The organism is Hephaestia sp. MAHUQ-44 (assembly GCF_023806085.1).
GTDB lineage: Bacteria > Pseudomonadota > Alphaproteobacteria > Sphingomonadales > Sphingomonadaceae > Sphingomonas.
Map to the genome: position 1 here is coordinate 1 of NZ_JAMSLX010000009.1, position 111,968 is coordinate 111,968.

The window sequence follows — 111,968 nt, forward strand, 5'->3', positions numbered from 1 at the left end:
GCCGAACGATCCCACGAAACAACATGGCGACGCATCGGCACCTTGCTCGACGCCTTCCCGCCAGCAGAATGCCGCAACTATCTGCTCAACGCAGGATACGGGTCAGCATGAGGTCATCTGACTCTAATCGAACCGGATCGACGCTAGATTATCCTTTGTTTGCCGTTATTTCCGAGTCGCCAGATGATTTCATCCGGCTCGAAATCACTCCAGGGCGCATGTGGGGGGACGATGACCGCCGGGACTCAGGATCGCGTGTTTTTCGGCCATCCGCGCGGGCTTGCCTATCTCGCCTTCACCGAGGCGTGGGAGCGTTTCTCTTATTACGGCATGACCTCGCTGGTCGTGCTCTACATGGTCCAGCAATTGTTGCTGCCGGGGCATGTCGAGCATGTCATGGGGCTGGCGGCGGTGCGCGGATTGCTCGGGCTCGGGCCGGGCACCTCCGATCAGGCGCTCGCGTCGATCATCTTCGGCTGGTATTCGGGGCTGGTCTATTTCACGCCCATCGTCGGCGGATTCGTCGCCGATCGCTGGCTGGGCACGCGCAATACCGTGATCCTGGGCGCGGCGCTGATGAGCGCGGGGCATATCGCGATGGCGTTCGACAGCAGCTTCTTTGTCGCGCTGCTGCTGCTGATCCTCGGGTCGGGCGCGCTCAAGGGCAATATCTCGGCGCAGGTCGGGCGGCTTTACCCGGCGGCCGAGGAATCGCGGCGGACGCAAGGGTACACGATCTTTTCCGCCGGCATCAACGCCGGCGCGGTCGCCGGGCCGCTGGTCTGCGGGCTGCTCGCGGCGCGGTTCGGCTGGCATATCGGCTTCGGCACCGCGGGCGCGTTCATGCTGATCGCGATGCTGACCTATCTCGCCGGGGTGCGGCATCTGCCCGCCGATCGCGGCCCGGCGACGCGCAGCGTCCACCCGCCGATGACCGCGGCCGAGGTGCGGCGTACCTGGGTGTTGATCGCGGTGATCGCGCTGACGGTGCTGCCCAATATCGCCTATCCGATGATCTGGAACGTCGGCATCCTGTGGGCCGCCGAGCACGCTTCGTTGGCGACCCCGATCGGGGCGATCCCGGCATCGTGGTTCAATTCGATCGATGCGCTGGTCAGCATCGTCGCGGTGCCGCCGCTGGTCGCGTACTGGCGCTGGCAGGCGCAGCGCGGGCGCGAGCCGGGCGATCTCGGCAAGATCGCGATCGGCTCGGCGCTCGCGGGGGTATCGGCGGCGCTGTTCGCGCTCGGTTCGGCGGTGTATCTGCCGGGGAAGGTGCCCGCCTGGTTCGCGGTGTTGCCGTTTGCGGGGATGGGGGTGGCGTTCCTCTATTTCTGGCCGACGCTGCTCGCGCTGATTTCGCAGGCGGCGCCCGCCAGGGTGAACGCGACGCTGATGGGCGGCGCCTTCCTGTCGCTGTTCGTCGGCTCGGTCGCGATGGGGTGGGTCGGGAGCTATTACGAAGTGCTGGGGCCGACCGCTTTCTGGCTGCTCGATGCCGCGATCGGCGTTGCCGGCGCGCTGATCATCGCGCTCGTCCACCGGCCGCTGGCGCGGGCGCTCGCGCCGGGCCAGTGAACCACCGCAGGCCCGCTGAATCGGCCCATTTTGCTTTCGTTCGGGCGCGTTAATCCCTATATGACCGGCATGACGGACACCCCTGAGCATAAAGATTACGACGCCGAATCCATCAAGGTGCTGAAGGGCCTCGACGCCGTTCGCAAACGGCCGGGCATGTATATCGGCGATACCGACGATGGATCGGGCCTCCACCACATGGTGTTCGAGGTTTCCGACAATGCGATCGACGAGGCGCTGGCCGGGCATTGCGACCGGATTCTGATCACGCTCAACCCCGATGGATCGGTCTCGGTCGAGGATAACGGCCGCGGGATTCCGACCGGAATCCACAAGGAAGAAGGCGTCTCGGCGGCCGAGGTCATCATGACCCAGCTCCATGCCGGCGGCAAATTCGACAATGCGGGCAACGACAATGCCTATAAGGTCTCGGGCGGGTTGCACGGCGTCGGTGTGTCGGTGGTCAACGCGCTGAGTGATTTTCTCGACCTGACGATCTGGCGCCATGACCAGGAGCATTTCATGCGCTTCCGGCACGGCGAGCCGGAGGCGCCGCTTGAGGTCGTGGGGCCTGCCAACGGCAAGAAGGGCACGCGCGTCACCTTTCTGCCGAGCCACGAGACCTTCAAGATCACCGAATTCGATTTCGACAAACTCGAGCACCGCTTTCGCGAACTGGCGTTCCTCAATTCGGGGGTGCGCATCGTGCTTGCCGACGAACGGCGCGAGGAGCGCCGGGAAGTCGAACTGCATTACGAGGGCGGCATCGCCGCGTTCGTGAAATGGCTCGATCGCACCAAGGCGCCGCTGTTCCCCGATCCGATCGCGATCACCGGCCAGCGCGACGATATCGGCATCGAGATCGCGCTCGAATGGAACGACAGCTATTACGAGAACGTCCTCGCCTTCACCAACAACATCCCGCAGCGCGACGGCGGCACGCACATGGCCGCATTCCGCGCCGCGCTGACGCGGACGATCAACAATTACGCCGATAAATCAGGGCTGCTGAAAAAGGAAAAGGTCACGCTGACCGGCGACGACATGCGCGAGGGGTTGTCGGCGATCGTCTCGGTCAAGCTGCCCGATCCCAAGTTCAGCTCGCAGACCAAGGACAAGCTCGTCTCGTCCGAGGTCCGCCAGCCGATGGAAAGCCTGATGGCGGACAAGCTCGCCGAATGGCTCGAGGAGAATCCGGCGCTGGCCAAGGCGGTGGTGGGCAAGGTGATCGATGCCGCCGCCGCGCGCGAGGCCGCCCGCAAGGCGCGCGATCTTACCCGGCGCAAGGGGGTGATGGATATCGCCTCGCTGCCCGGCAAGCTCGCCGACTGCCAGGAGCGCGATCCCGCCAAGTCCGAACTGTTCCTCGTCGAGGGCGATTCGGCCGGGGGCTCGGCCAAGCAGGGCCGCGACCGCCATTTTCAGGCGATCCTTCCGCTGCGCGGCAAGATCCTCAACGTCGAGCGCGCGCGCTTCGATCGGATGCTGTCGTCGCGCGAGATCGGCACGCTGATCCAGGCGATGGGCACCGGGATCGGCCGCGACGATTTCAACATCGAGAAGCTGCGCTATCACAAGGTCGTGATCATGACCGACGCCGATGTCGACGGCGCGCATATCCGCACCCTGCTGCTGACCTTCTTCTATCGCCAGATGCCCGAGATCATCGAGCGCGGGCACCTCTATATCGCCCAGCCGCCGCTCTATAAGGCGACGCGCGGGCGCAGCGAAGTCTATCTCAAGGACGATGCCGCGCTCGACGATTATCTGGTCGAGAACGGCGTTGCGGGATCGATGCTCGAGACGACGGGCGGCGCGCGCTCGGGTGCCGATCTGCACGATCTGGTCAACCATGCGCGGCGGATGCGCACGCTGATGCATTATGTGCCGCGGCGCTACGATCCCGTCATCGTCGAGGCGCTGGCGCTGACCGGGGCGCTCGATCCGCTGGCGTCGCGCGAGGACCGGCTGGAGCGTGCCGCGGCGGTCACCCGGCGGCTCGACCGCGGCGACGAGGGTGCGCGCTGGACGGTGTCGGCGACCGAATTGGGCGGCTATCATTTCGAGCGTTTCTGGCGCGGCGTGACCGACCATCACATCGTCGAGGCAAGCTTCATCGCCTCGGCCGAGGCGCGCAAGCTGCACGCGCTCGCCGCTGAACAGGCCGACAGCTACACCGCCGTGGCCAAGCTGGTCCGCGCCGGCGCCGCGACCGACGCGACCGAGGATGAGGACGAGGTAGAGGCGGTTACCGTCGGCAAGGGCGAGAGCCTGGTGGCGCGACCGAGCCAGTTGCTCGACGCGATCCTCGCGGCCGGGCGCAAGGGGCTGTCGATCCAGCGCTACAAGGGGCTGGGCGAGATGAACGCCGAACAATTGTGGGAAACCACGCTCGATCCCTCCAACCGCTCGATGCTGCGGGTCGAAATCGAGCAAGCCGATATCGCCGACGAGATTTTCACTCGGCTGATGGGCGATGTCGTCGAGCCGCGCCGCGACTTCATCCAGGAGAACGCGCTCAGCGTCGCCAATCTGGACGTGTAACCACGACAAACAGGAGAGGCCCCATGAAGCTGCCGACCATCGTTGCCGCCACCGCTTGCGCGATCTTCGCGCTCGGCGCGTGTACCGGACAGGCCGTCGACGTCGCGAACGCGCAGACCAGCGATCAGGGGGAGAGTGCGGCGACCGAGGCCATCGCTGCGGCGCTCGCCGATCCTGCCCGCGCCGATCAGGCGGGCGACGATGCGCGCCGGCAGGCCGCCGCGGCGCTCGCTTTTTCGGGCGTCAAGGCCGGCGACACGGTGATCGATTACATCCCCGGCGCCGGTTATTGGTCGCGGATTTTCACGGGCATCGTGGGGCCTGAGGGCAAGGTCTATGCGATCTGGCCCGGTGCCGGCGACAAGATCCCGCAGGGGTTGGCCGACCTCAAGGCGAAGAACCTCGCCAACGTCACCGCCGAAACGCTGGCGCCCGATCAGCCGCTGCCGGGCAATGCCGATCTGTTCTGGACCGTCCAGAACTACCACGACATCGCCAACAAGGGCGGCGCCGACGCGCTGATGGCGTTCGACAAGCGCGTGTTCGCGGCGCTCAAGCCCGGTGGCATCTATGTCGTGATCGATCACGCCGCCGAGGCCGGATCGGGGCTGCGCGACACCGATACGCTGCACCGGATCGATCCCGCGATCGTCAAGACTCAGGTGGTGGCCGCCGGGTTCGAGTTCGTCGGCGACAGCGCGGTGCTGGCGCATCCGGCGGACGATCACACGCTCAAGGTGTTCGATCCCAAGGTGCGCGGTGTGACCGACGAGTTCATCTACAAATTCCGCAAGCCGGCGCCGTAGGGCAGCGCCGCTGTCGCCGTCATGCCGGACTGGTTCCGGCATCCAACTCTCCGCGAGCGGCAGCGCTTGCGGTCCGTTGGCCCCCGGAGCAAGTCCGGGGCGACGCGGTGAGATGAGGTGCGGTGGCGGGTACCCGCGCTCGGTTAAAGCAGCGCGCCCTGCAAGGCCTGGCGGCCGACCGGGCCGCCGCCGTGGCGCCGCGCGAGTTCCTGTTCGGCGGTGTAGCGCACGTCCACGTCGCGGTCATAGGTGAAGCCCACCACCACCTCCTCGTCGATCTCACGCCAATCCTTGCCGCGATCGGGGCCGGTGCGCACGCGCGGCAAGAGCCCCGGCAGGCGCGACCATTCGAGCAATTGCGCGAGGCTCGCCTCGCCCAGCATGTCGCGCAGATGGTGCGCGGTCACATAAGCGTCGGGGAAGGCGCGGTGTATGGGCAGGCCGCGTTCGTGCACCAGCCCCTCGGGCTTGCGCCAGTAGCGCAGCACCTGGTTCGAGAAGCTCGGTGAATCGGGCCACAGCCGCATCGCGCATTTCCACGTGCAGATCCAATCGGCGCCGTGGGTGAGCGGCGGGGTGCAGAATTGCTGCTCGAAATCGGCGCGATGCGCGGCGAGCGCGATCCGGCGCGGCCACGGATCGAGCACCTGGCGGGCGACATCGTGCCACCAAGGGGCGTCGGCGACCTGTTCTTCGAGGATATGGTGGATCGCCTGGGTGATCGGCGGAATCGGGCAGCCGGGATTGACGAGGATCGATCCGCCGTCGCCTTCGAGCGCCCAGCGCCCGTCCTCGCCCAGCGCGACATCCTGCCAGCCGATCTCGCACACGCCGTGCGCCGGGGGCGCCGCACCGGTGGTTTCAAGGTCGATAACGCGGATGATCTGACGCGAGGACATGCCCCTAAATGGGCGCCTCGGCGGGCGATTGCCACCCCATTCGCGGCAGGGGCGTTTTTAATGCCCGGCTTGCGGCCCGCGTTCGACGCCCGAGCGTGCGAGTTGATCGTCGATCTGCGCCACCAGCCGGTCGAGCCCTTCCTGGCTGTGCGATTCGGCGCGCGCGACCAGCACGTCCTGCGTGTTCGACGCGCGCAGCAGCCACCAGCCGTCGGGGGTGTTGACGCGGGCGCCGTCGGTGCGGTTGACCTCGGCCCCCGCAGCCTCGAGCCGATCGAGCACGTCGTCGACGATCGCGAACTTGCGCGATTCGTCGACCTGAAAGCGCAGCTCGGGGGTGTTGACCAGTTCGGGCATCTCGCCGCGGATCTGCGTCAGCGGCTTGCCGATCATATGCACCGCGCGGATCAGCCGGACGGCGGCATATTGCGCATCGTCGAAGCCGTAATAATCGTGCGCGAAAAAGATGTGGCCGCTCATCTCGCCCGCCAGCGGCGCGTGCGTCTCGCGCATCTTGGTCTTGATCAGGCTGTGGCCGGTTTTCCACATCAGCGGCTTGCCGCCGAGCTGGGCGATGCGATCGTAGAGCATCTGCGATGCCTTCACATCGGCGATGATCGTCGCGCCGGGCATTTCGCGCAGCACGGGTTCCGCCAGAATGGAGAGAAGCTGATCGCCCCAGATCACGCGGCCTTCGCCGTCGATCGCGCCGATCCGGTCGCCGTCACCATCGAAAGCCAGTCCGAAATCGAGCTTTTTGTCCGCGACGAGCCGCTTCAGATCGGCCAGATTCTTCTCGTCGGTAGGATCGGGATGATGATTGGGGAAATGACCGTCCACCTGGGTGAAGAGCGTATGGTGCTCACCCGGGAGCAATTTTACGAGCTTCTCGATCACCGGGCCGGCGGCGCCGTTGCCCGTGTCCCAGCCGATCCGATAGCTGCCGCCGGCATAGCCGACCATCAGCCGATCGACATAGGCGTCGATGATATCGACGCTCGATACCGTGCCTTCGCCTTCGTCCCAATCGCCCTCGGCGGCCATCCGGCCGAGCTTCTGGATATCCTCGCCGAAAAAGGGCTTGTGCTGAAGCACCATCTTGAAGCCGTTATACTCGGCGGGATTATGGCTGCCGGTTATCTGGATGCCGCCATCCACCTCTAGCGTCGCTTCGGCGTAATAGAGCATCGGCGTGGGGCCCATGCCGATACGGATGACGTCCACGCCCGAGGCCGTCAGCCCGTCGATCAGCGCCCGTTCGAGCTCGGGCGACGAGATGCGCCCGTCATAGCCCACCGCGACACGGCGTCCACCGGCGCGGCGTATGCAGGTGCCGAAGCCGCGCCCGATCGCGGTCGCGTCGGCGGCGCCGAGCGTGGTGCCGACGATGCCGCGAATGTCATATTCGCGCAGGCTGGTGGGATCGAAACGGTGCGTCATGACAACTCCTTGATCAGTCCCCTCGCCAAATCGGCCAGCGCCGGAAAAGTTCAATCGCGGCGTGCCAGCAAGGTATCACGCGCCACATTGATGCGGCGCGCAAGCTCGGTCGACCCGCCGCGATCGGGATGCACCGCAACCATCAGCCGGCGGTGCGCGGCGCGGATCGCCTCCTCATCGGCATCGGCATCGACCCCCAATATCGCGCGTGCCTCGGCCTCGTCGAGGGTGATGGCGAACGTCTGTTGCGCGGGCTTGCGGGGGCGCAGGCCCTTCCACCAGCGCCAGCCGAGATAGCCGATGGCGAGCGCGATGAGGAGCTTGACGATCATTCCCACGCGGCTCAGGCGGTCGCGAACATCGGGATGGTCGGCTCGGGCAGTGCGAGCCCCGCCATCATCTCGCGCAATTCCTGCCGGGCGGCGACGTGGCTCAGCCCCATGTCGCCGAAATCCTTGGCATCGAGCATCGTCAGCCCCTTGGGGAACAATTCGCGATAGATCACGCGCTCGCCGAGCCCGGGAATGATGCGGAAGCCGACCCGTTTGGCGAGCTGGCCCAGCGCCTCTGATACGCGGCGCATGTTGCGCGCCTCGATATGCTGGAGACGGTTCCTGAGCACGACCCAGTCGATCGTCGAGCCGTCCGATTTCGCGCGGACCTTGCGCGCATCCCAGATCAGCTCCGAATAGAAGCTCGGGCGCGTCACCTTGTAGGTATCGGGGTCGACCTGCCCGATCAGATCGAAATCGACGAAACTGTCGTTCATCGGGGTGACCAGCGTGTCGGCGCGCGTGGCGGCGACGCGCGCGAAGCGATCGTCGCGCCCCGGCGTGTCGATCACCAGATAATCGGCATCGGCGGCAAGCCGGGCATAGGCCTCCTCGAACCGTTCCTCGCTCACGCCGTCGTGCGTTTCGTGGATCGGCATCGGCAGCGCGCGGCCGGTGCGGGCCATCGTCGCCGCGCGATTATCCAGATAGCGCCCGGTGGTGCGCTGGCGATGATCGAGATCGAACGCCGCGACGCGCGCGCCCTTGGCCGCCAGCGCGATCGCGACATGGACCGCGGTGGTCGATTTTCCCGTGCCGCCTTTTTCGTTTGCGAACACGATGATGTGCGTTTTTTCCCGCCCCTCAGACAAAACCTGTCGTCGCTCCATGTTGCTCGAACCGCTCGCTCCCCATAGATGGCGCGCTCGACCTTGTCGAAGGATAGTGACGCTTGCTGACGATCCGTGACCTCCCCGCGCTGCGCGAAACGCTCGCCGCCTATGTTTCGGCGGGTGAGCGGATCGCGCTCGTCCCGACGATGGGCGCGCTCCACGCCGGGCATATGGCGCTGATCGAGGCGGCCAAGCCGCTGGCGAACCGGATCGTGGTGTCGATCTTCGTTAACCCCAAGCAATTCGGCGCGGGCGAGGATCTCGATCGCTATCCACGCCGCGAAGGCGCCGACGTGCGGATGCTCAAGGCGGCGGGGGTCGATCTGTTGTGGATGCCCGAGGCCGAGACGATGTACCCGGCGGGGTTCGCCAGCAATATCAGCGTCTCGGGGGTGAGCGAGGTGCTCGACGGCGCCGCGCGGCCGGGCCATTTCGACGGCGTTGCCACCGTCGTCGCCAAATTGTTCAATCAGGTGCGCCCGCAGGTCGCGCTGTTCGGCGAGAAGGATTTCCAGCAGCTCGCGGTGGTGCGCCGGATGGCGAGCGATCTCGACATGGCGGTCGAGATCGTCGGCGTGCCGACCCAGCGCGACGATGACGGTTTGGCGCTGTCCTCACGCAACGTCTATCTCGACGATGAGGATCGGGTGCGCGCGGTGGCGTTGCCGCGCGCGCTCGGGGTTGCGGCGCGCGCGATCGGGCGCGGGGTCGATCCCGTAGACGCGCTCACCGCCGCGCGCGAGATGATGCTTGCGGCGGGTTACGAGGCGATCGATTATGTGACCGTGGTCGATGCCGAGACGTTGCAGCCGTCGGCCGATCTCACACGCCCGCTGCGCGTGCTCGCCGCCGCGCGGATCGGCGGTACGCGGCTGATCGATAATGTGCCCGTCGAGCCGCCCGAACAGGGTTAACCGCGTTAACCATTTGTTGAAACCATCCCGCCAGATTGACGATCAATGTCAATTTTTTGGGGGAGGTTTCTTATGGCCAACCGCCTGAAGACCGCACAATTGCCGATCGAAACCCGGCTGCACAAGGCCGCACATGGCGACAGCAACGCCTGTTTCGATCTCGGCATTTTCTATTCGACTGGCTCGGGCGGCGAGGTGATCGATCTCGTCGAGGCGCACAAATGGTTCAACCTCGCCGCGGTTCACGGCAGCGAGGAAGCGCAGATGTGCCGCGCCGAAATCGCCGAGGACATGAGCGCGCGCGAGATCGCCGAAGCCCAGCGCCAGGCCCGCGCCTGGCTGAGCGCGACCGAGTGCCGCGCGGCCTGAGAAACTTTTTGAGAAATCGCGGAAAGGGCGATTTCCGAGGCGGCACCGGCCCGCTCCCCCACCCGGCCACCCATAGGATAATCGCATTGGGTGGCCGGGTGGGGGAGCGGGCCGGTGCCGCCATGCGCCGAAGGCCGCATTCTCAAACGGGCTCCCAGCCCAACACCAATCGTCATGCCGGACTCGTTCCGGCATCCGACGTGCCGCAGAACATAACCGTCGCGGTGCGCGGCACCTTGGACCCCGGAACAAGTCCGGGGTGACGGATATGGCGCTGATGTCTCTCTTTATTCCGCCGCGACCTTTTTGGGGGCGGCCTTCTTCTTCGCCGGGGCCTTTTTGGCCGCGGGTTTCTTGGCCGCGGGCTTCTTCGCCGCCTTACGGCCCTTCTTTGCCGGCGCCGCGGCCGCGCGCGCATCGATCAGTTGCGCCGCTTCCTCGAGCGTCAGCGCGTCCTTTTCGATCGATTTGGGCAAGGTCGCGTTGGTCGTGCCGTCGGTGACATAGGCGCCGTAGCGGCCCTCCATCAGCTTGATCTCAAGCTCGGTGCGCGGATGGTTGCCGAGCACCTTGAGCGGCTCGCGACCGCCGCGTGCGCGCGGCCCCTTTTCGGCGGCTTCGGCGAGCTTGACGACCGCGGCGTTCATGCCGGTTTCGAACACCTCGGCGGTGCTGCCGAGCCGGGCATATTTGCCGTCATGCTTCAGATACGGCCCATAACGCCCGATCGCCGCTTCGATCGGCAGCCCGGTTTCGGGATGATTGCCGATCACGCGCGGCAGGCTGAGCAGCTTGAGCGCGCTCTCGAGATCGAGCTCGCCGAGATCCTTGGGGATCGAGGCGCGCTTGGCCTCCTTGCCCTCACCGATCTGGAGATAGGGCCCGAACCGGCCGACCTTGCGTTCGACGGGCAGCCCGGTCTCGGGATCGGTGCCGAGCGCCTCGGGGGTGCTGTCTTCCCCCGTCGCGCCGCCGGGCTGGGCGAAAGCGCGGGTGAATTTGCACTCGGGGTAGTTCGAGCAGGCGACGAACGCGCCGTAGCGGCCGCCGCGCAGCGCGAGGCGTCCCTCGCCGCAATTGGGGCACAGCCGCGGATCGCTGCCGTCGGCATTGGCCGGGAACAGATAGTTTTCGAGGAATGTGTCGAGCTCGGCGGTCACTTCGGACGGCTTGAACTCCATGACCTCGGCGGTGCGCGGCTTGAAATCGCGCCAGAACGATTCGAGCACCGCCTGCCACGCCGCGCGCCCGCCCGACACATCGTCGAGCTCGTCCTCGAGATCGGCGGTGAAATCGTATGCGACATATTTCTCGAAGAAGCGTTCGAGAAACGCGGTCAGCAGCCGGCCCGATTCCTCGGCGAAGAAGCGGTTCTTCTCGATCCGCACATAGCTACGGTCCTTGAGCACCTGGATGATCGAGGCATAGGTCGACGGGCGACCGATCCCCAGTTCCTCGAGCCGCTTGACGAGGCTCGCCTCGGAGAAACGCGGCGGCGGCTGGGTGAAATGCTGCTCGGCATCGACGCCCTTTTTGGCCGGTTTGTCGCCCTCGCGCAGCCGCGGCAGGCGCTTGCTGTCTTCGTCCTGACTGTCGTCGCTGCCTTCTTCGTAGAGCGCGAGATAGCCGGGGAAGAGCACAACCTGCCCGGTCGCGCGCAACGCGGTGCGCCCGGTGCCGTCGGTGAGTTCGACACTGGTGCGCTCCATCCGTGCCGAGGCCATCTGGCTCGCCAGCGCGCGCTTCCAGATCAGATCATAGAGTCGCGCGTGATCGCCCGAACCAGCGCGATCCTTGCCGAAATCGGTGGGACGGATCGCCTCGTGCGCTTCCTGCGCATTCTTGGCCTTGGTCTGATATTGGCGTGGCTTGTCGGGCACATAGCTCGCGTCATAGCGATTGGTGACCGCGACGCGCGCTGCCGAGATCGCGCTGCCGTCCATCTGGACGCCGTCGGTGCGCATATAGGTGATCGCGCCGTCCTCGTAGAGGCCTTGCGCGATCCGCATCGTGTGGCTGGCGGAGAAACCGAGCTTGCGCGCGGCTTCCTGCTGGAGCGTCGAGGTGGTGAAGGGCGGCGGCGGGTTGCGCGTCGCGGGCTTGGTCTCGACGCTCTGAACCGTGAAATTGCCGTCCTCGACCGCCTTTTTGGCGGCCATGGCCTGCGCTTCGGCGCCGATCGTCAGCCGATCGATCTTGTCGCCGTTCCAGCGCACCAGTCGCGCGTCGAAGCCCTGCCCGTCGGCCTCGAGATGCGCGGTGATCGACCAATATTCCTGGGGCTTGAAGCCCTCGATCTCGCGTTCGCGCTCGACGATCAGCCGGAGCGCGACCGACTGGACGCGCCCCGCCGATTTGGCGCCCGGCAGCTTGCGCCACAACACTGGCGAGAGCGTGAAGCCGACCAGATAATCGAGCGCGCGGCGCGCGCGATAGGCGTCGATCAGATCGGTATCGAGCGCGCGCGGTGCCTTCATCGCCTCGGTCACCGCCTGTTTGGTGATCGCGTTGAAAGTGACGCGATCGACCGTCTTGGGCAGCGCCCTGCGCTTGGCGAGCACTTCCTGGACGTGCCACGAAATCGCCTCGCCCTCGCGATCGGGGTCGGTCGCGAGGATCAGGCGATCGGCCTTTTTGGCCTCATCGGTGATCGCCTTCAATTGCTTCGCCTTGTCGGCGTAATTTTCCCAATCCATCGCGAACCCGTCGTCGGGGTTCACCGAGCCGTCCTTGGCAGGAAGGTCGCGGACATGGCCGTAGGAGGCGAGGACGCGATAATCGCCGCCCAGGTATTTTTCGATCGTTTTGGCCTTGGCGGGCGATTCGACGATGACAAGCTGCATACAGGCTGGTTTTTCTCTCTCGTGTGTACGCGTGAAGATGGGGGCTGGCGCGACTCGTCGTCAAGCCGTGCCGGTCAGGCGAGGCTGACGCGGCCGCCGGCATGGCGTTCGAGCCGCCCGGCAAGTTCGAGTTCGAGCAGCACCGTCTGCACCGCCGCGGGCGCGAGCCCGGCCTGGCGGATGATCTCGTCGACCGCCACCGGCACCGGCCCGAGCAGCTTTTCCACGCCTCGGCGCGCGGCATCGTCGGCATCGACCGGTGGCGCGGGGGCGTAATCGCTGCCGGGCGCGCGGACCATGCGCGCGTCGATCGGCCGGATCGTCTCGAGCACGTCGGCGGCCGATTGCACCAATGTCGCGCCGTCGCGGATCAGCGTGTTGCAGCCTTGCGCGCGCGGATCGAGCGGGCTGCCGGGCACCGCCATCACCTCGCGCCCGGCCTCGCCCGCCAATCGTGCGGTGATGAGCGAGCCCGAGCGCGGCGCCGCCTCGACCACGACGGTGCCGAGCGCGAGCCCGGCGATGATCCGGTTGCGATAGGGAAAGTGGCGCGCGCGCGGCTCGATGCCGGGCGGCTGTTCGGCGATCAGCAGCCCTTCCTGCGCGATGCGTTCCTGCAAGGCGGCGTTTTCGGGCGGATAGGCGACGTCGATCCCGCCCGCGACGATCGCGATCGTGCCGCCAGCGAGCGCGCCGACATGCGCGGCGGTGTCGATCCCGCGCGCCAGCCCCGAGACCACCGCCACCTCCTCGCGCCCCAATTCGCTGGCGAGCTGCCGTGCGAACCGGCACGCCGCGGCCGAGGCGTTGCGCGCACCGACCATCGCCACCGTGGTGCGCGCCGCCAGCGCCAGATCGCCGCGCCACGTAAGCGCCGCGGGGGCATCGTCGAGCGTGGCGAGCAGCGGTGGATAGGCGGGATCGTCGATAAAGAGATACGCCGCGCCCGCCTTGTCGGTGCGCGCCATCTCGCGTTCGATCGTGCGCGCGTCGGGGATCGCGGGGCCGGCGCCGCCGCCGCGCCGAGCGAGGTCGGGAAGCGCGGCGAGCGCCGATGCCGCGTCGCCGAATCGTGCGATCAACTGGCGATAGGAGACCGGGCCGATCCGGGGCGTGCGGAGAAGGCGGAGCCGCGCGACGTGCGCGGCGTCAGCCACGCGCCCGGCCGAGGCGCGGTTCGGTGCCGTCGAGCAGGCGCCCGATATTGGCGCGGTGCTTCCACACCACGAGCAGCGCGAGCGCGAGCAGCAGCAGCACGAGGTCGAACCGCCCGAGCAGCGCCGCGCTGACCGGCGCGCTGATCGCCGCGACGATCCCGGCGACCGAGGAAATGCGCAGCAGCGCGAGCAATCCCAGCCACACCAGCGCGTAGACAAGCGCGCACGGCCAGTGCAGCGCGAGTACGATCCCCATCAGCGTCGCGACGCCCTTGCCACCGCGAAAGCCGAGCCAGATCGGATAGCAATGGCCGAGGAATGCGGCGGCGGCGGCGAGCAGGCTGTCGCCCGGAAACAGCGCGGCGGCGATCGCGACCGCGGCCCAACCCTTGGCGAGATCGAGCAGCAAGGTCGCGGCTGCCAGCCCCTTGCGGCCGGTGCGCAGCACGTTGGTGGCGCCGATATTGCCCGATCCGATCGCGCGAAGGTCCCCCGCTCCGGCCAGCCGCGTCAGCAGCAGCCCGAACGGAATCGACCCCAGCACATAGCCGAGCAACAGCGCACAAGCGGGTGCGACCCAGAGCATGTCGGTTGCCAAAAGGCCCCCCTTCCTGATCGGGATCATAACCGAAGGTTGGCGTGGCGCAACAATCCACGGGAGACGGTGGGTAAAAGTCGCTATTGCGCGCCGGTCGCTTTGGCTGGCGCCGCCACCATGGCTGCGGTAGGAGCGCGAAGATGGGCGATGAGCGGCCGATACTGGTGTTCGACTCAGGGGTCGGCGGACTTTCGGTGCTCGATTCCGCGCGCGCGCTGCTGCCGCAGGCGTCCTTTGTCTACGCCGCCGACTCGGCGGGTTTTCCTTATGGCACGCGCAGCGAGCGCGAGATCGAGGCGCGCGTGCCCGCGTTGCTGGGGCGGCTCGCCGAACGCTACCAGCCGCGGCTGATCGTGATCGCGTGCAACACCGCCTCGACGATCGCGCTGGCAAGCGTGCGCGCCGCGCTCGACGTGCCGATCGTCGGCACGGTGCCCGCGATCAAGCCCGCCGCCGCGCTCAGCAAGACGCGCACGATCGGCGTGCTCGGCACCAATGCGACGGTGCGTCAGCCCTATGTCGATGATCTTGCGGCGCGATTCGCGGGCGATTGCACGGTGCTGCGCCACGGATCGGCCGCGCTGGTCGAACTGGCCGAGGCCAAATTGCACGGGGTGGCGCTCGATCCGGCGGCGGTGCGCGCCGCGCTGGACGGCTTGTTCGGCCAGCCTGGGGGTGAGGCGATCGACGTGGTCGTCAATGCGTGCACCCATTTTCCGCTGCTCGAACCGGAGCTTGTCGCGGCGGTGCCGCATCGGGTGCGCTTCATCGACGGCAGCGACGGGATCGCGCGACGCATCGCCGCGCTCACCGAGGGTCAGGAATGGCCCGAGTCGCGCGGCGGGATCGCGGTGTTCACGCGGCGCGATCCGTCGCTCCAGGCATTGGCGCCCGCGCTGGAAAGCCGCGGGCTCGACAGAATCGTGTCGCTTTGAAGCGGCCGGTCGAGGTTGGGCGTCGCCAGTGCGAGATCGGCATAGCGGCGCGCCATCACGCGGTGCGCGTGGCGCGCGGTGCAATCGGCCGCGGCGTCGGCAAGCCGCCGTTCCTGCGCCGCGCGGCGCGAGAAATAGGCGTGCTGGTCGATCATTTCAGGGGCGCTCCTCCACAAACGGTGCGCCGCGACTCGGAACCTTGGAGCCGTGGCAACCATCTATACCAGATCGCGCACCGGCCGTCAGCGACGGCATGGGGCAAGATGTCCACTGGAATTCCGCCGTCCGTGGCGGTAGGGGAAGCCGCATGAGCCAGGAGTCGAGCCCGCCCGCCGTCGATTATTCCCGCGTGTTCACGCAGGCCATCGATCGCTTGCACACCGAGGGGCGCTATCGCGTCTTTATCGAGATTCTGCGCAACAAGGGTTCCTATCCCAACGCGCGCTGCTTTGCCGGGCATAACGGGCCCAAGCCGATCACGGTCTGGTGCTCGAACGATTATCTGTCGATGGGCCAGCATCCCGATGTGATCGCGGCGATGGAAGAGGCGCTGCACGATGTCGGCGCCGGGTCGGGCGGCACGCGCAACATCGGCGGCAACACACATTATCACGTCGGGCTTGAACGCGAACTGGCCGATCTCCACGGCAAGGAAGCCGCGCTGCTGTTTACCTCGGGCTATGTCTCGAACGAGGCGACGCTGTCGACGCTGGCACGGTTGTTCCCCGGCATGATCGTCTTCTCGGACGAGATGAATCACGCCTCGATGATCGCCGGGATGCGCCACGCGGGGTGCGAGAAGCGTATTTTCCGCCACAACGATCTCGCGCATCTCGAAGAATTGCTCAGCCAGGCCGATCCCACCGCGCCCAAGATGATCGCGTTCGAGAGCGTCTATTCGATGGATGCCGATATCGCGCCGATCGCGGCGATCTGCGATCTGGCCGACAAATATAACGCGCTCACCTATCTCGACGAAGTCCATGCCGTCGGCATGTACGGCCCGCGCGGTGGCGGCGTTTCGGAGCGTGAGGGGCAGGCACACCGGCTGACCGTGATCGAGGGGACGCTCGGCAAGGCGTTCGGCGTGATGGGCGGCTATATTGCCGCCGACCGCACCGTGATCGACGTGATCCGCAGCTATGCGCCGGGCTTCATCTTCACGACCTCGCTGTCGCCGGTGCTGGTCGCGGGCGCGCTGGCGAGCGTCAAGCACCTCAAGGCCTCGTCGGTCGAGCGCGAGGGCCAGCACGCTGCCGCCGCGATGCTCAAGGCGATGATGCGCGATGCCGGGCTGCCGGTGATGGGATCGACCACGCACATCGTGCCGCTGATGGTCGGCGATCCGGTCAAGGCCAAGAAGATCAGCGACATCCTGCTCGCCGAATACGGCGTCTATGTGCAGCCGATCAATTATCCCACGGTGCCCCGCGGCACCGAGCGGCTGCGCTTCACGCCCGGGCCGACGCATGACGAGACAATGATGCGCGATCTGGTGCACGCGCTCTGTGAGATCTGGAGCCGGCTGGAGCTGCGCGTCGCGGCCTGATTGCGCGGCCGTGCCGGCCGGTTGCTCCCGGCTCGCGCGCCGATGGAGGAGATTGCCGCACCGATAGCGCTTCTGGTGTGGCGTTTGCCGGCGGGCTCTTCTAAAGAGCCGCCATCTCTGTTTTCGTCCTCGAAAGGGCCGCCATGCGCCTTGCCATCGCGTCCGATCACGGCGCCGTCGCGCTCAAGGAAATGCTCGTGCCGTGGCTGCGCGAGAATCACGAGGTCGTCGACCTCGGCACCCATGGCCCCGCGAGCGTCGACTATCCCGATTACGGCTATCGGCTGGCCCGCGCGATCGCCGCGGGGGAGGCCGATCGCGGGATCGTCCTGTGCGGTTCGGGCATCGGCATTTCGATCGCGGTCAACCGCAACCCCGCGTGCCGGTGCGCGCTCGTCAGCGAACCGCTGTCGGCGGCGCTGGCGCGCGAGCATAATGACGCCAATGTGATCGCGCTCGGCGCGCGGCTCATCGGCGAGGAAATGGCGCGCGCGTGCATTACACGCTTCCTCACCACCGATTTCGCCGGCGGCCGCCATCAGGCCCGTGTCGCCAAGCTCGCTTCCCCCGATACCGCCAAGGAATCCGCATGAGCACCAACCCGACCTCGTTCGCCGACGTTCAGCCCGACGGCTTCTTCACCCGCACGCTCGCCGAGGCGGACCCTGCGGTGTTCGCGGGCGTCGAGCATGAACTGCGGCGCGAACGCCACCAGATCGAGCTGATCGCGAGCGAGAATATCGTCTCCAGGGCGGTGCTTGAGGCGCAGGGCTCGGTGTTCACCAACAAATATGCCGAAGGTTATCCCGGCAAGCGTTACTATCAGGGCTGTGCGCCCTCGGACGAGGTCGAGCAGCTCGCGATCGATCGCGCCAAGGCGCTGTTCGGTTGCGGCTTCGCCAACGTCCAGCCGCATTCGGGCGCGCAGGCCAATGGTGCGGTGATGCTCGCGCTCACCAAGCCCGGCGACACGATCATGGGGCTGAGCCTCGATTCGGGCGGTCATCTGACGCACGGCGCGCGCGCGGCGATGTCGGGCAAATGGTTCAACGCGATTTCCTATGGCGTCACCCCCGACACGCACCGGATCGATTTCGATCAGGTCGAGCAACTGGCGAAGGAGCAGCGCCCCAAGCTGATCATCGCCGGCGGGTCGGCCTATCCGCGCCATATCGATTTCGCCCGTTTCCGTGAGATCGCCGACGCGGTGGGCGCCTATTTCATGGTCGATATGGCGCATTTCGCGGGGCTGGTTGCGGGCGGCGTCCATCCCACGCCGTTCGGCCACGCGCACATCGTCACCACGACCACGCACAAGACGCTGCGCGGCCCGCGCGGCGGCGCGATCTTCACCGATGACGAGGGCATCGCGAAGAAGATCAATTCGGCGGTGTTTCCGGGGCTTCAGGGCGGCCCGCTGATGCACGTCATCGCCGCCAAGGCGGTCGCGTTCGGCGAAGCGCTGCGCCCCGAATTCAAGGGCTATGCCGCCGCCGTGGTCGAGAATGCCAAGGTGCTGGCATCGACGCTCAAGGAGCGCGGCGCCAACCTCGTCTCGGGCGGCACTGATACGCATCTCGCGTTGGTCGATCTGACCCCGCTCGGCGTTACCGGCCGCGATGCCGACGAGGCGCTCGAGCGTTCGGCGATCACCTGCAACAAGAACGGCATCCCCAACGATCCGCTGCCTCCGGTCAAGACCAGCGGCATCCGGGTCGGCAGCCCGGCGGGCACGACGCGCGGCTTCGGCGTCGCCGAATTCCGCGAGATCGGCAACATGGTGGCCGATGTGCTCGAAGGCCTGCGTACCAAGGGTGAGGCCGGTGACCCGCAGGTCGAGGCCGAGGTTCGCGCGCGCGTGCACGCGCTGTGCGAACGCTTCCCGATCTATGTGTGAAGCCGGGCGTTCACGCGCCGGCGGCACCGGCCCGCTCCCCCACCCGGCCTCCCAACGGCAGTATATCCTATGGGAGGCCGGGTGGGGGAGCGGGCCGGTGCCGCTCGTCCGGCAGGACGCATAAATGCGCTGTCCGTTTTGCGGCCATGAGGCGAGCCAGGTGAAGGACAGCCGCCCCACCGAGGATGGGGCGGCGATCCGGCGCCGGCGACAGTGCGAGGCGTGTGCGGCGCGCTTCACCACGTTCGAGCGTATCCAGTTGCGCGATCTCATCGTCTTCAAAAGCGACGATCGCCGCGAGCCGTTCGAGCGCGACAAGCTGGTCCGCTCGGTTTCGACGGCGTGCCGCAAGCGCCCGATCGGCGCGGTCCAGATCGAGAAGCTCGTGTCGGGGATTCAGCGCCAGCTCGAAACCTCGGGCGAATCGGAAGTCACCGCGCGGCGCATCGGCGAATTGGTGATGGAAGGGCTCAAGCACCTCGATTCGGTTGCCTATATCCGCTTCGCCAGCGTCTATAAGGATTTCCGCGAAGCCAGGGATTTCGAGGAATTCGCCGGCAGCGTGACCGAGGTCGGCAAGGGTTAGGGCTAGGGGCAGGGCACGGGTGCTCCTACGCAGGCCTCTCCAGGAATTTCGTCACCCCGGCCTTGTTCCGGGGGCCAACCCACAACAAGGCGCTATCGCTGGCGGCTCGTTGGATGCCGGAACAAGTCCGGCATGACGGGCGTGTCTTAGAGCGAAGAGCGTTAAACCTGGCCCGTTCGTCCTGAGCGTGTCGAAGGGCCGCTCTTTCTCTCGACGACACCGCAAGCAGGATGGTACTTCGACAAGCTCAGCACGAACGGACCGTGGTGATACTGATCTACGGCACAATGCCTAAATCCGCCGATCCCCCGGATAAGCGAACAGCACGTCGCCACCCTCGGCGATCTCGATCGCGGCGCTGCCGGTTACTGTCACGCATTCGCCTGCGCTGAACGCGATGCCCTCGGCGACGCCCGTGCCGGTTACCGGCACCAGCCAGCCGGTGAGCCCGTCGGGCAGCGTTATGATGCGCTTGCCCGCGGGCCAGCGTTCGAGCACGAATTTGGGCCCTTCGGCGAGGATCGTGCGGTCGTGCGCGATCCGGCCAGGCGCGGCCTGCGCGATGAAGGGGGTGCCCTCGCTCACCGCGACCCCGGCATCGAGGTGCAATTCGCGCGGGCGACCGTAATCATAGAGCCGATAGGTCAGATCGACATTCTGCTGGATCTCGATCAGCGTGATCCCCGCGCCGATCGCGTGGACGGTGCCCGCGGGCGAATAATAGAAATCGCCCTGCTTGACCGGTTTCCAGTCGAGCAATTGCTCGATCGAGCCGTCGAGCGCGGCCTCGCGTAATTCCTCGCGACCCACCGGGCGCCGGGTGCCCAGCGCGATCGTCGAATCGGGTTCGGCCGCGAGCACCAGCCAGGCCTCGTCCTTGCCGCGCGGATAGCCCGCCTTGCGCGCCGCCTGATCGTCGGGATGGACCTGCACCGACAATTTCTCGCTGGTGAACAGATATTTGACGAGCAGATCGGGATTGGCGTCGCCCGGGGTCTGGAACCATATTTCGCCTACCGGTTCGCCGTCGCGCGCGGGATCGGCGAAACCCGGCCACAACGTGTGGCGGCCCCACGGCTTTTCGACGCGGCGGGTGGCGAGCAGGGTGGCGGGCATCGGCGACTCCTCGAACTGGCAAGGCGTGGCAGGCGATACTGCCATATGCCTTGTCCCGCCAACATTGGGCGGGTGCCGGCGTCCATCAAGCGAAAAACCGTTGTTCGCCCGGCTAAGGCTCGGCTAAGACCGCAACCATGCGTATCCCCCCGTATCGCCGGGCGCTTGCCCGCCCGCTCGCGTTGACGCTGATTGTGGCGCTGGCCCTGCCCATCGCGGGCTGCGCACGCAACCGCACCAAGGCCGACATTCCCTATGTCGCGCGCGACGTGGGCACGCTTTACACCACCGCCCGCGAACGGCTCGATCGCGATCAGTACAAGCAGGCGGCGCAATTGTTCGCCGAGGTCGAGCGCCAGCATCCCTATTCGGTCTGGGCGCGGCGCGCGCAGTTGATGAGCGCGTTCAGTTATTATCTCGATCGCGATTACACCAATTCGCTGCAGGCGGCGCAGCGCTTCCTCTCGATCCATCCCGGCAGCCCCGATGCGCCTTATGCTTATTATCTGATCGCGCTCGATTATTATGAGCAGATCTCGGATGTGACGCGCGATCAGAAGATCACCCAGCAGGCGCTCGACGCGCTGGGCGAGCTCACGCGCCGCTATCCCAATACGCGCTATGCCGCTGACGCGCGGCTCAAGATCGATCTCGTGCGCGATCACCTCGCGGGCAAGGAAATGGAGATCGGCCGTTTCTACCAGACGCGCGGTCAGTGGCTGGCGGCGACGCTTCGCTTCCGCCGCGTGGTCGACGACTATCAGCAGACGACGCACGTCCCCGAGGCGCTGATGCGGCTGACCGAATCGTACCTGGCGCTCGGGATGCCGACCGAGGCCGAGCGTGCCGCCGCGGTGCTCGGCGCCAATTATGTCGGCACGCCGTGGTACGAACACGCTTACGATCTGATGCAGAAGCACCCGCCCAGGGCGATTGCCGCGGCGACGCCGGGGCAGGTGCTCGCGCCCGGCGCGCCCGGTACCTCGCCGACGGCGGAGGAAGCGTTGTTGCCCGATGCGCGCAAAACCGCGCCGGCTGCCGACACGCCCGATCCGGCAGGCATTTCCGATACCACCGGCTGATCCGATGGCCGATCGTCGGCGCGCGCGATGCTGAGTGCGCTTTCGATCCGCGACGTCGTGCTGATCGAGGCGCTCGATCTCGATTTCGAGAACGGTCTGGGCGTGCTCACCGGCGAGACCGGGGCGGGCAAATCGATCCTGCTCGACGCGCTTGGGCTTGCGCTGGGCGCACGCGCCGATTCGGGGCTGGTGCGCGCGGGAGCTGCGCAGGCGGTCGTCACCGCGAGCTTCAATGCGCCCGCGGGCATCGGCGCGACGCTCGCCAATAACGGGATCGCGATCGAACCGGGCGAGCCGCTGCTGATCCGTCGCATCGTCAAGGCCGACGGCGGCAGCCGGGGTTTCGTCAACGACCAGCCCGCCTCGGCGGGGCTGCTGCGCGAACTGGGCGCGCAACTGGTCGAAATCCATGGCCAGCATGACGAGCGCGGATTGCTCAATCCGCGCGGGCATCGCGCGCTGCTCGATGCGTTCGGCCGGCTCGATACCGCGCCGGTCGCCGATGCCTGGCGTGGCTGGCGCGCGGCCGAGGAAGCGCTGGCCGCGGCGCGCGCCGATCAGGAGGCGGCGACGCGCGACCACGATTTCCTCAGCCACGCGGTCGCCGAACTGCGCGCGCTTGCCCCCGAACCGGGTGAGGAGGAAACGCTCGCTGCACGCCGCGCAACGATGCAGCGCGGCGAGAAGATCGCGGGCGACTTGCAGGCGGTGGCCGATCTGCTCGACGGCGCCGAGGGCGGACTGGCCCGGTTGCGGCAGGCGGCGCGCATCCTTGAGCGCGTCGCGGACGATCACGACGCGCTCGCCGACGCGCTGGCGGCGGTGGATCGCGCGATCATCGAAGGCGCGGCCACGCAAGACAAGGTCGATGAGGCGGCGAACGCGCTGGCGTTCGATCCCGCCCGGCTCGACGCCGACGAGACGCGGCTGTTCGAGCTGCGGGCGGTCGCGCGCAAGCACCGCGTCCAGCCCGACGATCTGGCGGCACTGGCCGAGGAGATGGCCGCGCGACTCGAACGGATCGAAAGCGGTGATGAGAGCGTCGCCGGGCTCGAACGGGCCGCTGCCGCGGCGGCGCGGGATTATGAAGCGGCGGCCGAGGCGCTGTCGGCGGTGCGGCTCGACGCGGCGCGGCGGCTCGACGCGGCGGTGACCGCCGAACTCGCGCCGCTCAAGCTCGATGCCGCGCGCTTTCGTACCGCGGTCGCGCCGCTGCCGCGCGAGCAATGGGCGGCGGCCGGGCGCGACCGCGTCGAATTCGAGGTGTCGACCAACCCCGGCGCGCCGTTCGGGGCACTGATCCGGATCGCATCAGGGGGCGAGTTGTCGCGCTTCATCCTTGCGCTCAAGGTCGCGCTCGCCGAGCAGGGCGCGGCCGCGACGATGGTGTTCGACGAGATCGACCGCGGCGTCGGCGGCGCGGTGGCGAGCGCGATCGGCGAGCGGCTGGCGCGGCTGGCCGATGGCGCGCAGGTGCTCGTCGTCACCCACAGCCCGCAGGTTGCCGCGCGCGGGCGCCAGCATCTGCTGATCGCCAAAAGCCATGACGGCTTCGTCACGCGCACCGATGTGCGCACGCTCGACGATGGCGCCCGCCGCGAGGAGATCGCGCGGATGCTCTCGGGTGCAGATATCACCCCCGAAGCACGCGCGCAGGCCGAGCGGCTGATCGCGCCGGCGATGTCCTAGTATCTCGTGGGCGGGCGATGATAGCGATGGCGCGATGAACCACGATCACGCGCACGATCACGTCCATGGGCATCACCCGCCGGCGAGCTTCGACCGCGCGTTCGCGATCGGCATCGCGCTCAATATCGGCTTTGTCGCGATCGAGGCGGGTTATGGCTTCGCGGTCGATTCGGTCGCGCTGCTTGCCGATGCCGGGCACAATCTGTCCGACGTGCTCGGGCTCGCGCTGGCGTGGGGCGGGGCGACGCTCGCCAAGACGCCGCCCTCGAAGCGTTTCACTTATGGGTTGCGCGGGTCGTCGATCCTTGCCGCGCTCGGCAACGCGGTGCTGCTGCTCGTCGCGCTGGGCGCGATCGTGCTCGAAGCGGTGCAGCGGATCGGCGACCCGCCCGTTATCGCGGGCCTGACCGTCTCGATCGTCGCGGGCGTCGGCATCGTGGTCAACGGCGCCACCGCGTGGCTGTTCGCGCGCGGGCGCAAGGGCGACATCAACATTCGCGGCGCGTTCCTCCACATGGTCGCCGATGCCGCGATTTCGGCGGGGGTGGTGATCGCCGGGCTGGTCATCTGGCACACCGGGATCGGCTGGATCGATCCTGTCGTCAGTCTCGCGATCGCGGCGGTGATCTTCTGGCAGACCTGGGGGCTGTTGCGCGAATCGGTCGAGATGTCGCTGGCAGCGGTGCCGCGCGGGGTCGATTATGATGCGGTGGGCGCGGCGCTGGGGGCGTTGCCCGGGGTGGCGGCGACGCACGATCTCCATATCTGGTCGATGAGCACCACCGAGACCGTGCTGACCGCGCATCTCGTGATGCCGGGCGGCCATCCCGGCGACGCTTTTCTCGCGCATGCGCAGGCGATGCTCCACGAGCGGTTCGGGATTGCGCGGACGACCTTCCAGATCGAGGTCGATCCAGCCCCCGATCGCGATCGTTATTGTGCGCACGCTGCCGAGCCGGCGGTTTAGGGTTCATTGAACCGGACCGACTCAGGATGATCTTTTGTTGGCCGTGATTGCCGAGTCGCCAGATGATCTCATCCGGCGCGAAATCACCCTAAGGCGCGGCGGGCGGCGTGTCGGGTTCGGCGACCGGCAAGGCGGAAGGCGTTGGGGGGGGCGCCTCGACGGTGGGCATCGCGGGGCCGCCCTGGCCGAGGATCGCGGCGGTCTCGATCACGTCGAGCGCGCGGCGCGCATCGACATAACGCTGCGCGGCGGCGATCCAGCGGTCGGCGCGCGGGGCGCCCGGCAGCCGGTTGACTTCGGCCAGCGCCGATTCGACCTGTCCGGCCTCGATCAGATAGCGCGCGCGCGCCAGCCGATCCGACGGCCGCGACGACAGCGTGCCTTCCTTGTGGATCACGATGAGGCTCGACAGTTCGTCGCGCACGCGATCGAACCATCCCGTGGCGTCGCCGCCGCTGACCAGATCGTTGCCGATCGACGCCAGCCCGAGGCGCAGATCGTCGGCGGTCACCGGGTTGCGCGATGCCTGGATGATCGTTGCGACCGCGCGCGGCTGGGTCGCGCCGAAGCGCTGGCGAAGCTGGCCCTCGACATAGCCGAGCCCGAGCCCGCGATCGAGCGCGCGGCGCGCGGCGAAGGCGACGAGCATCCCCTCGGCGCGCGTGGCGTTGCCGCCCGCCTGTTCGGCCTTGGTATCGATCGTCGCGGTGCGTGCCTCCAGATCGGCGAGCCGCGCGGCGAGCGCGGCCTCGCGCGCACTCAGCGAATCGAGATCGGTGCTGGTCGGGGCGATCGGTGTGCGTGCGCCGTCATCGGCGGGCGGCGCGGACTGCAGCGGTACCGGGCGGGTCTTGACGGGGGCCGGCTGCCCCTCGAACCAATGGCCGTAATTCTTGATCGCATAGCCGATCGCGATCGCGCCGATCAGAAAGGCGACGACGCCCACGATTCCCAGCGTGCGCAGCCCGATCCGGCGCTCGGGTTTCCCGTCGAGAGGCACATAGTCTCGGCTCATGGCGTGCCTTATCCCCGTGGTTGTCGGCGCGGTCAATCGGCGAGCGTGCGGGCGAGGGCCAGCAGTTCGGCATCGATCGGGATCGCGACCGCCTCGATTCGCCCCCAGCCGGTGCCGAGTGCATCCGCCACCGCCGGGCTCAGCGCCGCGATTCGCACCGATTCGCGGTCGATGTGCCCGGTCAGCCGATCGAGCCGTCGCGCGGCATTGGGCGAATGGACCAGCGTCACCGTGCCTTCGAGTCGCGTCAGGGCCTCGGCCGCGATCGCCAGCGGATCGCTGGCATAGACGGTGATCGCGGTCGCGATCGGCCCGCCCGCCTGCAGCTTGCGCTCGCGCCCGCCGAGATGGAGCGCGCGTGCCACCCCGGCGCGCGCGGCATCGGCGATCAGCGTCACGCCGTCGCTATCGCCCACGGCGACGACCGAAAAACCCGCCTGCGCGGCGGCGGCAGCGGTCGCGGCGCCGACGGCGTGCACCGGCAGCGCCTTGAAGCGGTCGAGATCGGTGCCGCCCAGCCGCACGGCATTGGCGCTGGTCAGTACCAGCGCGTCGAACGCGTGCGGGTCGGGCGCGGTCCAGCCGATCGCGCGGACCTCGAACAAGGGCAATCGAAGCGCCGCCAGCCCCAGCGCCTCGATCGCGGCGGCGGTCGTCGCATTGGCCGGCTCGGGCCGCAGCACGGCAATCTTCCGCGTCATCCGGTGAACAGCGCGCAGATGGCGGGGGGCGCGCGATCGAGCAGGTCGCGCGCCAGCCGAGCGCCGATCGTGACGTCGTCGGCTGCGCCCTCGATATGGCCCGTCACGCAATCGCGACCATCGTTCGAGAACAGCGCCGCCTCGATTCGCAGCCCGGTGCCCAAGGTCGCCAGCGCCGCGACCGGCGAGTGGCAGTCTGCCTCCAGCGCCGCGAGCAGGGCACGTTCGGCCATCACGCAGGTCGATGTCGCCGCATCGTCGATCGCCGCGATCAGCCGCCGCGTCGTTTCCTCCGCGGTCAGCACTTCGATCCCGATCGCGCCCTGCGCCGGCGCGGGCAGCATCGTCTCGATCTCGATCGGGGTGCCGAGATCGTGCCGGCCGAGCCGCTCGAGCCCTGCCGCCGCGAGCAGCGTCGCATCGGCCTCGCCCGCTGCCAGCCGGCCCAGCCGCGTGTCGACATTGCCGCGAAACAGCGTGATTTTGAGATCGGGCCGCAGGTTGCGCAGTTGCGCGGCGCGGCGCGGCGAGCTGGTGCCGATGGTGGCGCCGTCGGGCAGCGCGGCCACGCTGTCGGCGCCGATCAGCCGATCGCGGACATCGGCGCGCGGCAGCATCGCGGCGATCGCGATGCTCGCCGGGCGGATCGTCTCGACATCCTTCATCGAATGGACCGCGCAATCGATCTCGCGATCGAGCAGCGCGCGATCGAGCTCCTTGGTCCACAGCGCCTTGCCGCCGATCTCGGCGAGCGGGCGATCCTGCACCCGGTCACCCGTGGTCTTGACGGGCACGATCGCGACCTGATCCGCCGCCCAGCCGTGCGCGGCCAACAGCGCGTCGCGCACCATATGCGCCTGTGCGAGCGCCAGCGGTGAGCCGCGCGTGCCGATGCGGAACAGTCCGCCCAATTCGTTTCTCCGTTCGTACCGCGCCATCGACGCCCGGCCCTTGTTGCGCCCGCCATGCAGAAACGCCAGCCCTGCGACAAGCCCAGCCCTTCGACAAGTTCCGTGCGGCACGATAAGGACGGCCGATGTTGATCCTCGGCCTCGAATCCTCGTGTGACGAAACCGCGGCGGCGCTGGTTCGGGGCGATCGCACGATCGTCGCGCACCGCCTGGCCGGGCAGGAAAGCGCGCATCGGCCCTATGGCGGCGTGGTGCCCGAAATCGCGGCGCGTGCGCATGTCGAGATCCTCGCACCGTTGATCGAGCAGGCCTTGGCCGAGGCGCAGGTTTCGCTCGATGACGTCGATGCAATCGCGGCCACCGCCGGGCCGGGGCTGATCGGCGGGGTGATGGTGGGGCTCGTCACGGGCAAGGCGCTGGCGCATGCGGCGGGCAAACCACTGATCGCGGTCAACCATCTCGAAGGCCATGCGCTGTCGCCGCGGCTCGCCGATCCCGGCCTCGCGTTTCCCTATCTGCTGGTGCTGGTTTCGGGCGGGCATTGCCAATTGCTGTTCGTCGAGGGCGTCGGCCGGTATCGCCGACTCGCGACGACGATCGACGACGCCGCGGGCGAGGCGTTCGACAAGACCGCCAAGATCCTCGGGCTCGGTTTTCCCGGCGGCCCCGCGGTCGAGCGTGCCGCCGTCGAAGGCGATGCGACGGCGGTGCCGCTGCCGCGGCCGCTGAAAGGATCGGCCGAGCCGCATTTCTCGTTCGCCGGGCTCAAGAGCGCGGTGGTGCGCGCGCATGCGGCAGGGCGCTGGTCGGCCGAGGATATTGCCGCATCGTTTCAGGCGGCGGTGGTCGATTGCCTGATCGACCGCACCCGGCGCGCGCTGGGGGCGATCGACGGCGCGACCGCCTTGGTGGTGGCGGGCGGGGTCGCCGCGAATACAGCAGTGCGCGGTGCGCTCGAAGCCCTCGCGGCCGACCATGGGCTGCGTTTTGTCGCGCCGCCGGGCTGGCTGTGCACCGATAATGCGGCGATGATCGCCTGGGCGGGGGCCGAACGCTTCGCGGCCGGGCTCACCGACCCGCTCGATACGCCGGCGCGCGCGCGCTGGCCGCTCGATCCGAATGCGGAAAAAGCGCGCGGAGCAGGAGTGAAGGCATGAAGATCGGGGTGATCGGCGCGGGCGCCTGGGGCACCGCGCTCGCGCAGGTCGCGGCGCAGGGCGACCGCGAGGTGATCTTGTGGGCGCGCGAGCCCGAGGTGGTGACGGCGGTCGACGCGCATCATGAGAATCGCGTGTTCCTCCCCGGCGTGCCGCTGTCGCCCGCGATCCGCGCCACCAACGCGCTCGCCGATCTGGCGGCGGCGGACGCGCTGCTGGTCGTGGTGCCCGCGCAGCATGTGCGGGCGGTGCTGGCCGAGGCGCCGGTCGGCGCGACCCCACTGGTGCTGTGCGCCAAGGGAATCGAGGCGGGCACACGGCTGCTGATCAGCGAAGTGGCGCGCACGGTGGCGCCCAAGGCGCCGATCGCGGTGATTTCCGGCCCCACCTTCGCGCATGAGGTCGCTGCGGGGCTGCCCGCGGCGGTGACGCTCGCCTGCGAGGACTCGGCGCTGCGCGCCCGGATCGCCGAGCGGCTCGCGAGCCCGGCATTCCGGCCCTATGCCTCATCCGACGTGATCGGTGCCGAGATCGGCGGCGCGGTCAAGAACGTGCTCGCGATCGCGTGCGGCGTGGTCGAGGGCGCGGGGCTGGGGCAGAACGCCCGCGCCGCGTTGATCGCGCGCGGTTTCGCCGAGATGACGCGCTTCGGCCTCGCACGCGGCGCGCGCGCGGAAACGCTCGCCGGGCTGTCGGGGCTGGGCGATCTCGTCCTCACCTGTTCGTCGGTCAGCTCGCGCAACTTCTCGCTCGGGATCGGGCTCGGGCAGGGCAAGGCAGCGGCCGATCTGCTCGCCGATCGCAAGACGGTGGCCGAAGGCGCCTTCACCGCGCCGGTGCTGCGCGAGGCGGCGGCGGACGTCGGCGTCGACATGCCCGTCGCGGGGGCGGTGTGCGCGCTGCTGGAGGGGGCAAGCGTGCGCGATGTGATCGAGGATCTGCTCGCGCGGCCCTTGCGCGACGAATATGCCTGACGATCTGCGGCGCGGGTAGGCGCGCAGCACGGTCCCGCTTCGCACCCGCGATGAAGTGCGATATGCATCATCAAACAGCGGGAGAGGATGATGCGGCGGACCATGATGCTGGCGCTGGCCGGCGGTTTGATGCTCGCGGGGTGCCATCAGGCGCCCAGGACCGATGCTGAAGGCTTCGTCATCGATCCGGGCTTCGAACAGAAGCTCCAGCAGCAATTGCTCGATGCCAAACCTGGTGATGTGGTCGCGATCCCCGCGGGCAAATATGCGCTCACCCGCAGTCTTTCGCTCACGGCCGATGGCGTCACCATCAAGGGCGCTGGCATGGACAAGACCGTGCTGTCGTTCGCGAAGCAGAATTCGGGCGCCGAGGGGCTGCTCGTCACCGGCGACGATTTCACGCTTCAGGATATCGCGCTGGAAGACACCAAGGGCGATGCGCTCAAGATCAACGGCACCAGGAACGCGGTGATGCGCCGCGTGCGCGCCGAATGGACCAGGGGGCCGAGCACCGACAACGGCGCCTATGGCCTCTATCCGGTGCAGGTCGAAAACGTGTTGATCGAGGAAAGCGTGGTGAAGGGCGCATCGGATGCCGGCATTTATGTCGGCCAGTCGACCAATATCATCGTCCGGAACAACCGCGCCGAGGGCAATGTCGCGGGGATCGAGATCGAGAATTCCACGGGGGCCGACGTCTACGGCAACACCGCCACGGGCAATACCGGCGGCATCCTGGTGTTCAACATGCCCGATCTGCCGGTGCCGGGCAGCAAGACGCGCGTCTACAGGAACACGATCACCGCCAACAACCACGCCAATTTCGGTGCCAGGGGATCGGCGGTGTCCTCGGTGCCGGCGGGGTCGGGCGTGGTCATCAACGCCAATGACGATGTCGAGATTTTCGATAACGAGATCGCCGACAACAAGACCGCGAACATCATCCTGTCGAGCTATTTTTCGACCGGCTTCGACACCCAGCGGGGGCGCAGCGCCGCCTATGATCCCTATCCGCAGAACATCTATATCGCGAACAATCGCTTTGCGGGCGGCGGCGACGATCCCGCCGATCAGTTCAAGCCGCTGATGGCGCTGGGCGGCGGCAAATTGCCCGATGTGGTGTGGGACGGGTTTGTCGATCCCAAGGTCGCCGATGCGAAGATCTGCGTGCAGAATGGCGCGGCGAAGCTGCTCAACGTCGATGGCCCGCACCGCTTCAAGGGCGCGGCGATCGTCACGGCCGATTGCGCGCCCGCGCAACGGCTCGGCGCGGTCACGCTGCCGGCGGAGATGACGATCACCAAGTGACGCGCCTGTTCGTCCTTCTGTTCGGGCTGCTGCTCGTCGCGGGGTGCGCGCGTGCCCCCGATGCGGTGACCTTCCACGCCACCGACAATCCCGAAGACCTCGCCGATTGGGGGCTGTTCACGATTGAGGACAGGCGGATCACGCCGCACGCAGGCATGGTCACCTACGAACTGGCGACGCCGCTGTTCAGCGATTACGCGCAGAAATGGCGCACCGTGTTCGTCCCCCAGGGCGCCAGCGCGACCTACGATCCCACCGGGCCGTTCGACTTTCCCATCGGCTCGATCATCACCAAGACTTTCTATTTCTCGGTGCCCGCCGCGGCCGATCGGCCCGGCGCGAGCACCGAGGTGCTCAAGGTGACGCCCGCGACCTATCAGAATGGCGTTGCGGGGCTCGATCTGGCGCACGTCCGGCTGATCGAGACGCGGCTGCTGGTGCGCCGCGCCGAGGGCTGGGTGGGGCTGCCCTATGTCTGGAACGCCGATCAGACCAAGGCGACGCTCCAGCGCGCCGGGGCTGATGTGCCGCTGGCCTTGCGCGACGACGGTACGCGTACCGATTTCGTCTATTCGGTGCCCAACGCCAATCAATGCGCGGGCTGCCATACGCTCGATCATCGTACCCGCGCGGTCGAGCCGATCGGGCTTCAGGCGCGCCACCTCAACCGGACGTTTCCCGGTGCAGGCGGTACGATCAACCAGCTCGAACGACTGGTCGCGCTGCATTATCTGACCGGGGTTCCCGCCGCGGGTATTCCGCGCGGCGCCGATTGGAGCGACACGGCCGCGCCGCTTGATGCGCGCGCGCGCGCCTATCTCGATATCAATTGCGCGCATTGCCATTCGCGGACCGGCCCGGCGCGCGTGTCGGGGCTATGGCTCGACAGCGCCAATGCCGATCCGCGCGCGCTGGGGGTGTGCAAGCCGCCGGTCGCCGCGGGCAAGGGCGCCGAAGGCCGCGCGTTCGATATCGTCCCCGGCGATGCGCGCGGTTCGATCCTGTCGCACCGCATGGCGATCACCGATCCCGGCGCGATGATGCCCGAAACCGGCCGCAGCCTCACCCATAAGGAGGGCGTCGCGCTGATTGACGCGTGGATCGACGCGCTTACCGGCGTGTGCCGCGTTGCCGACGCTCCCAAATTCGCGATGCGTTGAAAGGCGGGCGTCGCGGCGGCTTTCGACGCCAGCCCGCGACCGATGTTTCGTCATCTTGGAGGAAAAATGCTGAAATCCCCCCTTTCGTCATGCCTGTAAAAGCTGGCATCGTGCCGCCACCGCGAGACCCCCGCCTTCGCCGGGGTGACGGTTTTTGGGGGGCGTAACGATGCGCTCGACGCCGCTCCGTGCCCCACCTTCCCGCAGGCTCGTGCTCGCGATGCTGCTGCTGGTCTACACCTTCAATTTCCTCGACCGGCAGTTGCTCGGCATCCTCGCGCAGCCGATCAAGGCCGATCTCGGGCTCAGCGACGCCCAGTTCGGCGCGATCGGCGGACTGGCCTTTGCGATCCTCTATTCGGTGCTCGGCGTGCCGCTGGCGCTGCTCGCCGACAAGACCAGCCGGTCGTGGGTGATCGCGGGCGCGCTCACGGTGTGGAGCGGCTTCACCGCCTTGTGCGGGGTCGCGAACCATTTCTGGTCCTTCTTCGTCTTCCGGCTGGGCGTCGGCGTCGGCGAGGCGGGCGGCGTCGCGCCGTCTTATGCGCTGATCGCCGATTATTTCCCGCCCGAACGACGCTCGCGCGCCTTGGCGATCTATTCACTCGGTATCCCGATCGGGCTCGCGGGCGGGGTGTTGCTCGGCGCGTATATCGCTGCGCTGGTCGAATGGCGCGCGGCCTTCGTCACGATGGGGATCGCCGGCATCGTGCTCGCGCCGATCTTCATTCTGGTGGTGCGCGATCTGCCGCGCCCGGCCAAGGCCGCCGCGCCGGAGGCGGTGCCGCTCAGCGCGGTGTTTCCGATGCTCGCGAAAAAGCCGAGCTTCTGGCTGATGTCGTTCGCCGCGGGGTGCAGTTCGCTGTGCGGTTACGGCCTCGCGCTGTGGACCCCGGCGGTGCTGATGCGCAGCTTTGGTTTCGATCTCATCACCACCGGCCAGTTCATGGGGTCGCTGCTGCTCGTCGGCGGAACGGCGGGAGTGTTCGCGGGCGGCTGGCTTGCCGACCGGCTCGGCGCGGCCGACAAGCGCTGGTATGCGCGGTTGCCGGCGATCGCCTGGCTGATCACCGCCCCCACCTTCGCCGCCGGGTTGCTGGTGCCGATGCCGGCCGCGTCGTGGGTGTTGCTGCTGATCCCCAACGCGCTCAACATCCTGTGGCTGGGGCCGGTGACCAACGCGGTCCAGCATCTGGTGCCGCAACGGATGCACGCGACCGCGAGCGCGAGCTTCCTGATGATCAACAATCTGATCGGGCTCGGCATCGGGCCGATGCTGATGGGCGGGCTATCGGACTATTTCACCGCGAGCTACGGCGTGGATTCGCTGCGCAATGCCGTGATCCTGTGCCTCGGTTTCTATCTGATCGCGGCGTTGTTGATGATGCTGGCGATCCGGCCGCTTCAACGCGATTGGGTCGATTGAGCGCGGTCAATCGGCAGGCGAATCGATGCGGTCGTCGGCGGCAGCGGGGCGGTCGCCGGCGCGTTCTTCCCGCGCGCGTCCCTTGCGGCGGCGCAGGTTCTCGCGCAACTGCCGGGCCAGCCGCGCGGCGCGATCGTCCTTTTTGGTCATGGCCGATGATTATGTCGCGGTGCGCACCTTGACAATCCCGGGGGCACGCGGCCATAGGCGCCGCTTCCCGACCGGGCCCCGTGCTGCCGTAGCTCAGTGGTAGAGCGCATCCTTGGTAAGGCTGAGGTCGTGAGTTCAATCCTCACCGGCAGCACCATTTTTCGAAGTAAGTTCAAGGGGTTACCACCGCCAATTTGGCGGAAGGTCCCCCGAAATGCCTCTGCGGAATCACTGCGGAATCACCGCGACGGAAGTTCTGGGGCGCGCCGGGGTACAATTTCCTTTTCAGTGATGCCTTGGGGAGACGCGAATGTTGCTAATTCGGCGGACACGGCCCGCCGAATCGCTCAGCGAACGGCGCCGCAGACGGTCACGCCAACTGGGGCGGACGTTGCTGCTTCAACTCAGCGTCAAATCGTCGCGCATAAACGAAGGCGATTTCCTCGGCGGGAATTTCATCGCCGCCACTCCATACGGCAGCGCCGGAAGGCGGGGACAGCGGCGGGCTGAAGGTGCCTCAAACCGAAGAGCCGAACTATTGGGAGTTTGCATATTTCGCCGCTGCGTCGGCATGACCTTCAGACCGCGGACATCGACGTCCTGTCGCGGTCGATGCGGCGAACGCTGCTGTTCCGCGCGATCGCAGCGTTCGTTTTCAACATCGGCGTCATCGCTTTCGCGATCAATGTCATGTGCAGTAGCTGATCGGGCCACTCCAAAAGAGAAGCTTTGTGCGGCACAACGTATCGCCCTGCTGCCAATTAGGCCGGCAGCCGATGCGATTTCACCATGTCCATTTATGATTGCGTCATTCCGAATTCCATTATCAGGCAGCGAGCTGATGTTCGGGATCGTCGAAGCGCCTCAACCCGGCGCGCACTTCGGCTTCGAGAGGATGCGGGACGCCTTGCCATCGCCCCCAGTCGAATATCGCGGCAAGCACCGAGAGTTGCACCATCGAGTCCGGATATTCGCTCGCCGTAAGGGGAGGACATAACGATGGCCGTAATGGCGAATGGTCGCTTCGGGGGCCTGTCGAGATCGATCAGGGTCTTTTCGGCGCGCGATCCAATCGGGCATTCGATCGCCCATGTCCGCGTCAGACCGTCGCCTCGGTGAAGGTGGTCGTTTCCGGTCCAGCCAGACCGTTCTTCTTGTATTCAGCGACCAGTTCTTCCTTGCGGGCACGGAGCTGGTCGCCGAGCGTATCCATGTCGAGTCCGGCATGACGGGCCTGGCTGAACATGCCTTCCATGCGCTGCTCTTCTTCCTGGACATGGTGCTCGATCTGCTCGGACAGCACCTTGACCTTGGCGTCATAGAATTCGTCGCTCGGCGTACCGGCCTCGATCTCGGCGATGAGCACCTTGGCGCCGTCATGCTCGACATAGGCTTCCTTGAGCAGATCTTCCTCGACCTTGCCCTCGCAGGCCGGATAGAAGATCTCCTCCTCGATCTTCGCGTGGACGGTGAGTTCCTGACAGATCGTCAGCGCGATCTTCTGCTTGCGGCCGTCGCCGCTCGCCTTCTCGAATTGCTCGAATAACCCCTCGACCTTGCGGTGATCGGATTTCAGAAGGGCGATCGCGTCTTGCTTGTCGGCCATGTCAACTCTCCTCGATCGAGCCTGAACCTTCCGGGAAGCCGGTTCGTTCCGATCGCGGCACTGTTGCGAGTCGTTAGCGGCGCCGGAGAAACGCATGTCCGACCATTTCTCCCAGCTCCCCCGTCGCGTGGACGTCTAGATGGGAGCGGCCGCAACCTGGATCGCCCCCGTCGCGACGATGATCGCGGCGATGATGACCGCCGCCAACCTCGGCGTGCGCATCACCGGCTGGGGCTTCGTCGTCTTTGCCATCGGATCGGTCTGCTGGTCGATCGTCGGGATCGTCTCTCACCAGCCCCATCTGCTGGTGGCCAATGCGTTTCTGACCCTTGTGAACCTGATCGGCATCTGGCGCTGGCTCGGACGCCAGGCGCAGTATGAGAAGGGCGGCCGAAAGGCGGCCGCCAAAAGCATTAACGCCGCCGGTCCGGACTTGCTGCCGGTAGGCCAGCTCGCAGGAGCGAAGCTGATCGGGCGCGATGGGGAAGCGATCGGTGAAGTGATCGATGCGATGATGTCGAGGGACGGTCGCCTGACCTATCTGGTCGTCAGCGAAGGTGGTCTCGGCGGCGTCGGCGAGCGATTGCACGCCATCGACGTCAACGAAGTATCGTTCGAGGAAGCCGGGGTCGCCTGCGGTTTCGACGAACATGCGCTGTCGAGGCGGCAGCAGCTCACCTCCGATACCTGGCCGACCCGTACTAGGCTCGGCCGGGCGGCTGGCCAGGGCCCACCCATCGGCAAAGCATGATGTCGATCAGTCAGATATATCTCCCGACGCAGGAACAGGGGTCTCTGCTGCTTTGTTTATACCAGACCCTCGAGGAGCAATTCCCATGTTCATGCATAACAAGACGCTGCAATATACCGTGCGCGTCGCCGATCCGAACCCGGCGCTCGCGTCGCTGATCCTCGAGCAGTTCGGCGGCGCCGACGGCGAGCTGGCCGCCGCGATGCGCTATTTCACGCAAGGGCTGGCCGAGGAGGATGCCGGGCGCAAGGATATGCTGCTCGACATCGCGACCGAGGAATTGAGCCACCTCGAAATCGTCGGCTCGATCGTCGCGATGCTCAACAAGGGCGCCAAGGCGCAGCTTGCCGAGGCGGCGATGGAAGAGGCCGAGCTTTACATTTCGATGACCGCTGGCGGCAACAGCCATACCCAATCGCTGCTGTTCGGCGGCGGTCCGTCGCTCACCAATTCGTCGGGCGTGCCGTTCAGCGGCGCCTATGTCGACAGCCGCGGTGATCCCAGCGCCGATCTGCGGTCGAACATCGCGGCGGAAGGGCGGGCCAAGATCATCTACGAGCGCCTGATCAATATCACCGACGATCCCGGCATCAAGGATGCGCTGGGCTTCCTGATGACGCGCGAGGTCGCGCACCAGAAGAGCTTCGAGAAGGCGCTCTATTCGATCAACGACAATTTCCCGACCGGCAAGCTGCCCGGTCTCGCGCCGTTTGCGAGCCTGTACGTCAACACCTCGCAAGGCGACGGCGATGTCGACGGCCCATGGAACAGCGGCGAGCAATGGGACCGCATCGACGATGTCGCGGCGGCCATTCCGCTTGATGGCGGCAATGGCCTCGCGACGGTCAAGCTGGGCAAGGACGACAAGGCGGTCGTCGCTGCGCTGGCGGCACGCACAGCCTCCGACGCTTCGGCCAATCCGACCACCGGCGCGGACCTGGGCGCGGGCCCCGGCGCCGGCCGAATGTCGGACGAAGACATGGGCGGTGCGAAAGACATGCCGGAAGCCGCTGCGATGGCCGATGCCGAGACGGACCATGGTTAAGCGATCAGGTGCGAGCGCCTGGAGCGCGCTTGCCTTGGACAGTTGGGCGCTGGGTTGGGAAGCGTCGACCGTCATCGGACTGCGCATGGCGAAAATCGGCCGTGGTGACGGCAGTGCGCTTGGGGAGGCATCGCTCATGGTATCCGAGAAGGTGTCGGCCGCGATCGAGTTGAACGCGGCACTACTGCGCAGGACTGCCGGGATGACGCCGCTGGCCGGTGCCCAGCACGCCGTTGGGCTGTATCGTAGAAAAGTGCGAGCAAACCGTCGACGTCTCGGCTTGCCCGTCGAGGGCAGACGATGAAAGAAAGCCGCGCCGAACGAGCATAACGGCTGCGGACGGATCGATTCGAAACCGTCGCCTGCATCGCCTTGCTCCTAATTTCTAACCTATGTCGCTCGCGCGGCACGACAATGGGATATAAAGTGGATCACGGGCAACGCTTGACCGACGCGGTTTCGGAAGAAGGTCGCTATCGGCTGCTAGTCGACGCGATCAGCGATTATGCGATCTACATGCTCGATCCCGACGGCATCGTGACCAACTGGAACGCGGGCGCGCAGCGCTTCAAGGGCTATGCGGCCGAGGAGATCGTCGGGCAGCATTTCTCGCGCTTCCATACGCCGGAGGACCAGCGCGCCGGGGTGCCGGAACGCGCGCTGGCGACAGCGCAGCGCGAGGGCAAGTTCGAGCGCGAAGGATGGCGGGTCCGCAAGGATGGCGAACGCTTCTGGGCGCATGTCATCATCGACCCGGTTTGGGGAAGGGACGGCGAGCTGGTCGGCTTCGCCCAGATCACGCGGGACCTGACGGAGCGGCAGGCGGCCGCGGAAATCCTTCGTCAAAGTGAGGAGCAGTTCCGGCTGCTCGTCCAGAGCGTCACCGATTATGCGATCTATCGGCTCGATCCCCAGGGCAATGTCGCCAGCTGGAACGCGGGCGCGGAGCGGATCAAGGGCTATTCGCCGGCCGAGATCATCGGCTCGCATTTCTCGCGCTTCTATACCGAGGAAGACCGCGCCGCGGGCGAACCGGCCCGAGCCCTGGGCATTGCGCGCGAGCAAGGGCGCTTCTCGGCGGAAGGCTGGCGCGTCCGCAAGGACGGAAGCCGGTTCCGCGCCAGCGTGGTGATCGATTCCATCCTGGACGAGAAAGGACAGTTGCAAGGCTTCGCCAAGATCACCCGCGACGTGACCGAACGCGAAGAGACGCAGCACAAGCTCGATATCGCGCGCGAGGCGCTGTTCCAGTCACAGAAGATGGAAGCGATCGGGCAGCTCACCGGCGGGGTGGCGCACGATTTCAACAATCTTCTCATGGCCATTCTCAGCAGCCTGTCGCTGCTTGAAAAGCAGCTGCCGGACAATGCTTCCGCCCGGCGATTGATCGGCAATGCCCGGCAAGGCGCCGAACGCGGTGCCGCGCTCACGCAGCGGATGCTGGCCTTCGCCCGGCGCCAGCACCTCAATCCGGAACCGGTCGACGTGCCGCAGCTGGTTCGCGGGATGAGGGATTTGCTGCAACGCACGCTCGGCCCGTCGCACCCGATCCGACTCCAGTTTCCGCTGTCCTTGCCCCATGTGCTCGCCGATGCCAATCAGCTCGAAATGGCGCTGCTCAATCTGGCGGTGAATGCCCGCGATGCGATGCCGGAAGGCGGCCCGATCTCGATCGCGGCGGACGAGGGATCGGTCGAGGATGGCGAGGTCGATGGGCTCGGCGGTGGCCGGTATGTCAAGCTCGCCGTCATCGATACCGGCAGCGGCATGGACGCAGCTACCCTGGCGCGCGCGACCGAGCCCTTTTTCACGACCAAAGGGGTGGGCAAGGGCACGGGTCTCGGCCTGTCGATGATCCACGGGCTCGCCGACCAGATGAAGGGCGCGCTGGTGCTGCGAAGCGTGGTCGGGGAAGGCACGACGGCCGAGCTCTGGCTGCCGGTCACGGAGGTGCGCGAAACCGCTGAAGCCGAGACCGGGCAAGCTGCGCCGGCCGCCATTCCGCCGCAACGTCAGCTACGCATCATGACCGTGGACGATGACGCCCTCGTGCTCATGAACACGGCTGCCCTGCTGGAGGACCTTGGCCATATCGTGACCGAAGCCGGTTCGGCCCACGAAGCGATGGCCCGTCTTGACGAGGGCGTGACAATCGACTTGCTCATCACCGACCAGGCAATGCCGGAAATGACGGGTGCCGAACTGATCGAGGAGGCGCGCCAGCGCATCCCCGGCCTGGGGGTCATCCTGGCCACCGGCTATGGCGAAATTCCCGCCACCATGCCCCGCGACATCGTCAAGCTCGGCAAACCGTTTGGCCAGCCGCAATTGGCCGCCGCGATCCGGGAAATCGACGCCCGGTAGCCGGTCCGGGTCCGCTAATCGATCCGGTACTGGATCGGCTTGAACGTCCCGCCGTTCGAGGCCGGGGCCGAGCACGCGGTCAGCCCGATGATAAGATCCATGTCGGCGCGGAAGGTGATGCTGTCGCCCGCCTTGCTCATCGGCGGCAGCACCTGGAGCTTGCCGGTATCGGCGTCGACCGGCACGTTCATGAAGCAGTTGAACGCGGTCGGGATGCGATCGGACGTCACGCCATAGGGCGCCAGCGCCTCGGCGAGATTGCCGAAGCATCCGCGATGCGGCGGCAGGTCCGGATAGAAATGCAGGAAAGTATCGATCGAACAGGGCGTCAGCAGGAAATCATGCCGGCCCACGGTATCGCCGATGATCTCCAGCATCACCCGGCTGCGGTTCGAATAGAGCTTGTGCCCCGCCGTCAGGCAGATCGTTTCGGCATAATCGAGCGTGCGGCCTGACGACATCACCTCGTCGATATCGTCCGCATTGAAGGCGAGGAGATCGGCGACCTGCTCACCTTTGGGGTCGATCACGGCCAGCGTGGCGCCGCGCGGCAGCGCAAAGGCGGTGCCGCTGCGCTCGGGGATGGTGACGACGTCGCTCATTTCGATCCCGAATAGCGGAAGGGGCATTGCCAGGATTCATCGACCTGCCGGCCTGAATATTGCCGCGCCTCGCTCGCCTCGCCATGACGCGCCAGCATTGGGTTGCGCGATCCGGCCAGCGCCTCGTCGCGAACCATGATCTTCTCGCGCATGCCTTCGTACTTGCCCGCCTCGCGCAACTGCTCGAACTGGTCGTGAAGATTGAAGATCAGCGCCGGCTTGGCGAAACGCCGCGCCGGCCGGCTCGCATGGGGATGCAGCCCGACGACGAAGAACGCCTCTCCGCCGAAGCTCAGCGAGAAGTGCGAGTCTTCCGGGTTGGCGCTGACGCGTTCGTCATATTCCTGCCCGCGCCATACGTCCTTGTCCGAGAGCGACTGGACGCGATCCCACAATGCGCGTTCGAACGCCTGTTCGCCGAGATCCTCCGGCCCATCGAAAATGACCGCAAAGCTCCGAAACAACCCCGGCGCCTCGCGATAGGTCTCGGACCAGTCCAGCAGGGCGTCATGGATCCGCAGATCGTCCCACGCGCTGTCGATCGTGTCGCAGGCCAGCACCTGAAGCGTGCCGTTGGACAGGGCCGCCTTGGCACCGACGCACGGGAAGTCCGGGTCGCGGACATGATCCTCGATCAGCGATTGAAGTTCTTCCTGCGCCGGATGGCGCCAGGCGAATAGTGAAGTGCTCGGTTTTTTCATGCGTGATCATTACGCTTCGCCAGCCGTAACCGTTCCGCTTTATCGTCCTGATCCAGGTCAGCTTTTGGATTTGGCCGGGATCGCCCACTGGGCTATGCCGCCTTTTTCGGCGGTGTCGGGTCGGGGCCGTCGGCCTCCGTCGCTGCAACGTGAACGATCGAGACCGTCGTGCCGGGATACCCGCCCTCGGTTTCGATTCTCGCGTCGAGCTGGTTGGCCAGCGCTTCGACGATGCCGGTGCCGAGACCCGGCTTGGCGTCAGCCATCTTTTCGGGTGTGCCGACGCCGTCGTCGCTGACCGACAATTTCCAGCCCTTTCCGCGTGACCGATAATCGACGAGGATCTTGCCGCTGCGATCGTCGGGAAAGGCGTGCTTGAGCGCATTGATCACCAGCTCGGTGACGATCAGCCCGAGACCGACCGAGATATCCGCTTTCACCTGGCTGTCATCGGCGGTCACCATAAGCGACAATTGGTCGTGATCGTGGATCATCGAGGCGCCGAGGCTCTGGCACAGCTGAGTGAAATAGCCCCGTAGCTCGACATCGCCAAGGCGCGAGGCCGCGAGCTGCTGCTGGACAGTGGCGATCGACATCACCCGGTGATGCGCGTCCCGAAGATGGCTGCGCGTTTCGTCGGATTGCACGCGCCGCGCGCTCTGCAGCAGAACGCTGGCGATGATCTGCAGGCTGTTGGCGACGCGATGCTGGATTTCCTGGAGCAGGATCGCCTTCTCGCGGAGCAGATCGTCCTTGAGCTTCTCGCTGATGCGCGCCTCGGTGACATCGGAAATCGTCAGGAGCAGGCGCCCCTGTTCGGCATCGCCATACTCGAGCTTCTGCGCATTGAGGACGAGCCGGCGTGGTCCGGCGTCGCCCTTGAGGTCCATTTCATAAGCCTCGATCCTGGCATGACCCGACAGCGTGGCGGCGAGGAGCGAGCGGAGTTGCGGCACGTCCCATTCGCCGCTGCCCAGCTTGAAGAACGGCTGTGCGGTGACATGCTGCGGGTCAGGGGCGAACGCCCGGTAGAACGACGTGCTGGCGGCGATCACTGTCAAATTTTCGTCGAGCAGCAGTGCAGGCGCATTGGAAGATGCGAGGATGGCCAGCGCCAGATTGTGTGCGACGTCGGGATGGGTTGTTCGGTTCATGACAAAACCCCCTTTCGGGGAAAACCGGAAAGCTCGCGGGGTGAAAGCCCGATCCGGGCGATCTGCGCTCCTTGTAGCGAAAGCACGGACTCGCAACGGCATCCTACCATGAATCGTCCTGGTAACCGGCGTTTATTCGGCGCCGACGCATATTTCAGGTCAATAAGCCGCTTTGAGATAGAGCATCGACAGCAGTCGATCAGGTCGCGGATGGTCAGCGCGAGGGATAATTTTCGTATTCAAAATGGCCCGCCGTGTCGCCATGACGACCGCGAAGCCGATCAGCATATGCCATCAATGGCGTGGACAGGACGCCGTGGATTATGATCGATGCCAGAATCGCCATCCCTGCGATTGCCCAGAGTTGTCCTCGTTCGGTAAATTCACCGCGCCCCAGCGCGTAAAGCAGATAGTAGATGGTGCCGATCCCGCGGATGCCGAAGATAGCTATCAGACGCTTGGACGTTCGGGGCGCCGACGATCCGATGAACCCGATCCAGCAAGCGACCGGGCGAAAGAGCAGGATAAGGGCGAGAGCAAGCACGCCGCCTTGCCAGGTCAGCGAAGCGAGCAAGCCATGGCCAAGCGCCCATCCAAACAGGACCAGCACGAGCATCACCAGCACGCGTTCGACCTGGTTGGTCAATTCGGCCATCTTGGCGTGGAACTCGTCCTCGGGCCGGGCCGAGCGGATCGCCAATGCGGCGACGAACACGGCGATGAAGCCGTTGCCATGAAGCAACACGGCTGCGGCATAGGTCAGCAACGTCGCACCGACCGCCACAAGTCCGTCCCCGGTATCGGATAGCTTCATGTGGATCGGCTGGAACATCGCAAAGCCCATGAGACGTCCAAGTGCGAAACCGAGCCCGATCCCGATCAGCATTTCGCCGATCAAGTCGATCGCCAGCCAATGCTCCCATGTCGCCGTCCCCGCTTGAAGAGCGAGAGCGAGCAGAACGAAAGGAAAGGCGAAGCCGTCGTTCATGCCGGCCTCCGACGTCAAGCCGAAGCGCGTCTCGCCGTCGTCGCCTTTGCCGGGCGCGCCGGTTTGAACATCGCCGGCGAGAACCGGATCGGTCGGGACGAGGACCGCCGCCAGGAGCAACGCTGCCGGTGCGCCAAAGCCCAGTCCCCAATGCGCCGCGGCGAGGACGGCCAACATGGTGATCGGCATTGCCACGAGGAGAAGACGCCAGGACGTGCCCCACGCTCGCCAACCGAACTTGCGATCGATCCGGAGACCTGCACCCATCAGCGCCAACAGCATCACGATCTCGCTGATCGTCTCGGCGGCACGCGTCGCCGCCGGGTCGGCTGCGGAAGCGACGCTGAGGATAGAGGTGAACGAGGAAGCGTAGCCGATCGCCACGCACATGATCGGCAGCGACAGCGGCACGCGCCTGAGCAGCATCGGCAGCCATGAAATCAGCAAGATGAGGCCGCCGCCGATCAGGAGCGCGAAGAGGTGGTCATTGTGTTCCATCACATCCCCTTCGCAAAAAATCCCCATCGGCTATGCCCGCAATACGGCCTGCGGGGTGATAACGCCTCAGGATGCAATGTGTCCGATCGCGCCCTTCTCCGAAAACCCGGCCGTCGAGCGGTTGGCGGAGCATGGAAAATGGCTCGCGATTTCCTATGTCGGACGCATTGAAAGGAGTGGCCCGATGGCAAATGGATGGGCGCCTGACGGTGCCGTTCAGGACCAGATCGATGATACGGTAGCCGACGCTGTGAAGCGAGCGCGGGTGATGATGCCTGCCGGCGAAAGTGCCGATTATTGCGAGGATTGCGGAGAGCCGATTCCCCAGGCGCGCCGCGACGCGCTGCCTGGCACGCGGACCTGTGTTTCCTGCCAGACGGCCCGTGATACCAGAATCCGCAGCGTGGGGATCAACCGGCGCGGCAGCAAGGATAGTCAGCTTCGCTAGGACGGGTAGGTTGCGGCCAGAAGGTTAAGGCGACTCCCGGGTCCAGGGAACGAGATCAAGAATCCATGATGGTCTCACCTCCTTCCGGGCTGGAATAGGTGAGACCTGCCGGCCCGTCCGATGGGGGCGGAACCGGCAAGCCGTTGGGATTGCGCAATCAGGCGGCTTCGAGCGCCGGATCGTTGCGCGGTTCGATCCGCTCGGGTGCGGAGATTCCGCTTCCGATCGCGATCTTGCGGGGCTTCATCGCCTCGGGGATGACGCGCCTCAGTTCGATCGACAGCAGGCCGTTGTCGAAACCCGCAGCGCCGACCTCGATGAAGTCGGCAAGCTGGAAACGCCGTTCGAAGTCACGCGTGGCGATGCCGCGGTGCAGATATTCGCGCTGACCGTCCTCCTCGGCGCGCTTGCCGGTAACGGTGAGCTGGTTCTGCTGCGCGACCACCTCGATCTCGTCGGGGCGGAAACCCGCGACCGCGAGCGTGATGCGATAGCTGTCCTCGCTATCCTTGACGATGTCGAAGGGCGGATAGCCATCGGACGCATCGCCGCGCATGCCGGTTTCGAGCAGATCGAAAAGGCGGTCGAAGCCGACCGTCGAACGCCGATAGGGCGTAAAGTCGAAGTTGCTTCTCATCTCCAAATCCTCCTTTGCGAAGCAATTCGGGCATGAGATGCGCCGGTGATAAAAGAGCCGACGCTCTCCATGTCCAACCGGACCCGAACATGGCGTCCGGCATAAAAAAAGCTAGGAAGCGCGATTCCGGTTTCAAGAGGTTTCGTGAAGGGGCCAAAAGGCGGAGCCGATTCCACGGCTCCGCCCGGCTGTCAGGCGACCTCATTCTCGCCGAGATCGCGGTACCAGGCAGCGATCTGGTCCTTGATCGCGAGCTTGAGCTTCTTGAGCCGTGCGATCGCGACCTCGTCGGGACGCGGCTCGCGTGCCGCAAGCTCGATCTCGTTTCCGAGACGGGCATGCTCGCGCTTGAGATAGTCAAGGTGCTTATCGGACATCATCATCTCCGTGCCAAAGTTGAGGATGTTCACGCCCCAAGGGCGCAATACCAAGATGATCCTCGATCGCGAATTTTCAACTCGCTACCGCACGCAGATCATACGGGTGATCACGGTGCCCATAGATCGCGGAGCGGCCCTGATTTTCCAGCGACCGGATCTTGCTCAGGCACCGGAAGCTCATGCATTCGCCGGCGCATTTCATCGGGCGGCGCCGCGCGACAGATGTCCCAATCCTGTCCTTGCGGGTAAGCGCCGACAACGAGGAAATCGCTGCTGACCTCCAGCCGGCGATGGCCGGTGCCGACCGGCAGCACCAAAGCATCGCCGGCGCCGACTTCAAGCTCGCGACCGCCGGGGCCGCCGAGCAACAGCGTGCCGTAGCCTGTCGCCACGCCAAGTGCTTCGTGCGCGGTCGAGTGATAATGGTGATAATCGTAGATCGTATCGCGCCAGTGGGACGGCCAGCCATGATCGCCGAACAACTCCTCGAAGCGCTCTGCAGCTTTTTTGCCCTCGGCTTTGCCCTCGGCTTTGACCGCATCGCGATAGCAGGACCGGGAGCCGCTCGTTGTTCGGCACCAGTCATTTTCGTGCAGGACGAACTGTTCGCTTTCCATCGTCATGTCTTCTTTGATGTCGGCGATCGGCGCTGCCGGGGCGTGTCGGCCAGCTCGATCCAGAGCGGCGCATGGTCGCTGGTCTTTTCCCAGCCGCGCGGGCGGATATCGACTTCGGCCGCGACCAGGAGGGATGCTGCGGCCGGATTGAGCAGGAAATGGTCGATCCTGAGCCCCGCGTTTCGCTCGAAGGCGCCGCGCCAATATTTCCAGAAGGTGTAGATCTTGTCGTGCGGATGGAGATGTCGGAGGGCATCGGTCCAACCCTGGTCAAGCAGGCGCTGGTAGGCCGCCCCGACCGAACCTCGATGAAGCTCCCGCTCGTCCTGCGGCCGGAGCTTGCCCAGGCGCTTACCGAGTACAGAGACATATATAATGAGCGCTATTCCGCCGGTGAGCCCCTTTCGGAATTGGCTATTCACATGCTCGCTACATTCCTCGTAGGTGACAGCGGCTTTGACGTCCTCCCTGTTTTTTCATCCAGATTGAAGGTTAGGTTTCCGGCCTTGTGACGACGCCCGAGGAAGGAGCTGACGATGAAGAAGACGAGGCACAGCGACGAGCAGATCGCGTACGCGTTGAAGCAGGCGGAGACGGGCACGCCAGTGGCCGAGGAGATCCGGCGGATGGGGATTTCCGAACAGACGTTCTATCGCTGGAAGAAGGTATATGGCGGGCTCGGTGTCGGCGAACTGCAGCGACTGAAGCTACTCGAGGAGGAGAACCGCAAGCTCAAGCAGTTGGTCGCGGACCCGAGTCTGGACAAGCACATTCTGCAGGACGTTCTGTCAAAAAAGCTCTGACGCCTGGGCGGCGGCGCGAGATCGTTGCGCACGTCCAGGCGTCCCAGGGCGTCAGCGAACGGCGCAGTTGCAAGGCGCTCGGCGTCGATCGCTCGTCGGTGCGCTACGTATCGCATCGACCAGATCAGGCGCCGCTCATGCTACGCATTCGTGATCTTGCCGCGACGCGGACGCGATACGGCTACTTCAGGATCTATATCCTGCTTCGCAGGGAAGGATGGTTCGTGAACCACAAGCGTGTCTACCGGCTTTATCGTGACGATGGACTGAGCCTTCGGCTCAAGAGGCCCCGCCGCATCGTCAGCGCTGCCAACCGCGAGCGGCAACCTGCGGCATTGGCGGCGAACGATATGCGGTCGATGGATTTCTTCTCGGACGCGCTGTTCGACGGTCGGCGGCTGCGAGCGCTGACGGTGGTCGACGCGTTCACCCGGGAGGCGCTGGCGATCGATGTCGACCAGGGCATCAAGGGCGAGCAGGTGGTCGCGACGATGACGCGGATCGCGCCGTCCCGCGGGGCTCCCAGGACTATCCGGGTAGACAATGGGCCGGAGTTCATCTCGAAGGCGCTCGATCGCTGGGCGTACGAGAACGGTGTCACACTCGACTTCAGTCGGCCGGGCAAGCCGACGGACACAGATGTTGTAGAAAAGCCTTTTATGCCGGTTGCGCCAATTTTCTTCCCGATCGAGGCTTCGCGCGCCATCGTGACGTGAAATCCCTGTACGCTTTCTCGGCGTCTTCGGTGCGCTGCCGCTCCCGCGCGCGAAGCTCGGGTTTGTTGTAGTCATATGCTGCGCCACGCTTCGCCGGCGTGGCGGGCAGGCCTGCTTTCAGCTGGATGCTCCGAAACTTCCGCGCCAGGAGGGCGGGTCGCACCCAGATGTAATCCGTGCCCTTGGTGAGCATGTGCCAGATGATCATGGCCAACTTGCGGGCTACGGCGACCGCGGCGATGTGTTGGCCGCGCTTTGCAGCGACCCTCTGGAAAAAGGCTCTCATCGGCCCTGGTGAGCGAGCTGCCGCCCAGGCTGCCTCGACCAGCATGCCACGCGCTTGCCCGCGGCCTTGCTTCGTGATGCGCCCATGATGAGCCGGCCCCTCGCCAGACTGGCGAACGCTGGGGTTCAGACCAAGGTAGCTGACCAGCTTGGTAGGGTCGGGAAAGCGTTCGATATCGCCGATCGCAGCGGCTACGCCGCAGACCACGGTCATATCCACGCCCGGCAATGTCATAAGCCGCCGGATCGTCGGGTCAGACATTGCTTCGCCGGCGATGCCGGCTTCAACCTCCTTGAGTGATGCTTCGACTACGTCGATCTGCGCCAGATGCCGTGACACGGCAGCTCGCTCATCATCGGGAAGATATTGCTGGCTCATCCATTTGCGACCGCTGATCCCGACCAGGTTACTGTGCGGGCAAGGCGGTATTAGATATGCATGCAAAATGGACTGGATGAGGTTCTTCAGGCGCACAGGTCCGCTAGCACTGCGCAACATCCGCGCGCGTCCAATGCTCGAACGGCTGCATGTGGGCGACAGCACGGTCGAGCACAGTTCGGCCGATGTCGGGACGTCCCCAATCACGCGCGTGAGAAGGAACTGGGACTTGGTATAAATAGTACGCTCGTAGGAAAAGGGTTCCCACACTCGGGGCGCAACTCGTCGGACCGCTCCTGCATTACTGCGTGAGGAAGGGAGACAGGTCACGAGTATCACCCTCCTTCCTGCGACCGTGCCAGGCTGGAGGCGCAAAAGTCATAATCTGAATGGCATGTTCGAAGTCCGCGAAAACATTAGACAGTACATATTCGCCGCAGATCGGCGTATGATGTAGAACTTATGTTCCGATATATCAGGATGTTGAAATAAACCGTAACCGACTCGATCGCGCCGCACTGCCGGCATGCGGCGTCCGCGATCTTCGCGTGTCCGATGTCCGCGTCAACGACAAACCGCTCCGGGTGGTTGCCTGATTCCGATCGGCAGGAAAACGGGCACGAAAAGCGGTTATTACCGAAGCGTGGTCATTCCGCGCAACAAGCCCTTGAGAGGAAGGAGTCGGCCGCCTGCGCACTCGCGACGATCGAGGCGAAGCTGCGGGCATCCCGGCTTGCGGCGCCGACGAGAACACCGGCGACACCGTCAATACCGAGAATGGCGGCGGCATTCGCGGGATCGACCGAACCGCCATAGAGCACCGGTATCTGATAGCCTTGCGCACCATATATGCGGTGCAGAAATGCCCGGATCGTCGCGTGCATCGCTGCGATCTCGCACGGCTCGGCCGCACGACCGGCACCGATCGCCCAAATGGGCTCATAAGCGATCGCGAGCTTGCCCCCCCCCGGATCGTCATCGAGCGCCTCGGCCAATTGACGACACACATAATCGGCGGCGCGGTCGCGTTCTTCGGCCGGTTCGCCGATGCACAGGATCGGTCGGAGGCCGCCGGCCCGAACACCGCGCAGCTTGGCGCGTACATCGGCGTCCCGCTCACCGCAGAGCCGGCGCCGCTCGCTATGCCCCACCAGCACGATCGACGCCCCCGCCTCGCGCAACAGGCTCGCCGATACGCAGCCGGTATACGCACCCTCGCGCTCGGCGTGGCAATCCTGGGCGCCGATCATCAGATCTGGCGCACGCGCCACCGCCACATCGATCAGCGTCGCGGGAAGACACAAGGCAAGCTGCACTTCGGGATGCGCGCGCGCGACCGTGGCAATGGCGTCGATTTCGGGCAACGCGCTGCGCGGGCCCCACATCTTCCAGTTGCCGACGACCAGCGGCGGCATCGTATCAGCCATCGGTGTTCGCTGCCTTGGTACCAACGTCGCCGGCAGCGAGCTTGGCCGCGACGATCGCCTCAAAACGATCGAGCGGGCACAACACCGGCGCATCGGCGGGGCCGGTGCAGCCGGGGATCGTAATCTCCTGGCGGAAAGGCTGCTCGGCGCCGGTGAGCGGCACTTGGTTGCGGAGTTGATCCATCGTCTGCGCGCGGAAGAAGGCGCGGACATAGTGCTTACCCGCGCCATCGCGCAGCAGCTCGAACCCCAGCGCGCCGCCCGGCGGCACATCGCCCGTCGGATAGCTCTCCACTTTCCAGTCGATATCGAGCAGCGCGCGAAGATCGGCGAGATTGGTATCGTGCCCGAAAAACAGCGCGAAACGCGGGCCGTCCGAGCCGGCATTGAGCGTCTCGACGATCCGGCGCATCAGCGGCCCGGCGGCGGTCGCATTCACATAGTCGGACCCATTCTCGTAATGGAATTTGATCGGGTGGAAACGCAGTAGCGTCTCGATCTGATCGCGCGTCACTCTGCCCCAGCCGACCTTATCCATCGGCATGCCTTCAAGATATTCGAGCAGGAAGGTCTGGCTTGCGGTCGAGCCGATGTCGAGCGGACCGATCAGGTCGGGGCGGTCATGCTTCTTCTCGACGAGGGCGGTCGGAAGATCGGGGAGCGTGCAGCCGGCCCGCGCGCCATCTTCTTGGCAGCGTGGCGGCGCGCAACAATTGAGCACATTCTGGAGCAGGGCAACCAGATCCGCGTCCTGCGCCACTTCCGCCGCAATCCCGCCGGCAGGCGCCAGTCCAAGTGCCTGACTGTAGGCGAGATGCCCGTCGAAACTATTTTTGCCGAGCGTGGGCGGGTGGAACAGGATATCTCCCTCCTCGACCGCGGGATGCGTCACCGCGATTGAGCAGCCGGGTACGAACTGCGCGACATAGGATTCGCCGGTTTTATAGGCTCGCTGCTTCCAGCTTGCCTCGGCCGTGATCGCACCGGTTGGCGGGCAACCGCTGCCGGGCAACAATCCCGCCTCGACATAGCGTGCCCGATCGGCAGCGCCGAGCAGGCCCACGCCCTGCGCGCCGCGCGGCGTCAACAACCCTATATCGACCGGCCACTCGGGCCACGGATCGGCGGCATAGCCCTCGGGGATCGCCGGGGCCTTGGTCGGCGGGCGGATGCCATGGCGCATCACGAAAGTGACACGTTCGATCGTGTATTGCCCTGCTGGATTATCCTGTGCCGATCCCAACGAACAGGCGGAGAGCGCCAATACCGCCGCCGACGCACCGACGCACAGAAAACGGGAAAAGGGGGCGAAACTGGTCATCACGCTGTTCCTTCGTTCAGAGTGGTCGTCACCGTTGCTCGAGCTTGAGCGCGGCGGCGATGTCGCTCCAGCGCACGATCTTGAAATTCTGCGTGTCGCCGGGAAGCACGTTGCGGCCGTCCTGCGCGACCATCGCTCCGTGTTCGAAGCCGGGCCCGAGATTGGCGCTGCTGACGTCGAGCCCGTCGGTTTCCGAGATGCCGTCGATCCCCGCCGCGCCGTCAGCGACGACCGCGAACGAGCCGCGATAGGTGTTGGCGCCCTGCCGATCGTAGACGGCATAGCTGTTATTGCCCTGGCTCGAGATGACCAGATAGCCCTTGCCGCCGCCGAGATCGTAGAGCGAAATGCCCTCGAGATCGTCCTTGAGCGCGGGATTACGCTCGACCGAATCGACCAGCCGCGGCGTTGCCGCACCGCCGGGCTCGGCATCGAAACGCCACAATGCGACATCCTCTTCGGCGATATAGACCACGCCTGCCGCATCATCGGCGACGCAGCCTTCGGTCTGCGACCCGAGCTTGAGATCGCGGACCTGGCGCAACGCAGCCTTGCCGCCGGGGCGTGCGACGACCTCCCACTGGCGGTTGAGCCCGTCGGGATCGCTCGCAAAGACGAAGGTGCGCCCATTCCTGGCGCTGCGATACATGCACAACCCATAGGGATCGGAAAGACCGGATGGCTGGACGCCATCGGCGATATCGACGAGCTTGCGCGCCTTGGTGTCGAGCATGAAGATCCCGATCGCCTTGCGCGTGCGATCGGTCGCGGTCACCAGCACGATCGGCTTGCCGTCGCGCATGAAACCGGTGCGCAGATCGACATTGTTCATCTTGCCGACCGGCGCAAAGTCCACGACAGCGCCCTTCATGTCGTAAAGATAGAGCCCGGCCTTCTTGTCGGTCGCGACGATCAGGCTTGCGGCGGGATCGTCGGGATTGGCCCAGATCGCGGGATCGTCGGCGGCGTCACCCGGGCTTTTGACCGGGACGGTTTCGACGCGCGCGGAAACGACAGGAAAGCGCGGCTCAAGCGGCGTCGGCGCGGGCTCCGTGCCGGGATCGCGGCCAAGCGCGCTCGCGACATCGGCCATCGAGACGAGTTGATAGGTCGATCCGCCGGGCGCATCCTCGTCGGCCGCGACCAGCACGCCGTTCGGGAAACGCGCCCCGAGCGGCGCGGCGGTGGCGAACAGGCCACCCGGCTCCGCGACCGGCGCGCCGCCCGCACCGGTGAGCGACACCGCGCCCAGCCAGCGATCATCCTGCGCGCGATCGTAGAGGAAAACGCGCCCGGCGCTCGCGTCGGATGCGATCAGCCAGTTGGCGCTTGGCCCGCCATCATAGAGCGCGACGCCCCCCACCTCCTCGCTGATCTGGCCGAGCCGGGCCGCGTCGACCAGCGTCGGCGCGATCTCGGCTTCGGGATCGGCGTCGAACCGCCAGATGCCGACCGCCTCCTCCGCGATGTAAAGAGCGCCATTGCGATCGTCGGCGACGCAATGCTTGGCTTCGGAGGCGAGGTTGAACTGCCGTGCCTGGCGGGCGTCGACCTCGCCGTCGGCGGTCGTAAAGACGAGTTGCTGGTCGATCCGGCCGCCCTCACCCACCGCGACAGCGTAAAAATTGCCGTCCTGTGCGCTGCGCCAAAGGCACACGTCCTCGACCGCGAAGCCCAGCGGGACCGCGCGCGCGCCAATCTCGGTGAGCGCACCGTCTCGATACGCAAAGAAGCGCAGGCTGTTGTTCGTGGTTTCGGCCACGACCGCAAGCGTGATCGCCTGCCCGCCGAGCATGAAGCCGGCACGCGTATCGATCCCCGTGGCTTCACCGGCCGGCGCGACGCCGGTTCGCACCCCATCGAGCCGATACGCCTCGATGCCCGCCAGTTCCGCCGTGCCGAGCACGCGGGCGCGCGCCGCATCGTCGGCATCGGCGATCACCGCGATATTAGCGCCGCCCTGCGCCGTCGGCTGAGTCGCGCCGACCGCCGCGACGCTCGGCACCGGCGCCGCCGTGGCCTGCCCCGACGCCGATACCGGCAGTGCCATCAATGCCAGCGCCGAGCTTGCCTGAAACCAGATGGATATCCGCACGACTCGTCTCCCTTATGGCCTGTCTGGCAGCCGTTTCGGCCGCTCAATGTCTTGCAACTCTATCCGCCGACGACATAAATGCAAGGTCAATTCTATTTAGCTTGTAATTTAGAAAATTCCATCCATACTGAATCGCGATCGAATAATGCCGCGAGTCGAAAACCGGCCGCGCCATCAAAGAGGGAGGGGGGAAGGATGATCACTTCCACGCTGAGACTGACGTTTCGTATGTGCCTGCTGAGTTCGACGCTGCTCGGCGTCCAGCCGGCGCTGGCCCAGGCCCAGATCGACGACCAGAATGTGGACGGTGAGATCGTCGTCACCGGCCGGAGAGCCGCCGATCGCGCTGCGCTCGAGGCCAAGCGCGAGGCGTCGGGGCAGATCAGCCAGGTGCGCGCGGATGACGTCGGGCGCCTTCCCGACCAGAACGTGGCGGAAACGCTGCGTCGCTTGCCCGGCCTCAGTGTTGCCAACGATCAGGGTGAGGGGCGCTATCTCACCGTGCGCGGCGTGTCGCCCGATCTGCTCAACGTCACGCTCAACGGCCAGACCGCCGCGGCGCCCGAACCCGACTCGCGCCAGGTGAAGCTCGACGACATTCCCTCGGGATTGATCGGCGCGGTGACGGTGGTGAAGACTCTCACGCCCGATCTCGACGCGAACGCGATCGCCGGCAGCGCGAATATCGAAACGGTGAATGCGTTCGATCGCCGAAAGACGTTCGTCACCGCAACCGGGGCCGTCGGTTACAATCGTCTGGGGAAAACGCACCCGGTCGAGGGCGACATATCGTTCGGCACACTGTTCGGGCCGGACAAGCAGTTCGGCATCGTCCTTGCGGCGAATTATTCGAAGCGCACGATCGAATCGCAAAACGCGCAATCGGGCGGTCATTGGGATGTGGTCAACGGCGTCGACGTTCCGCTTGAGAACACGCTGCGCCAATACCATATCGTCCGCGAGCGCACCGGGCTGGTCGCCAATCTCGATTGGCGTCCTACTGATGCTGTGCGCACTTATGTCCGAATGCTCTATTCCAAATTTTCCGATCGGGAGGACCGGTTTGGTTTCAGCGTCGAGCCGGACGACGACACGATCTTCGATCAGACGGCGACCACCGGCAGGTTCGGCGATGCCGAAGCCGCGCGCGATCTGAAGTTCCGGCGCGAGGACACCTCGTCGTTCAGTACCACGGTGGGCGGCGAGTTCGATATCGGGGAAAGCCTGCTCAGCGTCGAGGCGGGCTATACCCGCGCGACCAAGCGTGACCCGCATCGCACCGAATGGAGCTTCGAGACCGACGGGTTCGACGGTTCCTATGACACGACCGGCATTTTCCCCCGATATGCGGTAGGCGATGCCGCATACGATGCGGCCAATTACGAATTCGACGAGGTCGATTACGAGAACCGCCACGCCGTCGAGCAACTCTATCAGGGTCGGATCGACTATCGCGCGCCGATCAGAATCGGCGATGATTCGACCATCAAATTCGGTGTCAAGGCAACGCAACGCAACAAGACCAACGATGAGGATGTCGACGTCTACGACGGTTTCGACGGCGATCTGGTCCTCGCCGAGGTTCAAGGTACGCCGGTAGGCAGTATCTTCAGCGGTCGTTACGTCGTCGGCCCCCGGATCGACCCCGCGACCGCAGACGGGTTCTTCGACCAGAATTCGGACCGGTTCGAGATGGATGCCGAGGGAACGATCGGCGACAGCCTCGCCGCGGACTACCGCATCAAGGAGCGCATTCTCGCTGCCTATGCGATGACCACGCTCAAATTCGGAAACTTCACCGCGATCCCCGGCATCCGCGTCGAGAACACCAAAAGCAAATATGCGGCCAAGGCAGTGCTTGACACGCTTGTGCTCGGTGACCTCGGCAAGGATTACGACAGCTTCGGCAAGCAGCAATACACCGACTGGTTCCCTGGGCTCAACCTCCGTTATGATGTCGGGAGCAATCTCGTGCTGCGCGGCGCGATCACCCGCGCGATCGGCCGTCCGAACTACGAGCAGCTTGCGCCGACCGTCGTCGTCAACGTTAGCGACAACGAGGTCGAGATGGGCAATCCTGATCTCAGCCCGCTAATGTCCACCAACTACGATGTGGCCGCCGAATATTATATCGGCCGTGGCGGAGTGCTGAGCATCGCCGCGTTCTACAAGTCTATCTCCAATCCGATCTATTCGACCACGGTGGTCGAATCGGGCACCTTCGGAGGCCGCAATCTGACCGACGCGCAGGTCACCACCCCGGTCAACGCCGACAGCGCCAAGGTTAAAGGCATCGAGCTCAACGCCCAGATCGAGCTGGACTTCCTGCCCTCCCCGGTCGACGGCTTCACGCTCGGCGGCAGCATGACCTTCGTCGATTCGGAAGCGAAGGGCGTTCCCGGCCGTGCTGGCGAACGCCTGCCGCTCGCCAGCCAGTCGGATCGGGTCGGCTCGGCGTTCCTTTCCTATGAGAAGCACGGCTTTTCGGCGCGGGTCGCCTACACCTACCGCTCGGCCTATCTGCTCGAGCCCGGCGAAAGCACGTATGACGATATTTATGTCGACAGCTTCAACCAGTGGGATGCGAAGATCGGCTATGAGGTTTCGAAGAACATCAAGGTCTTCTTCGAAGGCTCCAACCTCAACGACGAACCGAACCGGATGTATCAGGGAATCCGGCAGCGCGTGGACGAGATCGAGCGCTATGGTTACTCGTTTCGTGCTGGGATGCAGCTCAGCTTCTAATCCATCCCCTGCCCCGGCGCGTGCGTTCCACGCCGGGGCGTCTTTTCCAGTCGCGCGCGGGGTATGACGATGAGCGGGTTGCTGAGCTTCTTCGCTGCCGGGGCAGAGACCCCACCGATCACCGATCAGGCAGAGATCGACCGGCTCTACCGTCGCCACCGCTTTCGCGTGATGATCGCGATCACGCTTGGCTACGGGCTCATCTATACCTGTCGCCTCGCGCTCGGCGTGGTCAAGAAGCCGCTGATCGATCAGGGTATCTTCACCCCCGTCGAACTCGGCGCGATCGGTTCGGCGCTGTTCTACACCTATGCGCTCGGCAAGCTCACCAACGGCTTCCTCGCCGATCACGCCAACGTCCGGCGCTTCCTGACGGTGACTTTTCTCGCGACGGCGCTGTGCAATATCGCGATGGGTTTCGCGACGACCGTCTGGGTTGCGGCGTTGATCTGGGGCCTGAACGGCTGGTTCCAGAGCGCAGGCGCGCCGGGCGGCGTGGTTGCGATGACGGCGTGGTTCTCGAACCGCGAGCGCGGCCGCATCTACGGCATCTGGAGCACCGCGCATTCGATCGGCGAAGGGCTGACCTTCCTCGTCGTCGGCACGCTGGCCGCGCTGCTCGGCTGGCGGTTCGGTTTCTGGGGGCCGGGCGTGATCGGGGTCGTGACCGCCGCGGGCTGTTGGTGGCTGCTGCGCGACCGACCCGAGACGCTTGGCCTGCCCACCGTCGCCAAGTGGCGCAACGATCATTACGGCGCGGCGACCGAAACCAAGCCGGGCCCGCGCGGCGTACTCTCGATGCAGCTCTCGATCCTCAAGATCCCCGCCATCTGGGTACTCGCGGTCTCGAGCGCGCTCACCTACGTCACGCGCTACGCGATCAACTCGTGGGGTGTCCTCTATCTTCAGGAGGCACGCGGCTTCACGCTCCCCGAGGCGGGATTCATGCTGATGCTCAGCACCCTCGCGGGCATGGTCGGCGCGATCGCGTTCGGCTTCGTCTCGGACAAGGTGTTCGACGCGCGCCGCCCGCCCGCCAATCTGATCTTCGCATTGCTCGAATTGATCGGTCTCGTCATCATCTTCTTCGGACCGCACAACGTGCCCGTGCTGATTGCGGGCATGCTGCTGTTCGGGATGGGGCTGACCGGACTCGTCACCTCGCTCGGCGGGCTGTTCGCCGTCGACATCGCGCCCAAAAAGGTTGCGGGCGCGGCGATGGGGGTGATCGGCATCTTCAGCTATATCGGCGCCGCCATCCAGGAACAGGTATCGGGCGTGCTCGTCAATGCGGGGATGACGATGGTGAACGGCCACCGCGTCTACGATTTCGGCCCCGCGATCTGGTTCTGGATTGGCGCGTCGGTGGCCTCGATGCTGCTGGCGGCGACGCTGTGGCGCGCGCAGCTCCATGATTGAAGCCTCGCGCTGGCTCATCGCGCGACGCCCTGGCCGAAGCTGCGCCGGATGCTCAACGCTATCGTCGGGATCGTGGCGGTGCGGCGGATTTCGATCTCGTCGGGCGCCCCCGGATCACGCAGCCCCTCATATTTATCGCGCCTGTCGCGATGCGTGAGCGCAGTGATGTTGGCCGCCTCGAGTCGGATCGTCCAGGGCGGCGCCGGGCGGTATTCGACATGCGCGCCGACACGCGCACCGTAACTTTCGGTGCGCACCTCATCGAGCCGATATTCGCGCTCGCGCTGCCCCAGCGCGACCTCGACACCCCAACTCCAGGCGCCGCCGGGCAGATCATGGAGCAAGCTGACGGCGCCTTCGACCGGCTTGTCTTCCGAAATCCAGCGCCGCGCGCCGGTGGTCGGATCGGTGACGCGGCTGCGGATCAGATCGACATTGGCCTCGATCCGCGCGCCTTCGATCCCGAGGATCGGCGCCAGCGGCAGCGTCGCATCGACCGAAAGCGTATCACGCGTACCGTGGCCGATATTGCCGACGACATCGAATATCTGCCCGCTTTCATCACGCAGGATCGTGTGATCGACAACGTCGGCGATGCTTTCGTGACGCGCTTCGACGACGATCGCGCCGCCCTTGCCAAAATGATGCTCATACGCGATCGAGGCGCGCCAGGTGCGCGACGGCCTGAGATCGACCGCGCCCGCGCTCACCTGATCGCGGTCGAGCGAGGCCGAGGCGACAAAATCCTCGAAATCGAGCTGGCCGACGGTGCGCTCGATGCTCGCACGAAGCTGATCGTCACCACCGAGCCCGCGACTGAGCGCAAGCCGGGGCTTCCAATAGGTGAAGCGACGCTGCAACGCGGTGTCGCCGCGCTGCCGGATCGCCGACCGCTCGACCGCGAGCGAGGGTTCGATCACCAATGCGGACGTCGCGTGCCAGGTGGCGTTGAGCGCCACTTCCGCGCGCGCCTCACGCACATGCGCATTCCCGCCCGGCAGCACGACGGGCACATCGTTCTCGGAAAGCGCCGCGGCACTATCGAGCCGGTTGATCGCGCCTTCACCCGCAAGTTCGAGCACGAGCTGTCCGCGCTCGCGCCGGAGCACGATCCGGCCGATGCTTTCGGCGGTGTCGCTGGTTTCGGCAAACCGCTCGCGATCGTCTCCTTCGACCGAGTTGGAGACTGCGCGCAATTCCCCGCGTCGCTGGAGCCCGATCACGTCGAGCCGCACGCCGGCGCCGAGGCTGCGCCGCCACTGCGCGCCGAGTTCACCCTGAAGATCGGTTTTGCGCTCGTGCACCGTCTCGCCATCGGCCCCGAACAGTGCGACGTCCTCGTCCTTGGCCTCGCGCGCGACGCTCGCATTGGCAGAAAGCGTCCCGCCCGCAACCGGGGCTTCCCAACTGCCGCGCCCCGAAAGCGTCTGCGCGACCTCCCATTGTCGTCGGTCGGCGCTATCGACGAGCGCGCCGTCCCGCGCGTAGGTGGCGACGCCTCCGGTGCCGGTATCATCGTCGAATTCGGTCTTTATATCGAGCGCGGCATCGAGCCGGTGATCGCCCGAACGCCGCGACCATTCGACGCTGGCGTTGGGCCGCAGGATGTGGTCGCGGGCGATGATGCCGCCGGCCTCGACCGCCAGACTACGCGTCGCTTGTGCGGTGCGGACGACATTGGCGACCACGTCATGACCGCCCATGTCGATCCCCGGCGCGCCCCCACGGATCACCTCGATCCGCGCGACCGACGCCGCCGGAATACGCCGCAACACGGCCTCCAGCGATTCGGATTTGGACGACGGCGGCTTGCCATCGATCAGGACATTGCCTGTCGCTCCCGCGAAGCCGCGCACGGCGCCGTCCGAATCGACGAGCACGAAACCGGGGAGGCGCTTCACCATGTCGTAGGCGTGCTGCGGATGTGCACTTTCAAAGAAGGGCGGTTCATAAACCAGCACATTGTCCTGCATCGGCGCCGCGAGGACGGCAACCGGCAGCAGCACCGCCGCTCCCCCCATGCAGCCCATCAACGCCATCAGGCGCAGCGAGCGTTTCGCTTCTTTGCTGTTCATGGCGCCAAGCATAGGACGGCGCCGCTGACAGACAGCCTGCGGCGAGTGTCAGCCTGCTATCAGCAAGCCGCGTTTATGGGTGTCGGCATGACACAGAATTTCCCCCGCCGAACCGCGATCGCCGCCCTTATGCTGGCCGCGATCATCCCCGTAACCGCGCTCGGGCGCGACCAGAACGACAAGGGCGAACATCGCCACCTGCGCGAGGCCGTGCTCAGCGGCAAGCTGCTGCCGCTCAATCGGATTATGGCCATCGCGCAAGCCAGGGCGCCCGGCGAGATCGTCAAAATCGAGCTCGATGATGACGATGACGATTATCGCGGCCAGATCATCTATGAGGTAAAGACCTTGTCGCGCACCGGTCGCGTGATGAAGGTGGAGATCGACGCGGCGACAGGCCATGTGCTCAAGGTCAAGGAGGACTGATGCGGGCGCTGGTCGTCGAGGATGAGCCTGATGTCGCCGAGGATTTGCGCATCGCGCTCGCGGCGATCGGCTTCCTCGTGGATCTGTCGCCCGACGGCCGCGACGCCTGGTTTCAGGGCGATGTCGAGGATTACGACATCGCCATCCTCGATCTCGGCCTGCCGCAACTCGATGGACTCTCGGTGCTGCGCCGCTGGCGCGCCGCGGGGCGGCTGTTCCCGGTCATCATCGTCTCGGCGCGCGACAATTGGACCGAGCGCGTCGAAGGGATCGACGCGGGCGCCGACGATTATCTCGGCAAGCCCTTCGAGATGGGCGAACTGATCGCACGCGTGCGCGGCGTGCTGCGCCGCGCGGCCGGGCGCGGCTCGAACGTGGTGACGGCGGGTCGTCTGCGTGTCGATATGCAGCGGATGACGGTCGATCTGAACGGTGTCCCAATCCGCCTCTCCCCGCTTGAATTCCGCTTGCTCGATTATCTCGTCCATCAAGGCGACCGCGCGGTGCCCGCGCACGAAATCGCCGACCATCTCTACGGCGCTGCCGACGGCGGCGATTCGAACGCGATCGAGGCGCTGATCGCGCGGCTCCGGCGCAAGGTGGGGGCCGATGTGATCGTCACCCGCCGCGGCTTCGGCTATTGCATCGACGGCGCGGCATGAATTTAAAATCGCTCCGGTTCCGCCTGCTTGCCGGCGGCGCGGTGGCCGTGGCGGTGGCGCTGGTTGCGGCGTGGTTCTTCCTCACATTACTGTTCGAACATCATCTCGAACGCCGGCTTGCAGACGAACTTCAGCGCGATGGCGTGCGGCTCGTCTCAGGGCTTACGGTGGGGCCGGGCGGCAGCCTTGCCGTCGCCGAAGGCCCCCGCGACGAACGCTTCACCGTGCCCGCGAGCGGCCTTTACTGGCAGGCGTCGAGTGCCCGCACGATGCTGCGCTCGCGCTCGCTATGGGATCAGGCGCTGCCGACCTCATCGCGTGCGCAGGCGGACGATTGGAGCGAACGGATCGATGCGGGGCCGTTCGAGCCGCGCCTGATGCTGCTCGAACGGCGTATTCTGCTCGGCGGCGGCAGTGTGCCGGTGCTGGTCCAGATCGGGCAGGACGCGCAGATGGTGACAAGCGCCGCCCGCGAATTCGGGCGCGAATTGGCGATTTTCCTCGCCATCCTTTGGCTCGCCTTATCGCTCGCCGCCTGGGCGCAGGTCGCGCTGGGGCTGCGGCCGCTCGCGCGGATTCAAACCGCGCTCGATCGGCTGCGACGGAGCCCGAGCGAACGCCTTGCCGCCGAAGGCCCGGCCGAAGTCCAGCCGTTGATCGACGCGATCAACGCGCTCGCCGATGTGCGCGAGGCCGATCTCGATCGTGCCCGCCGCCGCGCCGCCGATCTCGCGCATGGGCTCAAGACCCCGCTCGCCGCGCTCGCCGCGCAGAGCCGTCGCGCACGGGCGGCGGGCGCGATCGAGGCCGCCGACGGGCTCGACCGCGCTATCGCCGCGGTGCGCGGCGCGATCGAGGCCGAACTTGCCCGCACGCGCATCGCCTCGGTGCGCCGCGACGCCGGGTTGAGCTGCCCCGCGCGCGCGGTCGCCGAGCAGGTCGTCGCGGTGCTCGAACGCACCGAACATGGCGAGACGCTCGCGTTCGAGGTCGATCTCGATGATGCACTGCGGCTGCCGCTCAGTGCCGAAGACCTGACCGAATTGCTGGGGGCGGCGGCCGAAAATGCCGCGCGCTACGCCCGCCGTCGCGTGCGCCTTTGGGGCGCGGCCGAAGGCGCGCGCATCATGCTGGCCATTGATGACGACGGGCCCGGCCTCACGCCTGACGACGCCGATGCCGCGCTCGAACGCGGGGCGCGTCTCGATCGCGGCGGCGGCCAGGGGCTGGGGCTCGCGATCGTGCGCGACGTGGCGGAAGCGACCGGTGGGTCGGTCACGCTGGCGCGCGCGGAGATGGGCGGGCTGCGCGTCGCGATCAGCTGGCCGCGCTGACGGACGCGATCGCGGCAAGCAAGTCGGCCTGGATCGCCGGCGTGGTCGCGAGCACGGTACCGTTGTGCACATCGAGTTTGCGTCCCAGCGTATCGGTGACGATCCCACCCGCTTCTTCGACAAGGATCACCCCGGCCGCGATATCCCAGGCGCTGACGCTCTGTTCCCAATAAGCGTCGAAACGCCCGCAGGCGACATAGGCCATATCCACCGCGCCCGCGCCCAGCCGCCGGATGCCGCTGACGCGCGGGGTCAACCGCGTCATTTCGGCCACGAACTGCTCATGGCGCGGCTTGCCCGCAAACGGGATGCCGACCGCGAGCACGGCCTCAACCATCGTCGCGCGCGGCGATACATGGATCGGGCGATCGTTGAGAAAGGCGCCCGCGCCGCGCTCGGCACGAAAGGTCTCGCCGAGTGCCGGAACATGCGTCACCCCCGCGATCACCTCCCCATCACGCGCGAGCGCGATATTGACCGCGAAGACCGGCAACCCGATCAGGAAGTTGGCGGTGCCATCAAGCGGGTCAACGATCCAGACGTGACGCTTGTCGCGGCCTTCGACGAGCCCGCCTTCTTCGCCCAGGAACCCGTAATCGGGCGCCACGCGCGCCAGCATCGCGCGCACCGTTTCCTCGGCGCGCAGATCGGCCTCGCTGAACGGATCGGCGGGCCCGTTCTTGTGGCGAACATCGAGTCGATCGATCGCAGCGAAATCGCGCATCAAGCCGTCGCCGGCAACGCGCGCCGCCTCGATCATCGCGGCGAGAAGGTCGGAAGGAGCGTTCATAATTATGCCGTTGGAATGAGGAAGGCGTTTTCGCCGGAAGCCGCCCCATCGGGCCAGCGCTGGGTGACGGTCTTGATCTTGGTCCAGAAGCGCACCCCTTCGGTGCCGTACTGGTTGGTGTCGCCGAACGCGCTGCGCTTCCAGCCGCCGAAGGTGTGATAGGCGACCGGCACCGGGATCGGCACGTTGATCCCCACCATGCCAACGTTCACCCGCTGCGCGAATTCGCGCGCGGCATGGCCGTTGCGCGTGAAGATCGCGACGCCATTGCCATATTGGTGGGTCGACGGGAGCGCCAAGGCTTCCTCGAAATCCCTGGCGCGCACGATCTGGAGCACGGGGCCGAAAATTTCCTCGCGATAGCTCGTCATGTCGGTGGTGACATGATCGAACAGCGTCGGGCCGACAAAGAAGCCTTGCTCATGCCCTTGCAGTTCGAACCCGCGGCCATCGACCACCAGTTCGGCGCCTTCGTCGACGCCCGTCTGAATCCACCCCTCGATCCGGGCCTTATGTGCGGCGGTCACCACCGGGCCGTATTGGGCCTGTGGGTCGCTCGAGACACCCACGCGTAAACCGGCGATCGCGGGGAGCAGCTTTTCGCGCAGCCGATCAGCGGTCTCGTCGCCGACCGGCACGACGATGGGAAGCGCCATGCAGCGCTCGCCAGCCGACCCGAACGCGGCGCCCGCGAGATCATTGACCACGGAATCGAGATCGGCGTCGGGCATGACGATGCCGTGGTTCTTGGCGCCGCCCATCGCCTGCACACGCTTGCCGTTCTCGACTCCGCGTCGATAGACATAATGCGCGATGTCCGAACTGCCGACGAAGCTGATCGCTGCGATTCCGGGATGATCGAGGATCGCGTCGACCATTTCCTTATCGCCATGGACCACCTGAAGGATGCCCTCGGGCAACCCAGCCTCGAGCATCAGCTCGGCAAGACGCAGCGGCACGCTCGGATCGCGCTCCGACGGCTTGAGGATGAAGGCGTTGCCCACCGCGATCGCCGGGCCGAACATCCACATCGGGATCATCGCCGGGAAGTTGAACGGGGTGATCCCCGCCCCCACACCGAGCGGCTGGCGCATCGAATAGACGTCGATTCCCGGCCCGGCGCCATAGGTATATTCGCCCTTTTGCGAATGGGGGATGCCGCACGAAAATTCAATCACGTCCAGCCCGCGCTGCACGTCACCGCGCGCATCCGCCACCACCTTGCCATGCTCGGACGCCAGCAAGTGCGCCAGCGCCTCCAGCTCGCGCTCAACCAGCTCCTTGAAGCGGAACAGTACGCGCGCGCGGCGTTGCGGATTGGTCGCCGCCCAGCCCGGCTGCGCGGCCTCTGCCGCGGCGACGGCACGATTGAGCAGCGCACGATCGCCCATCGGCACCTGCCGCGCGACCTGGCCGGTATTGGGATCGAAAATATCGGCGCGGCGGCTCCCGCCGGCAACGCGTGCGCCGGCGACATGGTGTGCGACTAAGGTCATTTCATTCGTCCTCGAAGGCTGGTTCAGACAGTGGCGGCGATCCAGGCGTGCGCGGGATCGTTCTTGAAGATCCACTGGCGTTTGGGGCCGGCCATGACGTTGAGATAATAGAGATTATAGCCATGCGGCGCCGCAACTGGATGATAACCGCGCGGCACCATCACCACCTCGCCGTCGCCGACGGTGATCGTCTCGTCGAGATCGCGCGCATCGGTATAGACGCGCTGGAAGGCGAACCCCTGTGGGGGATCGAGCCGATGGTAATAGGTCTCCTCGAGCGCGGTTTCCTCGCCTGGCGCATCGCGGTCGTGCTTGTGCGGCGGATAGCTCGACCAATTCCCGCCCGGCGTGATGACCTCGACGACGAGCAGGCTCTCGGCGGGCTCGCTCTCGGGCAGGATGTTGCGCACAAAGCGCTGGTTGGTACCGCTGCCGCGCACCTCGCGCGACATGGTGGCGGGATCGATCAGCCGCGGTGGCAGGGTGGCATCACCGGGCGCGGTGCAGACCGCAAGCTCGACATCGCTTATGGCGGCGACCGTGAAGGAGGTTCCCGCTGGCACATAGACCGCCGCGGGCGGCGCATCCACGAACACGCCCGCGCGGCCGCCGATCCCCGCACAATGGAGCGCCCCCGCGCGCACGTCGGCCGTGCCGCTGAGCAGCACCAGACACGCTTCGCGGCCCGGCTCGCCGCCGACGTGCGCCTGCCCCGCGACAAGCCGGACGGCGCGAAAACCGACATGCCCCCAGCCCGCACTTTCAGGTGTGACGTCGAGCAGGGTGCCGTCATCGGCAGGCGGATGCGGTTTGACGAGGAGGCTCATGCCGCGATCCTTTCGAGGCCGGCACGCGCCGCCATCCGCTCGAGCGTCCTGAGGCCGACCTCGCCGTAATGTCGAGGATCGGCGATCTTCGGATCCTGTTCGGCCTCAATGATGATCCAGCCCGAATAGCCGATGGCGGCAAGCGCACGCATCACGTCGCCATAATCGATCGCGCCGTCGCCTGGCACCGTGAACATCCCCTCGATCACGCCATCGAGGAAACTGCCGTCGCGACGCGCGAGGGCGCCGAACACTTCGGGGCGGATATCCTTGCAATGGACGTGCGTGACGCGCGCAGGGTGATGGTGGATCACCTCGATCGGATCGATCCCGCCCAACCGCGCATGGCCGGTATCGACGGTCAGTCCCACATTCGGCCCGGTCACGGCAAGGAAGCGATCGAGATCCTCCTGCCGCTCGACGACCGTTCCCAAATGGTGGTGATACGCGCAGCGCATCCCCTCACCCACCAGATAATCGGCCACTTCGGTCAATCGCCTACCGAACTGCTGCCACGTCGCGTCGTCGAGCCTGGGTGTTCTCGACAGCGGCTGCGATCGATCGCTGTGGATCGCATTGCTCGTCTCGGCGATCACGAACACATCGGTGCCCATCGCCTGAAGCAAGCGAAGATGCGGCTGCATCGCGGCGATCTCGGCCTCGGCAGTGCGATCGAGCAGCGCCGATCCGTACCAGCCACCGACTAGCGCGAGTCTGAAGCGATCGAGCAACGCCTGTAACGCGGGCGCCTCGCGCGGGAATTTCCCGCCCAGTTCGATCCCTTTGAAGCCGATCGCCTGCGCATCGCCGAGCACGGTTTCGAGCGGCGTGTCGCCACCCAGCTCGGGCATGTCATCGTTGATCCACGCAATCGGGCTGACCCCGAACCGGATCGTCATATCGCTTCCCCTTTCGATCGTGCGCGGCGGACCTGTGTTTCGTAATCGGCGCGCGCGGCGGATACCGCGGCGCGGTCGGAGATTTCGGGCACCGCGACATCCCACCAGGCGCCGCCCGCCTCGGTGCTCACGCCAGGATCGGTATCGATCACGATCACAGTGCTGCGCTCGCCGGCCCTGGCGCGGTCGAGTGCAGCCTCCAGCGCGGTGATCGATCCCACCTTCTCGGCCTGGGCGCCAAGGCTGCGCGCATGGGCCACGAAATCGATCTCGGGCAGCACCTCGTGGCGCGCGTCGGCGAGCAGATTGTTGAAGGGGGCGCCGCCCGTCGCAGCCTGAAGGCGGTTGATGCAACCGAAGCCACGATTGTCGAGCAACACGAGGATCAGTTTGACGCCCATCGCAACCGAGGTAGCCAGCTCCGAATTGAGCATCAGATAGCTGCCGTCGCCTACCATGACATAGACATCGCGCGCGGGCTCGGCGAGCTTGACGCCGATCCCACCGGCGATCTCATAGCCCATGCACGAATAGCCGTATTCGACATGATACCCGCCGCTGGCTCCCGTCGGCCATAATTTGTGCAATTCGCCGGGCAGTCCGCCCGCCGCGCAGACGACGATCGCCTCGCGTGCCGCGCGGCGCGCGACCGCACCGATCACCTGCGCATCGCTGGGTCGCACATCACCCGAAGGGGCCGCGAGCACCGCTGCCGCTTCGCCTGCCCAGGTCTCGCCGAGCGCGGTGAGGCGGTCGCTCCAGGCCGAGGCGACGCGATGTCCCGTGATTGCCTCGCCGAGCGCTTCCAGCGCCAGCCGCGCATCTGCCACCACTGGTTCGGCGCCGTGCTTGACCGCATCGAAAGCGGCGACATTGATCTGCACCAGCCGATGGCCGCCGGGAATCAGCATCCGCGAACCGGTCGTGAAATCCTGAAGCCGGGTGCCGATCGCAATAACCAGATCGGCCTCGGCAGTCGCCGCGTTGGCAGCGCTGGTGCCGGTGACGCCGACGCTGCCCAGATTGTGCGGATGATCGTGCGGTAGCGCGCCCTTGCCCGCCTGCGTTTCGGCAAAGGGCAGCCCCGCCCTCATCACCAGTTCCGACAGCGTTTGTTCGGCTCCGGCATAGCGCACACCGCCGCCGACGATCAGCATCGGTCGCGCCGCACGCGCGAGCCGATCGGCAAGCGCGGCGATGTCGGCCGGATCGGGGATGACACGCCGCGGCCGCCACAGCCGGGGGGCGAAGAAATGTTCGGGCCAGTCGAACGCCTCGGCCTGCACATCCTGGCAGAAAGCGAGCGTCACCGACCCGCAATCGGCGGGATCGAGCAGCGTCGCGATCGCGTGGGGCAAGGTGTCGAGCAATTGCTCGGGCCGCGTGATCCGGTCGAAATAGCGCGAGACCGGACGGAAGCAGTCGTTGGCGGAAACCGCGCGGTCGCCGAAATCCTCGATCTGCTGGAGCACCGGATCGGGCCGGCGGCTGGCATAGACGTCGCCGGGGACGAACAGCACCGGCAGCCGGTTGGCATGCGCCAGCGCGGCCGCCGTCACCATATTGGTCGCACCCGGCCCGATCGAACTCGTGCAGAGCATCGCCCGGCGGCGGCGCATCTGCTTGGCATAAGCGATCGCGGCATGCGCCATCGCCTGCTCGTTATGCGCCCGCCAGGTCGGCAACCGATCGCCCGCCGCATAGAGCGCCTCGCCCAGCCCCGCGACATTGCCGTGGCCGAAAATCGCCCAGGCGCCAGCAAAGAACGGCGTCTCGCCCTCACCGAAATCGACCGATTGCGCCGCCAGATAAGCGACCATCGCCTGCGCTGCCGTCTTGCGCACCATCGTCATGCCGCAACCTCCGGTCGGGCGCATTCGCGCGCCTTCCGCCAAGCCTCGACGAGAGTCGAGAGACGGCGCGCGAGCGCATCGATCGCGGCGTCGTCATCGATCGTACCCGCCATCCATTCGCGGGCGACATCGTAGAAGATCGTGCGCCCGACCGCGAATCCCTTGACCAGCGGCGATCGCGCGGCGGCGGGGAACGAGTCGATCAGTTCATCCATCGGCGAGGACAGGCCGAGCAACAGGATGCCACGGCATTCGGGATCGCCCTCGCGCACCGCCGCCTCGATATGGCGCCACGCGGCGGGATCGCGCTGGGGCTCGAGCTTCCACCAATCGGGTCGGATGCCGATCGCGTAGAAGCGGCGGATGGCGCGCGCCACCGTGTGCGAATCCGATGGCATCCCTTCGGGCAGAATGATTTCGATCAGCAATTCATGCCGCGTCCGCCGGGCAGCATCGAACAAGCGAAGAAGCTCGCGCTCCTGCGCCTCGCGCAGTTCCAATTCGTCATCGGGATGGTAGAAAACGAGGCATTTGATGACGTGATTGAGCGGCCAATCGCGCAGCTCGGCCGCGAGCGAGGCACCGCCCTCGAAATCGAGGGGACGCGAGCGCGGCAGTTCGATCGGGCGGCCGATCCAATAGGGCCGATCGGCGGCGGCAGCGAGCGCGTCGGCGCCGAACCGGCCGTCAAGCAGAATGCCGAATTCGTCGCTATCACCGGCAACGCGATCGAGCGCGTCGAGCGCAAGCCGCTTGAAGCGTGCGACCCGATCGAGCCCGACCCCCAGTTCGGCTGCCAGATCCTCGAACTGGCTGCGATGGTCGACCGCGAGCACCGTCAGATTTTGATGCACCCGCCGCCGCGTCGTTGACCAATGCAGGTTTTCGAGCGCCGCGGCATCACGCAGGCGGAACGGCCAATCGCGCTTCGACAGGAAAAGCTGCAACTCGGGCCAGGTCGGCATCGCCGGCGCGCAGCCGTGGCGCGATACCACGATCGCACCACATGCATTGCCCCAGGTGCAGCACGTCGCCAGCGCCTCGCCGCGCAGCCAGCCGCGCACGAACCCCGCCATGAAGGCATCGCCCGCGCCGAGCACGTTGAACACCTCGATCTCGAAACTCTCGCCGCGCTCGCCGTCGTCGAGGCTGTCGGGGATCGGCCCTGCCAAGGCCGAACAGCCGAGCGCCCCGCGCTTGCACACGATTGTCGCGTCGCTGCGATCGCGGATTGCACGCAATGCGGCGATCGTATCGATATCGCCGCCGAGGATGTGGATCTCTTCCTCGGTGCCGACAATCAGATCGCACAGCGGCAGCACCTGCTGGAGCCGCTCGGTCACCGCATCGTGCGCGACGAAGCGATTCTCGCCCATGTCGCGCTCGGTCAGCCCCCAGAGAACCGGACGATAATCGATATCGAAAATGACGCGTCCGCCGGCCGCCTTGCACCAGCGCGCCGCGGTCATGCTCGCCTCGAACGTACCGGTCGTCGACAGGTGCGTGCCGTTAATGAGCACCGCCCCCGCGCGCTCGATCCAAGCGCGGTCGAGATCGCCGGCGTCGAGCGCCATGTCGGCGCAATTCTCGCGGTAGAAGATCAGAGGGAAGCTCTCACGATCCCGGATGCCGAGGATGACGAGTGCGGTCAGGCGCTCGGGGTCGGCGATGACGCTATGCGTATCGACCCCTTCCCAAACCAGTTCTTCGGCAATGAAGCGCCCCATGTGATCGGCGCCGACGCGCGTCACCAACCCGGCATTGAGCCCCAGCCGCGCCGCGCCCACCGCGGTATTGGTGGGGCTGCCCCCGACATATTTGGCGAAGGAACCCGTCGCCTCCAGCCGACCCCCGACCTGCTCGCCGTATAGATCGACGCTCGATCGTCCCACCGTGATCAGCTCAAGTCGTTGTGTCGACGGCCCCATTTTCGCCTCTGTCCGCCACCCGCTCAGTCGGGCCCGGCAACACTTCTAGGCGACCCCAGTTCGTATTGCAACATATATTCTATCATTATCTATTTTTAGAAAATTCAGTCGATATCTTTGGTCCGGCCAGCGATTGCGAACGCGAACTGGATGACCAGCGCCTGCGCAAGGCACATCGACGCGGCGAGCGAGCGGAAGCTGCGAACCTCGGATTCGTGGACGGTGAGCACGAGATTCGCCGATTTGGCGATTGGGCTGAGCAGGCTATCGCTGAGCGAAAGGATGCGCGCGCCGCGCTCGACCGCGGCGTCGACCAGATGGACGGTTTCCTCCGCATAAGGGTGATAGCTGACCGCAATCAGCAGGTCGTTGGCCCCGATCGACGGGCCATGCCCCAACGCGAGGCCGGCGACGCCGTCGATGAACTGCATCCGCTTGCCCGCCTGCTGAAGCGAATAGGCCAGATAGGCGGCAACCGGGAACGAGCGACGGAAGCCTGCGACGTGCACGGTCTCGGCATCGGCGATCATCCGCACCGCCCTGGCGATATCGGCCTTGGCGATGCTGTCCGCCATGTTGTGGAGCGCAAGCACGTTGCCTTCCACGAACTCGGCGAGCACGTCGATCCCCTCGTTCTTGCTGTTGACCGTCTCGTGGAACTGGCGGACACGCTCACCATAACCGAGCGCCGCATTCTCCGAGAGGAGCCCGTCGCGGAACAGGCGCTGCATCTGCGACGCACCGGCAAAGCCGAAACCCTTGGCGAACCGTACGATCGCGGAGGGCTGCACGTCGGCCCGCTGCGCGATCACCGCGAGCGTCTCGAGCGCCACCTCATTGGGGTGATCGAGCACATAGCGCGCAATCTGCTGCAATCGCCGGCTGAGCCCATCATAGCGCGCGAGCACGAGCGCGCGGAATTCCTCCGCCGTCGCAGGCACGTCGTTCGTGTCGGTCATGGGTCCTCCTGAACTCCGATAATGCGCGATATTCGTCCACCCGCGTGGAAAAGTCATCATGGCATATAAATTCTATTCCATCTGTGTTCAGAATGTGCATTCTGTAGATGCAGGGTCTGTAAATGCAGGGGCGGTGTCGGGAGCATGAGGGTGGGTATGACGAGCGACAGGACGCCGATTCGGGTCGGTCAGATCGGCGCAGGCCGGATGGGCACGCTGCACGCGCGCAATGTCGCCGCGAATGCGCGTTTCCAGCTTGCGCTCATCGCCGATCCACACGCGCCCTCGGCCGAACGGCTCGCGGCCGAAACAGGCGCCGAGATCGACACGGTGGACGCCATGCTCAACGATCCAACGATCGCCGGCATCATTGTCGTGAGTTCGACCGACGCCCACCTCGATCACGTTCGCGCCGCGCTCGCCGCAGGCAAGGCGGTGTTCTGCGAAAAACCGCTCGATCTGTCGCTCGACCGCCTCGATGCGGCGGCGACATCATTCGCCCAGCCCGGCCTGCCGCCGCTGTTCGTCGCGTTCAACCGACGCTTCGATCCGCATTACCGCGCGCTCACCGATCGGATCGCGGCGGGTGAAATCGGTCGGCTTGAAACGCTCCATATCGTCAACCATGACCCCGAGACGCCATCGCTCGATTTCATTCCCGGCAGCGGCGGGTTGTTCAAGGATTTCACGATCCACGATTTCGATCTGGTCGCCTGGCTGATGTACGAGCCGATCGTCGAGGTCTTCGCATCGACCTCGTGCCTGATCGATCCGCGCATCGCCGATCTGGGCGATGTCGATACCGCCAAGACGGTGCTGCGCACCCGATCGGGGCGCCTGTGCACGATCTCCAACAGCCGCCGCACCGGCTATGGCTATGACCAGCGGATCGAGGCTTTCGGCAGCAGCGGCGCGCTCAGCGTCGACAACATCCCGCGCACCGCGGTGCGGCTTGCCGCCGAGAAGGGGATTCGCGCCGATCGCATTCCCTACGCCTTTCCCGAACGCTATGAGGTGGCCTATCGCGCCGAGCTCGACCATTTCGCCGACATGATCGACGGCATCGCGGCGCCGTTGACGGGCTTTGCCGAAAGCCGCGCCGCACTCGCGCTCGCGGAGGCCGCCGCACGCTCGGTGCGTGAAGGCCGCCCCGTGCACCTTACCGACCAGGGAGCTTCATCATGCTGAATATCGCGCTGATCGGCGCCGGCCGCATCGGCCGCATCCACGCCGCCAATCTTGTCAACGAACCGCGGCTGCGGCTGAGCCATGTTGTCGACGCAATGCCCGACGCCGCCGCGGAAGTCGCCGCCGCGACAGGTGCAACGGTGGCAACGCTCGAAACGGTGCTTGCGGATCCCGACATCGCCGGTGTCGTCATCGCGAGCGCGACCGACACGCACCTCGATTACAGCGTCCGCGCGATCGGCGCGGGCAAGGCCGTGTTCTGCGAAAAGCCGATCGACATGGATCTCGCCCGTGCGCGATCGGCCGCCGCCACGCTGGGCGCGCCCGGCGCCCGGATGCTGCTCGGCTTCAACCGGCGTTTCGATCCGAATTTCCGCGCGCTACGCGACAGGTTGGCTGGCGGCACGATGGGTGCTGTCGAGACGATCCATATCATCAGTCACGATCCCGCGCCTCCGCCGATCGATTATGTCCGCGTCTCGGGCGGGCTGTTCAAGGACATGGCGATCCACGATTTCGACATGGCACGCTGGCTGCTTGGCGAGGAGCCGGTCGAGATCTATGCGGCGGGCGCGTGCCTGATCGACCCCGCAATCGCCGCCGCGGGCGATATCGATACCGCCAAAACCGTGCTCCGCACCGCCTCGGGCAAACTCTGCCTGATCAGCAACAGCCGCCGTTCGGGCTATGGCTACGATCAGCGAATCGAGGTGTTTTGCGCGCGCGGGCTCATTCGCGCGGGCAACGTCCACGAAACCACGATCGAGACCTGGGGTGAGGGCGGCGCGGCGAGTGCCCCGCTCCAGAATTTCTTCCTCGATCGCTATGCGCAGGCCTATCGCGCCGAAATCGCGCATTTCGCCGATATCGTCGAAGGCCACACCGTGCCGCTGGCGGGCTATGACGACGGCGTGCGCGCACTGGCGCTCGCAGAGGCTGCCGCAGAAGGCACGAGAACCGCGCTCGTTGTCCGGCTCGACGGATAGCTCCTTGCGCGCCGACCCACCCGTTGAAGACCATTGTGGAGCCTTGCATCCGCATTGCTGTGCCCGCACGAGGCGGGCGCACAGTAGAGACAGGCATGAATCGGATCGGGATCGTGACGGGTGTGCATATGGAACTCGCGGCGCTGCTGCCAGCGGCGCCGCGCACGGTCATGGCGGCACGCCGCTTCCCATCGAACGGATCGCGCACAGCCCACGCTCTTTCTGGCCTGTGCCGGCATCGGCAAAGTGGCCGGGCGCCACGCTCGTCCTCGGTCATGGTGTCGATTGCTGCTCGTGACCGGCACCGCCGGCGGCCCGGGCGCGATAGGGCGCGGTGCTTTTCTCATCAGTGAGGCACAACACCGATTTCGGCGCGATGCGCGACGAACGACTGACCCACCATACTGCAGGCGATTGCCAAGATCAACGAGCCCGATGGCGCCAGCGCGGCGACTTCACCGCCAATCTTGCGGCCAATGCCCGCGCTGCCGCGCAGGCGGCCGAACGCCTGGACGCTGCAAGGAATTGGTGATGTACTGCCCGTTTCCTGGACCGTTTTGAGCTGGAAGATTCCAGTTATGATCGGAGGGTCAGAAAACGCAGCGAGTGATGAAGAGATCGAAATTCAGCGAGGCGCCGATCGCGCTCGTGTTGAAACCGGTCGAGGACGGGGCGGCCGTGGTCGATGAATCCTGGCGCCACCGCCAGCGGGCACTCAGAGCGCGTCTTGTTCATCCTGCTGGGCAGACGGATCGTTGTCATCCTGCTTGATGAAGCTGATCTTGCCTTGCGGCTCCAATATCGCCCAGGCAACGTCTCCGATCGTAGCGATACCGGCCAGCCGCATTTCCATTTCCAGCTCCGCTCGGGTCAACCGATCGCGCCGCAAGTTTGGCTCGATTATCTTTCCATCGCGGACGATAACGCGCGGCTCGCCATCAAGGAGCTTTCGCGCAAGCGGCGACAGATAGCTCGCCCAGCTCAGAATCAACGCCCAAAAGGCAAAAGGTCGCAATGGCCAGGGCGGCGCCCGTCACGCTGGAATCATTGTGCGTGACACCCTGTTGGATGAGGTCGCCCATCACGATGAGAACGACCAGTTCGAACGGTGTCACCTGGCTCAACTCGCGCTTGCCGAGCAGGCGAAGCAGCCCGAACAGCACGAAAAACATCGCAGTGGCGCGCAGGACGATATCCATCAGGGGCGAACTCGCACGCGCGTCTCGAGACTGTCCGCCGTCAGCACCAATGGCACAGATTTGAGGTTGTGATTTAAGGAGGATCTGGGCTTCGTCGTAGTGACGAAGGAACGAAGATGAAGCCCAGATCCTCCAATGTAAAATCGCCCGCCAAGGCCCAGCAGAGCGGGTAGTGAAGGACATCCGCCGACAGACCCGGCGCCACTTTTCGGCCGAGGACAAGATCCGCATCGTGCTGGATGGCCTGCGCGGGGAAGACAGCATCGCCGAGCTATGCCGCAAGGAAGGCATTGCTCAGAGCCTGTATTACACCTGGTCGAAGGAGTTCATGGAGGCTGGCAAGCGCCGCCTGGCCGGCGACACCGCCCGTGCCGCGACCACCGGAGAGGTCCAGGACCTGCGCCGCGAAGCCCGGGCCCTGAAGGAATGCGTGGCCGATCTGACACTGGAAAACCGTCTGCTCAAAAAAAGCATGGTCGCGGATGGGGGCAACGACGAATGAGGTATCCCGCATCCGAGAAGCTCGAGATCATCAGAACCGTCGAGCAGTCGCACCTGTCGGCCAAGCGCACGCTGGACCAACTCGGCATCCCTCGTCGGACATTCTACCGCTGGTATGATCGCTACCTCGAAGGCGGGCCGGAGGCGTTGGAAGATCGGCCATCGGCGCCGAGCCGGGTGTGGAACCGCATCCCGGCGGGCATCCACGACCAGATCATCGAGCTGGCGCTGGAACAGTCTGAGCTGAGCCCCCGGGAACTGGCCGTGCGCTTCACCGATGGGCAGCGCTACTTCGTGTCGGAATCCACGGTTTACCGCCTGTTGAAGGCCCACGACCTGATCACCAGCCCGGCCTATGTCGTGATCAAGGCTGCCGATCAGTTCCACACGAAAACCACGCGGCCGAACGAGATGTGGCAGACCGACTTCACCTACTTCAAGATCATCGGGTGGGGCTGGATGTATCTGTCGACCGTGCTCGACGACTTCTCGCGCTACATCATCGCCTGGAAGCTGTGCACCAACATGCGAGCCGAGGACGTCACCGACACGCTGGACCTCGCCCTGGCGGCTTCTGGTTGCGACAGCGCCACGGTGCTGCACAAACCCCGGCTACTCAGCGATAATGGCCCCAGCTACATCGCGGGTGAGCTGGCGGAATACATCGAGGCCCGGAAGATGAGCCATGTCCGCGGCGCCCCGTGTCATCCCCAAACCCAGGGCAAGATCGAGCGCTGGCACCAGACCCTGAAAAACCGCATCTTGCTGGAAAACTACTTCTTGCCCGGCGACCTCGAAGCCCACATCGAGGCCTTCGTCGAGCACTACAATCACCAGCGATACCACGAAAGCCTGGCCAACGTGACGCCTGCCGACGCCTACTTCGGCAGGGCTCCGGCAATCATCAAACTGCGCGAAAGGATCAAGCAACAGACCATCGAACATCGGCGCTTGCAGCACCGCAAGTTCGCCGCCTAACATCAACCCCCTGACGAGGTCCGCACTCCGCTAATCTACGCCGCGAGTTGTGCCGAATGTTCTGACGACGGACAGTCTCGAGACCAACCAGCCGGACATCACCGTCATAAACCACGATATCGCCCACAGTACCGAGGAACAGGGGCGGGTTAATCTGGCCGTCCAGCTTCGCCTCGAACGATTGACCGGCCTCGACCGGACCGTAGCTGAAGCGAAAGAAGCCATCGCGCGATTCTTCCTGCGTTGCGGCCGGGATCAGGCTATTGATGGTCACGTCGCGCCATAGCGACGTTGATATAGCAAGCGTCAAATCCTTGATTGGCCGCTTCGGCGTCGCGCGGATGACGGTTTCAAAGACCAGGCCGTTGCGCAGCGTCACGGGGGTCGTGACTTCGAGACGGGCCGCGTCGGATTCGGCAACCTGGGTTGGGCTCGCACGGCCGCCGAACAGTCCGACGAAACCGAGGATCAGAAATACCGTCAGAATGACCAGGGGGGCGACGCGCGCGCGGCGGCGATAACCGCTGCGTGGGCACGCATCGTCTTCGGATATCCCATCCGAGCACGGGGTTGCCATGCCATCTTAACGGCCCGCATTTGTCGTCGTTCCACAGGCTCAATCAACGTTCGTCCGAATTCGTATCGAACGACAGCGATTGTCCAAAGCGCGTCGCTTGATTGGGCTCGCGCGGCAGCATCGAACCCACGGCACGTCCACTCTACATCACTGTTGTGGCGACAACTCGGTGCCGCGATGGTTTTGCGTGATCTGGCATCGCTCTTCATGATCGCGATCGCGCCGGCAGCTTGATCCTGATCGATGCCGACGACCGCATTTTCGGGCACCCAGAGCGCATAATCACGCATATGCGCATCCGCCGTAAACAGAATGCAGATTTCGGTCGCGATCCCGGTGAGAATCAGCTTTCGAACCCCCAGTTTCGGAAGAAGTACGCTAAGATTGGTTGAATAAAATCCCGAGAATTGCGGCTTGATGATGAAGAAATCGCTGTCTCGGGGCTCGATCAGTCCGCCCGCGAGGCTCGGTCGCGCATGTCGATCAACCGCGACTTCTCCGAATGCCACAGGCCGAATTATCGTTCACGTAGATGGTCGGCACATCGCAAGAATCGGCCTGGTTACGCAGGTCAACGAGCGTCTGCGCGACACGCGTCGCGGCGCGACGTGCTTCACGACCTCCTTTGAAATCAAACGGATTGATCATGTCGAGGACGATAAGGGCGGTGCGATCGCCGGGCTGATCCGTGTCGGGCGTTGGTGTTTTGCCGTGCCTGTCACTCATCGCAGCACCCCATATCGTCAAAGCCCACCGCGGTGGCGATGCTGAACAAACACGGGCACGACGGAAAGATGAGCGGCGCACCCGGGGTAACGCCGCTCGCATCCTTCCGTCACGCTGCGACTTCAGCTTTTTCATTGGCCCTGGTTTCCGCCAGTTGGGTCGGCTTGTCATCGGTCGCCTTTTCCTCTTGGAGCGTTTCAGCGAGCACCGAGGCACAGTCATCGTGGTCGAGTTGCTTGGCCCAGGCAATCAGCGTGCCGTAGCGCGTGATTTCGTAATGCTCGACCGCCTGTGCGGCCGCAATCAGTGCCGCGTCGAGCACCGCCTTGTCAGCGACTTCACCGGCAATCTCATTGGCTTCCTTGATGATGCCATCGATCGCGGAGCAATCGACCTGTTTGGGTTTTTCGCCGTGCATCAGCGCGTGGCCGATCGGAAAGGGCGTATTCCGCGGGCATCGGTCAACAACATCGACTCATTTGTTCCTATTATGCTCCATTGAGTCTTCGTTCCCGTCAAGCGGATTGACCGTCGGCAGCGGAAACGGACGGGGCAAGTCCCAGAAGCCGTAGCGTCATCTCGTCGCGGATTCCGCCGAACCAGCGGTCGAGCGCTGCCGCGACGAGCGAATCGCGCCGCGCCGACTCGAAGAGGGTGAGCGAGGATCGCAGCTTCATCGCGTCGACTTCGCCGAACACGGCGACCGGATCGCTGATCGTCAAATCCTGCAAGGCGGCGACGCATTCGCGGTAGCGGGCCCCAAGCACGGGATGATCGAGATAGGCGCGCGCTTCCTCGATCGACTGGATCGCGAAGTGCCGCGCCGTCGAACTGCGGCCGAGGCCGGCAAGCTGCGGGAAGACGAACCACATCCAATGCGTGCGCTTGGCGCCGCGGCGGATCTCGGCGAGCGCGGTCGCATAGACGAGCGTCTGCGCCTCCACGAAGCGGTCGAGCGATTCCGCGGTCACCGCAACGCACCTTGCGGCGGATAGACCTGGGTCGCGGTGAGGCTGCCCTTGGGAAGCACGCGCAACACGTCAGCGGCAGGCACGTCGGGGTCGAGCCAATCGGCCCACTGATCGCGCATCAACGGAATGACCTGGCGCTTGTGGTAAGGCGCAATATCCTCACCGGGTTCGGTGGTCAGCATCGTGAAGGCTTCGCCGACGTCCGCGTGCGCACGCCAGATGCCGGCGATGCAGAACCAGCCGTGATCCTTCAGCGTGAACAGCCACTTGGTCTTGCGCTTTTCGCCGGGCTGCGGGTCGGTGAACTCGTAAAGACCATCAGCGAGGATCAAACAGCGCCCCGATGGAAACTCGCGGCCTTCCGACCGAAAATTATAGACCGGCCGCCCATTCTGGCCCGGCCAGCTCCACCGCCGGTTGACCAACTCGCCGGCGCCACGCGCGCCCTCGACGCTGCGCACGATCGGCGCCACGTCGGTTATGTTGATATCTTCGCGCGCCGGCACGTTCGGCGTGCCCTCGGGCATGCTGATCTTGATCTTGAGGTCGTCGAAATCCTCGACGATCGAGGCGATGTCCACCTCCAGACGATAATCGTTGCACACGCGCCTATCCGCCTTCCTTGCGATTCATCTTCGTTCCTATTATGTTCTCAATTATGGACTCGCCAACCCCCTTCGATTCGGACGCGCCGCTCGGCACTCGCCGCGCCATCATCCGGCGAAACCCGGACGATGCCAGCGAAATCGAGATGGTCGAGGCGACCTGGGGTTCCAATCCGCGGTTCAGCGACGGCATTTCCTACCGGTTCGTGCGCTCGGAAGGGCAAGCGTTTCCGACGAACCGCTGCCTGATCCCGGCCTCGGAATTCCAGCTCAGCGTCGGCGACAAGCGCTACCGGGTCACGCTCGACGGCGGCAATCACTTCTACCTCGCGGGTGTATGGGAGCCCGCGATCGGCGACTGGCCGCTGAGCTACCGGGTCGTCACCGTGGCAGCGAACCCCGAGGTCGCGCAGCATCAGGAACGCCACGGTGCGATCATCCATCGCCGGCAGGTCATGCAGTGGCTCGACCGCACCGTGCCCGCGATCGATCTCCTCGACACGTCGCCGGCGCGCACCTTCATCGTCGAGGAAATCGTCGATGCGCCGCGGCAGAGCGCGCTCGCGCTCTGACATCGGAGCGCATGGTGGGATTTTCCGTTCCGATATCGCGCGCGATCGTCGTCGGTCTCGCGCTTTGCTTGTGGGCGTCGCCCGCCTTCGCCGATCCCTGCGAAGGATCGCTGCCCGCCAAGGGAACGACGTTCAGCGGTGTCGTGCGCTATGTCGGCGACGGCGACGGCCTATGCGTCGGACCGGCAGGGCGTCCCGATCGCTGGATCGAGGTCCGGCTCGGCGATTTCTATGCACCCGAGCTTCACGAGCGCGGCGGGGTCGAAGCCAAGCGCCGCCTCGGGCAGCTCGTAATGGGCCAGCGGCTCGTCTGCCGCGCCGGTCGCCGCAGCTACGATCGCGTCATCGGCTATTGCACGCTCGGCGGTCGTCCGCTCGGGGAGCTGCTGCGCCGCAAGGGGGGACGCGAGGGCGGACGGGGATGGAAGCGATGAACGCGATGTCCGACCTGTTCGGCGCTGCGGTTCTGCCCGGTTTGCGGTCGGCTGACGCGGTCGTCACGCCCGACGAGGAATGCGCGCTGATCGCGCATATCGACCAAGCAAGCCTCAGCCCCTTCAAATTCCGGCAATGGACGGGCAAGCGGCTGACCCGGTCGTTCGGCTGGACCTATGATTTCGCGACGGGTGCCTTCGCGCCGACCGACCCGATCCCGGAATGGCTGTTGCCGCTGAGCGCCCGCGCCGAGGAGTTCGCCGGGCTACGCCATGGCGAAATCGTGCAGGCGCTGGTCATCCGTTACGATCCCGGCGCCGGCATCGGCTGGCACAAGGACCGCCCGGTATTCGAGCATGTCGTCGGCATCTCGCTCGGCGCGCCCGCGGCGCTGCGCCTTCGCCGCCGCTCGGGCGGCAGGTTCGAGCGTACGAGCGCGCCGCTGACGCCGCGCGGCATGTATCATCTCAGCGGCGAGGCCAGGCACGAGTGGGAGCACAGCATCGCCGCGATGGACGCGGCGCGCTGGTCGATCACCTTTCGCAGCCTGGCTCGCCGCTAGGTTCGACTAGAACGGATAGTTCACCCCGTAATAGCCATAGACCTCGCGACCGTAATCTCGGTCGAAGGTCGGCTCGGCGTCGGCGCCGTAGCGCGGCGCCTTTTCGAGAACCTCCTTGTCGAGATCGACGACATAGCCGCCCTGCTCGGTATCATAGGTCAGCACGTCCCAAGGCAGCGGATAATAGTCGCTGCCGAGGCCGAACAGGCCGCCGAACTGGAGGACGGCATATTCGACGCGGCCTTCGCGCTTATCGACCATGAAATTGTAGATCGAGCCGAGCTTCTCACGGTCGCGGTTATAGACGTTCGTGCCTTCGACCTTGTTCGAGGCGATCAGGCGGTTGGTTTCGTCCGTGGCGATATCGGTGTCGGCCATGACACATCTCCTTTTACGCGAACCCCTCTCTCCTTCAGCTACGCGCCGCACGCGTGATCTTTCCATCGGTCAGCCAAGTGCCCGGCGAAATTCGCCCAGGCGCCGGACTCGCATGACGAGCTGAGCGGCAGCCTTCCTTCACACTCGCGCGTTGCTCGGTGGGGACACGCGACAGGCAGGAGATTTCGACATGGCCGACCTCACGGAAATCAAGGAGCATATGGAGATCATCGGCGCCGATGGCGTCCACATCGGCACGGTCGACAAGGTCGAGGGCGACCGGATCAAGATGACCAAGGCCGACAGCGGATCGCACCAGGACCATCACCACTATATTTCAGGCGGGCTCGTCGCCGACGTCGAAGGCAACCAGGTGCGGCTGTCGGCCAATGGCGATGCCGCGGTGCTGCTCGAAGAGGAGAAGGGCGGCGAGGCGCTCGCCGATAAGCGCGAATAAGCTTCAGTCCGCACGCCACGCGCGCATCGCGCGGTCATATTTCTCGCGCGCCGCCGCGACCCGGCGCTCGACGCTATCGTGCTCGCGTGCCTGATCGCGTTCGAGCGCGCGGCGCTCGCGATCGAGTTCGGCCTGTTTGCGGCCAAGCGCGGAACGCTCACGCTCGTGCCGCTTTTCGATCTCTGCCAGTTCGGCCTCGATCCGCGTTAGCGACTGCCGATCTGGGCGCGGCTTGGGTTTCGGCGGCGGCTTTCGGATTGCCGGCTTCGCCTTTCGCGACTGAGGGGCGCTCGTTTCGGTCGAGCGACCTTTCGACTTCTTGCGCGAGCGCGCCTTGTCCTTCGGCAACGCCGCCATATGCTCGGCCACCGTGCCGCGCAGGCGCCTGATCACCTTGCCCGGATCGGCGAGCGGCTCGCGCATCAGCTCGGGATCATCGATACGCTCGGCAGCACCGCTCGCGAACAGATTGGTGTCGCTGCCCCAAGCCTCGAGTGCGGCCTTCTGGCTCGGCGCCGCCACATAGGCGTCGTGAAAGCCGATCGGCGTGCGGAACACTTTCAGTTTTTGCGTGCGCGCCACGAATGTCCCCTGGATTCCGCGTCAGGCCCACGTTGTCCCGATGCAGTGAACCAAACATGCGACGCGCCAGTCCGGTGATCGATCCCAAATTGACAAAATCGCTTGCTGAATGAAGAGTTGCCAGCGGCTCCGAGCGGACTTCGACCAACCCGCACGATCGGTCATTCCGGGGTGGGCATGATTGGAGGCTAGCATGGACCACGTCGCGCCCGACCAGGACTATGAGCCGTTGCTCGGTCAACTCAATCGCTGGTCCACAAGCACGGATGCCGCAGCCGCGCCGACAATGCGCGAGCGCGTCATGGCGTTCGACTGGTCGACGACACCGCTCGGGCCGAGATCGACCTGGCCCAGCGAGCTTCGCATCAGCGTCCGGCAGATGCTCGACTCGGGTTTTCCCAAGGCGATCGCATGGGGCGAGGAACTGACCACCATCTACAATGATGCCTTTCGAACGATCCTCGGCGGAAAGCCCGAAGCACTGGGGCGCTCGTTCCGCGACGTGTGGGCCGAAGCCTGGGACGAGGTCGGTCCGATCGCCGAGCGCGCGCTGGCCGGGACGTCGACCTATATCGAGGACTTTCCGCTCACTATCGACCGCACGGGTCAAACCGAACAGGCGTGGTTTACCTTCTGCTACAGTCCCTTGCGCCTCGCTGACGGCTCTGTTGGCGGCATGCTCGACACGGTGGTCGAAACGACGGGCAAGATTCGCGCGCAGGCCGACCTTGCCGTGATCAATCACGAGCTCGGTCATCGGCTCAAGAACACGCTCGCCCTCGTTCAGGCGATCGCGTCGCAGACGCTCGGCGATGCGACGGAGCCGGACGCGTTCGAAGCCTTTGCGGATCGCCTGAGCACACTCGGGCATGCCCATGACATCCTGCTCCGCCGAGAATGGGTCAGCGCTCCGCTGACCGACGTAATCCTGGCATCACTCGAACCGCACGATGCCGGCGGCCGCATCCTGACACGTGGTCCCGATCGGCAGATCGGATCGCGCACCGCCATTGTCCTCTCGCTGATGCTCCACGAGCTTGCGACCAATGCGATCAAATATGGCGCGCTGTCCGCGGCCGAAGGTCAAGTGCATCTTACCTGGTCGATCGACGACGAGCGGTTTCGGCTGCAATGGGAGGAAAAGGGCGGCCCGAAGCCGGAGCCGTGCACGCATCGGGGGTTCGGCTCGCGTCTTCTCGGCCTCGGCCTCGGCGGCAAAAGTCAGGTCGAGCAACATTTTACTGACGGCGGGCTTGTGTTCGAAATGACGGCTCCGATCGGAGAACTCGCCACTTGAGGATAGGCGGGCGAACGCTTCTTGGCGCTGTCACCCTTCCGAACCGCCAAAGTCCGCCGACAGCTTTTGCCGGGTTTTTCGGGCCTTGTCCCTGAGTTCGATCCAGACCGGCGTATGATCGCTGGTCTTTTCCCACCCGCGCGGGCGCGTATCGACCTCCGCGGCGACTAGCCTTGCGGTTGCGGCCGGATTGAGCAGAAAATGGTCGATCCTGAGCCCCGCGTTTCGCTCGAAGGCGCCGCGCCAATATTTCCAGAAGGTGTAGATGGTGTCGTGCGGGTGGAGATGCCGGATGGCATCGGTCCAACCCTGGTCAAGCAGGCGCTGGTAGGCCGCCTTCACCTCGGGCGCGAACAGCGCATCGTCGCGCCAGCGCTCGGGAGCATAGACGTCCATGTCAGTCGGCATGACGTTGAAATCTCCCGCCACGATCACCGGCGCGTCCAGCCCGATCATCGAGGCGAGATGGTCGCGCAACCGATCGAACCATCTCAGCTTGAAGTCGAACTTGGGTCCGGGTCGCGGATTGCCGTTGGGAAGGTAGAGTCCGGCGATCAGTACGCCGTTCACTGCTGCCTCGATATACCGGCTCTGCACATCGTCCGGGTCGCCTGGCAGGCCGCGCCGCGTCTCGTGAATCTCACCAATGCGGCTGAGGATCGCGACGCCGTTCCAGCGGCTCTGCCCATGCCAGATCGCCTTGTACCCTGCGTCCCTGATCGCCGATTCGGGGAAATTCTCCTGCGGCGCCTTCAACTCCTGAAGGCAGACGATGTCGGGCTCGGCCAAATCCAGCCAGCGCAGCAGCACAGGCAGCCGGCCATTGACGCCGTTCACATTGTAGGTGGCGATCTTCACAGGTCCGGGAGTTCCTGATCGGCGCGGCCCCAGCCCGACAGCGCCTTCGATGCGGCCCGCTTCAACAGCTCCTTCGCGTCGCCGACATGGAAATGGGACGGCTTGGAAATCGTCTCCATTTCCTTCCAGGTGATCGGCGCCGCCACCGGCGCTTGCTCGCGCGCCCGCGCGCTGTAGGGCATCACCGCGGTCGCGCCGCGCTGGTTGCGCAGATAGTCGACGAAGATGCGGCCCTTGCGTTGAACCTTGGGCAGCGCAGCCGTAAAATGCTCAGGGTCCGATTGCGCGACGGCTTGCGCGAGACGGTGCGCGAAATCCTTGACCTCCGGCCATTCGGCGCGTGGCGTGAGCGGCGCGATCACGTGAACACCCTTGCCGCCCGTCAGCATCGGGAAGGTCTCGAGGCCAATCGACTTCAGGATGTCGCGGAACTGGAACGCGGCGGTGCGGACATTCTCGAAATCGAGACCGACATCGGGGTCAAGATCGAACACCAGCCGGTCGGCCTTCTCGACATCCTCGATCCGCGCGCCCCAGCCATGAAACTCGATCGTGCCCATCTGGACGCAGGTCATCAGCCCGTCGGGCGTGTCGATATAGAGATAGGGCTCCTCGTGCCCGTCCTTCTCGCGGATGCCGACATGATGAACTGTGTCGCCGAAACTGCCGGCGTCGTGCTTCTGGAAGAAGCACTTTTTTGCACGGCCCTGTGGACAGCGCACAAGGCTGATCGGTCGCGAGCCGGCCCAGGGAAGCATGATCGGCGCGACCGCCTCGTAATAGTCGGCGAGTGCGCCCTTCGTGATGTTGCTCTCGGGATAGATGACGCGGTCACGATTGCTGATCTTGACGGCGGACGCCGCCGGCGCGGTCGCCTGGGCGATTGGCTCCTCGGTCTCCAGCACGACCGCCTCGGGCTTCTTGTCTTCGCGGAGGCCAAGATAGCTCGGATGACGAAGCGTGCCCTCGTTGGTCATTTCAGTGTAAGCGATCTCCGCGACCAGCCTGGGTTTGAGCCAATGCGCGCCGCGGACCTCGGCACGCGGCGCCTTCACGGTCGGCGCCTTCTGCTCGAGCGGCTTCATGATCTCCATCAAGCGGAACAGCTCTTTGGTATCGAATCCGGTGCCGACCTTGCCGGCATAGCGAAGCTCGCCTCCGTCGTGGACGCCGAGGATCAGCGAACGGAACGAGCGGGATTTGTCCGACGGCGTCCAGCCGACGACCACGAATTCTTGGCGCTTGATGCACTTGGTCTTGAGCCAGCCGCCCGAGCGCGAGCCGACATATTTGCCGGTTGCAAGCTTGGAAATCACGCCTTCGAGACCGGCCGCGCAGAACTGGTTGAACAGCTTCTCGCCGATGCCGACGATATGGTCGGAATAGCGCAGCCGATCGCTCTTCTTCGGCAGAATCAGGGCGAGCTTCTTCTTGCGTTCGATCAGCGGCAAGCCGGTCAGATCCTCGCCGTCGAGTTCGAGCAGGTCGAACGCGAAATAGTCGATCTGGTCGGGCGCGCCCTTGAGCGCGCCTTGCAGCGCCTGGAAGCTCGTCCGGCCATTGGTATCGAGCACGACCGCTTCGCCGTCGATCAGCGCCGAGCGCACCTTCAGCTTGGAGGCTTCGTTGAGGATGCCGGTGAAGCGATCCGACCAGTCGAGGCCGGAGCGCGTATAAGCGCGCGCTTCGCCGCCACCGACCGCGAGAAGCGTCCTGTAGCCGTCATATTTCATTTCATGGAGCCAGCGATCGCCGCCGGGGACGGCATCGACCAGCTTCGCGAGTTGGACCGGCCGGAAAGGAGGCGGGCCGGTGATCGTGGCGGCTGCGCCGCCCGATCGGACCGCCCGCGATCGGGATGTGCCGGCTCGGCTCGGGGCCAGTGTGGAGGAGGTGGATCGCGCCATCCCCAATAGACTCGATTCAGCCACCGATCGTTCCGCCTCGACGACAATGCGGCAACGCTTCGGAATCACGAGCGTTGGTCGGGCATCGGAGAAATGGAGGCCGACATGGCAGATGACAAGACGAAACGCGCGCCCCAGGACAGCTCGCGCATCGCGATGGGCGAGGATTATGAGGTCGACTATTGGACCAACAAATTCGGCGTCAGCCGCGAGACATTGCAGCAGGCGGTGAACGCGGTCGGCAACAGCGCCGCTGCCGTCGAGCAGCATCTGAAGCGATAGCAGATCCGCTTTCGCCTGCCGATCCTGATAGCCTCGCGACGTATGCAATCTCTACACCGTGAGGAAGAGTGCCGCCGAGGTCGCGGCACATTTCGGGGTCGCGAACCCGGTTACGTCCAATGCGCCCGAGGAAGTCTGTCCGGGAACGCCTGGCATGGTCGTGCGCGAGGAAGCCGGGATCATACAGTCGATGGCCCGGGGATTTCGCTGCGCCTCAAGGGCATGAAGCCCGAGTCCAAGCCCAAGCCCGTCAATAACATCGCCGATATGCGTAAAGGCATGTGGAGCGGCCTCGCACGCAAGCCGCAATGGCGCTGCCTGATCCCCGTCACTGCCTTTGCTGAAGCCGAAGGCGCGAAAGGGCCAAAGACGCGGACGTAGTTCAATGTGAAGGATCAGCCGATCTTCGCCTGGCCGGCTCTGGCGGGTCAGCGATGAGTGGGGGCCGGTCTATTCCGGCGTGATGACCGACTGCAACGAGGCCATCCGCCCGGTCCATGATCGCATGCCTGTGCTGCTGATGCCGGATGAATATGAGCGATGGCTGCACGGTAGCTTCACCACGCGCTTGGCTTTCAGGAGCGATGCTTTCCAGACGAGTATATCGAAATGACGCGCACCATCGAACCGTGGAACCAGCCGCGACCGGCTGGACTGACGTCCACCCCGTAAGCGGCGTCAGCCCGGCATAGCGATCCCGGGGGTCCAGACCCCGCGCAATCCGATCGTGAGCGAAGCGAAGCGACCGGCTGCACGATGCTGGATGACATAGCTGCGCTTCTCCCGCTGCCGTCGGGCAGGCTGAACGAAAGGCGTTACCCGATACGGTGGCCAGCAATCGGCAGGGGAATGCCTTCCCCTGACGACCAGCCCAAGGTCTGGCCGTACCCCTTCGAGCAGGACTGCCGGCCCGAGGGCGCCCCGCGAGAGCGAGAGGATGGCCGGCTGGCCGTGACGGGTTGAGCGCGGAGAGAGAGGCTCGCCGCGGCCCGTCGCGAAAGGCAGCACAATGGGACATGCACGCGCCAACCGCCCGGCCGGCGACCGGGCGAACCTCTACCAGCAGATCACCGACCGGATCATCGCCGAACTCGAAGCCGGACGTGTTCCGTGGGTCCAGCCCTGGGGCACCGCCAGGGCCACCATCGGTCTTCCGCACAATGCCGTCAGCGACCGGCGCTATGGCGGGATCAACATCCTCACGCTCTGGGATGCGATGGTGTCGCGCGGCTATGCGAGCCACGCCTTCCTGACCTTCCGGCAGGCGATCGCGCTCGGCGGCTCGGTCCGCAAGGGCGAGCGCGGCATCGGCGTGATCTACACCCGGCGCTTCATCCCGCGCGAGGAACGCCGCCGCGCCGATCTCGAAGGCCGCGAACCGAGCGGCGGCATCCCGTTCCTCAAATGGTTCACCGTCTTCTCGGTCGAGCAATGCGACGGGCTGCCAGCGCATATCTGCGAACCGCCGCCACCAATCCCCGACGGCCTGATCCTCCCGCAAGCCGACGCGCTCATCAAGGCGACCAAAGCCGACTTCCGCATCGGCGGCCCCTCGGCCTTCTATTCGCCGACGCACGACTACGTGCAGGTGCCACGTCCCGACGACTTCCACGATCCGGTGAACTGGCACCGCACGGCATTCCACGAACTCGGTCATTGGGTCGGCGGCGCCTCGCGGCTCAACCGCGATCAGACCGGTGCGTTCGGCTCGATCTCCTACGGGAAGGAGGAGCTGGTAGCCGAAATGGCCGGCGCGTTCGTCTGCGCGGCGCTCGGCATCAGCCCCACCGTGCGGCACGCGGACTATCTCGGCTCCTGGCTGGAGATCATCCGCGAGGACAATCGCGCGATCCTGCGCGCGGCGAGCGCCGCATCGAAGGCGGCCGACTATCTGCTCGCCTTCCGTTCGCAGGCCGGCATCACCGCCAATGACGACGACCCCGACCCTAACCCCGACGGCGCCATGGCTCTCGAAGGGAGGATCGCGGCATGATCCTCGTCTCTCCCGAAATCCGCGAGGCGCTGCGCGCCAACGATCGCGCCCGCCAAGCGGCACAGGCGACAGGCCAGCGTGAACCCGACCCCGTTCCCGTCGTCCGTTTCTTCAACCCCATCGGCTACGCCACCTGGCTCGCCACCGAGATCGATGAGGACGGGATCATGTTCGGGCTTGCCGACCTCGGGTTCGGCTCGCCGAGCTGGGCAGCTTTGCGCTCGAGGAGATGGAGTCGATCCGGCTTCCGTTCGGGCTCGGCATCGAGCGCGATATCCTGTTCAGGGGCGCCTTCCCCTTGTCGGTCTATGCCGAAGCCGCGCGCCGCGTCGGCTCGCTCGTCCTCGCCGAGCGTCGCCTCCGCAAGGCAGCCGCCACCTTGAAGGGAGGCTGGTGATGCGCTTCTGCACCGACGCCGATATCGCGCTGATCGGCCGTCTTGCCGACGCCGGGAAGCGCGCGGTCAAGGTCGTGCGCGTTGATGTGCCGCAGACCTGCGCGGCGGGCTTCTCGCATCGCCTGCTGATCCTTCCGTGCTCAGCGACCAAGCGGCATGACCCCGGCTGGATGCCGGCGTGGGCGCGGTATGACGGGCCGCTCTGGCAGACGTGGCGCACGGTCGATCCCGAGCGGCGGCTGGCGCGTCGGCTTCCTCTCAGCGCGCTACGGCTTCCGCACCGCCGACAGCCCGATCGAGGACTATGATGCGCGGCTGACCCCCGATCTCGCCGAGCGGATGATCGCCGGCGGCATGACGACGCGGTGGCCCCGGCCGCCCTCGCCGAACAAGCCCGACAATTACGGCTCGCATCCCGGCTGCGAGATCGCATCGCTCGCGTATCACGGGACACGGCCCTTCACTCATGTCGCGCTGGTTGGCGGCGGGCTCTACCTGAAGGTAATGCGCGCCTTCCTCGACGGCTTTCGCGAGATGCGCTGCGTCACCCCCGACGCCGAGATCACCGAGATTAACGCCGGGATCGGCGTGATGCGGCAGCGCCTGCGCGCGTGGCTCGAACAGGGGCCGGGGCAGTGACCGGCCCCTTCCCGTCCGGCCATAATGGCGGACCGCCGCTCGTCGATGACGAGGGGCCGCCGGTACCGCGTTACTGCAAATATTGCCGCCATTGGTCGCCGCCGTCCGATGGGGAGGTCCAGGCGTATGAATCGTTCCGGCTCGGCCTGTCGCGTCGTCGGGCGAAGCGGCCGAGCGGCACGTGCGGTTGCGTGCTGTTGCAGCCGGGCAAGCCGATCGCCTTCGCGGCCACGGTCGACACGTTCGGCTGCCTCAATTTCTCCGCCAAGCCGCCGTCGCCGGTTCAGCGCGGGCGCAGTTTCGTCAGTCTATGAAGGCGATCGCGTCGTCTGGCAGGGGCATGAAGAGGATGTGCCCGAGGAATATCGATGAAGCCTGCAATCAGGCCCCGTCGTCCTCGCGGAAGCGATCGAGCTGGTGCATGCGTTCATGCAAGATCGTGACGATGCCGATCCTTCCGTCACCCATCTGTCGCCAATAGATATAATGGTGCTGGTAGCGACAATAATAGCCGCTGACCCCGAACGCAGCCGAGATCGCGCGCGAGACGATGTCGCGGCGCGCGATCCGCCCGAAACAGGCGAACAGCCCGCGGATATAGGTTTCGGCCTGATCCTGTGCCCAGGTATCGCGGGTATGGAATATCTCGTCGAGCCGCTGGCTGGCGGCCGGGGAAACCCGGAATGCCGCCATAGTCAAGGCCGGCTGTTACGCGCGATCACACCATCGGCGTCGAGCGTCGCATAGCTTGCCTCGGGCTCGGCAAACGCCTGGGTCAGCTCCGCCTTCAGCCGCTCGAACGTCGCCGCCTCGCTACGCTCCCTGTCGCGACGGATCAGGTCGCGGACATATTCGCTGACATTCTCGTAGGCGCCATCGTCGCCGACATGCGCCGCGACGAAATCGCTCAGCACCCCGCTGATCCGGACATTCAACGTCATCGGCTTGTTCACGGCTCATCACCTTTCTGTCCTTATATTATGGAATATTGTGGACAAGACAAGGTTGGGCCGGTGTTCGGCGCCGGTGTAGGCCTAGGCGGCGCTCCCCGCCTTGTCGATCAGCTTCTGGACAGCGCCGATCGGCGTGTCGTCGATCGGGCGGACCGTCACGCCGCAGCCGGGACAGTCGACGGTTCGCTCAAGGCGCAGCGTGCGATAGCGGACGCTGAATTCGCGACCGCATCGCGGGCATTGCGCCTGTGCGAGGATATCGTCGAGATCGTCGCCCATACCGGCCTGATAGCAGATCACGCCGCACCTGACGATGCGGCTCGACAACCGCGCTACAGCGGCAACCTGAGTTGGTTGACGTCAGGCACGGCCTCACGTTGCAGCTCCTCGATAATCGTCGCCGCCAGCGTTTCCGCCGCACGCTCGCGCAGCCGCGCATCGGGCATCGTCAGCCCGACCCGCGCCCATCCCGGGGCGGCGAGCAAGATGGCGGAGAGTTCCTTTTGTTCGATTCGTTCCATATCCCCTTTGAGAACAAAGATCGAACATCATGGCAAGCCGGTTCGTGTGGGAAAGCCGCTTCTTTGCGACGAACCGCACCGCGTCGCGCGGGCCGCCGGGGGCCGCCCGCCAGAGGAAAAGGAAGGCCGGGGCTTCATGACGGGCTTGGAGCCGGGAGAGAGTCTCGCGGTGGCCTGTCTGGAGAACACCAATGGCCAAAGCGCCCCAGAAGATCGTCCTCAGCGGTTCGAGGGACATTCCCTTCGACCGGCTGATCCTGTCCCAATCCAACGTCCGGCGGGTGAAGGCCGGCGTCTCGATCGGCGAGCTGGCGGACGACATCGTCCGCCGCACGCTGCTTCAGAGCCTGAACGTCCGGCCCATCCTCGATGACGAAGGTCAGGAAACCGACCGATTCGAGGTACCCGCGGGCGGGCGACGGTTCCGCGCGCTCGAACTGCTGGTGAAGCAGAAGCGGCTCGCCAAGAACGCGCCGATCCCCTGCGTGGTCAAAGCCGCCAACGACGATGTCTCGGCCGAGGAAGACAGCTTCGCCGAGAACACCTTCCGCGAGCAGCTTCACCCGCTCGATCAGTTCCGCGCCATGCAGGCGATGATCGACAAGAACGAAGACGTCGAGTCGATCGCGGCGCATTTCCTCGTCACCCCGGCGGTGGTCAACCAGCGGCTGCGGCTGGCCAAGGTATCGCCGAAACTCCTCGACATCTATGCCGACGACGGCATGACGCTCGAGCAGCTCATGGCGTTCTCGGTCTCGGACGACCACAAGCGCCAGGAGCAAGTGTGGGAATTGCTCGCCCACAGCTACAACAAGTCGGCGCAGTTCATCCGTGACAAGCTGACCGAGGACGCCGTCCGCGTCGCCGACAAGCGCGTCCGCTTCGTCGGTATCGAGGCCTATCTCGCCGCCGGCGGCCGCGAGGCGATGCGCGATCTGTTTCAGCCCGACGATGGCGGCTGGCTCACCGATCCGGCGTTGCTCGACCGCCTCGTCACCGAGAAGCTCCAGGCCAAAGGCGAGACAATCGGCGCGGAAGGATGGAAATGGGTGGCGACCGCCGTCGATATGCCCTGGGGCGTCACCAACGGCATGCGCGAACTCGAAGGCGTCGAGACTCCGATGACGCCGGAAGAACGGGATACCCTGGAACGGCTCCAGGGCGAGGCTGATGCGCTCGAAGGCGAATGGATGGACGCCGCCGAAATTCCCGAAGAGGTTCATGCACGGCTTGTCGCGCTAGACGAAGAAATCGGTGCGCTGGTCGATCGACCGATGACCTTCGCCCGGGAAGATATGGCCCGTGCCGGCGTGGTCGTCTCGATCGACGCCGACGGCTCGCTGTGCATCGACCGCGGCTATGTGCGCCCCGAGGACGAGCCGGTCGCTCAAGCCGACGAGGAACAGGACGTCGACGCCGCGCCCGGCCAGCGTGCCGAACCGGACGACCAGGACGCTGGCTCGGCGACCACGGTCGTTCCGCTCGGCAAGTCGTCCGATGAAGAGGATGACGCCGACGAGGAAGTCGTCAAGCCGCTCAGCGATCGGCTGGTGGCGGAACTGACGGCGTGGCGGACGCTCGCGCTTCAGGACGTCTTCGCCCAGAGTCCTACGACTGCGTTCGCCGCCGTGCTGCACGCCTTCGTGCTCGCGAGCTTCTACTTCGCGTCGAGCGAATCGTGCCTTCAGATCTCGCTCAACAAACCGTCTTTCGGCTTCTCCCCGACGGGCCTGCGCGACAGCGCCCCGGCGAAGGCGATCGCCGAGCGGCACAAGCGCTGGGCCGATCGCCTGCCCGATTCCGAAAAGGAATTGTGGGACGCGCTGCTCCAGCTCGATGCCGCCGAGCAGGCCGCGCTGTTCGCGCATTGCGCCTCGCTCACGGTCAACGCGCAGCAGGAGGTTGTCGGCAAATACGGCACGGGTCGCGTCTCGAAGCACATGATCGAGCGTCGCATCGCGCATAGCGACATCCTCGCGCGGGCGGTCGGGCTCGATCTGGTCGGCGCGGGCTGGCGGCCGACGGTCGCGGGCTATTTCTCCTCGATCACCAAGCCGCGCATCCTCGCGGACGTGGCCGAGGCGAAGGGCGCGCGGTTCGCCGAGATGATCGACCATCTCAAGAAAGGCGACATGGCACGCGAGGCCGAGCGCCTACTCGAAGACGCGGGCTGGCTTCCCGAGCCGATGCGGATGCCGGACATTGCCGATGCCTTCTCGGCCGCGGACGCGGTCGAGGAGGAGGAAGCGGCCCCGCTCCCGGCGTTCCTCGACGACGACGCCACCCCTGAGGTTGGCAACGACGACGGCGAGCCGATCGCCACCGCGGCCTGATGTCCAGACGGGGCGGCTTCGGTCGCCCCGTCCTTCCTATTCCCTCATCAGGAGATTGATCGTGAATCCTTCCCAAATTCTGTTCGCCACGGCCGACGAGCTGGCGCCGCTGCTCCTTGCCGCCCTTCAGCGCCTCGGCGAACTCGGTCGCGACGGCGCCGTCGCGCTGGCCCGGATCGTCGACGATGGCGATGCCGATTTCGACGAAGCGGCCGAATGGATCGCGACGATCGCCGATGGCGGCCTGCGAGAATGACGCGACGCCGCCACCGGCATCTATGAAGCCGAGGTCCGCCGGACCATCACAGCGATCGCGCAAGCTGATCTTCCCGCCGGATCCGATGCGTCGAGCGTCACCGACGAGGATATTCGGGCCGCCTGCCTGCAAACGGTCGAGGCGACCGACCTCGCCGTGCAGCACGGAGCCATCGCCGCTGTGGCGGCACGGGCTGCCATCGCGATCGCGCGACACCGCAACGCCTGAACCTTTCTCCTCATCCATCCCGCGAAAGCCCGGCCGTCGTGCCGGGCTTTCGCGTTTCAAGGACTTGAAACATGCTTGCTCAAGACATCTACGATACCGCGCCACTAGGCAGCGTGATCCGTTATTCTAATGGCGAACCGCGTCCGCCAGAGCGCTTCACCCGCAAGCTCAAGGCGTGGAACAACGACAATGGCATCGGCCGCCTCGTGGAACGCACCGCCGAAGAGGTCCGTCCGACATACCTATCCCCTGCGGGCTTCTGTCTCCATCTGGGCAATTATGGCAGCCAGGGCATCATCGCGATCGTCGTGCGCCGCCATTATTCGGTCGAGAGCGCGCTTCATTTCGAGATCGCCGAGACGCCGAAGGCCGGCATGGTCCGTGTGCTCACCAGCCACGCCGGGCGCGACGAGCTACGTTTCCTCGCGCCCGACATGACCTCGGCGCAAGACTGGCTTGATCGCAACCGCTACGCCGATGCCCGGTTCGAGGTCGTGAACGATCCCGACCCGGTCGTGTTGCCCTCTCGTCTGGGGAGGGCGGCGTGACGGTCCGGCGCCATTTCGTGCATGTCTATACGACCATCCGGATCAAGGTCGCGGTTGATGCCGAAGATCATCGCGCCGCGATGCAGGCAGCCGATGCGGTCGTGTTCGCCGACAGACATGCCGTAGAGTTGAGTCCCGTCCATACGGCGGTCATCGACGCCGATTATGCCGAGGAGGTCACCGAATATCTGGTCGATGAGGCCGATGACCCGGACTTCGCTCGCTCACGTAACTATGGTCCCGATTTCATGCCCGCCCGTGTCTCCAGCGACAGGAGGGCGGCATGGGCGCGGTTCTTGTCCATTATGGCAGGACCGCCGGGAACTTGCTCGCGGCCCGGGTCGGCGACTTGGGCTATATCGCCATACCGGCGGGGGACGGGCTTCGCCTCGCGTCGGGCTGGCGCCTCTCCAAACCAATCGGCGAATGGACTGCAGCCGATGTTTTCGGCAGCGAAGGAACGGTCGCCGACGAGGCCGGCTTCCGCGCGCATGTTGAGGCCGTCGCGGTCCATCTTGCCCAGCGCGCCGCGTTCGGACGTCGGGAGAAGCGGATGCCGATCTCGACGCCCTGGGGCATGTCGCAGGGCGCGACGATCTATGCGGAGGGCGTCATCTTCCACTCGACCGCTTCGCACGGCGGGTTCAAGCTCGACCGGGCCCGCAATGCCGCTCTGCATCCTGCGCTTCGGATCAAGGGCGGGTGGTATGAAGAGGATTGCGACTGGGCGCGTGTCGCCGCGGGCTATCCCGACCTGTTTACCGACCGGGAGAAGGCGCAGGCCGATCGCACTTTACGCGACTGGGAACCGGACGCCTGGGAGGCTGTCCATGGTCGCCCCCTGACTGCGCAGGAATCACTCGCCCGCGATCGACAGGGCTTCAAGCGCGAGCATGCCGACGACTGGGTGGTGATCGCGGCTGCAAGATCCGACCGCCATCCCGGCTTCGTCGAGACGGTCGCGACCCTGGGAGGCCGCCGCGATCACGGCGAGCGACGACAATTTCTCGTTGCGAAGGATGAATATGTCATCGGCCGACACGGCTTCGTGATCGATCTCGAACGCCATTCGCGGCTCGCCGCCTGACCTCAGCCCGTTCCGCACGTCGGGACGGGCTTTTTCCATGCCCGCCGACCAGAGGCCCTGATCATCCGGATCTCACGCCCGCACTTCGGCAGCACGAGGTCTGGCGCGACTATGCGCATATGTCCGACGACTATGAGATCGTCAGCTACCTCGACTATGCGCGCTTGAAGGCTCTGGGCGTCGAGCAGGATCCAGATATCGGGCCCGGGTGAGAGGGAGAGGGCTGGCCGGAAGGGGTGAGCCCGGCAGGAGCAGAGGGAGAGATCCGCGGGCTGGCCAACCCACCCTCCCGGAGACTCTCCATGACTCGAACCTTGTCCGACGCGGCGCCCGACGTCGCGCCAGCCGCCGCCGCGTCCGCCTTCGCCGCCTCCGCGGCGGCGATCCTTCTTGCCGCCGCCCGGCTCCTGTCCACGCTCGAAGCCGGCCGACAGGTCGACGCCGCCGAACTGCGCGCCGCCATGTCGCATGCCTTCAACGCCAGCGATGCCGAAGGCGCCTGGGATTGGAAGACCGGCTATGACGCCTGTGAGGCGGCGACGATCCTGTTCCTGCGCAAATATGGCCGCACGATCCTTGCCCGCACGCCCGCCAGTTCACTCGCGCTGATCGAGCGGATCGCCGGACTGCTGCCCAGCCACACGCGCCGATCGGAGACGAGCCAGGCGCTCCAGCAATTCTCCACGCCTCCCGGCCTTGCTTATGTCGCCGCAGTCGCCGCCGCGATCGGCCCGAACGATCGCGTGCTCGAACCGTCCGCCGGGACTGGCATGCTCGCGATCCATGCCGACCTGGCGCGGGCCGATCTCGCGCTCAACGAGCTGGCCGAGGTCCGCGCCGCGCTGCTCGGCCACCTCTTCCCCGGCATCGCGGTGTCGCACCATGATGCCGCGTCGATCGACGATCGGCTGTCGCCGGCGATCTGCCCGACCGTCGTGCTGATGAATCCGCCTTTCTCGGCCACGGCCGACGTCGATCGCGCGATGAAGGACACGGCGCTGCGCCATATCGCATCGGCGCTTGCCCGGCTGGAACCCGGCGGGCGGCTGGTGGCGATCACCGGCGCCAGTTGCGCGCCGGCGGCGCCGGCATGGCGCAGCACCTTCGCGCGGCTTCAGGAGCATGGCCAGGTCCAGTTCACCGCCGCGATCGACGGCAGCGTCTATGCCCGGCACGGGACGTCGGTCGCCACGCGGCTCACCGTCATCGACAAGATCCCGGCCGACGACCCCGACCGCTTCCCCGAAAGCGTGGGCAAGGCGGCCGACATCGCGACGCTGCTCGCATGGGTGCTCGACCAGATGCCGCCGCGCACGCCCACCACGCCCGCGCCGGTCGCGGCGTTGCCGATCAGCGCATCAGCCACGGCGATCCGCGCGAAGCCGTCGACCGCGATTGCCAGGGCAGCGCCGGCCGCGCCCGAGTCCGAAGCGGTCGAACTCGCTTATGAGACGCGGGACTGGACGGCACCCGAAGGGCGTCTCGGCGACAGCATCTACGAGCCCTATGCGCTCCAGTCGCTCGCCATTCCCGGCGCGCTGCCGCACCCTTCGCCTTTGGTCCAGTCGGCGGCGATGGCGTCGGTCGCCCCGCCCAAGCCTTCCTACCGCCCGCATCTGCCACCGTCGCTGGTGACGCTCGGTATCCTGTCCGACGCCCAGCTCGAATCGGTGATCTATGCCGGCGAGGCGCATGCCGGTCATCTCTCGGGCGCCTGGACAGTCGACGCGACATGGGAGATCGTCTCGGCTGCGCCCGACGACGCCGCGGGCGCGATCCGTTTTCGCCGCGGCTGGTTCCTGGGTGACGGCACCGGCGCGGGCAAGGGGCGGCAGGTCGCCGGGATCATCCTCGACAATTGGCTGAAAGGGCGCCGTAAGGCAGTCTGGATCAGCAAGTCCGACAAATTGCTCGAAGACGCGCAGCGCGACTGGTCGGCGCTCGGCCAGGAGCGGTTGCTGGTGACGCCGCTGTCGCGGTTTCGCCAAGGCACCGACATCCGGCTCGAGGAAGGCGTGCTGTTCACCACTTATGCGACGCTGCGCTCGCAGGCGCGCGAGGGCAAGAAGTCGCGCGTCGAGCAGATCGTCGACTGGCTCGGCCGCGACTTCGACGGCGTCCTCGTGTTCGACGAGGCGCACGCCATGGCCAATGCGGTCGGCGGCAAGGGCGAGCGCGGCGCAGTCGCCCCGTCGCAGCAGGGGCGCGCCGGCCTTCGTCTCCAGCACGCGTTGCCCGATGCGTGGATCGTCTATGTCTCGGCGACCGGCGCGACGACGGTCCAGAATCTCGCTTATGCCCAGCGACTTGGCCTGTGGGGCGGCGACGATTTCCCGTTCGAGACGCGCGCGGTGTTCGTCACCGCGATCGAGAATGGCGGGGTCGCGGCGATGGAGGTGCTGGCGCGCGACCTCAAGGCGCTCGGGCTCTATGCCGCGCGGTCGCTGTCGTTCGACGGCGTTGAATATGAGGTGCTCGAACATACGCTGACGCCCGAACAGGTCCGCATCTACGACAGCTATGCGGCCGCGTTCCAGATCATCCACAACAATCTCGATGCCGCGATGCAGGCCTCCGGCATCACCAGCGCGAGCCACGGCACGCTTAACGCCCAGGCCAGGTCCGCCGCGCGATCGGCGTTCGAGCAGACCAAGCAGCGCTTTTTCAACCACGTCATCACCGCGATGCAGACGCCGAGCGTGATCGCCAGCATCGAGCGCGATCTCGCCGCGGGCGAGGCGGCGGTCATCCAGATCGTCTCGACCGGCGAAGCGCTGCAGGAACGCCGCCTCGCCGAGATCCCGACCAACGAATGGGACGACGTCTCGATCGATATCACCCCGCGCGAATATGTGCTGGACTATCTCGAGCACGGCTTCCCGGTGCAATTGTTCGAGCCGTTCACCGACAAGGAAGGCAATCTCGCGTCCCGGCCGGGGCGCGACGACGACGGCAATCCGGTAATCAGCCGCGAGGCGGTCCGGCGGCGCGAAGCGATGATCGAGAAACTGGCCGCTCTGCCGCCGGTGCCCGGCGCGCTCGACCAGGTTATCCAGCATTTCGGGACCGACAAGGTCGCCGAGGTGACCGGACGGTCGCGGCGCATCGTGCCCAAACGCCGGGACGACGGTACGATCCGCTTTGCGGTCGAGAACCGTCCGGCATCGGCGAGCCTGGCCGAGACGCAGGCATTCATGGACGATCTGAAGCCGATCCTGATCTTCTCGGAGGCGGGCGGCACCGGCCGCAGCTATCACGCCGACCTTGCGTGCCGGAACCAGCGCCTGCGCAACCATTACGGCCTCGAATTCGGGTTCAAGGCGGACAGCGCGATCCAGGGCTTCGGCCGCGATCATCGCACCAACCAGAAGCAGCCGCCGCGCTATCGGCCGGTGACGACCGATGTGAAGGGGCAGAAGCGCTTCATCTCGACCATCGCGCGCCGCCTCGATTCGCTCGGCGCGATCACGCGCGGGCAGCGGCAGGCCGGCAGCCAGAACATGTTCCGCCCTGAGGACAACCTCGAATCCGCTTATGCGCGCGACGCGCTCAACCAACTCTATCGGCTGATCGCGCGCGGTGCGGTCGCGGGCTGTTCGCTGGATGATTTCCAGGCAGCGACCGGCCTGTCGATTGTGACCAGCGAAGGCGGCATGCGCGAGGAATTGCCCGGCATCACCACCTTCCTCAACCGGATGCTGGCGCTCACCATCGCGATGCAGGATCTGTTGTTCGGCGTGTTCGAGGGCCTGCTCAGCGCCCGCATCGAAGGCGCGATCGCCAGCGGCACGTTCGAACTCGGGCTGGAAACGCTCCAGGCCGCGAGCTTCCGCGTCGTCGATCGCGCGCCGATCTACAGCCATCCCAGCACCGGCGCGCAGACGGCATTGCTCACGATCGAGCGTAAGGAGAAGCTCGTTCCGCTGTCGCTCGATGAAGCACTGGCGCTTGTCGACGATCGCGGCGCGGGCATGCTGGTCAACGCCCAGACCGGCCGCGCGGCGCTCCGGCGCCGGGCGCGCAGCATCACCGACGATGACGGTGCGGTCCATCCGCGCGTACGGCTGGTCTGGCCGTTGACCGACGCGGTGATGCGCGCCGAGCCGCTAACGGCAAGCGCGTGGCAGCCCGCCGATCGCGCGGCATTCAGCGCGGCATGGTCGGCGGAGTTGGCCGACCTCCCCGCGTTCGAGACATCGACGCTGCATATCGTGTCGGGCCTGCTGCTGCCGATCTGGAAGCGGCTCCCCGACGAGTCGACACGGGTCTATCGGCTCCAGACCGACGAGGGCGAACGGATCATCGGCCGCCGCGTGTCGCCCGCCTGGGCTGCGACGGTCGCCAATGACAACAAGCCCATCCAGCTCTCGGGTGACGAGGCGCTGGCGATGCTGCTCGAAGGCGATACCATGCTGCTCCTGGCCGACGGCCAGGCGCTGAAGCGCGTGCGCGCGATGGGCGTCTGGCGGATCGAGCTGACCGGGTTCAACGACCTCGGCGTCGAGCGGCTCAAGGCGATGGGCTTGATCTCCGAGATCGTCTCGTGGAAGCTGCGCCTCTACGTGCCGACAGGGGCTGTCGGCGCCGACGTGCTGGGGCGTCTACTCGAACGCTATCCGATCGAGCGGGTCTCGGCGCGCAAGGCTGCCTGAGGAGCCCCGTGATGCAAAGCCCCGCCAGTCAGATAGCCGCCGCCCTTGCCGACCGGGCCGAGGCGGTCTGTCGCCGCTATCTGTCCAATGGCCGCAAGGAAGGCCGCTACTGGCTGGTCGGGGACGTCCACAATGCCGCCGGGCGCAGCCTCTACGTTCGGCTGGTCGCGTCGCCCGATGGGCGCGGGCTGGCCGGCAAATGGACCGATGCCCAGAATGGCGATCACGGCGACCTGCTCGATATCATCGCCGCTTCGCGTGGGCATCGAACCTTGCGCGACACGCTCGACGAGGCGCGACGCTTCCTGAGCCTGCCGCAGCCCCCGCCGAGCCTCACGCCGCCGCCGCGGCGCAGCAAGGCTCCGACCGGGACGCCGGAAGCGGCGCGACGGCTGTTGGCCGCATCGGAACCGATCAACGGCACGATTGCCGCTGTCCACCTCGCCGCGCGTGGCATCACCGACCTCACCGGCTGCGACGCGCTGCGCTTTCATCCACGCTGTTGGTATCGGCCGTCCGACGAGGATGAGCCCGGCGTCCACAACGCATGGCCGGCGATGATCGCGGCGGTGACCGATCTCGACGGCACCGTCACCGGCGTCCACCGCACCTGGCTCCGGCGTGACGGCTCGGCCAAGGCGCCGATCGCTTATCCCCGCCGCGCCATGGGCCACCTGCTCGGCAACGGCGTGCGGTTCGGCGCGAGCGGGCCCGTCATGCTCGCCGCGGAAGGCATCGAGACATTGCTGTCGCTGCGCCAGGTCATGCCGACTCTTCCGGCAATCGCCGGCCTATCCGCCGCCCATCTCGCCGCCATCCTGTTCCCAGCCCGTCTGCGCCGCCTCTATGTCGCGCGCGACGACGATCCCGCGGGCGCCACCGCGTTCACGACCCTTGTCCAGCGCGCATTGCCGGTCGGGATCGAGGTCGTGCCGCTCGACCCGCGCCTCGACGATTTCAATAGCGATCTCGTCACTTTCGGGCGTCGACGCATAGCGGAAAGCCTGTCCGCCCAGCTCTGGTCCGACGATGCCGCGCAGTTCCTCGACGCCGGCGATGGATCCGGCCGGTCGCCCCGGATCGACCGGCAGCGCCCATAGCCATGACAGTTCCCGACAGAGGCCGCGCCTTCGGCCTTCGATAGAGGGCGACTGCGGCAACCGTCCCGCGGCAGCAATGGCGCGGCCTGCGGCTATTTTCCGCCGGGGCGCGGGCGCCCCTTTACATCGCGAAACAAAATAGCCTTGGCCGCGCCATCCTCCGCTGGCGCTCCGGCCGCGTCCCTCTCGGGGACGCGGTGCAGCCGCGTGCCGCCCGCCGCCGGTCGTCGCCACGAAGGCCGCGACAGGCGCGGCTCATCCGGAGACTATCCATGGCGATCGATCTCGACCACCCCGAACAGGACGAACCCCAGCCCGGTTCCACCGCTTACGTCCTCCAGGAGATGCAGCTCTACAGCTATCGTCCCTTCGAGGACGAACCCGACGGCCGCCCGCTTCCCGACACCCGCCTGATGGGAGGCGCGATCGCCGACATCTTCGACGCGATGGTGGCCTGCCTGATCGACACGCGGATCGAACCCGACCTCGAAGACCTTGCGTGGAACATCGTCAACGTCTTCCAGCGCGCCGGCGAGAGGATCGAGCGCGGGCTGGACGACAATGAACGCGCCCAGAAGCGATTGGAGCGGCAGCAGGATGGCAGCGAGGTGAAGTCGGTCGAGCTGGAGCGCAAGATCGCCGAAGGCATCACCATGATCGAGCGCCGTGACACGATGGAATTGTTCCGCGACCTGGGCGCCGAACAGTTCCGCGTCCATCTGCGCAAGCCGTGGCTGCCGCGGTCGGGACCGATGGTGAACCGCAAGGCGCTGACCTCGGCGGTGCTCGACAGCCGCAAGCAGATCGACAAGCGGGCATACCAGGACGCCCGCGTCCTCAACCCCGATGGTCCCCGCTTCGTCCTCAGCGCCGGTCCGAACTACCAGGACCACGCGCTCATCTGCGGCACACTCGACAAATTGCTCGCGCAGTTTCCCGACATGGTGTTGGTGCATGGCAAGACGCCGACCGGCGGCGAGCACATTGCCGCGTGCTGGGCGCGCAATCGCAATGTGCCGCAGGATCCGCGAAAGCCCGACTGGGACAAGCACGGCAATGCGGCGCCGTTCAAGCGAAACGACGTCATGCTCCAGATCATGCCCAAAGGCGTCATCGTCTTCCCCGGCTCGGGCATCCAGGCCAATCTCGCCGACAAGGCGCGCAAGCTCGGCATCAAGGTCTGGGACTTCCGCGAGGCCCGGGCACCCTGATCGCCCGCCATGCGCCGCCGCACCGGTTTCCACCGTGCATCCCTCCTTATCTGTTGCTAGGCTGTTCTCAATGCGGACCGATCTCGATCACCTCCCTGCCCAGAAGCGCCGCGAACTCGAGCGGATCGTCCAGATCATCTTCGAGGAATTCGCGGACGCGGTGGCGCTCGCCAAGCACAAATGGAAGAAACAGGGGCGGATCGAGAAGATCATCCTCTATGGTAGCTATGCGCGCGGCGGCTGGGTCGACGAGCCGCACACCACCAAGGGCTATCAGTCGGACTATGACCTGCTGATCATCGTCAACGACAAGCGCCTGACCGATCGGGTCGATTACTGGCTCAAGCTGGAGGAGCGGCTCAACCGGGAGCTGGCGATCACCAAGGCGCTGCGCACGCCGGTCAATTTCATAGTTCATACGCTTCAGGAGGTGAACGACGGGCTCGCGCACGGCCGCTACTTCTTCATGGACGTCAAGCGCGATGGCATCGCGATCTATCAGACGCTGCCGACCGAGCTGCACGAGCCCAAGCCCAAGACCCCGCCCAAGGCGCTCGAGATGGCGCGGGAGTATTTCGACGAGTGGTTTCCAGCGGCCGCCGGACGTCTCGACACCGCAAAATACACAATGTCCCAAGGGCGCTTGAAGGAGGCGGTGTTTGACATGCACCAAGCCTCCGAATTCCTATATCATTGCGTGCTTTTGGTAGTCACCTTCTACACCCCGCATGTCCACAATATCGGTTTCCTGCGCACGCAGGCCGAGCGGCTCGATCGTCGTTTGGTCGATGCCTGGCCGCGCGAGAACCGGTTCGAGCAGCGCACTTGGGAGAAACTCAAGGACGCCTATGTGAAGGCGCGCTACTCGAAACATTATCGGATCTCGGAAGCCGAGCTTGAATGGCTGAAGCGCCACATAGAGGAGCTTGGCCGTGTCGTTCACGAGATCTGTTCGGAGCGGATTGCCGAGCTGGAGGCGAAAGCAAACGCGTCGAGGACGAGCGGTTGACCTGCCGCCCCTTGGGTCGATCGGCATCGCTGGGCAGGCCTTAGGTGTTGAACGCGTGACCGCTGGCGCCGACAAAGCTGCCGATCGGTATCGCCAGCGGCGCCCCTGGGAGCTGCCGTCGTTCTTGTCCAGCATAGCTGCGACAAATGGCTGGCCCTGGGGCCAGGCCGGCTATCTCGCTTTGAGCATGCAGGTCGGGAACCGGGCGCTCGCCCACACGATCGACTCAGGATTTCGATCAGGACAAGCCCGCCAGAAGCGGCGCGTAGGCGCTGAGCCTGCGGGATATGAACTCGGTGAAGAGCCGCACGCGCTTGGTCTTGCGTGTTTCCCCCTGGGTGAGCAGCCAGAGCGTTCCGTATAAGTGCAGGTCGGTGCCCGGCACCCGCGCCAGAAGCGGGTCGGCATCTGCGACGAAACACGGCAGCGTCGTGATGCCGAGTCCTTGTCGCACTGCGACGATCTGCGCCTGGGCATCCGTGACCCTGAACGGAACCTCGGCGGTGCGAACATCACCCTCGTCGGCCCAGTCTGGTTTGCCATGGCTGCTGATGACGATCCACCGGATGGGGTCGGCCGCGCCCGTATGCCACGCGGCCAGAAGGTTACGGGACATATAAACGCTTCCGAACAATTCCGGTCCCTTCAGGCCGTGAAGATTGAGCGGCAAAGTCTTGCGATCGTACACGACACGGATTGCGACGTCGGCCTCGCGGTTCGTCAGATTGGCCAGATCACCGGACGACAGGATTTCCATCTCGATGTCCGGATGCAGTCGCGCGAAATCGGCGAAATCCGGCATGAGCAGGTGTGTCGCGAGTGGCGGCGCCAACGTCACCCGCAGACGACCGCGCACGCTCTGGTCGCGGCCAAAGATCCGCGTCTCGAGCTGGAGCGACGATGCTTCCATCTGGTCCGCGAGCTCGAGAACCTCCTCGCCGGCGGCCGTCAGGCGGTAGCCCGAAGGCAGCTTTTCGAACATCTGCGCGCCGAGGCGTTCCTCGAGTTGCGCGATGCGACGCAGCACGGTCGCGTGATTCACCCCGAGGCGCCCGGCGGCGGCCCGCACGGAGCCTTCGCGCGCCACGGCAAGAAAATAGCGGACGTCATCCCAGTCGATCATGGTGCAATCCCGCACCGCTCGGTGCGCCTCTCCAAAGCCCGGATCCAGCGCGTTGTACATCAGTATCGGTCCTCACCATAGCTCATGTCGCCGAGCGCGACCCAGTTCCGAACGGCAGACACCGCGTTCGCGGCGGTGCCAGTCGCCCAACCGGATCGATTCCGCACCACCGATGTGCGTGCTTTCGCACTGAACGCCCGACCCGGGCGTCGCCATCTCCGCAAGTCTCGGGAGCGTTCCCGAACGATCAACGGCGAAAGCCTGAAAGGAGAAGTCATGGGGAAGCTCGAGGGCAAGGTTGCCGTCATCACGGGTGGTGCCACCGGCATTGGCCGCGCCGCGGCAAAGCGCTTCATCGAGGAGGGTGCTTTCGTGTTCATCTTCGGCCGCCGGCAGGACGCGCTCGATGCCGCTGTCGCAGAACTCGGACCCAATGCCCGGGCGGTGAAGGGCTCGGTCTCTGATGAGACCGACCTCGACAAGCTCTACGCGGCGGTGAAGGCCGAACGCGGAACCCTCGACATCGTCTTCGCCAATGCCGGGACGGGAAGCCTGCTTGCCCTCGGCCAGATCACCGCCGAGCACATCGACGAAACCTTCGACACCAACGTGAAGGGTACGATCTTCACGGTCCAGAAGGCGCTGCCGCTGATGGGCCAGGGCGGTTCGATCATCCTGACCGGATCGAGCGCGGGCACCACGGGAGCGCCGGCATTCAGCGCCTATAGTGCGAGCAAGGCGGCCGTGCGCAACCTCGCGCGGAGCTGGGCGGAGGATCTGAAGGGCACCGGCATCCGGGTCAACGTGCTGTCGCCCGGGCCGACCGCGACCGAACTCGCGAAGGCGGCGGTGGGCGAGGAAGGCATGAAGGTCTTCGCCTCGATGACTCCGCTTCAGCGCATGGCCGATCCGGCGGAGATCGGCGCGGCGACTGCCTTTCTCGCGTCGTCGGACAGCAGCTTCATGACCGCCAGCGAACTCGCCGTCGACGGCGGCATTGCGCAACTCTGACGCGCTACGCCCAGCCGGTCGCTCCATGAGCCGATCATACAAACACCCATGAAGGAAAATGAAATGGAACAGCCTCTTAAAGGAAAAACCGCTCTCGTGACCGGGGCATCGCGGGGCATTGGCCGCGCCATCGCCGAACGTCTTGCAAAGGATGGCGCGACGGTCGCGCTGACCTACAACGCCAGCAAATCCGGCGCGGACGAGGTGGTCGCGGCCATCGAGAAAGCGGGAGGCACTGCGTTCGCGATCCATGCGGACCTTGTCGACCCCGCGACCGTCCCGACCTTGTTCGAGAGACTCGACGCCGAGTTCGCCAGGCGGAACGGAAGCAAAGCCCTCGATATTCTGGTCAACAATGCCGGCAATTTCGGCTTTGTTGGCTTCAAGGACGCGACGCCGGAAAGTTGGGATGCGCTGATCGCGGTTTACGCCCGCGCGCCCTTCTTCATCGTTCAGGCCGCTCTTGATCGTCTCGCCGATGGCGGACGCATCATCAACATCTCTTCCGCTGCCGCCACCAAGCCCGTGACAGCCGCGCCCGTTTACTCGATGGCCAAGGCGGCCATCAACAACCTGACCCATGCGCTCGCGTCCGAGCTGGGGCCGCGCGGCATTACCGCGAACGCCGTGGCGCCGGGCTACACGCGAACCGACGGGAACGCCGCTCTTCGGGAGAATCACGAACTCGTAAAGGCGGTCGAGGCCGAAATCGCGCTGGGACGCTTTGGCGAGCCTTCGGAAATCGCCGCCGTCGTGGCGTTCCTGGCCTCCGATGACGGCCACTGGGTGACCGGCCAGACGATCGAAGCGAGCGGCGGCTACCGGCTCTGACCACCGAAACAAACCGAAGGAGAATATCATGAGCTATGCAATCATTGGATTCGGCGAGATCGGCCGCGCCCTCGCCAGGGCGTTTGCCCGCCAAGGCATCGAAGTATCCGTCGCAACCACGCGCGATCCGGCAAGATTCGCATCCGATGTCGCGGCGATCGGCCCCGAGGTCATTCCCGCGACGCTGGCGGACGCCGTCCGGGCGGACATCATCTTTTTGGCCGTCCGTTTCCAGTCGCATCCGGATGTCGCGAAGGCGCTGCCCACATGGCAGGGGAAGATCATCGTCGACGTGACCAACGCCTACGGCGTGCCCCCCGAGGAGCTGGGAGGGCAGCCTTCCGCCAAGGTCGTCGCGCAGGCCTTCGGTGGCGGGCGCGTGGTCAAGGGGTTCAACCATCTGGCCGCCGCCGCCCTGGCGCAGGACCCGGCCGTGCATGGCGGCAGGAGAGTCGTGTTCCTGTCCAGCGACGATAACGACGCCACAACGGAGATCGCTGCGCTCGCGGAACATCTCGGCTTCGCGCCGGTCAGGCTCGGCGGCCTGTCGGAAGGCGGACTGCTCGTGCACGGGCAGGGAGATCGCTGGGGCCAACTGATCTTCCAGGACCTGGTCAGGTTCGACCGATAAACACGACGTCGCCACCGGGTGTACGTCGATACGCAGGCACTCGCACGAAACCTCGCCGACAGACATGCCTGGGCCCGCGTAGCGCTAACCGTCAAAGGCCACCGGCTCGGGCTGGACGGTGGATCAGGCGGGTACGCGCCCTCACACGCTATGCCCTCATTGCACGTCCAGCTGACCGTTCCCGCCGACATAGCTGTCATTCCCTGCCTTGGATCAGGTTGTCGAAAACTGCCCTTCGTTCAGGCACGCGCCGGCGACGGCAAGGGGCCGCTAGCGGTCCGACGGTATGGGGCTAGAAATTACAGAAGGCGGCCCTCGTTTAACGATGTGTCTGAACATTGATAGCGTTTGTGCGGCTGCCCGGATATACGACAGGGGATGTAGGTGCGGGAGGGGGTCCATTTCCAACATCAAAATACAAAAAGCATTTCGCCCGCGTGCGCGATTGCTCGCGCTTCTGGGGGAGCAGCTGATCGACAATGCACGTCTTGCTGTCTTCGAAATGGTCAAGAACGCCTACGATGCCGACGCCAATATCGTTGTAGTAACGCTGGCTGCACCTGAGCGGAGTGCCGGTACTATCTCCGTCGTCGATGATGGCTCAGGTATGATGCTCGAGACGTTGACAGATGTCTGGCTGGAACCCGGTGCGGACATGCGTGAAATTCAGCGTATCGGCGGCATACGGACGCCAAAGTACAAGCGGCTTCCACTCGGAGAAAAGGGAGTTGGCAGGTTTGCGGCACACAAGCTCGGAAACAGGATCAGACTCTGGACCCGCGCAAAGGGCGAGCCCGAGCTGCATGTCGATATCAACTGGTCGGAGCAGATCGGCCGCCGCTACATGGATGAAACAGAAATCTCGATCGTCGAGACCGACTCGGTCTATTTCAAGAAGGGCAGGACCGGAACGCGGATCGAGATAACCGATCTCAAGTCTGTCTGGACGCGAGGTGATGTTCGCCGGCTGTGGCGCAACGTGACATCCATTTCAGCACCTTTCACCACCGCAGACGATTTCGACGTATCGCTGCTCGTTCCTGGCCACGAGTCCTGGGTGAATGATCTCCTTGACGTCAATGACATCCTCGGCGCAGCGTTGTGGAAGTATGACTTCTGCTTTGACGAGCACGGATTCCGGTGGAATTATTCGTTCCGACCTCCGCCCGGCATGGGTCTGGAGGGACGTTCGGATTCGGCCGCGCGTGAGGGCTTGCCGCTGCCAAAGCGGCTTGCGGAAGACTTCTTCGACGAAAGCCCGCTTCCTGGCAGCATCCCCACATCGTTCGTCGACGGCATCGGCCCCGTAGAGGGGAGCTTCTTCGTGTTCGACCAGGACAGGGAAGTCGCAGCGTTCATTCCCGAACAGAGCCAGATCGCCACATTCCTAGAAGAGAATGGAGGCGTACGCGTCTACCGGGACGACATCAGGGTCTACAGTTATGGCGAGCCGGGCGATGATTGGCTCGGCCTGGATCTCCGCCGGGTGAACCAGCCGACCCGTGCCATCAGCAACAACAACATTGTCGGCCTGATCAGCCTCGATATGGATCTCAGCAGCGAATTGCGCGAAAAAACCAGTCGCGACGGGTTCGATGACAATATCGCCTACCAGAGGCTGCGGGCGATTGTGTTGTCCGCGCTGACGCACCTTGAAGGCATGCGCACAGTCGATAAGGGGCGGATGCGGCGGGTTCTCTCCAAGAATGCTAAGGAATCCCGGATCAGTCCGAACTCAGCGATCGCGGAACTCCGGAAGGAGGTCGAGAAGCGATCGCTCGGCCCCGAGATCACGAAGCTGGTCGATAAGGTAGAATCCCGCGTCCAGGAGATGCAGGATACGCTTCTGCGGCCTGGCGCTACCCAGATGCACGTCGCGACGCTCTTTCATGAGGTGGAACACGGCGTCCGGGCGCTCAATGCGGCGATACGTCGCGGCGAGCCGATCGAGAAGCTGCAGCAGCGTTCGGGATCGCTGATCGAGCTGCTCGACAGTTTCGCTAACTTCTTCCGGAAAACCCCCGAGACCCAGGTCAAGGCTTCCGATCTGGTGCGGACTGTCTGCCAGCTGAATGCCGACCGTTTCGATCGCCACAGGGTCATCCTCTCCACTCCGATTGTGACCAACGAAGCGCGCGACTTCGAGCTGCGTGTGCCGCGCAACATCGTGATGGGTGCGATCTCGAATATCCTCGACAATTCGATCTACTGGCTGGATCAGCGATGGCCGTTCGATGTGCGCAAGAGCCGTCGGGCGATAGTCGTCACCACCAGTGATTATTTTGAAGAGGGACCGGCGCTCATACTGGCGGACAACGGTCCCGGTTATCGGCTCGCGCCAGAAGATGTGCTGCAGCCCTTCATTACACTGAAGCCCGACGGCATGGGCATCGGAATGTATTATGCGCGGCTGGTCATGGAGGCTTGCGGCGGTTTTGTCGCTTTCCCCGCTGCGGAGGATGTCGGACTCTCTAAAGCATATGACGGAGCCGTGACGGCACTCGTCTTTTCGAAGGGGGAATGGTGCAAGTGATCATTGCACCACGGATCATCGCCGTCGATGACAATCCAGAACATCTCAAAGCGCTCGAAGAGGCGTTCGACGGCCTGGGCGGATTTTGTGAATGTATCGAGTTCGGGCGGGCGAGCGATAGAACCGTGCCCTTCACAAGCGGCGTCCGGGTGCTGTTCATGGATATCAATCTTCTTCCCGGCGCCGCGGCCGACTTCGGCCCGCGGACCTTCTCGCCGATCGTCACGATCGTCCGGAAGCTCATCAGCCCGGATAATGGCCCGTATGCGCTGGTCACATGGACCAACAACGTCGCCGCCCATGACGCGCTCACGGACTATCTCGAGCAGCAGCTCTCACAGGATCTTCAACCCTGCGCTACCTATTGCCTGCCAAAGGAGGGGCATCTGGAAGACCCGCCGGCGCTAATGGCCAAGCTCCGCGCACTCCACGGTGACATCCCCGGCCTCGCGATGCTTCTTGACTGGGAACGGGCCGTCACGAACGCCGCAGATCGCAGTGTTCTGCAGATCGCGAGACTTTCCGGCCTTTACGGCCGGCAGCAGGGCAACGCCGTGGCGCAGGCTGTGCGGGCCATCAGCCGGGCGTCCGCAGGGGCTACGGAAGCAGATATTCATCCGTTCCGAGCGTTCACCCAGGGGATGTCGGCAGTGTTAGCCGATCAGCTTGAGCGCAGTTTGCCCGTCACTGAGACCGAAGCAGCATGGAAAGCGGCGTTGACGGTCGCCGCGCCTGCCGATCCTGATGACCGGCAGCGCGCCGCACTCAACACCTTCTTTCACATCGAGAAGGCGCAGGACGTAGGGTTGGCGCTCGGCGCGATCTATGAAGCTCCCTTTTCAGCTATCAGCCGCTACCTCCTTCCGGCGCACAAGACCAAGACGGCAGCTCTGCTTAGCCAGGAGTTCGTCCCGCTTAAGAGCAACCGCCTTCAGGATGACGCGGCGAGGAAGACGTTCGGACGACGGTGCAACTTCCGGCTGATCCAGCTGGGGGCACCGTGTGATCATTCCAACAACAAGGTCAAGGTGCCGGATTTACTCCTTGCCGTAGAAGTTCCGGAGATAGCCTTTGATGACACCGACCTAAGGAACAAGGCTCAGTTCCGCGACACGCCGGCGAAATCCGATTGGCTGTTTCAGACGCCTCCGCTTCTCTCGACAGCAGGCCGATACGTCCTGGTGGTGAACATGCGGTTCCGCATCAGTGTGCCCATGATCGAGCTTGGCGGTCTCAAACGCATCGGTCGGCTTCGCGAGGCACTTGCCAGCGAGATCGCGACGCATTCAGCCAACTTCTCGACCCGGCCTGGGATCATCGAATTCCGTTAGAGGTTTGCGGCGTGACTACGATCAGTTTCTCAGAACTTGCAGGCGCCGACCTCCAGATCGATGCGATCTATGAGGGAGGAAGACGCGGCAACGCTGGTGATGATCCTCTCGGGCCGCTGTTGAAAGTCAGCAACAGCGGCGGCTTCCGCTACCGCGGCAATATGGATTGCTTCAGTCTGATCGTTCTGACGACGGGCATGGCGGATCCGGACTGGCCTGACGAGATGAACCGCGAAACGGGCGTCTTCACTTACTATGGTGACAACAAGCTCGCCGGACAGGTACTCCATGCAACACCCCGGCGGGGCAATGAGATTCTGCGCCGGGTGTTTGAGGACGCTCATGCCGGAACCGAAGGACGTCACCGCATCCCGCCAATTCTGGCATTCGCCAACACCGGCAACTGGCGGGATGTCGAATTCCTCGGCCTGATGGTCCCCGGGACATCGGAGCTCAAGGCGACCGAAGACCTTGTCGCGGTCTGGCACACGGCGGCTGGGAAGCGTTTCCAGAACTACCGTGCCCGCTTCACGGTCCTTGATGCAGGAGTGGTTTCACGCAGCTGGATAGACGACATCATTAGGGGGAACGATCTGCTGGAACGCGCGCCGCCGGCTTGGCGGCTCTGGCGTGATACAGGCCAGCATCGCCCTCTGCGTAGCGCAAGGTCGCTCCCATGGCGGTCAAAAATCGAGCAGCAGCCGGAAGATGATGACGGCAGAGCCATGATCGCGGCGATCCACGCGCACTTCGCGCCATCACCACACCGGTTCGAACATTTTGCCGCGAGGCTCGTTGAACTCCTGCTGCCGAACGCACACGATATCGATGTCACACGCCCGTCGCGTGATGGAGGCAGGGATGCGGTTGGAAAACTACGCGTGGGCCGGGAAGACATCTCAATCAATGTGGATTTTGCGCTTGAGGCGAAATGCTATGGGCAGGGCAATTCGGTCGGCGTGAGAGAAATGTCGCGGCTCATCTCGCGGCTCCGGCATCGTCAGTTTGGCATCATCGTGACGACAAGTCATGTCGATCAGCAGGCGTACCGCGAAATCAAGGAAGATCAGCACCCCATCATCGTCGTTTCGGCCAGGGATATCGTGCGCCTTATCCGGACCGACGGACGCTCCGACCGGAAATCAGTTCAGGCATGGCTTGACATGGAGTTCAGCGACGATGGTTAGGCCGCAGTCAACGTGCTGACTACAGCCTCCATGACAGGCGGGCAGACGCCGTTTCCCAGCAGGCGGATTCTATCCCGACGAGTTCCGTTTCCCAGAAAATAGTCCGCGTCGAAGCCCATAGCGCGCCGAAGCTCCGGAACCTGCAGCATCCTCATCCGTGGTCCATCATCAGTCGGCGTCACAAGTGCAAACCGGTCAACGGTCGTAATTGTCCGCAACGGCCGGACCAGAGGCTGCCACCCACCGCTGCCGTCGGTGCCATAATAGACGATGAGATATGGGGTGTTCTCGCCCAGCACTGCTTCAGCGCGATCTGCTCTCGCGAGCGTATCTGCTGCCCTTCCGGGCTTTCTCAGTAGCGTGGTCGGCCAGACTCCGTCGGAGTCGAGAATGGAAGCCGCGCTACGCTTCCGGCCGCGTCGGCGATGATTGACTAGGGCCGGCTTTCCGGCGAGGTCTCCTACGATGAAAAGGCGACGCCTGCTCTGGGCGACGCCGTAGTCCTTGGAGTCAAGAATCTGCTCACCGATATTGTAGCCGAGTAGTTCCAGCTCCCGCTTTAGTTCGCCATAACGGGACCATGGGCGCATATGCACGACATTCTCGAGCACGAGCCACCTAGGTCGGAAGGTTCGGGCATACTCGACAACGGTCATCGCTGTTGCCCGACTTTCCTCACTCCTTGGTGCCGATCCTTTCGCGCATGTATGGTTGGTACATTCTGGAGACGCCAGAAGTAGATCAATTGTACCGATCTGCCGTCGAAGCGCCGCAAGGTTGATATCTTCAAGACGAGATGTCACGACATGCGCGCTATTGAAATTGTCTGCGTATGTGCGGGTGGCGACGGGATCCATATCGATGCCACCGCGCATCTCTATGCCAGCCGCACGGGCTCCGGCACTGCTGCCTCCGGCACCACAAAATATATCTAGACCCCTGACCACACATCCGCCTGACTTGCCATTTTCGCTAGGCTGCCAGGTCGCGGAGAAAAAGGCCAGGCCCGTCAAGGTCGGACGCAAAATAATTATTGCGTGCGAATGCCGCCCAGGATCGATCGGAGGCGTCCGGCAAGCGCTTGGCGGTCCCTGGTTTCACATTCCCAGATGACCTCCACCTGCCAGCCGAGTTCGCACAATTCTCTTTCGCTTCGCGCGTCTCTCTCCACATTCGCAGCAAATTTCGCGATCCAGAACTCTTGTCTAGTTGAGGGGGTGGTGCAGTTCCGGCAGCCCGTATGCCGGTGCCAGAAACAGCCATGAACGAAAATTGCCAACCGCTGGCGGGGGAAGACGAGATCAGGCGTTCCGGGCAGATCCTTCCTGTGAAGCCGATATCGAAGGCCGAGTGAATGGGCCGTCCGCCGGACAACCATCTCCGGGGCGGTGTCTTTCCGCCCGATCCGGCGCATATTCTCGCTGCGCCGCTCGGGGCTGATCTTATCCATGGCGCATGACCATTCTTCTCCGCAATCCGATCCTGTCGACAGCTTTTCTAAGGTCAATGATCTGCCCGGATGGCTATCCCTTCCGCTGCGTACTTCCTTGCTCAAGCCGTAGAACCGTCACAAATCCGGTCGCCGATCGGCGATGCAGGGCACCACCAAGTTTAGCTTACTGATGGATGAAGCCAACATTCAGCGCCGTGCGCAAAAGGAGCTATCTCAATGACAGCGCTCGCGGAGGGCGGCTTTTAGGATAGATAGATAGATTGACGGCTGAACGACCGAAATTGAAGTGCGAAGCTGCTGGCGGACGTGGCCGCATCGAACGGCGGCTATTCGCAAGTTGCCCCTTCAACCTGCCGTTCCGGTCAGTCGAACATGTTGGTCGATCGCGGTCGCCGATGGTGCCGATGAATATAGGACAGCGTTGTGAATACTCTTTACCTCCTCGAACGGGCGGCTATTGAGTCGCTCGCCGAGAGACAGCTTCATCAGTCAACAGCCTAGTGAACTTGCAAGAAGTCGCCGGGCGTTCTGACGTCGAGCGCCGGAAACAGACCGCGCATATGGCCGATATTCCAGGTGATGATCGTCGCGATGCCATGAGCGACCGCCACCTCACCGATCATCCGGTCATAAAGACGCGGGCCGATCCCGCCGTCCCCGGCATAGCTGCGCACGGTCTCGAACGTCTGCGCGGGCGTGAGGCCGATCAACTGG

General features: G+C 65.3%; 108 protein-coding genes, 1 tRNA gene and 3 pseudogenes (1 of these 112 running past the window's edge). 60 read left to right on the forward strand and 52 right to left on the reverse strand.

Features of this window, described 5'->3' with window-relative positions; translation table 11 throughout:
• The 4 genes and pseudogenes from NFE57_RS10890 to NFE57_RS10905 form a co-directional block, all read left to right on the forward strand.
• A pseudogene (locus tag NFE57_RS10890) lies at positions 1–111 on the forward strand (IS630 family transposase); the annotation flags it as partial.
• Between the two features lie 120 nt (positions 112–231).
• Positions 232–1,578 (forward strand): peptide MFS transporter, encoded by a 1,347-nt coding sequence (locus NFE57_RS10895; RefSeq protein WP_252135614.1) that lies wholly within the window; start codon positions 232–234, stop codon positions 1,576–1,578.
• 69 nt (positions 1,579–1,647) lie between these two features.
• Positions 1,648–4,122, forward strand: coding sequence for a DNA topoisomerase (ATP-hydrolyzing) subunit B (gene gyrB / locus NFE57_RS10900; protein WP_252135615.1), 2,475 nt, complete (start codon positions 1,648–1,650; stop codon positions 4,120–4,122).
• Positions 4,123–4,145: 23 nt separating this feature from the next.
• Positions 4,146–4,928 carry a class I SAM-dependent methyltransferase gene (locus NFE57_RS10905; RefSeq protein WP_252135616.1) on the forward strand — a complete coding sequence of 261 codons (783 nt, stop codon included), beginning with the start codon at positions 4,146–4,148 and terminating at the stop codon, positions 4,926–4,928.
• A gap of 143 nt (positions 4,929–5,071) precedes the next feature.
• Here NFE57_RS10905 and NFE57_RS10910 read toward each other — a convergent pair whose 3' ends face one another.
• Genes NFE57_RS10910 through NFE57_RS10925 form a run of 4 tightly spaced genes read right to left on the reverse strand, consistent with a single transcriptional unit; the run spans position 5,072 to position 8,429 of the window.
• Entirely contained in the window at positions 5,072–5,827 is a 756-nt protein-coding gene (locus tag NFE57_RS10910; protein ID WP_252135617.1) for an exonuclease domain-containing protein, read from the reverse strand.
• A gap of 57 nt (positions 5,828–5,884) precedes the next feature.
• Complete coding sequence (gene pgmG / locus NFE57_RS10915; protein WP_252135618.1) at positions 5,885–7,267, reverse strand: phosphoglucomutase/phosphomannomutase PgmG; 1,383 nt, start codon at positions 7,265–7,267, stop codon at positions 5,885–5,887.
• Between the two features lie 50 nt (positions 7,268–7,317).
• Positions 7,318–7,599, reverse strand: coding sequence for a DnaJ domain-containing protein (locus NFE57_RS10920; RefSeq protein ID WP_252135619.1), 282 nt, complete (start codon positions 7,597–7,599; stop codon positions 7,318–7,320).
• Between the two features lie 11 nt (positions 7,600–7,610).
• The gene (locus tag NFE57_RS10925) at positions 7,611–8,429 is read right to left on the reverse strand and encodes a division plane positioning ATPase MipZ (RefSeq protein WP_252135620.1); all 819 of its coding nucleotides are present in this window, start codon (positions 8,427–8,429) and stop codon (positions 7,611–7,613) included.
• Between the two features lie 62 nt (positions 8,430–8,491).
• Between NFE57_RS10925 and panC the strand changes: the two genes are divergently transcribed.
• Both panC and NFE57_RS10935 read left to right on the forward strand, forming a co-directional pair.
• Positions 8,492–9,346 carry a pantoate--beta-alanine ligase gene (gene panC / locus NFE57_RS10930; protein WP_252135621.1) on the forward strand — a complete coding sequence of 285 codons (855 nt, stop codon included), beginning with the start codon at positions 8,492–8,494 and terminating at the stop codon, positions 9,344–9,346.
• Between the two features lie 72 nt (positions 9,347–9,418).
• Positions 9,419–9,715, forward strand: a complete 297-nt coding sequence (locus NFE57_RS10935; protein WP_252135622.1) for an SEL1-like repeat protein — start codon at positions 9,419–9,421, stop codon at positions 9,713–9,715.
• A 287-nt stretch (positions 9,716–10,002) separates the two neighbouring features.
• Here the strand turns inward: NFE57_RS10935 and topA are convergent, their stop codons facing one another.
• The 3 genes from topA to plsY form a co-directional block, all read right to left on the reverse strand.
• Positions 10,003–12,558 carry a type I DNA topoisomerase gene (gene topA, locus NFE57_RS10940; protein ID WP_252135623.1) on the reverse strand — a complete coding sequence of 852 codons (2,556 nt, stop codon included), beginning with the start codon at positions 12,556–12,558 and terminating at the stop codon, positions 10,003–10,005.
• A 74-nt stretch (positions 12,559–12,632) separates the two neighbouring features.
• On the reverse strand, positions 12,633–13,715 hold the full coding sequence (gene dprA, locus NFE57_RS10945; RefSeq protein ID WP_252135624.1) for a DNA-processing protein DprA: 1,083 nt from the start codon (positions 13,713–13,715) through the stop codon (positions 12,633–12,635).
• Positions 13,708–14,301 carry a glycerol-3-phosphate 1-O-acyltransferase PlsY gene (gene plsY / locus NFE57_RS10950; protein ID WP_252135730.1) on the reverse strand — a complete coding sequence of 198 codons (594 nt, stop codon included), beginning with the start codon at positions 14,299–14,301 and terminating at the stop codon, positions 13,708–13,710. The genes dprA and plsY overlap by 8 nt, the downstream gene beginning before the upstream one ends.
• A gap of 152 nt (positions 14,302–14,453) precedes the next feature.
• On the opposite strand from plsY, the gene murI reads away from it, so the two are divergent.
• From murI to nrdR, 5 genes are all read left to right on the forward strand, one after another.
• The gene (gene murI, locus NFE57_RS10955; RefSeq protein WP_252135625.1) at positions 14,454–15,248 is read left to right on the forward strand and encodes a glutamate racemase; all 795 of its coding nucleotides are present in this window, start codon (positions 14,454–14,456) and stop codon (positions 15,246–15,248) included.
• Positions 15,249–15,555: 307 nt separating this feature from the next.
• Positions 15,556–16,797, forward strand: a complete 1,242-nt coding sequence (hemA, locus tag NFE57_RS10960) for a 5-aminolevulinate synthase (protein ID WP_252135626.1) — start codon at positions 15,556–15,558, stop codon at positions 16,795–16,797.
• A 143-nt stretch (positions 16,798–16,940) separates the two neighbouring features.
• Positions 16,941–17,390, forward strand: coding sequence for a ribose 5-phosphate isomerase B (gene rpiB, locus NFE57_RS10965; protein WP_252135627.1), 450 nt, complete (start codon positions 16,941–16,943; stop codon positions 17,388–17,390).
• Entirely contained in the window at positions 17,387–18,694 is a 1,308-nt protein-coding gene (glyA, locus tag NFE57_RS10970) for a serine hydroxymethyltransferase (protein WP_252135628.1), read from the forward strand. The genes rpiB and glyA overlap by 4 nt, the downstream gene beginning before the upstream one ends.
• Before the next feature lie 124 nt (positions 18,695–18,818).
• Positions 18,819–19,280: a transcriptional regulator NrdR gene (gene nrdR / locus NFE57_RS10975; RefSeq protein ID WP_252135629.1), complete on the forward strand. Its 462-nt coding sequence runs from the start codon at positions 18,819–18,821 to the stop codon at positions 19,278–19,280.
• A 291-nt stretch (positions 19,281–19,571) separates the two neighbouring features.
• Here nrdR and NFE57_RS10980 read toward each other — a convergent pair whose 3' ends face one another.
• A complete protein-coding gene (locus NFE57_RS10980; RefSeq protein WP_252135630.1) occupies positions 19,572–20,396 on the reverse strand; it encodes a class I mannose-6-phosphate isomerase in 825 nt (274 codons plus the stop codon).
• 137 nt (positions 20,397–20,533) lie between these two features.
• Here NFE57_RS10980 and NFE57_RS10985 point away from each other — a divergent pair, with 137 nt between their 5' ends.
• The 3 genes from NFE57_RS10985 to NFE57_RS10995 are packed head-to-tail and all read left to right on the forward strand — an operon-like array spanning position 20,534 to position 24,134.
• The gene (locus NFE57_RS10985; protein ID WP_252135631.1) at positions 20,534–21,478 is read left to right on the forward strand and encodes an outer membrane protein assembly factor BamD; all 945 of its coding nucleotides are present in this window, start codon (positions 20,534–20,536) and stop codon (positions 21,476–21,478) included.
• Positions 21,479–21,505: 27 nt separating this feature from the next.
• Positions 21,506–23,167, forward strand: coding sequence for a DNA repair protein RecN (recN, locus tag NFE57_RS10990; protein WP_252135632.1), 1,662 nt, complete (start codon positions 21,506–21,508; stop codon positions 23,165–23,167).
• A 34-nt stretch (positions 23,168–23,201) separates the two neighbouring features.
• The gene (locus NFE57_RS10995) at positions 23,202–24,134 is read left to right on the forward strand and encodes a cation diffusion facilitator family transporter (RefSeq protein ID WP_252135633.1); all 933 of its coding nucleotides are present in this window, start codon (positions 23,202–23,204) and stop codon (positions 24,132–24,134) included.
• Between the two features lie 88 nt (positions 24,135–24,222).
• On the opposite strand, the gene NFE57_RS11000 is transcribed toward NFE57_RS10995, so the two are convergent.
• From NFE57_RS11000 to hemC, 3 genes are read right to left on the reverse strand one after another with little or no spacing between them, the layout of a single operon-like run.
• On the reverse strand, positions 24,223–25,149 hold the full coding sequence (locus tag NFE57_RS11000) for a mitofilin family membrane protein (RefSeq protein WP_252135634.1): 927 nt from the start codon (positions 25,147–25,149) through the stop codon (positions 24,223–24,225).
• A 32-nt stretch (positions 25,150–25,181) separates the two neighbouring features.
• Entirely contained in the window at positions 25,182–25,850 is a 669-nt protein-coding gene (locus NFE57_RS11005; protein WP_252135635.1) for a uroporphyrinogen-III synthase, read from the reverse strand.
• Positions 25,847–26,788, reverse strand: coding sequence for a hydroxymethylbilane synthase (gene hemC / locus NFE57_RS11010; protein WP_252135636.1), 942 nt, complete (start codon positions 26,786–26,788; stop codon positions 25,847–25,849). Before hemC ends, NFE57_RS11005 begins: the two co-directional genes overlap by 4 nt.
• A gap of 98 nt (positions 26,789–26,886) precedes the next feature.
• Here hemC and tsaD point away from each other — a divergent pair, with 98 nt between their 5' ends.
• From tsaD to NFE57_RS11035, 5 genes are all read left to right on the forward strand, one after another.
• Positions 26,887–27,918, forward strand: coding sequence for a tRNA (adenosine(37)-N6)-threonylcarbamoyltransferase complex transferase subunit TsaD (gene tsaD / locus NFE57_RS11015; RefSeq protein ID WP_252135637.1), 1,032 nt, complete (start codon positions 26,887–26,889; stop codon positions 27,916–27,918).
• Positions 27,915–28,892, forward strand: coding sequence for an NAD(P)H-dependent glycerol-3-phosphate dehydrogenase (locus tag NFE57_RS11020; protein ID WP_252135638.1), 978 nt, complete (start codon positions 27,915–27,917; stop codon positions 28,890–28,892). The genes tsaD and NFE57_RS11020 overlap by 4 nt, the downstream gene beginning before the upstream one ends.
• 90 nt (positions 28,893–28,982) lie before the next feature.
• Complete coding sequence (locus NFE57_RS11025; protein WP_252135639.1) at positions 28,983–30,200, forward strand: parallel beta-helix domain-containing protein; 1,218 nt, start codon at positions 28,983–28,985, stop codon at positions 30,198–30,200.
• Positions 30,197–31,360 carry an SO2930 family diheme c-type cytochrome gene (locus tag NFE57_RS11030; protein WP_252135640.1) on the forward strand — a complete coding sequence of 388 codons (1,164 nt, stop codon included), beginning with the start codon at positions 30,197–30,199 and terminating at the stop codon, positions 31,358–31,360. Before NFE57_RS11025 ends, NFE57_RS11030 begins: the two co-directional genes overlap by 4 nt.
• Before the next feature lie 169 nt (positions 31,361–31,529).
• On the forward strand, positions 31,530–32,786 hold the full coding sequence (locus NFE57_RS11035) for a spinster family MFS transporter (RefSeq protein WP_252135641.1): 1,257 nt from the start codon (positions 31,530–31,532) through the stop codon (positions 32,784–32,786).
• A 6-nt stretch (positions 32,787–32,792) separates the two neighbouring features.
• Here NFE57_RS11035 and NFE57_RS11040 read toward each other — a convergent pair whose 3' ends face one another.
• The gene (locus NFE57_RS11040; protein WP_252135642.1) at positions 32,793–32,936 is read right to left on the reverse strand and encodes a hypothetical protein; all 144 of its coding nucleotides are present in this window, start codon (positions 32,934–32,936) and stop codon (positions 32,793–32,795) included.
• 82 nt (positions 32,937–33,018) lie between these two features.
• Between NFE57_RS11040 and NFE57_RS11045 the strand changes: the two genes are divergently transcribed.
• Together NFE57_RS11045 and NFE57_RS16770 are read left to right on the forward strand one after the other, a co-directional pair.
• A tRNA-Thr gene (locus NFE57_RS11045) sits at positions 33,019–33,093 on the forward strand.
• Positions 33,094–33,482: 389 nt separating this feature from the next.
• Entirely contained in the window at positions 33,483–33,641 is a 159-nt protein-coding gene (locus NFE57_RS16770) for a DUF1345 domain-containing protein (protein WP_353653911.1), read from the forward strand.
• 394 nt (positions 33,642–34,035) lie between these two features.
• Here NFE57_RS16770 and NFE57_RS11050 read toward each other — a convergent pair whose 3' ends face one another.
• Positions 34,036–34,542 (reverse strand): hemerythrin domain-containing protein, encoded by a 507-nt coding sequence (locus NFE57_RS11050; RefSeq protein ID WP_252135643.1) that lies wholly within the window; start codon positions 34,540–34,542, stop codon positions 34,036–34,038.
• A gap of 139 nt (positions 34,543–34,681) precedes the next feature.
• On the opposite strand from NFE57_RS11050, the gene NFE57_RS11055 reads away from it, so the two are divergent.
• From NFE57_RS11055 to NFE57_RS11065, 3 genes are all read left to right on the forward strand, one after another.
• Positions 34,682–35,293 carry a PRC-barrel domain-containing protein gene (locus NFE57_RS11055; RefSeq protein ID WP_252135644.1) on the forward strand — a complete coding sequence of 204 codons (612 nt, stop codon included), beginning with the start codon at positions 34,682–34,684 and terminating at the stop codon, positions 35,291–35,293.
• 85 nt (positions 35,294–35,378) lie between these two features.
• Positions 35,379–36,338, forward strand: a complete 960-nt coding sequence (locus tag NFE57_RS11060; protein WP_252135645.1) for a manganese catalase family protein — start codon at positions 35,379–35,381, stop codon at positions 36,336–36,338.
• Positions 36,339–36,782: 444 nt separating this feature from the next.
• Positions 36,783–38,702 (forward strand): hybrid sensor histidine kinase/response regulator, encoded by a 1,920-nt coding sequence (locus NFE57_RS11065; protein ID WP_275401807.1) that lies wholly within the window; start codon positions 36,783–36,785, stop codon positions 38,700–38,702.
• A 14-nt stretch (positions 38,703–38,716) separates the two neighbouring features.
• Here the strand turns inward: NFE57_RS11065 and NFE57_RS11070 are convergent, their stop codons facing one another.
• From NFE57_RS11070 to NFE57_RS11085, 4 genes are all read right to left on the reverse strand, one after another.
• Positions 38,717–39,304, reverse strand: coding sequence for a DUF1989 domain-containing protein (locus NFE57_RS11070; protein WP_136163445.1), 588 nt, complete (start codon positions 39,302–39,304; stop codon positions 38,717–38,719).
• Positions 39,301–40,005, reverse strand: a complete 705-nt coding sequence (gntA, locus tag NFE57_RS11075; protein ID WP_136163446.1) for a guanitoxin biosynthesis heme-dependent pre-guanitoxin N-hydroxylase GntA — start codon at positions 40,003–40,005, stop codon at positions 39,301–39,303. The genes NFE57_RS11070 and gntA overlap by 4 nt, the downstream gene beginning before the upstream one ends.
• Positions 40,006–40,097: 92 nt before the next feature.
• Entirely contained in the window at positions 40,098–41,159 is a 1,062-nt protein-coding gene (locus tag NFE57_RS11080) for a sensor histidine kinase (protein WP_136163447.1), read from the reverse strand.
• Between the two features lie 214 nt (positions 41,160–41,373).
• Positions 41,374–42,645, reverse strand: a complete 1,272-nt coding sequence (locus NFE57_RS11085) for a cation:proton antiporter (protein WP_252135646.1) — start codon at positions 42,643–42,645, stop codon at positions 41,374–41,376.
• A gap of 184 nt (positions 42,646–42,829) precedes the next feature.
• Here NFE57_RS11085 and NFE57_RS11090 point away from each other — a divergent pair, with 184 nt between their 5' ends.
• Positions 42,830–43,093, forward strand: a complete 264-nt coding sequence (locus NFE57_RS11090; RefSeq protein ID WP_252135731.1) for a DksA/TraR family C4-type zinc finger protein — start codon at positions 42,830–42,832, stop codon at positions 43,091–43,093.
• A 157-nt stretch (positions 43,094–43,250) separates the two neighbouring features.
• Here NFE57_RS11090 and NFE57_RS11095 read toward each other — a convergent pair whose 3' ends face one another.
• The 3 genes from NFE57_RS11095 to NFE57_RS11105 form a co-directional block, all read right to left on the reverse strand.
• Entirely contained in the window at positions 43,251–43,730 is a 480-nt protein-coding gene (locus NFE57_RS11095) for an Hsp20 family protein (RefSeq protein ID WP_252135647.1), read from the reverse strand.
• Between the two features lie 191 nt (positions 43,731–43,921).
• Positions 43,922–44,107, reverse strand: a complete 186-nt coding sequence (locus tag NFE57_RS11100; protein WP_252135648.1) for a YdcH family protein — start codon at positions 44,105–44,107, stop codon at positions 43,922–43,924.
• A gap of 110 nt (positions 44,108–44,217) precedes the next feature.
• Positions 44,218–44,727, reverse strand: coding sequence for a cupin (locus tag NFE57_RS11105; protein WP_252135649.1), 510 nt, complete (start codon positions 44,725–44,727; stop codon positions 44,218–44,220).
• A gap of 308 nt (positions 44,728–45,035) precedes the next feature.
• Between NFE57_RS11105 and NFE57_RS11115 the strand changes: the two genes are divergently transcribed.
• Positions 45,036–45,239 (forward strand): DUF2274 domain-containing protein, encoded by a 204-nt coding sequence (locus NFE57_RS11115; RefSeq protein ID WP_252135650.1) that lies wholly within the window; start codon positions 45,036–45,038, stop codon positions 45,237–45,239.
• A 24-nt stretch (positions 45,240–45,263) separates the two neighbouring features.
• Positions 45,264–46,180 (forward strand): annotated as a pseudogene (locus NFE57_RS11120) (IS3 family transposase); the annotation flags it as partial.
• A 7-nt stretch (positions 46,181–46,187) separates the two neighbouring features.
• Here the strand turns inward: NFE57_RS11120 and NFE57_RS11125 are convergent.
• From NFE57_RS11125 to NFE57_RS11140, 4 genes are all read right to left on the reverse strand, one after another.
• A complete protein-coding gene (locus tag NFE57_RS11125) occupies positions 46,188–47,006 on the reverse strand; it encodes a transposase (RefSeq protein ID WP_252135651.1) in 819 nt (272 codons plus the stop codon).
• Between the two features lie 551 nt (positions 47,007–47,557).
• The gene (tpiA, locus tag NFE57_RS11130; RefSeq protein WP_252135652.1) at positions 47,558–48,337 is read right to left on the reverse strand and encodes a triose-phosphate isomerase; all 780 of its coding nucleotides are present in this window, start codon (positions 48,335–48,337) and stop codon (positions 47,558–47,560) included.
• Positions 48,330–49,658 (reverse strand): histidine-type phosphatase, encoded by a 1,329-nt coding sequence (locus NFE57_RS11135; RefSeq protein ID WP_252135653.1) that lies wholly within the window; start codon positions 49,656–49,658, stop codon positions 48,330–48,332. The genes tpiA and NFE57_RS11135 overlap by 8 nt, the downstream gene beginning before the upstream one ends.
• Positions 49,659–49,686: 28 nt before the next feature.
• Entirely contained in the window at positions 49,687–51,753 is a 2,067-nt protein-coding gene (locus NFE57_RS11140; RefSeq protein ID WP_252135654.1) for a phytase, read from the reverse strand.
• Positions 51,754–51,948: 195 nt separating this feature from the next.
• On the opposite strand from NFE57_RS11140, the gene NFE57_RS11145 reads away from it, so the two are divergent.
• Positions 51,949–54,498, forward strand: a complete 2,550-nt coding sequence (locus NFE57_RS11145) for a TonB-dependent receptor (RefSeq protein ID WP_252135655.1) — start codon at positions 51,949–51,951, stop codon at positions 54,496–54,498.
• A gap of 69 nt (positions 54,499–54,567) precedes the next feature.
• On the forward strand, positions 54,568–55,917 hold the full coding sequence (locus NFE57_RS11150; RefSeq protein ID WP_252135656.1) for an MFS transporter: 1,350 nt from the start codon (positions 54,568–54,570) through the stop codon (positions 55,915–55,917).
• 14 nt (positions 55,918–55,931) lie between these two features.
• Here NFE57_RS11150 and NFE57_RS11155 read toward each other — a convergent pair whose 3' ends face one another.
• Positions 55,932–57,992 carry a TonB-dependent receptor plug domain-containing protein gene (locus NFE57_RS11155; protein ID WP_252135657.1) on the reverse strand — a complete coding sequence of 687 codons (2,061 nt, stop codon included), beginning with the start codon at positions 57,990–57,992 and terminating at the stop codon, positions 55,932–55,934.
• A gap of 87 nt (positions 57,993–58,079) precedes the next feature.
• Between NFE57_RS11155 and NFE57_RS11160 the strand changes: the two genes are divergently transcribed.
• The 3 genes from NFE57_RS11160 to NFE57_RS11170 are packed head-to-tail and all read left to right on the forward strand — an operon-like array spanning position 58,080 to position 60,414.
• Positions 58,080–58,418: a PepSY domain-containing protein gene (locus NFE57_RS11160; protein ID WP_252135658.1), complete on the forward strand. Its 339-nt coding sequence runs from the start codon at positions 58,080–58,082 to the stop codon at positions 58,416–58,418.
• The gene (locus tag NFE57_RS11165) at positions 58,418–59,080 is read left to right on the forward strand and encodes a response regulator transcription factor (RefSeq protein WP_252135659.1); all 663 of its coding nucleotides are present in this window, start codon (positions 58,418–58,420) and stop codon (positions 59,078–59,080) included. Before NFE57_RS11160 ends, NFE57_RS11165 begins: the two co-directional genes overlap by 1 nt.
• Positions 59,077–60,414, forward strand: a complete 1,338-nt coding sequence (locus tag NFE57_RS11170) for a sensor histidine kinase (protein WP_252135660.1) — start codon at positions 59,077–59,079, stop codon at positions 60,412–60,414. The genes NFE57_RS11165 and NFE57_RS11170 overlap by 4 nt, the downstream gene beginning before the upstream one ends.
• Here NFE57_RS11170 and NFE57_RS11175 read toward each other — a convergent pair.
• The 7 genes from NFE57_RS11175 to NFE57_RS11205 form a co-directional block, all read right to left on the reverse strand.
• Positions 60,398–61,204, reverse strand: coding sequence for an inositol monophosphatase family protein (locus NFE57_RS11175; protein WP_252135661.1), 807 nt, complete (start codon positions 61,202–61,204; stop codon positions 60,398–60,400). The genes NFE57_RS11170 and NFE57_RS11175 overlap by 17 nt on opposite strands.
• 2 nt (positions 61,205–61,206) lie before the next feature.
• Positions 61,207–62,700, reverse strand: a complete 1,494-nt coding sequence (locus NFE57_RS11180; RefSeq protein ID WP_252135662.1) for a CoA-acylating methylmalonate-semialdehyde dehydrogenase — start codon at positions 62,698–62,700, stop codon at positions 61,207–61,209.
• Between the two features lie 23 nt (positions 62,701–62,723).
• Entirely contained in the window at positions 62,724–63,527 is an 804-nt protein-coding gene (iolB, locus tag NFE57_RS11185) for a 5-deoxy-glucuronate isomerase (protein ID WP_252135663.1), read from the reverse strand.
• Positions 63,524–64,426 carry a myo-inosose-2 dehydratase gene (iolE, locus tag NFE57_RS11190; RefSeq protein ID WP_252135664.1) on the reverse strand — a complete coding sequence of 301 codons (903 nt, stop codon included), beginning with the start codon at positions 64,424–64,426 and terminating at the stop codon, positions 63,524–63,526. The genes iolB and iolE overlap by 4 nt, the downstream gene beginning before the upstream one ends.
• On the reverse strand, positions 64,423–66,303 hold the full coding sequence (iolD, locus tag NFE57_RS11195) for a 3D-(3,5/4)-trihydroxycyclohexane-1,2-dione acylhydrolase (decyclizing) (protein ID WP_252135665.1): 1,881 nt from the start codon (positions 66,301–66,303) through the stop codon (positions 64,423–64,425). Before iolD ends, iolE begins: the two co-directional genes overlap by 4 nt.
• Entirely contained in the window at positions 66,276–68,207 is a 1,932-nt protein-coding gene (locus NFE57_RS11200; protein ID WP_286207791.1) for a bifunctional 5-dehydro-2-deoxygluconokinase/5-dehydro-2-deoxyphosphogluconate aldolase, read from the reverse strand. The genes iolD and NFE57_RS11200 overlap by 28 nt, the downstream gene beginning before the upstream one ends.
• A gap of 104 nt (positions 68,208–68,311) precedes the next feature.
• A complete protein-coding gene (locus NFE57_RS11205) occupies positions 68,312–69,166 on the reverse strand; it encodes a MurR/RpiR family transcriptional regulator (protein ID WP_252135667.1) in 855 nt (284 codons plus the stop codon).
• A 156-nt stretch (positions 69,167–69,322) separates the two neighbouring features.
• On the opposite strand from NFE57_RS11205, the gene iolG (NFE57_RS11210) reads away from it, so the two are divergent.
• On the forward strand, positions 69,323–70,354 hold the full coding sequence (gene iolG, locus NFE57_RS11210; protein ID WP_252135668.1) for an inositol 2-dehydrogenase: 1,032 nt from the start codon (positions 69,323–69,325) through the stop codon (positions 70,352–70,354).
• Positions 70,348–71,340, forward strand: coding sequence for an inositol 2-dehydrogenase (iolG, locus tag NFE57_RS11215; protein ID WP_252135669.1), 993 nt, complete (start codon positions 70,348–70,350; stop codon positions 71,338–71,340). The genes iolG (NFE57_RS11210) and iolG (NFE57_RS11215) overlap by 7 nt, the downstream gene beginning before the upstream one ends.
• Before the next feature lie 715 nt (positions 71,341–72,055).
• Here the strand turns inward: iolG (NFE57_RS11215) and NFE57_RS16775 are convergent.
• Together NFE57_RS16775 and NFE57_RS11225 are read right to left on the reverse strand one after the other, a co-directional pair.
• On the reverse strand, positions 72,056–72,355 hold the full coding sequence (locus tag NFE57_RS16775; RefSeq protein WP_353653912.1) for a DUF421 domain-containing protein: 300 nt from the start codon (positions 72,353–72,355) through the stop codon (positions 72,056–72,058).
• Positions 72,279–72,539: a DUF421 domain-containing protein gene (locus tag NFE57_RS11225; protein WP_252135671.1), complete on the reverse strand. Its 261-nt coding sequence runs from the start codon at positions 72,537–72,539 to the stop codon at positions 72,279–72,281. Before NFE57_RS11225 ends, NFE57_RS16775 begins: the two co-directional genes overlap by 77 nt.
• Positions 72,540–72,666: 127 nt before the next feature.
• On the opposite strand from NFE57_RS11225, the gene NFE57_RS11230 reads away from it, so the two are divergent.
• Positions 72,667–74,018, forward strand: a protein-coding gene (locus NFE57_RS11230) for an IS3 family transposase (protein WP_382280445.1) whose coding sequence is annotated in 2 segments (ribosomal slippage) — positions 72,667–73,003 and positions 73,003–74,018 — 1,353 coding nt in all. Because the reading frame shifts where the segments join, the coding sequence is not laid out codon by codon here.
• Here NFE57_RS11230 and NFE57_RS11235 read toward each other — a convergent pair.
• The 6 genes from NFE57_RS11235 to NFE57_RS11260 form a co-directional block, all read right to left on the reverse strand.
• Positions 73,963–74,595: a hypothetical protein gene (locus NFE57_RS11235; RefSeq protein WP_252135672.1), complete on the reverse strand. Its 633-nt coding sequence runs from the start codon at positions 74,593–74,595 to the stop codon at positions 73,963–73,965. The genes NFE57_RS11230 and NFE57_RS11235 overlap by 56 nt on opposite strands.
• Complete coding sequence (locus NFE57_RS11240) at positions 74,499–75,104, reverse strand: cysteine hydrolase family protein (protein ID WP_252135673.1); 606 nt, start codon at positions 75,102–75,104, stop codon at positions 74,499–74,501. Before NFE57_RS11240 ends, NFE57_RS11235 begins: the two co-directional genes overlap by 97 nt.
• Complete coding sequence (locus tag NFE57_RS11245; RefSeq protein WP_252135674.1) at positions 75,079–75,321, reverse strand: cysteine hydrolase family protein; 243 nt, start codon at positions 75,319–75,321, stop codon at positions 75,079–75,081. The genes NFE57_RS11240 and NFE57_RS11245 overlap by 26 nt, the downstream gene beginning before the upstream one ends.
• Before the next feature lie 109 nt (positions 75,322–75,430).
• Positions 75,431–75,739, reverse strand: coding sequence for a YciE/YciF ferroxidase family protein (locus NFE57_RS11250; protein WP_252135675.1), 309 nt, complete (start codon positions 75,737–75,739; stop codon positions 75,431–75,433).
• A 97-nt stretch (positions 75,740–75,836) separates the two neighbouring features.
• Positions 75,837–76,292 carry a DUF1810 domain-containing protein gene (locus NFE57_RS11255; RefSeq protein ID WP_252135676.1) on the reverse strand — a complete coding sequence of 152 codons (456 nt, stop codon included), beginning with the start codon at positions 76,290–76,292 and terminating at the stop codon, positions 75,837–75,839.
• The gene (locus NFE57_RS11260) at positions 76,289–76,897 is read right to left on the reverse strand and encodes an SOS response-associated peptidase (protein WP_252135677.1); all 609 of its coding nucleotides are present in this window, start codon (positions 76,895–76,897) and stop codon (positions 76,289–76,291) included. The genes NFE57_RS11255 and NFE57_RS11260 overlap by 4 nt, the downstream gene beginning before the upstream one ends.
• A gap of 146 nt (positions 76,898–77,043) precedes the next feature.
• Here NFE57_RS11260 and NFE57_RS11265 point away from each other — a divergent pair, with 146 nt between their 5' ends.
• The 3 genes from NFE57_RS11265 to NFE57_RS11275 are packed head-to-tail and all read left to right on the forward strand — an operon-like array spanning position 77,044 to position 78,466.
• The gene (locus NFE57_RS11265; RefSeq protein WP_252135678.1) at positions 77,044–77,469 is read left to right on the forward strand and encodes an SOS response-associated peptidase family protein; all 426 of its coding nucleotides are present in this window, start codon (positions 77,044–77,046) and stop codon (positions 77,467–77,469) included.
• 14 nt (positions 77,470–77,483) lie between these two features.
• Positions 77,484–77,903, forward strand: a complete 420-nt coding sequence (locus NFE57_RS11270) for a thermonuclease family protein (RefSeq protein ID WP_252135679.1) — start codon at positions 77,484–77,486, stop codon at positions 77,901–77,903.
• Complete coding sequence (locus NFE57_RS11275; protein ID WP_252135680.1) at positions 77,900–78,466, forward strand: alpha-ketoglutarate-dependent dioxygenase AlkB; 567 nt, start codon at positions 77,900–77,902, stop codon at positions 78,464–78,466. Before NFE57_RS11270 ends, NFE57_RS11275 begins: the two co-directional genes overlap by 4 nt.
• 6 nt (positions 78,467–78,472) lie before the next feature.
• On the opposite strand, the gene NFE57_RS11280 is transcribed toward NFE57_RS11275, so the two are convergent.
• Positions 78,473–78,844, reverse strand: a complete 372-nt coding sequence (locus NFE57_RS11280) for a PRC-barrel domain-containing protein (protein WP_252135681.1) — start codon at positions 78,842–78,844, stop codon at positions 78,473–78,475.
• 190 nt (positions 78,845–79,034) lie between these two features.
• Here NFE57_RS11280 and NFE57_RS11285 point away from each other — a divergent pair, with 190 nt between their 5' ends.
• Positions 79,035–79,301 (forward strand): DUF2171 domain-containing protein, encoded by a 267-nt coding sequence (locus tag NFE57_RS11285; RefSeq protein ID WP_252135682.1) that lies wholly within the window; start codon positions 79,035–79,037, stop codon positions 79,299–79,301.
• A gap of 3 nt (positions 79,302–79,304) precedes the next feature.
• Here the strand turns inward: NFE57_RS11285 and NFE57_RS11290 are convergent, their stop codons facing one another.
• Positions 79,305–79,883, reverse strand: a complete 579-nt coding sequence (locus NFE57_RS11290; RefSeq protein ID WP_252135683.1) for a hypothetical protein — start codon at positions 79,881–79,883, stop codon at positions 79,305–79,307.
• Between the two features lie 193 nt (positions 79,884–80,076).
• On the opposite strand from NFE57_RS11290, the gene NFE57_RS11295 reads away from it, so the two are divergent.
• Positions 80,077–81,180 (forward strand): sensor histidine kinase, encoded by a 1,104-nt coding sequence (locus tag NFE57_RS11295; protein ID WP_252135684.1) that lies wholly within the window; start codon positions 80,077–80,079, stop codon positions 81,178–81,180.
• A gap of 30 nt (positions 81,181–81,210) precedes the next feature.
• Here NFE57_RS11295 and xth read toward each other — a convergent pair whose 3' ends face one another.
• Positions 81,211–82,038, reverse strand: coding sequence for an exodeoxyribonuclease III (xth, locus tag NFE57_RS11300; protein WP_252135685.1), 828 nt, complete (start codon positions 82,036–82,038; stop codon positions 81,211–81,213).
• Positions 82,035–83,945 carry a DNA ligase D gene (gene ligD / locus NFE57_RS11305; RefSeq protein WP_252135686.1) on the reverse strand — a complete coding sequence of 637 codons (1,911 nt, stop codon included), beginning with the start codon at positions 83,943–83,945 and terminating at the stop codon, positions 82,035–82,037. The genes xth and ligD overlap by 4 nt, the downstream gene beginning before the upstream one ends.
• A 105-nt stretch (positions 83,946–84,050) precedes the next feature.
• Here ligD and NFE57_RS11310 point away from each other — a divergent pair, with 105 nt between their 5' ends.
• From NFE57_RS11310 to NFE57_RS11335, 6 genes and pseudogenes are all read left to right on the forward strand, one after another.
• Entirely contained in the window at positions 84,051–84,227 is a 177-nt protein-coding gene (locus NFE57_RS11310; RefSeq protein WP_252135687.1) for a DUF3606 domain-containing protein, read from the forward strand.
• Between the two features lie 463 nt (positions 84,228–84,690).
• Entirely contained in the window at positions 84,691–84,840 is a 150-nt protein-coding gene (locus tag NFE57_RS11315; protein WP_252135688.1) for an SOS response-associated peptidase family protein, read from the forward strand.
• A 396-nt stretch (positions 84,841–85,236) separates the two neighbouring features.
• Complete coding sequence (locus NFE57_RS11320; protein ID WP_252135689.1) at positions 85,237–86,220, forward strand: ArdC family protein; 984 nt, start codon at positions 85,237–85,239, stop codon at positions 86,218–86,220.
• Positions 86,217–86,617 (forward strand): annotated as a pseudogene (locus NFE57_RS11325) (DUF2958 domain-containing protein). The gene NFE57_RS11320 and the pseudogene NFE57_RS11325 overlap by 4 nt, the downstream one beginning before the upstream one ends.
• A 189-nt stretch (positions 86,618–86,806) precedes the next feature.
• The gene (locus NFE57_RS11330) at positions 86,807–87,256 is read left to right on the forward strand and encodes a hypothetical protein (RefSeq protein ID WP_252135690.1); all 450 of its coding nucleotides are present in this window, start codon (positions 86,807–86,809) and stop codon (positions 87,254–87,256) included.
• Complete coding sequence (locus tag NFE57_RS11335; RefSeq protein ID WP_252135691.1) at positions 87,253–87,570, forward strand: hypothetical protein; 318 nt, start codon at positions 87,253–87,255, stop codon at positions 87,568–87,570. Before NFE57_RS11330 ends, NFE57_RS11335 begins: the two co-directional genes overlap by 4 nt.
• A 67-nt stretch (positions 87,571–87,637) precedes the next feature.
• On the opposite strand, the gene NFE57_RS11340 is transcribed toward NFE57_RS11335, so the two are convergent.
• From NFE57_RS11340 to NFE57_RS11355, 4 genes are all read right to left on the reverse strand, one after another.
• Positions 87,638–87,949 carry a type II toxin-antitoxin system RelE/ParE family toxin gene (locus tag NFE57_RS11340; RefSeq protein WP_252135732.1) on the reverse strand — a complete coding sequence of 104 codons (312 nt, stop codon included), beginning with the start codon at positions 87,947–87,949 and terminating at the stop codon, positions 87,638–87,640.
• A 2-nt stretch (positions 87,950–87,951) separates the two neighbouring features.
• Positions 87,952–88,197, reverse strand: a complete 246-nt coding sequence (locus NFE57_RS11345) for a ribbon-helix-helix domain-containing protein (protein WP_252135692.1) — start codon at positions 88,195–88,197, stop codon at positions 87,952–87,954.
• 93 nt (positions 88,198–88,290) lie between these two features.
• Complete coding sequence (locus NFE57_RS11350) at positions 88,291–88,536, reverse strand: hypothetical protein (RefSeq protein ID WP_252135693.1); 246 nt, start codon at positions 88,534–88,536, stop codon at positions 88,291–88,293.
• 5 nt (positions 88,537–88,541) lie between these two features.
• Entirely contained in the window at positions 88,542–88,730 is a 189-nt protein-coding gene (locus NFE57_RS11355) for a DUF6771 family protein (protein ID WP_252135694.1), read from the reverse strand.
• Between the two features lie 191 nt (positions 88,731–88,921).
• Between NFE57_RS11355 and NFE57_RS11360 the strand changes: the two genes are divergently transcribed.
• The 8 genes from NFE57_RS11360 (at position 88,922) to NFE57_RS11395 (ending at position 101,154) form a co-directional block, all read left to right on the forward strand.
• The gene (locus NFE57_RS11360; RefSeq protein WP_252135695.1) at positions 88,922–91,063 is read left to right on the forward strand and encodes a ParB/RepB/Spo0J family partition protein; all 2,142 of its coding nucleotides are present in this window, start codon (positions 88,922–88,924) and stop codon (positions 91,061–91,063) included.
• Positions 91,064–91,124: 61 nt separating this feature from the next.
• Entirely contained in the window at positions 91,125–91,319 is a 195-nt protein-coding gene (locus tag NFE57_RS11365) for a hypothetical protein (RefSeq protein ID WP_252135696.1), read from the forward strand.
• A gap of 299 nt (positions 91,320–91,618) precedes the next feature.
• Positions 91,619–92,095: a UCP036055 family protein gene (locus NFE57_RS11370; protein WP_252135697.1), complete on the forward strand. Its 477-nt coding sequence runs from the start codon at positions 91,619–91,621 to the stop codon at positions 92,093–92,095.
• Between the two features lie 325 nt (positions 92,096–92,420).
• Positions 92,421–93,182 carry a DUF7007 domain-containing protein gene (locus tag NFE57_RS11375; RefSeq protein ID WP_252135698.1) on the forward strand — a complete coding sequence of 254 codons (762 nt, stop codon included), beginning with the start codon at positions 92,421–92,423 and terminating at the stop codon, positions 93,180–93,182.
• 302 nt (positions 93,183–93,484) lie between these two features.
• Positions 93,485–97,834 carry a strawberry notch family protein gene (locus tag NFE57_RS11380; protein WP_252135699.1) on the forward strand — a complete coding sequence of 1,450 codons (4,350 nt, stop codon included), beginning with the start codon at positions 93,485–93,487 and terminating at the stop codon, positions 97,832–97,834.
• Between the two features lie 11 nt (positions 97,835–97,845).
• A complete protein-coding gene (locus tag NFE57_RS11385) occupies positions 97,846–98,934 on the forward strand; it encodes a DUF7146 domain-containing protein (protein ID WP_252135700.1) in 1,089 nt (362 codons plus the stop codon).
• A 272-nt stretch (positions 98,935–99,206) separates the two neighbouring features.
• Positions 99,207–100,145: an SLOG family protein gene (locus NFE57_RS11390; RefSeq protein WP_252135701.1), complete on the forward strand. Its 939-nt coding sequence runs from the start codon at positions 99,207–99,209 to the stop codon at positions 100,143–100,145.
• 70 nt (positions 100,146–100,215) lie between these two features.
• Positions 100,216–101,154 carry a HEPN domain-containing protein gene (locus tag NFE57_RS11395; RefSeq protein WP_252135702.1) on the forward strand — a complete coding sequence of 313 codons (939 nt, stop codon included), beginning with the start codon at positions 100,216–100,218 and terminating at the stop codon, positions 101,152–101,154.
• 238 nt (positions 101,155–101,392) lie between these two features.
• Here NFE57_RS11395 and NFE57_RS11400 read toward each other — a convergent pair whose 3' ends face one another.
• Positions 101,393–102,337, reverse strand: a complete 945-nt coding sequence (locus tag NFE57_RS11400) for a LysR family transcriptional regulator (protein WP_252135703.1) — start codon at positions 102,335–102,337, stop codon at positions 101,393–101,395.
• 216 nt (positions 102,338–102,553) lie between these two features.
• Between NFE57_RS11400 and NFE57_RS11405 the strand changes: the two genes are divergently transcribed.
• From NFE57_RS11405 to NFE57_RS16780, 6 genes are all read left to right on the forward strand, one after another.
• Positions 102,554–103,288, forward strand: coding sequence for an SDR family NAD(P)-dependent oxidoreductase (locus tag NFE57_RS11405; protein WP_252135733.1), 735 nt, complete (start codon positions 102,554–102,556; stop codon positions 103,286–103,288).
• 63 nt (positions 103,289–103,351) lie between these two features.
• Positions 103,352–104,119 carry an SDR family NAD(P)-dependent oxidoreductase gene (locus tag NFE57_RS11410; protein WP_252135704.1) on the forward strand — a complete coding sequence of 256 codons (768 nt, stop codon included), beginning with the start codon at positions 103,352–103,354 and terminating at the stop codon, positions 104,117–104,119.
• A gap of 28 nt (positions 104,120–104,147) precedes the next feature.
• The gene (locus NFE57_RS11415) at positions 104,148–104,750 is read left to right on the forward strand and encodes an NADPH-dependent F420 reductase (protein ID WP_252135705.1); all 603 of its coding nucleotides are present in this window, start codon (positions 104,148–104,150) and stop codon (positions 104,748–104,750) included.
• Positions 104,751–105,195: 445 nt separating this feature from the next.
• Complete coding sequence (locus tag NFE57_RS11420; protein ID WP_252135706.1) at positions 105,196–107,283, forward strand: ATP-binding protein; 2,088 nt, start codon at positions 105,196–105,198, stop codon at positions 107,281–107,283.
• Complete coding sequence (locus NFE57_RS11425) at positions 107,271–108,614, forward strand: hypothetical protein (protein WP_252135707.1); 1,344 nt, start codon at positions 107,271–107,273, stop codon at positions 108,612–108,614. The genes NFE57_RS11420 and NFE57_RS11425 overlap by 13 nt, the downstream gene beginning before the upstream one ends.
• 11 nt (positions 108,615–108,625) lie before the next feature.
• Positions 108,626–109,801, forward strand: a complete 1,176-nt coding sequence (locus NFE57_RS16780) for a restriction endonuclease (RefSeq protein WP_252135708.1) — start codon at positions 108,626–108,628, stop codon at positions 109,799–109,801.
• Here the strand turns inward: NFE57_RS16780 and NFE57_RS11435 are convergent.
• The 3 genes from NFE57_RS11435 to NFE57_RS11445 form a co-directional block, all read right to left on the reverse strand.
• Positions 109,798–110,748 carry a DNA cytosine methyltransferase gene (locus NFE57_RS11435; RefSeq protein WP_252135734.1) on the reverse strand — a complete coding sequence of 317 codons (951 nt, stop codon included), beginning with the start codon at positions 110,746–110,748 and terminating at the stop codon, positions 109,798–109,800. The genes NFE57_RS16780 and NFE57_RS11435 overlap by 4 nt on opposite strands.
• Before the next feature lie 83 nt (positions 110,749–110,831).
• Positions 110,832–111,251 (reverse strand): very short patch repair endonuclease, encoded by a 420-nt coding sequence (locus tag NFE57_RS11440; protein WP_252135709.1) that lies wholly within the window; start codon positions 111,249–111,251, stop codon positions 110,832–110,834.
• A 500-nt stretch (positions 111,252–111,751) separates the two neighbouring features.
• Positions 111,752–111,968, reverse strand: partial view of a type II toxin-antitoxin system VapC family toxin gene (locus tag NFE57_RS11445; RefSeq protein WP_286207793.1) — the 3' portion only. The gene runs 236 nt beyond the window's last position; the window shows 217 of its 453 coding nt (coding positions 237–453); the start codon falls outside the window, past its right edge; it ends in the stop codon at positions 111,752–111,754.

What these genes read in the sequence shown, in the direction of transcription:
- NFE57_RS10980 (WP_252135630.1), bottom strand. Translation starts at nt 20,396, where the DNA reads ATGCCCGCCACCCTGCTCGCCACCCGCCGCGTCGAAAAGCCGTGGGGC.
- hemA (WP_252135626.1), top strand. Translation starts at nt 15,556, where the DNA reads ATGAGCCAGGAGTCGAGCCCGCCCGCCGTCGATTATTCCCGCGTGTTC.
- tpiA (WP_252135652.1), bottom strand. Translation starts at nt 48,337, where the DNA reads ATGGCTGATACGATGCCGCCGCTGGTCGTCGGCAACTGGAAGATGTGG.
- iolG (WP_252135668.1), top strand. Translation starts at nt 69,323, where the DNA reads ATGACGAGCGACAGGACGCCGATTCGGGTCGGTCAGATCGGCGCAGGC.
- NFE57_RS11295 (WP_252135684.1), top strand. Translation starts at nt 80,077, where the DNA reads ATGGACCACGTCGCGCCCGACCAGGACTATGAGCCGTTGCTCGGTCAA.
- NFE57_RS11340 (WP_252135732.1), bottom strand. Translation starts at nt 87,949, where the DNA reads ATGGCGGCATTCCGGGTTTCCCCGGCCGCCAGCCAGCGGCTCGACGAG.
- gntA (WP_136163446.1), bottom strand. Translation starts at nt 40,005, where the DNA reads ATGAAAAAACCGAGCACTTCACTATTCGCCTGGCGCCATCCGGCGCAG.
- NFE57_RS11390 (WP_252135701.1), top strand. Translation starts at nt 99,207, where the DNA reads ATGGCGATCGATCTCGACCACCCCGAACAGGACGAACCCCAGCCCGGT.
- NFE57_RS11360 (WP_252135695.1), top strand. Translation starts at nt 88,922, where the DNA reads ATGGCCAAAGCGCCCCAGAAGATCGTCCTCAGCGGTTCGAGGGACATT.
- topA (WP_252135623.1), bottom strand. Translation starts at nt 12,558, where the DNA reads ATGCAGCTTGTCATCGTCGAATCGCCCGCCAAGGCCAAAACGATCGAA.
- NFE57_RS11055 (WP_252135644.1), top strand. Translation starts at nt 34,682, where the DNA reads ATGGGAGCGGCCGCAACCTGGATCGCCCCCGTCGCGACGATGATCGCG.
- NFE57_RS11100 (WP_252135648.1), bottom strand. Translation starts at nt 44,107, where the DNA reads ATGTCCGATAAGCACCTTGACTATCTCAAGCGCGAGCATGCCCGTCTC.
- iolE (WP_252135664.1), bottom strand. Translation starts at nt 64,426, where the DNA reads ATGACGATCCGGTTCGGGGTCAGCCCGATTGCGTGGATCAACGATGAC.
- NFE57_RS11090 (WP_252135731.1), top strand. Translation starts at nt 42,830, where the DNA reads ATGGCAAATGGATGGGCGCCTGACGGTGCCGTTCAGGACCAGATCGAT.
- NFE57_RS11150 (WP_252135656.1), top strand. Translation starts at nt 54,568, where the DNA reads ATGAGCGGGTTGCTGAGCTTCTTCGCTGCCGGGGCAGAGACCCCACCG.
- NFE57_RS11080 (WP_136163447.1), bottom strand. Translation starts at nt 41,159, where the DNA reads ATGAACCGAACAACCCATCCCGACGTCGCACACAATCTGGCGCTGGCC.
- NFE57_RS11330 (WP_252135690.1), top strand. Translation starts at nt 86,807, where the DNA reads ATGACGGGCCGCTCTGGCAGACGTGGCGCACGGTCGATCCCGAGCGGC.
- NFE57_RS10910 (WP_252135617.1), bottom strand. Translation starts at nt 5,827, where the DNA reads ATGTCCTCGCGTCAGATCATCCGCGTTATCGACCTTGAAACCACCGGT.
- gyrB (WP_252135615.1), top strand. Translation starts at nt 1,648, where the DNA reads ATGACGGACACCCCTGAGCATAAAGATTACGACGCCGAATCCATCAAG.
- NFE57_RS11370 (WP_252135697.1), top strand. Translation starts at nt 91,619, where the DNA reads ATGCTTGCTCAAGACATCTACGATACCGCGCCACTAGGCAGCGTGATC.
- NFE57_RS10895 (WP_252135614.1), top strand. Translation starts at nt 232, where the DNA reads ATGACCGCCGGGACTCAGGATCGCGTGTTTTTCGGCCATCCGCGCGGG.
- NFE57_RS11175 (WP_252135661.1), bottom strand. Translation starts at nt 61,204, where the DNA reads ATGAACGCTCCTTCCGACCTTCTCGCCGCGATGATCGAGGCGGCGCGC.
- NFE57_RS11095 (WP_252135647.1), bottom strand. Translation starts at nt 43,730, where the DNA reads ATGAGAAGCAACTTCGACTTTACGCCCTATCGGCGTTCGACGGTCGGC.
- NFE57_RS11115 (WP_252135650.1), top strand. Translation starts at nt 45,036, where the DNA reads ATGAAGCTCCCGCTCGTCCTGCGGCCGGAGCTTGCCCAGGCGCTTACC.
- NFE57_RS11355 (WP_252135694.1), bottom strand. Translation starts at nt 88,730, where the DNA reads ATGGAACGAATCGAACAAAAGGAACTCTCCGCCATCTTGCTCGCCGCC.
- NFE57_RS11250 (WP_252135675.1), bottom strand. Translation starts at nt 75,739, where the DNA reads ATGCACGGCGAAAAACCCAAACAGGTCGATTGCTCCGCGATCGATGGC.
- NFE57_RS11275 (WP_252135680.1), top strand. Translation starts at nt 77,900, where the DNA reads ATGAACGCGATGTCCGACCTGTTCGGCGCTGCGGTTCTGCCCGGTTTG.
- NFE57_RS11405 (WP_252135733.1), top strand. Translation starts at nt 102,554, where the DNA reads ATGGGGAAGCTCGAGGGCAAGGTTGCCGTCATCACGGGTGGTGCCACC.
- NFE57_RS10995 (WP_252135633.1), top strand. Translation starts at nt 23,202, where the DNA reads ATGAACCACGATCACGCGCACGATCACGTCCATGGGCATCACCCGCCG.
- NFE57_RS11245 (WP_252135674.1), bottom strand. Translation starts at nt 75,321, where the DNA reads ATGAGTGACAGGCACGGCAAAACACCAACGCCCGACACGGATCAGCCC.
- rpiB (WP_252135627.1), top strand. Translation starts at nt 16,941, where the DNA reads ATGCGCCTTGCCATCGCGTCCGATCACGGCGCCGTCGCGCTCAAGGAA.
- NFE57_RS11070 (WP_136163445.1), bottom strand. Translation starts at nt 39,304, where the DNA reads ATGAGCGACGTCGTCACCATCCCCGAGCGCAGCGGCACCGCCTTTGCG.
- NFE57_RS11180 (WP_252135662.1), bottom strand. Translation starts at nt 62,700, where the DNA reads ATGACCTTAGTCGCACACCATGTCGCCGGCGCACGCGTTGCCGGCGGG.
- glyA (WP_252135628.1), top strand. Translation starts at nt 17,387, where the DNA reads ATGAGCACCAACCCGACCTCGTTCGCCGACGTTCAGCCCGACGGCTTC.
- NFE57_RS10925 (WP_252135620.1), bottom strand. Translation starts at nt 8,429, where the DNA reads ATGGAGCGACGACAGGTTTTGTCTGAGGGGCGGGAAAAAACGCACATC.
- NFE57_RS11025 (WP_252135639.1), top strand. Translation starts at nt 28,983, where the DNA reads ATGCGGCGGACCATGATGCTGGCGCTGGCCGGCGGTTTGATGCTCGCG.
- NFE57_RS11205 (WP_252135667.1), bottom strand. Translation starts at nt 69,166, where the DNA reads ATGACCGACACGAACGACGTGCCTGCGACGGCGGAGGAATTCCGCGCG.
- NFE57_RS11315 (WP_252135688.1), top strand. Translation starts at nt 84,691, where the DNA reads ATGACCGACTGCAACGAGGCCATCCGCCCGGTCCATGATCGCATGCCT.
- NFE57_RS11425 (WP_252135707.1), top strand. Translation starts at nt 107,271, where the DNA reads ATGGTGCAAGTGATCATTGCACCACGGATCATCGCCGTCGATGACAAT.
- NFE57_RS11400 (WP_252135703.1), bottom strand. Translation starts at nt 102,337, where the DNA reads ATGTACAACGCGCTGGATCCGGGCTTTGGAGAGGCGCACCGAGCGGTG.
- NFE57_RS11380 (WP_252135699.1), top strand. Translation starts at nt 93,485, where the DNA reads ATGACTCGAACCTTGTCCGACGCGGCGCCCGACGTCGCGCCAGCCGCC.
- NFE57_RS11310 (WP_252135687.1), top strand. Translation starts at nt 84,051, where the DNA reads ATGGCAGATGACAAGACGAAACGCGCGCCCCAGGACAGCTCGCGCATC.
- NFE57_RS11170 (WP_252135660.1), top strand. Translation starts at nt 59,077, where the DNA reads ATGAATTTAAAATCGCTCCGGTTCCGCCTGCTTGCCGGCGGCGCGGTG.
- recN (WP_252135632.1), top strand. Translation starts at nt 21,506, where the DNA reads ATGCTGAGTGCGCTTTCGATCCGCGACGTCGTGCTGATCGAGGCGCTC.
- NFE57_RS11035 (WP_252135641.1), top strand. Translation starts at nt 31,530, where the DNA reads ATGCGCTCGACGCCGCTCCGTGCCCCACCTTCCCGCAGGCTCGTGCTC.
- pgmG (WP_252135618.1), bottom strand. Translation starts at nt 7,267, where the DNA reads ATGACGCACCGTTTCGATCCCACCAGCCTGCGCGAATATGACATTCGC.
- NFE57_RS11320 (WP_252135689.1), top strand. Translation starts at nt 85,237, where the DNA reads ATGGGACATGCACGCGCCAACCGCCCGGCCGGCGACCGGGCGAACCTC.
- NFE57_RS11415 (WP_252135705.1), top strand. Translation starts at nt 104,148, where the DNA reads ATGAGCTATGCAATCATTGGATTCGGCGAGATCGGCCGCGCCCTCGCC.
- NFE57_RS10935 (WP_252135622.1), top strand. Translation starts at nt 9,419, where the DNA reads ATGGCCAACCGCCTGAAGACCGCACAATTGCCGATCGAAACCCGGCTG.
- NFE57_RS11145 (WP_252135655.1), top strand. Translation starts at nt 51,949, where the DNA reads ATGATCACTTCCACGCTGAGACTGACGTTTCGTATGTGCCTGCTGAGT.
- NFE57_RS11135 (WP_252135653.1), bottom strand. Translation starts at nt 49,658, where the DNA reads ATGACCAGTTTCGCCCCCTTTTCCCGTTTTCTGTGCGTCGGTGCGTCG.
- NFE57_RS10985 (WP_252135631.1), top strand. Translation starts at nt 20,534, where the DNA reads ATGCGTATCCCCCCGTATCGCCGGGCGCTTGCCCGCCCGCTCGCGTTG.
- NFE57_RS11440 (WP_252135709.1), bottom strand. Translation starts at nt 111,251, where the DNA reads ATGGATAAGATCAGCCCCGAGCGGCGCAGCGAGAATATGCGCCGGATC.
- NFE57_RS11410 (WP_252135704.1), top strand. Translation starts at nt 103,352, where the DNA reads ATGGAACAGCCTCTTAAAGGAAAAACCGCTCTCGTGACCGGGGCATCG.
- NFE57_RS11005 (WP_252135635.1), bottom strand. Translation starts at nt 25,850, where the DNA reads ATGACGCGGAAGATTGCCGTGCTGCGGCCCGAGCCGGCCAATGCGACG.
- NFE57_RS11280 (WP_252135681.1), bottom strand. Translation starts at nt 78,844, where the DNA reads ATGGCCGACACCGATATCGCCACGGACGAAACCAACCGCCTGATCGCC.
- NFE57_RS11265 (WP_252135678.1), top strand. Translation starts at nt 77,044, where the DNA reads ATGGTCGAGGCGACCTGGGGTTCCAATCCGCGGTTCAGCGACGGCATT.
- NFE57_RS11040 (WP_252135642.1), bottom strand. Translation starts at nt 32,936, where the DNA reads ATGACCAAAAAGGACGATCGCGCCGCGCGGCTGGCCCGGCAGTTGCGC.
- murI (WP_252135625.1), top strand. Translation starts at nt 14,454, where the DNA reads ATGGGCGATGAGCGGCCGATACTGGTGTTCGACTCAGGGGTCGGCGGA.
- NFE57_RS11000 (WP_252135634.1), bottom strand. Translation starts at nt 25,149, where the DNA reads ATGAGCCGAGACTATGTGCCTCTCGACGGGAAACCCGAGCGCCGGATC.
- NFE57_RS11200 (WP_286207791.1), bottom strand. Translation starts at nt 68,207, where the DNA reads ATGGGGCCGTCGACACAACGACTTGAGCTGATCACGGTGGGACGATCG.
- NFE57_RS11165 (WP_252135659.1), top strand. Translation starts at nt 58,418, where the DNA reads ATGCGGGCGCTGGTCGTCGAGGATGAGCCTGATGTCGCCGAGGATTTG.
- NFE57_RS11155 (WP_252135657.1), bottom strand. Translation starts at nt 57,992, where the DNA reads ATGAACAGCAAAGAAGCGAAACGCTCGCTGCGCCTGATGGCGTTGATG.
- NFE57_RS11395 (WP_252135702.1), top strand. Translation starts at nt 100,216, where the DNA reads ATGCGGACCGATCTCGATCACCTCCCTGCCCAGAAGCGCCGCGAACTC.
- ligD (WP_252135686.1), bottom strand. Translation starts at nt 83,945, where the DNA reads ATGGCGCGATCCACCTCCTCCACACTGGCCCCGAGCCGAGCCGGCACA.
- iolG (WP_252135669.1), top strand. Translation starts at nt 70,348, where the DNA reads ATGCTGAATATCGCGCTGATCGGCGCCGGCCGCATCGGCCGCATCCAC.
- plsY (WP_252135730.1), bottom strand. Translation starts at nt 14,301, where the DNA reads ATGCTCTGGGTCGCACCCGCTTGTGCGCTGTTGCTCGGCTATGTGCTG.
- NFE57_RS11285 (WP_252135682.1), top strand. Translation starts at nt 79,035, where the DNA reads ATGGCCGACCTCACGGAAATCAAGGAGCATATGGAGATCATCGGCGCC.
- NFE57_RS11105 (WP_252135649.1), bottom strand. Translation starts at nt 44,727, where the DNA reads ATGGAAAGCGAACAGTTCGTCCTGCACGAAAATGACTGGTGCCGAACA.
- NFE57_RS11160 (WP_252135658.1), top strand. Translation starts at nt 58,080, where the DNA reads ATGACACAGAATTTCCCCCGCCGAACCGCGATCGCCGCCCTTATGCTG.
- NFE57_RS11385 (WP_252135700.1), top strand. Translation starts at nt 97,846, where the DNA reads ATGCAAAGCCCCGCCAGTCAGATAGCCGCCGCCCTTGCCGACCGGGCC.
- NFE57_RS10920 (WP_252135619.1), bottom strand. Translation starts at nt 7,599, where the DNA reads ATGATCGTCAAGCTCCTCATCGCGCTCGCCATCGGCTATCTCGGCTGG.
- NFE57_RS10905 (WP_252135616.1), top strand. Translation starts at nt 4,146, where the DNA reads ATGAAGCTGCCGACCATCGTTGCCGCCACCGCTTGCGCGATCTTCGCG.
- tsaD (WP_252135637.1), top strand. Translation starts at nt 26,887, where the DNA reads ATGTTGATCCTCGGCCTCGAATCCTCGTGTGACGAAACCGCGGCGGCG.
- NFE57_RS11235 (WP_252135672.1), bottom strand. Translation starts at nt 74,595, where the DNA reads ATGGCAACCCCGTGCTCGGATGGGATATCCGAAGACGATGCGTGCCCA.
- iolD (WP_252135665.1), bottom strand. Translation starts at nt 66,303, where the DNA reads ATGCGCCCGACCGGAGGTTGCGGCATGACGATGGTGCGCAAGACGGCA.
- NFE57_RS11020 (WP_252135638.1), top strand. Translation starts at nt 27,915, where the DNA reads ATGAAGATCGGGGTGATCGGCGCGGGCGCCTGGGGCACCGCGCTCGCG.
- hemC (WP_252135636.1), bottom strand. Translation starts at nt 26,788, where the DNA reads ATGGCGCGGTACGAACGGAGAAACGAATTGGGCGGACTGTTCCGCATC.
- NFE57_RS11060 (WP_252135645.1), top strand. Translation starts at nt 35,379, where the DNA reads ATGTTCATGCATAACAAGACGCTGCAATATACCGTGCGCGTCGCCGAT.
- NFE57_RS11050 (WP_252135643.1), bottom strand. Translation starts at nt 34,542, where the DNA reads ATGGCCGACAAGCAAGACGCGATCGCCCTTCTGAAATCCGATCACCGC.
- iolB (WP_252135663.1), bottom strand. Translation starts at nt 63,527, where the DNA reads ATGAGCCTCCTCGTCAAACCGCATCCGCCTGCCGATGACGGCACCCTG.
- NFE57_RS11225 (WP_252135671.1), bottom strand. Translation starts at nt 72,539, where the DNA reads ATGGATATCGTCCTGCGCGCCACTGCGATGTTTTTCGTGCTGTTCGGG.
- NFE57_RS11345 (WP_252135692.1), bottom strand. Translation starts at nt 88,197, where the DNA reads ATGACGTTGAATGTCCGGATCAGCGGGGTGCTGAGCGATTTCGTCGCG.
- nrdR (WP_252135629.1), top strand. Translation starts at nt 18,819, where the DNA reads ATGCGCTGTCCGTTTTGCGGCCATGAGGCGAGCCAGGTGAAGGACAGC.
- NFE57_RS11085 (WP_252135646.1), bottom strand. Translation starts at nt 42,645, where the DNA reads ATGGAACACAATGACCACCTCTTCGCGCTCCTGATCGGCGGCGGCCTC.